The organism is Olivibacter sp. CPCC 100613, from assembly GCF_036959255.1.
GTDB lineage: Bacteria > Bacteroidota > Bacteroidia > Sphingobacteriales > Sphingobacteriaceae > Olivibacter.
In genome coordinates, this window is the sequence record NZ_JAWMTI010000004.1 from 346,030 (window position 1) to 461,372 (window position 115,343).

The 115,343-nt window shown below is 40.5% G+C and carries 94 protein-coding genes and 1 tRNA gene (2 of these 95 only partly in view); 45 read left to right on the forward strand and 50 right to left on the reverse strand.

The features are described from left to right. From RYH73_RS15670 to RYH73_RS15680, 3 genes are all read left to right on the forward strand, one after another. Positions 1 to 980: the 3' end of a SusC/RagA family TonB-linked outer membrane protein gene (locus tag RYH73_RS15670; RefSeq protein ID WP_335314379.1), read on the forward strand. The gene continues 2,470 nt to the left of window position 1, outside the view; only the last 980 of its 3,450 coding nucleotides appear in the window; its start codon lies off the left edge, out of view; its stop codon occupies positions 978 to 980. A 12-nt stretch (positions 981 to 992) separates the two neighbouring features. Continuing rightward, a complete protein-coding gene (locus RYH73_RS15675; protein ID WP_335314380.1) occupies positions 993 to 2,510 on the forward strand; it encodes a SusD/RagB family nutrient-binding outer membrane lipoprotein in 1,518 nt (505 codons plus the stop codon). 105 nt (positions 2,511 to 2,615) lie between these two features. Continuing rightward, positions 2,616 to 4,145 carry a DUF5689 domain-containing protein gene (locus RYH73_RS15680; protein ID WP_335314381.1) on the forward strand — a complete coding sequence of 510 codons (1,530 nt, stop codon included), beginning with the start codon at positions 2,616 to 2,618 and terminating at the stop codon, positions 4,143 to 4,145. A 305-nt stretch (positions 4,146 to 4,450) separates the two neighbouring features. Here the strand turns inward: RYH73_RS15680 and RYH73_RS15685 are convergent, their stop codons facing one another. The 5 genes from RYH73_RS15685 to RYH73_RS15705 form a co-directional block, all read right to left on the reverse strand. After that, positions 4,451 to 5,086, reverse strand: a complete 636-nt coding sequence (locus RYH73_RS15685; protein ID WP_335314382.1) for a hypothetical protein — start codon at positions 5,084 to 5,086, stop codon at positions 4,451 to 4,453. Positions 5,087 to 5,220: 134 nt separating this feature from the next. Continuing rightward, the gene (locus RYH73_RS15690; RefSeq protein WP_335314383.1) at positions 5,221 to 5,889 is read right to left on the reverse strand and encodes an ATP-binding cassette domain-containing protein; all 669 of its coding nucleotides are present in this window, start codon (positions 5,887 to 5,889) and stop codon (positions 5,221 to 5,223) included. Positions 5,890 to 6,223: 334 nt separating this feature from the next. After that, positions 6,224 to 6,586 (reverse strand): hypothetical protein, encoded by a 363-nt coding sequence (locus tag RYH73_RS15695; protein WP_335314384.1) that lies wholly within the window; start codon positions 6,584 to 6,586, stop codon positions 6,224 to 6,226. Between the two features lie 12 nt (positions 6,587 to 6,598). Further along, complete coding sequence (locus RYH73_RS15700; protein ID WP_335314385.1) at positions 6,599 to 6,907, reverse strand: lipocalin family protein; 309 nt, start codon at positions 6,905 to 6,907, stop codon at positions 6,599 to 6,601. After that, positions 6,904 to 7,812, reverse strand: coding sequence for a zinc metalloprotease (locus RYH73_RS15705; RefSeq protein WP_335314386.1), 909 nt, complete (start codon positions 7,810 to 7,812; stop codon positions 6,904 to 6,906). The genes RYH73_RS15700 and RYH73_RS15705 overlap by 4 nt, the downstream gene beginning before the upstream one ends. A gap of 97 nt (positions 7,813 to 7,909) precedes the next feature. Between RYH73_RS15705 and RYH73_RS15710 the strand changes: the two genes are divergently transcribed. After that, positions 7,910 to 10,051 (forward strand): endonuclease, encoded by a 2,142-nt coding sequence (locus tag RYH73_RS15710; protein WP_335314387.1) that lies wholly within the window; start codon positions 7,910 to 7,912, stop codon positions 10,049 to 10,051. A gap of 15 nt (positions 10,052 to 10,066) precedes the next feature. After that, entirely contained in the window at positions 10,067 to 10,927 is an 861-nt protein-coding gene (locus tag RYH73_RS15715; protein ID WP_335314388.1) for a hypothetical protein, read from the forward strand. A gap of 12 nt (positions 10,928 to 10,939) precedes the next feature. On the opposite strand, the gene RYH73_RS15720 is transcribed toward RYH73_RS15715, so the two are convergent. The 5 genes from RYH73_RS15720 to RYH73_RS15740 all read right to left on the reverse strand — a co-directional run bounded on the left by RYH73_RS15720 (position 10,940) and on the right by RYH73_RS15740 (position 16,895). Continuing rightward, positions 10,940 to 12,727, reverse strand: a complete 1,788-nt coding sequence (locus tag RYH73_RS15720) for a cytochrome-c peroxidase (RefSeq protein ID WP_335314389.1) — start codon at positions 12,725 to 12,727, stop codon at positions 10,940 to 10,942. A 69-nt stretch (positions 12,728 to 12,796) separates the two neighbouring features. Further along, the gene (locus RYH73_RS15725) at positions 12,797 to 14,284 is read right to left on the reverse strand and encodes an alkaline phosphatase PhoX (RefSeq protein ID WP_335314390.1); all 1,488 of its coding nucleotides are present in this window, start codon (positions 14,282 to 14,284) and stop codon (positions 12,797 to 12,799) included. A gap of 214 nt (positions 14,285 to 14,498) precedes the next feature. Beyond that, entirely contained in the window at positions 14,499 to 15,035 is a 537-nt protein-coding gene (locus tag RYH73_RS15730) for a hypothetical protein (RefSeq protein ID WP_335314391.1), read from the reverse strand. 161 nt (positions 15,036 to 15,196) lie between these two features. Then, positions 15,197 to 16,402: an NO-inducible flavohemoprotein gene (hmpA, locus tag RYH73_RS15735; RefSeq protein ID WP_335314392.1), complete on the reverse strand. Its 1,206-nt coding sequence runs from the start codon at positions 16,400 to 16,402 to the stop codon at positions 15,197 to 15,199. A 55-nt stretch (positions 16,403 to 16,457) separates the two neighbouring features. Then, complete coding sequence (locus tag RYH73_RS15740) at positions 16,458 to 16,895, reverse strand: RrF2 family transcriptional regulator (protein WP_335314393.1); 438 nt, start codon at positions 16,893 to 16,895, stop codon at positions 16,458 to 16,460. 258 nt (positions 16,896 to 17,153) lie between these two features. On the opposite strand from RYH73_RS15740, the gene RYH73_RS15745 reads away from it, so the two are divergent. Both RYH73_RS15745 and RYH73_RS15750 read left to right on the forward strand, forming a co-directional pair. Further along, positions 17,154 to 18,116, forward strand: a complete 963-nt coding sequence (locus tag RYH73_RS15745; protein ID WP_335314394.1) for an SGNH/GDSL hydrolase family protein — start codon at positions 17,154 to 17,156, stop codon at positions 18,114 to 18,116. A 100-nt stretch (positions 18,117 to 18,216) separates the two neighbouring features. Next, positions 18,217 to 18,903: an MCP four helix bundle domain-containing protein gene (locus tag RYH73_RS15750; protein WP_335314395.1), complete on the forward strand. Its 687-nt coding sequence runs from the start codon at positions 18,217 to 18,219 to the stop codon at positions 18,901 to 18,903. A gap of 2 nt (positions 18,904 to 18,905) precedes the next feature. Here the strand turns inward: RYH73_RS15750 and RYH73_RS15755 are convergent, their stop codons facing one another. Next, positions 18,906 to 19,211, reverse strand: coding sequence for a hypothetical protein (locus RYH73_RS15755; RefSeq protein ID WP_335314396.1), 306 nt, complete (start codon positions 19,209 to 19,211; stop codon positions 18,906 to 18,908). A gap of 110 nt (positions 19,212 to 19,321) precedes the next feature. Continuing rightward, positions 19,322 to 22,177 (reverse strand): hypothetical protein, encoded by a 2,856-nt coding sequence (locus RYH73_RS15760; protein ID WP_335314397.1) that lies wholly within the window; start codon positions 22,175 to 22,177, stop codon positions 19,322 to 19,324. A 1,376-nt stretch (positions 22,178 to 23,553) separates the two neighbouring features. On the opposite strand from RYH73_RS15760, the gene RYH73_RS15765 reads away from it, so the two are divergent. Next, the gene (locus RYH73_RS15765) at positions 23,554 to 24,690 is read left to right on the forward strand and encodes an acyloxyacyl hydrolase (protein ID WP_335314398.1); all 1,137 of its coding nucleotides are present in this window, start codon (positions 23,554 to 23,556) and stop codon (positions 24,688 to 24,690) included. A 35-nt stretch (positions 24,691 to 24,725) separates the two neighbouring features. Here RYH73_RS15765 and RYH73_RS15770 read toward each other — a convergent pair whose 3' ends face one another. Further along, a complete protein-coding gene (locus RYH73_RS15770; RefSeq protein WP_335314399.1) occupies positions 24,726 to 25,802 on the reverse strand; it encodes an LptF/LptG family permease in 1,077 nt (358 codons plus the stop codon). A gap of 77 nt (positions 25,803 to 25,879) precedes the next feature. Continuing rightward, positions 25,880 to 27,010 carry a tRNA guanosine(34) transglycosylase Tgt gene (tgt, locus tag RYH73_RS15775; protein ID WP_335314400.1) on the reverse strand — a complete coding sequence of 377 codons (1,131 nt, stop codon included), beginning with the start codon at positions 27,008 to 27,010 and terminating at the stop codon, positions 25,880 to 25,882. Between the two features lie 141 nt (positions 27,011 to 27,151). Here tgt and RYH73_RS15780 point away from each other — a divergent pair, with 141 nt between their 5' ends. The 3 genes from RYH73_RS15780 (at position 27,152) to dprA (ending at position 30,107) form a co-directional block, all read left to right on the forward strand. After that, positions 27,152 to 28,276, forward strand: coding sequence for a glycosyltransferase (locus tag RYH73_RS15780; RefSeq protein ID WP_335314401.1), 1,125 nt, complete (start codon positions 27,152 to 27,154; stop codon positions 28,274 to 28,276). A gap of 18 nt (positions 28,277 to 28,294) precedes the next feature. Further along, a complete protein-coding gene (gene rsmG, locus RYH73_RS15785) occupies positions 28,295 to 28,930 on the forward strand; it encodes a 16S rRNA (guanine(527)-N(7))-methyltransferase RsmG (protein WP_335314402.1) in 636 nt (211 codons plus the stop codon). Positions 28,931 to 29,012: 82 nt separating this feature from the next. Then, entirely contained in the window at positions 29,013 to 30,107 is a 1,095-nt protein-coding gene (gene dprA, locus RYH73_RS15790) for a DNA-processing protein DprA (RefSeq protein ID WP_335314403.1), read from the forward strand. A gap of 219 nt (positions 30,108 to 30,326) precedes the next feature. Here dprA and RYH73_RS15795 read toward each other — a convergent pair whose 3' ends face one another. The 4 genes from RYH73_RS15795 to RYH73_RS15810 form a co-directional block, all read right to left on the reverse strand. Further along, the gene (locus RYH73_RS15795; RefSeq protein ID WP_335314404.1) at positions 30,327 to 31,715 is read right to left on the reverse strand and encodes an MBL fold metallo-hydrolase; all 1,389 of its coding nucleotides are present in this window, start codon (positions 31,713 to 31,715) and stop codon (positions 30,327 to 30,329) included. Between the two features lie 27 nt (positions 31,716 to 31,742). Next, positions 31,743 to 33,575: an ABC transporter ATP-binding protein gene (locus RYH73_RS15800; protein WP_335314405.1), complete on the reverse strand. Its 1,833-nt coding sequence runs from the start codon at positions 33,573 to 33,575 to the stop codon at positions 31,743 to 31,745. Positions 33,576 to 33,651: 76 nt separating this feature from the next. Then, on the reverse strand, positions 33,652 to 34,164 hold the full coding sequence (locus RYH73_RS15805; protein WP_335314406.1) for a hypothetical protein: 513 nt from the start codon (positions 34,162 to 34,164) through the stop codon (positions 33,652 to 33,654). A gap of 78 nt (positions 34,165 to 34,242) precedes the next feature. Beyond that, the gene (locus tag RYH73_RS15810; protein ID WP_335314407.1) at positions 34,243 to 35,019 is read right to left on the reverse strand and encodes an SAM hydrolase/SAM-dependent halogenase family protein; all 777 of its coding nucleotides are present in this window, start codon (positions 35,017 to 35,019) and stop codon (positions 34,243 to 34,245) included. A gap of 349 nt (positions 35,020 to 35,368) precedes the next feature. Here RYH73_RS15810 and RYH73_RS15815 point away from each other — a divergent pair, with 349 nt between their 5' ends. The 4 genes from RYH73_RS15815 (at position 35,369) to RYH73_RS15830 (ending at position 38,868) form a co-directional block, all read left to right on the forward strand. Further along, positions 35,369 to 36,331 (forward strand): PhoH family protein, encoded by a 963-nt coding sequence (locus tag RYH73_RS15815; protein WP_335314408.1) that lies wholly within the window; start codon positions 35,369 to 35,371, stop codon positions 36,329 to 36,331. A gap of 271 nt (positions 36,332 to 36,602) precedes the next feature. Continuing rightward, positions 36,603 to 37,559, forward strand: a complete 957-nt coding sequence (locus RYH73_RS15820; protein WP_335314409.1) for a phosphoribosylaminoimidazolesuccinocarboxamide synthase — start codon at positions 36,603 to 36,605, stop codon at positions 37,557 to 37,559. Between the two features lie 11 nt (positions 37,560 to 37,570). After that, positions 37,571 to 37,960 carry an STAS domain-containing protein gene (locus RYH73_RS15825; protein WP_335314410.1) on the forward strand — a complete coding sequence of 130 codons (390 nt, stop codon included), beginning with the start codon at positions 37,571 to 37,573 and terminating at the stop codon, positions 37,958 to 37,960. After that, entirely contained in the window at positions 37,957 to 38,868 is a 912-nt protein-coding gene (locus tag RYH73_RS15830) for a ribonuclease Z (protein ID WP_335314411.1), read from the forward strand. The genes RYH73_RS15825 and RYH73_RS15830 overlap by 4 nt, the downstream gene beginning before the upstream one ends. Positions 38,869 to 38,880: 12 nt before the next feature. On the opposite strand, the gene RYH73_RS15835 is transcribed toward RYH73_RS15830, so the two are convergent. The 3 genes from RYH73_RS15835 to RYH73_RS15845 all read right to left on the reverse strand — a co-directional run bounded on the left by RYH73_RS15835 (position 38,881) and on the right by RYH73_RS15845 (position 41,822). After that, complete coding sequence (locus tag RYH73_RS15835) at positions 38,881 to 39,855, reverse strand: MlaD family protein (protein ID WP_335314412.1); 975 nt, start codon at positions 39,853 to 39,855, stop codon at positions 38,881 to 38,883. 210 nt (positions 39,856 to 40,065) lie between these two features. Next, on the reverse strand, positions 40,066 to 40,950 hold the full coding sequence (locus RYH73_RS15840) for an N-acetylmuramoyl-L-alanine amidase family protein (protein WP_335314413.1): 885 nt from the start codon (positions 40,948 to 40,950) through the stop codon (positions 40,066 to 40,068). Further along, on the reverse strand, positions 40,950 to 41,822 hold the full coding sequence (locus tag RYH73_RS15845) for an N-acetylmuramoyl-L-alanine amidase family protein (protein WP_335314414.1): 873 nt from the start codon (positions 41,820 to 41,822) through the stop codon (positions 40,950 to 40,952). Before RYH73_RS15845 ends, RYH73_RS15840 begins: the two co-directional genes overlap by 1 nt. Positions 41,823 to 42,025: 203 nt before the next feature. Here RYH73_RS15845 and RYH73_RS15850 point away from each other — a divergent pair, with 203 nt between their 5' ends. The 8 genes from RYH73_RS15850 to RYH73_RS15885 all read left to right on the forward strand — a co-directional run bounded on the left by RYH73_RS15850 (position 42,026) and on the right by RYH73_RS15885 (position 53,641). Further along, positions 42,026 to 44,725: a putative LPS assembly protein LptD gene (locus tag RYH73_RS15850; protein ID WP_335314415.1), complete on the forward strand. Its 2,700-nt coding sequence runs from the start codon at positions 42,026 to 42,028 to the stop codon at positions 44,723 to 44,725. A gap of 137 nt (positions 44,726 to 44,862) precedes the next feature. Continuing rightward, entirely contained in the window at positions 44,863 to 46,104 is a 1,242-nt protein-coding gene (locus RYH73_RS15855; RefSeq protein WP_335314416.1) for a competence/damage-inducible protein A, read from the forward strand. A 151-nt stretch (positions 46,105 to 46,255) separates the two neighbouring features. Continuing rightward, positions 46,256 to 47,572, forward strand: a complete 1,317-nt coding sequence (locus RYH73_RS15860; RefSeq protein WP_335314417.1) for a dihydrolipoamide acetyltransferase family protein — start codon at positions 46,256 to 46,258, stop codon at positions 47,570 to 47,572. A gap of 218 nt (positions 47,573 to 47,790) precedes the next feature. Continuing rightward, a complete protein-coding gene (locus RYH73_RS15865) occupies positions 47,791 to 48,243 on the forward strand; it encodes a Sec-independent protein translocase subunit TatA/TatB (protein ID WP_335314418.1) in 453 nt (150 codons plus the stop codon). Positions 48,244 to 48,372: 129 nt separating this feature from the next. After that, on the forward strand, positions 48,373 to 50,613 hold the full coding sequence (locus RYH73_RS15870; protein ID WP_335314419.1) for a Tex family protein: 2,241 nt from the start codon (positions 48,373 to 48,375) through the stop codon (positions 50,611 to 50,613). Between the two features lie 159 nt (positions 50,614 to 50,772). Further along, complete coding sequence (locus RYH73_RS15875) at positions 50,773 to 51,993, forward strand: dicarboxylate/amino acid:cation symporter (RefSeq protein WP_335314420.1); 1,221 nt, start codon at positions 50,773 to 50,775, stop codon at positions 51,991 to 51,993. Positions 51,994 to 52,127: 134 nt separating this feature from the next. Then, the gene (locus RYH73_RS15880; protein ID WP_335314421.1) at positions 52,128 to 53,423 is read left to right on the forward strand and encodes a DUF2851 family protein; all 1,296 of its coding nucleotides are present in this window, start codon (positions 52,128 to 52,130) and stop codon (positions 53,421 to 53,423) included. After that, positions 53,420 to 53,641 (forward strand): PspC domain-containing protein, encoded by a 222-nt coding sequence (locus RYH73_RS15885; RefSeq protein WP_335314422.1) that lies wholly within the window; start codon positions 53,420 to 53,422, stop codon positions 53,639 to 53,641. Before RYH73_RS15880 ends, RYH73_RS15885 begins: the two co-directional genes overlap by 4 nt. A gap of 66 nt (positions 53,642 to 53,707) precedes the next feature. Here the strand turns inward: RYH73_RS15885 and RYH73_RS15890 are convergent, their stop codons facing one another. Beyond that, positions 53,708 to 54,355 carry an ankyrin repeat domain-containing protein gene (locus tag RYH73_RS15890; protein WP_335314423.1) on the reverse strand — a complete coding sequence of 216 codons (648 nt, stop codon included), beginning with the start codon at positions 54,353 to 54,355 and terminating at the stop codon, positions 53,708 to 53,710. A gap of 238 nt (positions 54,356 to 54,593) precedes the next feature. Between RYH73_RS15890 and RYH73_RS15895 the strand changes: the two genes are divergently transcribed. Then, positions 54,594 to 54,941: a hypothetical protein gene (locus tag RYH73_RS15895; protein WP_335314424.1), complete on the forward strand. Its 348-nt coding sequence runs from the start codon at positions 54,594 to 54,596 to the stop codon at positions 54,939 to 54,941. A gap of 177 nt (positions 54,942 to 55,118) precedes the next feature. Continuing rightward, positions 55,119 to 57,425, forward strand: coding sequence for a TonB-dependent receptor (locus RYH73_RS15900; RefSeq protein WP_335314425.1), 2,307 nt, complete (start codon positions 55,119 to 55,121; stop codon positions 57,423 to 57,425). Positions 57,426 to 57,488: 63 nt separating this feature from the next. On the opposite strand, the gene RYH73_RS15905 is transcribed toward RYH73_RS15900, so the two are convergent. The 5 genes from RYH73_RS15905 to xerD all read right to left on the reverse strand — a co-directional run bounded on the left by RYH73_RS15905 (position 57,489) and on the right by xerD (position 62,700). Continuing rightward, on the reverse strand, positions 57,489 to 58,184 hold the full coding sequence (locus RYH73_RS15905) for a hypothetical protein (RefSeq protein WP_335314426.1): 696 nt from the start codon (positions 58,182 to 58,184) through the stop codon (positions 57,489 to 57,491). Between the two features lie 117 nt (positions 58,185 to 58,301). After that, complete coding sequence (locus tag RYH73_RS15910; protein ID WP_335314427.1) at positions 58,302 to 58,883, reverse strand: hypothetical protein; 582 nt, start codon at positions 58,881 to 58,883, stop codon at positions 58,302 to 58,304. Positions 58,884 to 58,909: 26 nt separating this feature from the next. Next, positions 58,910 to 61,228 carry a TonB-dependent receptor gene (locus RYH73_RS15915; protein WP_335314428.1) on the reverse strand — a complete coding sequence of 773 codons (2,319 nt, stop codon included), beginning with the start codon at positions 61,226 to 61,228 and terminating at the stop codon, positions 58,910 to 58,912. A 173-nt stretch (positions 61,229 to 61,401) separates the two neighbouring features. Then, positions 61,402 to 61,740, reverse strand: a complete 339-nt coding sequence (locus tag RYH73_RS15920) for a hypothetical protein (RefSeq protein ID WP_335314429.1) — start codon at positions 61,738 to 61,740, stop codon at positions 61,402 to 61,404. A gap of 63 nt (positions 61,741 to 61,803) precedes the next feature. After that, on the reverse strand, positions 61,804 to 62,700 hold the full coding sequence (gene xerD / locus RYH73_RS15925) for a site-specific tyrosine recombinase XerD (RefSeq protein ID WP_335314430.1): 897 nt from the start codon (positions 62,698 to 62,700) through the stop codon (positions 61,804 to 61,806). A gap of 120 nt (positions 62,701 to 62,820) precedes the next feature. Here xerD and RYH73_RS15930 point away from each other — a divergent pair. Next, positions 62,821 to 62,896: transfer RNA gene (locus tag RYH73_RS15930), tRNA-His, on the forward strand. A gap of 351 nt (positions 62,897 to 63,247) precedes the next feature. On the opposite strand, the gene RYH73_RS15935 is transcribed toward RYH73_RS15930, so the two are convergent. Continuing rightward, on the reverse strand, positions 63,248 to 64,069 hold the full coding sequence (locus tag RYH73_RS15935; RefSeq protein ID WP_335314431.1) for an AraC family transcriptional regulator: 822 nt from the start codon (positions 64,067 to 64,069) through the stop codon (positions 63,248 to 63,250). Positions 64,070 to 64,153: 84 nt separating this feature from the next. Between RYH73_RS15935 and RYH73_RS15940 the strand changes: the two genes are divergently transcribed. Beyond that, complete coding sequence (locus RYH73_RS15940) at positions 64,154 to 65,224, forward strand: SDR family oxidoreductase (protein WP_335314432.1); 1,071 nt, start codon at positions 64,154 to 64,156, stop codon at positions 65,222 to 65,224. 239 nt (positions 65,225 to 65,463) lie between these two features. Further along, entirely contained in the window at positions 65,464 to 66,417 is a 954-nt protein-coding gene (locus RYH73_RS15945) for a metallophosphoesterase family protein (RefSeq protein ID WP_335314433.1), read from the forward strand. A gap of 145 nt (positions 66,418 to 66,562) precedes the next feature. Here the strand turns inward: RYH73_RS15945 and RYH73_RS15950 are convergent, their stop codons facing one another. Next, positions 66,563 to 67,516, reverse strand: a complete 954-nt coding sequence (locus tag RYH73_RS15950) for an endo-beta-N-acetylglucosaminidase H (RefSeq protein ID WP_335314434.1) — start codon at positions 67,514 to 67,516, stop codon at positions 66,563 to 66,565. Positions 67,517 to 67,718: 202 nt separating this feature from the next. Here RYH73_RS15950 and RYH73_RS15955 point away from each other — a divergent pair, with 202 nt between their 5' ends. The 7 genes from RYH73_RS15955 (at position 67,719) to RYH73_RS15985 (ending at position 74,001) form a co-directional block, all read left to right on the forward strand. After that, positions 67,719 to 68,606: a dienelactone hydrolase family protein gene (locus RYH73_RS15955; RefSeq protein WP_335314435.1), complete on the forward strand. Its 888-nt coding sequence runs from the start codon at positions 67,719 to 67,721 to the stop codon at positions 68,604 to 68,606. Between the two features lie 204 nt (positions 68,607 to 68,810). Beyond that, positions 68,811 to 69,488, forward strand: coding sequence for a response regulator transcription factor (locus tag RYH73_RS15960; protein WP_335314436.1), 678 nt, complete (start codon positions 68,811 to 68,813; stop codon positions 69,486 to 69,488). Continuing rightward, on the forward strand, positions 69,485 to 70,780 hold the full coding sequence (porY, locus tag RYH73_RS15965; RefSeq protein ID WP_335314437.1) for a sensor histidine kinase: 1,296 nt from the start codon (positions 69,485 to 69,487) through the stop codon (positions 70,778 to 70,780). Before RYH73_RS15960 ends, porY begins: the two co-directional genes overlap by 4 nt. 266 nt (positions 70,781 to 71,046) lie before the next feature. Further along, positions 71,047 to 71,496 (forward strand): PepSY-like domain-containing protein, encoded by a 450-nt coding sequence (locus RYH73_RS15970; protein ID WP_335314438.1) that lies wholly within the window; start codon positions 71,047 to 71,049, stop codon positions 71,494 to 71,496. A gap of 1 nt (position 71,497) precedes the next feature. After that, positions 71,498 to 72,301, forward strand: a complete 804-nt coding sequence (locus RYH73_RS15975; RefSeq protein ID WP_335314439.1) for a DUF2490 domain-containing protein — start codon at positions 71,498 to 71,500, stop codon at positions 72,299 to 72,301. Between the two features lie 647 nt (positions 72,302 to 72,948). Beyond that, a complete protein-coding gene (locus RYH73_RS15980; RefSeq protein WP_335314441.1) occupies positions 72,949 to 73,230 on the forward strand; it encodes a TFIIB-type zinc ribbon-containing protein in 282 nt (93 codons plus the stop codon). 12 nt (positions 73,231 to 73,242) lie between these two features. Continuing rightward, entirely contained in the window at positions 73,243 to 74,001 is a 759-nt protein-coding gene (locus tag RYH73_RS15985) for a TerC family protein (RefSeq protein ID WP_335314442.1), read from the forward strand. 85 nt (positions 74,002 to 74,086) lie between these two features. Here the strand turns inward: RYH73_RS15985 and egtD are convergent, their stop codons facing one another. Genes egtD through RYH73_RS16010 form a run of 5 tightly spaced genes read right to left on the reverse strand, consistent with a single transcriptional unit; the run spans position 74,087 to position 80,177 of the window. After that, on the reverse strand, positions 74,087 to 75,082 hold the full coding sequence (egtD, locus tag RYH73_RS15990) for an L-histidine N(alpha)-methyltransferase (RefSeq protein ID WP_335314443.1): 996 nt from the start codon (positions 75,080 to 75,082) through the stop codon (positions 74,087 to 74,089). Between the two features lie 13 nt (positions 75,083 to 75,095). Then, positions 75,096 to 76,247: an ergothioneine biosynthesis protein EgtB gene (gene egtB / locus RYH73_RS15995; RefSeq protein ID WP_335314444.1), complete on the reverse strand. Its 1,152-nt coding sequence runs from the start codon at positions 76,245 to 76,247 to the stop codon at positions 75,096 to 75,098. A 1-nt stretch (position 76,248) separates the two neighbouring features. Continuing rightward, positions 76,249 to 77,823: an ABC transporter permease/substrate-binding protein gene (locus RYH73_RS16000; RefSeq protein ID WP_335314445.1), complete on the reverse strand. Its 1,575-nt coding sequence runs from the start codon at positions 77,821 to 77,823 to the stop codon at positions 76,249 to 76,251. Next, entirely contained in the window at positions 77,820 to 78,782 is a 963-nt protein-coding gene (locus RYH73_RS16005; RefSeq protein WP_335314446.1) for an ABC transporter ATP-binding protein, read from the reverse strand. The genes RYH73_RS16000 and RYH73_RS16005 overlap by 4 nt, the downstream gene beginning before the upstream one ends. Positions 78,783 to 78,788: 6 nt before the next feature. Next, complete coding sequence (locus RYH73_RS16010) at positions 78,789 to 80,177, reverse strand: mercuric reductase (RefSeq protein ID WP_335314447.1); 1,389 nt, start codon at positions 80,175 to 80,177, stop codon at positions 78,789 to 78,791. A 194-nt stretch (positions 80,178 to 80,371) separates the two neighbouring features. On the opposite strand from RYH73_RS16010, the gene RYH73_RS16015 reads away from it, so the two are divergent. Further along, positions 80,372 to 81,439, forward strand: coding sequence for an NADH:flavin oxidoreductase/NADH oxidase (locus RYH73_RS16015; RefSeq protein ID WP_335314448.1), 1,068 nt, complete (start codon positions 80,372 to 80,374; stop codon positions 81,437 to 81,439). A 34-nt stretch (positions 81,440 to 81,473) separates the two neighbouring features. Here RYH73_RS16015 and RYH73_RS16020 read toward each other — a convergent pair whose 3' ends face one another. From RYH73_RS16020 to RYH73_RS16030, 3 genes are all read right to left on the reverse strand, one after another. Further along, complete coding sequence (locus RYH73_RS16020; RefSeq protein WP_335314449.1) at positions 81,474 to 82,583, reverse strand: PepSY-associated TM helix domain-containing protein; 1,110 nt, start codon at positions 82,581 to 82,583, stop codon at positions 81,474 to 81,476. A gap of 2 nt (positions 82,584 to 82,585) precedes the next feature. Next, complete coding sequence (locus RYH73_RS16025) at positions 82,586 to 84,715, reverse strand: TonB-dependent siderophore receptor (RefSeq protein WP_335314450.1); 2,130 nt, start codon at positions 84,713 to 84,715, stop codon at positions 82,586 to 82,588. 116 nt (positions 84,716 to 84,831) lie between these two features. After that, the gene (locus tag RYH73_RS16030; protein ID WP_335314451.1) at positions 84,832 to 85,035 is read right to left on the reverse strand and encodes a hypothetical protein; all 204 of its coding nucleotides are present in this window, start codon (positions 85,033 to 85,035) and stop codon (positions 84,832 to 84,834) included. A 469-nt stretch (positions 85,036 to 85,504) separates the two neighbouring features. On the opposite strand from RYH73_RS16030, the gene RYH73_RS16035 reads away from it, so the two are divergent. Beyond that, positions 85,505 to 87,133, forward strand: a complete 1,629-nt coding sequence (locus RYH73_RS16035; protein ID WP_335314522.1) for a pectate lyase family protein — start codon at positions 85,505 to 85,507, stop codon at positions 87,131 to 87,133. A 68-nt stretch (positions 87,134 to 87,201) separates the two neighbouring features. On the opposite strand, the gene RYH73_RS16040 is transcribed toward RYH73_RS16035, so the two are convergent. Next, positions 87,202 to 88,782, reverse strand: a complete 1,581-nt coding sequence (locus tag RYH73_RS16040; protein ID WP_335314452.1) for a Na+/H+ antiporter — start codon at positions 88,780 to 88,782, stop codon at positions 87,202 to 87,204. 745 nt (positions 88,783 to 89,527) lie between these two features. Here RYH73_RS16040 and RYH73_RS16045 point away from each other — a divergent pair. Further along, a complete protein-coding gene (locus RYH73_RS16045) occupies positions 89,528 to 90,010 on the forward strand; it encodes a DUF1905 domain-containing protein (RefSeq protein ID WP_335314453.1) in 483 nt (160 codons plus the stop codon). A 9-nt stretch (positions 90,011 to 90,019) separates the two neighbouring features. Here RYH73_RS16045 and RYH73_RS16050 read toward each other — a convergent pair whose 3' ends face one another. The 4 genes from RYH73_RS16050 to RYH73_RS16065 all read right to left on the reverse strand — a co-directional run bounded on the left by RYH73_RS16050 (position 90,020) and on the right by RYH73_RS16065 (position 95,063). Beyond that, positions 90,020 to 90,775 (reverse strand): DsbA family oxidoreductase, encoded by a 756-nt coding sequence (locus RYH73_RS16050; RefSeq protein WP_335314454.1) that lies wholly within the window; start codon positions 90,773 to 90,775, stop codon positions 90,020 to 90,022. Positions 90,776 to 90,901: 126 nt separating this feature from the next. Continuing rightward, positions 90,902 to 93,613, reverse strand: coding sequence for a DNA ligase D (gene ligD / locus RYH73_RS16055; RefSeq protein WP_335314455.1), 2,712 nt, complete (start codon positions 93,611 to 93,613; stop codon positions 90,902 to 90,904). 141 nt (positions 93,614 to 93,754) lie between these two features. Then, positions 93,755 to 94,270 carry a hypothetical protein gene (locus RYH73_RS16060; protein ID WP_335314456.1) on the reverse strand — a complete coding sequence of 172 codons (516 nt, stop codon included), beginning with the start codon at positions 94,268 to 94,270 and terminating at the stop codon, positions 93,755 to 93,757. Positions 94,271 to 94,397: 127 nt separating this feature from the next. After that, positions 94,398 to 95,063: a family 16 glycoside hydrolase gene (locus tag RYH73_RS16065; RefSeq protein ID WP_335314457.1), complete on the reverse strand. Its 666-nt coding sequence runs from the start codon at positions 95,061 to 95,063 to the stop codon at positions 94,398 to 94,400. Between the two features lie 324 nt (positions 95,064 to 95,387). Between RYH73_RS16065 and RYH73_RS16070 the strand changes: the two genes are divergently transcribed. Next, positions 95,388 to 97,328 carry an oleate hydratase gene (locus RYH73_RS16070; RefSeq protein WP_335314458.1) on the forward strand — a complete coding sequence of 647 codons (1,941 nt, stop codon included), beginning with the start codon at positions 95,388 to 95,390 and terminating at the stop codon, positions 97,326 to 97,328. Positions 97,329 to 97,437: 109 nt separating this feature from the next. On the opposite strand, the gene RYH73_RS16075 is transcribed toward RYH73_RS16070, so the two are convergent. Then, a complete protein-coding gene (locus RYH73_RS16075; RefSeq protein WP_335314459.1) occupies positions 97,438 to 98,373 on the reverse strand; it encodes an SRPBCC family protein in 936 nt (311 codons plus the stop codon). A 169-nt stretch (positions 98,374 to 98,542) separates the two neighbouring features. On the opposite strand from RYH73_RS16075, the gene RYH73_RS16080 reads away from it, so the two are divergent. Next, positions 98,543 to 99,556, forward strand: a complete 1,014-nt coding sequence (locus RYH73_RS16080; protein WP_335314460.1) for a GlxA family transcriptional regulator — start codon at positions 98,543 to 98,545, stop codon at positions 99,554 to 99,556. Positions 99,557 to 99,677: 121 nt separating this feature from the next. Beyond that, positions 99,678 to 102,686, forward strand: a complete 3,009-nt coding sequence (locus RYH73_RS16085; RefSeq protein ID WP_335314461.1) for a glycosyl hydrolase — start codon at positions 99,678 to 99,680, stop codon at positions 102,684 to 102,686. Between the two features lie 46 nt (positions 102,687 to 102,732). Here RYH73_RS16085 and RYH73_RS16090 read toward each other — a convergent pair whose 3' ends face one another. The 7 genes from RYH73_RS16090 to RYH73_RS16120 all read right to left on the reverse strand — a co-directional run bounded on the left by RYH73_RS16090 (position 102,733) and on the right by RYH73_RS16120 (position 112,953). After that, the gene (locus tag RYH73_RS16090; protein WP_335314462.1) at positions 102,733 to 103,257 is read right to left on the reverse strand and encodes a phage tail protein; all 525 of its coding nucleotides are present in this window, start codon (positions 103,255 to 103,257) and stop codon (positions 102,733 to 102,735) included. A gap of 366 nt (positions 103,258 to 103,623) precedes the next feature. Further along, entirely contained in the window at positions 103,624 to 104,946 is a 1,323-nt protein-coding gene (locus RYH73_RS16095; protein WP_335314463.1) for a sugar porter family MFS transporter, read from the reverse strand. After that, positions 104,947 to 105,819, reverse strand: coding sequence for an ROK family protein (locus RYH73_RS16100; protein ID WP_335314464.1), 873 nt, complete (start codon positions 105,817 to 105,819; stop codon positions 104,947 to 104,949). 30 nt (positions 105,820 to 105,849) lie between these two features. Next, positions 105,850 to 107,007, reverse strand: coding sequence for a glycoside hydrolase family 130 protein (locus RYH73_RS16105; protein ID WP_335314465.1), 1,158 nt, complete (start codon positions 107,005 to 107,007; stop codon positions 105,850 to 105,852). 48 nt (positions 107,008 to 107,055) lie between these two features. Continuing rightward, entirely contained in the window at positions 107,056 to 108,633 is a 1,578-nt protein-coding gene (locus tag RYH73_RS16110) for a RagB/SusD family nutrient uptake outer membrane protein (RefSeq protein ID WP_335314466.1), read from the reverse strand. A gap of 17 nt (positions 108,634 to 108,650) precedes the next feature. Further along, positions 108,651 to 111,770 (reverse strand): SusC/RagA family TonB-linked outer membrane protein, encoded by a 3,120-nt coding sequence (locus RYH73_RS16115; protein ID WP_335314467.1) that lies wholly within the window; start codon positions 111,768 to 111,770, stop codon positions 108,651 to 108,653. Positions 111,771 to 111,927: 157 nt separating this feature from the next. Beyond that, positions 111,928 to 112,953, reverse strand: a complete 1,026-nt coding sequence (locus RYH73_RS16120) for a LacI family DNA-binding transcriptional regulator (RefSeq protein ID WP_335314468.1) — start codon at positions 112,951 to 112,953, stop codon at positions 111,928 to 111,930. Positions 112,954 to 113,258: 305 nt separating this feature from the next. On the opposite strand from RYH73_RS16120, the gene RYH73_RS16125 reads away from it, so the two are divergent. The 4 genes from RYH73_RS16125 to RYH73_RS16140 form a co-directional block, all read left to right on the forward strand. Then, entirely contained in the window at positions 113,259 to 113,489 is a 231-nt protein-coding gene (locus RYH73_RS16125) for a hypothetical protein (protein ID WP_335314469.1), read from the forward strand. Positions 113,490 to 113,598: 109 nt separating this feature from the next. Further along, on the forward strand, positions 113,599 to 113,973 hold the full coding sequence (locus tag RYH73_RS16130) for a hypothetical protein (protein ID WP_335314470.1): 375 nt from the start codon (positions 113,599 to 113,601) through the stop codon (positions 113,971 to 113,973). Positions 113,974 to 114,185: 212 nt separating this feature from the next. Beyond that, positions 114,186 to 115,064, forward strand: a complete 879-nt coding sequence (locus RYH73_RS16135; RefSeq protein WP_335314471.1) for an MbnP family protein — start codon at positions 114,186 to 114,188, stop codon at positions 115,062 to 115,064. Positions 115,065 to 115,072: 8 nt separating this feature from the next. Beyond that, positions 115,073 to 115,343: the 5' end (the start) of a cytochrome-c peroxidase gene (locus RYH73_RS16140; protein ID WP_335314472.1), read on the forward strand. Its footprint extends 803 nt past the window's final position; the window shows 271 of its 1,074 coding nt (coding positions 1–271); its start codon is at positions 115,073 to 115,075; the stop codon falls past the right edge of the window.

Below are 115,343 nucleotides of genomic sequence, written 5' to 3' on the forward strand. Positions count from 1 at the left end.
GCTCGGATGTAAGACTGTTTGATAGTCGACTCAATGTAGATGTGACCGTTTATAAAGGAAATACCTTTAATCAACATCTTTATCGTGTTATTGATGCTGCTTCGGGTTATCGAAATTACCTCATGAACATTGGAGAGGTTAGTAATCGGGGAATAGAAGTAGGTGTCAATACCGATCAGATCAAGAACAAGGGGGGATTCAGCTGGTCGTCTATGATTACTTTCAGTGCTAACAGGAACCGTATTGAAGAACTAGCCGATAGCTCGTTGGTATTGCAACAGCGCTCAGTTGGCTCAGGGCAGCTTGTAGCCCATGTGGGAGGTAGCATGGGGGATCTTTATGGTATCGGATATTTACGGTCACCAGATGGTCAGGTCGTGTACGATGAAACAACGGGTTACGCGCAATTAACAAATAATGTTATTTATCTAGGCAATACCATTCCGAAAGGAAAAATCAGTTTTGGTAATACGTTTTCCTATCGAAACCTCCGTTTGAATGTTCTTTTTGATGCCCAATGGGGTGCAGTAGCGCATTCGCTCACACACTATAAATTGGCAGAACAAGGGAAAACCACGAATACCTTACCAGGTCGCTACAGTGGCATCATCGGTAATGGTGTGATACAGAATCCGGACGGTACTTATCGCCCTAATGATGTGATTGCTACGAATATAGATGAATATTATCGGTCGCACTATGGAGCGGATAATGCAGAAGGAAGTACTTACCCAACGGATTTTATCAAATTCAGAGAGGCAAGGCTCGATTATACTTTACCTGCTAAATTGGTGTCCCGTTGGGGGGTGGAACGTGTAACCTTAGGGGTCTACGGACGGAACCTTTTTATTTGGACAAAATGGCCTGCATTTGATCCCGAATTCGGAACCTTGGATCAAGGCGATATCGTGAAAGGCTTTGAAATTGCCCAATTTCCATCGACCCGAACTTACGGACTTAATTTGATTGTTAGCTTCTAAAATATTAATAAAATGAAGAAGAATATTGTTTATGGCCTCTTTCTCTTGATCGTTGTGTTTTTAAGCAGCTGTGACAAGGGCTTTGAGGAATTGAATACTGACCCTACAAAAACGACTGAAGCTTATCCGTATCAGTTTATGGCCAATGCACTTATTAATTCAGTAAGTTATAATATGGCACGCAATCGCACCTTTAATAATGAGTTGATGCAGGTGACGGTAGCAATTGGTGATGGAGATGGAAAGGTCTTTCGTTATGATTTTCGACGGAGCTGGGCCGATTATCTATGGAACAGTCATTATACGCAACTGACCAATTATAAGGATCTCTACCTCAAAGCACTCGAAGAGATCAATTTTAATCGCTCGTATCAAGGAATTTCCTTGCTATTGCAAACATGGACTTATTCCATTCTAACCGATACCTATGGTGATATTCCTTATTCCCAGTCAAACCTGGGGCGTGATTCTTTAATATTGGAACCTCGTTTCGACGCCCAAAAGGATATTTACTTAGATATGTATAAGAAGTTGGACTCAGCAAACACGTTGTTAAGCAGTAATGATATTATTGAAGCTATCCATGATCCTGTATACGGTGGCGATGTCAGCAAATGGCGTAAATTATGTAATTCGCTCTACTTAAGATTACTATTACGTGCATCTCAAAAAGCAGATGCTCAAGATATTGTTATTCCGAAATTACAAGAAATCCTAACAAATAGTACTAAATATCCGGTGTTTGCAAGTAATGATGATTCTGCCATTTTGCGATGGACAGGCGAAGGAGCTTATCGTTCACCCTACATGGATACCCGGGCACAAGACTTTAGAGCGGTCGCAATCTGTAGTTTTTTTATCGATTTTTTACGCGATACCAACGACCCTCGCATTAATATTCCTGAATATGGAACTTCAGGTATTAATCGTTGGGGGATTGCCCCGGTATCGGGAAACTTCGTTGGCGTGCCATCGGGCTATGCCGCTGGATCGGAAGATTACAGTAAGATGTCCTATTTTTATTCATACGACCAAAATAGTGGGGTAAATAGCTTACAAACGGAACCAATGACGGGTATAATTATGAATTTTGCCGAACTGCAATTCATTAAGGCTGAAGCGGTGCTCCGAGGTTGGGTAACAGGTTCTGCCGAAGAGTATTTCTACAGCGGGGCAGAGAGTAGCATCAAACTTTGGCTCCCTTCTTGGGAAGTACCGATACGTACACATCTTTCGGCGTCAGATGTACAATGGGATGAATCTGCCGGTTTCGAGGAAAAGTTGGCGCGTATTCACCAGCAAAAATACTATGCTTTGTTTTTGGTAGATCTTCAACAATGGTTTGAATACAGACGAACTGGTTACCCTGTATTGCCGAAGGGAACGGGGTTAGCGAATAATGGTGAAATGCCGGCCCGGTTATTTTATCCGGTATATGTTCAATCATCAAATCCAACAAATTACAAACAGGCTGTTGCACAGCAAGGGCCCGATGAAATCAATACAAAAGTTTGGTGGCAAAAACCATAGATTATAAATGATCTGGCATAAATCATTCACATAAGAAATGAATAATGCAGGTCCATCTGTGAAAGGTGAGCAAGCTTCATGGCCATTAAAAGACAAATGACTCTAATGAAAAAAACAAATTTATATTTACTTATACTAGTTATGGTCGGTACGCTGTTGTCAGCATGTACCAAGACGAATTATCCAGGGGGAGAAGTGAGCCCGTACATCGGTATTTACGATTTACGTGCCCTTTATAAGGATAGTCCGGTGACTTTAGATATCGAATCCTTGGGTGGTTCAAGCAAAATTTCGGGATGGGTGATATCCGATCATCGGGAAGGCAATTTGCCTGAAGGTTTGCTGATTGTTCAAGATAAACGCCGTTTAAACTTTCAACGGGGTATCTCCATCGCGGTAGGCGCCACCGCTGCAGATTATCTTCCGGGAGACTCGGTGGTTATTGATGTGCTAGGAGCAGAGATGAAACGCGTGGACGGTATACTCCAGCTAAGTGGCATCGGTTCGGAAAAGATTACTCGAGCAGCTAGCGGTTTAACCGCCCCTGCTAATGTGGTGACGATTGATCAGATTTTGCTTAAACCTGACGATTATGAAAGTACGCTTGTAGCGATTGTTAAGGGAGGTTTTAACCCCATGCCAAAGCCAGGTGAACTTGTGGGCGGTCCCAAAGTGATCAACGATGGCTTCGGGAATTTAGCCATTGAGACAGACACCGATGCTGCTTTTGCCAGACAGGAGGTCTACAAAATGGCTAATTATTATGGAATTATTTTCAATCACGTGACGGACAGCGGCACCTTAGTACCTTATCATCGTCCCCGGCGTGGTGCTGATATTGTTGCCTTAAACTCGGAATACACAATACCGAAGGTTATTATTACAGGTTTCGCGAGTGACCCACGAGGGACAGATGCTAACAATGAGTACATACAGTTGATGGCTACCCAAGATATCGATTTCTCGAAAACGCCCTTCTCATTGGTGACAACCAATAATGCCAATGCTTCCACGCCCACAGGTTTCCCGGCAAATAGTTGGGCTACAGGTGGCGTACGAACGTACAAATTCAATTTAAGTGCAGGATTTGCTGCTAAAGGGACCTATTTTTATGTCGGTGGAACGAACAAACGAATTAACAGTACAAGTTCTACAGAAATAGCAAATGCCAACTGGATAACGGCTTACGCCTATAACACCAATCCAGGTTTTGATTTTGGTAATCCTACGACTAACTTATTGGCGAATTCGGGAAATGCATCTGGTATAGCTGTGTTTGAAGGAACAGAGGTGACGAAAGAATCAGTCCCGGTTGATGTTATATTCGTTGGCACAGGTGGCAGCCTGTTCAATGGCACAAACATCGGTTACCGTATTACAAATACGGATTGGTATGATATTATTAATCCGCTGGACATGACAGAACAGGCTTTTTACAGAGCAGGGACGAATACCAAAGCGCTTACTTATCATACCCCTTCGGATGCGGGATACTTTTATATGTTGGGTGGTGTATATAATCTTTCACTTGGTCGGTGGACGCAAGCGCGTATACAAGGAAGCTTTCTGATGACAAAGGAGACACAGCTGGATGAAATAGAAGGGGAAGAGGCTACTAAGTTATTGGATAATTAGTGACTGGATGTCAAGTTGGTTGGAATACTAAAAGCTTTCCGGCCAGCTTGATTTTTTGTGCCGGGGTATTAGCTACTATGAGAGAACTTAACCCATTTTTCTTTAATAAAATAAGTTAAAACTCTATTAAATTGTTCGTATTAACTAGATGTTTAGGCGGTGAAAAAGCGATCGGTTTGACAAAAAATAAAAGGAAGTAAAACAAAATCGAAAAAAGAGCGTTTTGAATATAAGGTTTAGGTTGATTATAATACACAAAGGCTGTCGTTTCCCAAAAACGCAGCCTTTGTGATTTTTAGACCCGGTTATTCACCAAGGGCATGTACGATAGCATTTCGTTGGTCTGTATCTTTTTCCTGGAATTGAATACTGCGTTTATAGGTGTCAAATGTAAAAAACAGCTCACCTGGGGCCGTCGAATGCGCATTAAAAAATAACTTAAAACTGTTTGTCGACGGCTTATTCGGATCGAAGGGATTTTTATTGGACGAAAAGGCCAACGGTTGAATGGGCACAGTTCTCATTTTTTTTATTCCATCAACTTTCCACAAAGTAGCTAAAGCAGTAACAAAAGCGTCGCTTGATGCACCTGCACTTTTAAAAGTGATGCTTCCTGTTTTAAATCCTTCTTTCTGATTCACAGAACCATCCTTGTTGATGCCTGCTGGAATATTTTTGCTCACTTCAACTAAAAAACTGACGGTATCCTGCTGGTACAAACCCTTCGCAAGATAGGCTATTGACGTATCGCCTTCTTTTTTGTCTGTCAAGCTCAGGTAAATCAATGAAGGATTATCGGTATTCTTGACAATAGGGAATAATTTAACGGTTTCCGTTTTTGCCTTATCTACATTTTTAGGGTTATTATTGCATGATGCTAATGTGGTAATAAGCAAAAGCAGTGCGACTGGCCAATTTAATTTACGATATCTATTCATCATATATCTATTTAAAATGCTTTATTTTACCAGGGTTGCGAACACTTCTCGCTAGCCGTAATTATTTCCTTAACGTTGAAGGTAAACTTTTGTTTTTAATATATACCTGTAGCAGCTCTTGTAAAATTTTAGGATATTTAAAATGTTCCATAAGGTACATAACCTAAAGCTTCTAATTGACGAGGATCGGAAATTGCCTTCAATGCGCCTTCACGAAGTAAGAATAATTTACTACTTACACGAATGACATGCTGATAATAATGATCGCTGATCAGAATACCTTTAGACTTGGTGTTTAACTTGATCAAATTCTCTATCTCATAGGCGTAAATCGGTTCGATTCCTGCAAAAGGCTCGTCCAATAATATAAAGGGATGCTCCATATGGAGCATGATATACACTTCAAAATATTTACGCTCACCACCCGATAAGGTTCCGATGTTTTGATTCCACAGTTTCTGTATTCGTTGATCATTAAGAAATGCTAGTTCGACTGTTTGTTTTTTTAACATAAGTCGTAGTAACCGATTGACAGATTGATGTTCTGGAAACATTCCTTTTTGTGGTAAATAACCAACTAACTGTTTTAAGAATGGTTTTTTATAAAGCTTGTCATCGACCCTTATGAATTTATTTTGTGGCTTTAACGTACCGAAAATAACCTCGAACAAGGAAGATTTACCTGTTCCATTTCTACCTAATATACCGATAATATCCCCCGTAAGGCATTCTAAATAGCAATCACTTAAAATATGATTATCGCGATAGCTGAGGAAAATGGAGTCGATTTCAAGTTTATTCATCATGCCGATAAATAGTAAGAGGCGCCGTATAAAATCGCGACAGCTAGGAATAGGTTAATACCCCATGCAAAGCCAAATAAATGTCGCTTCGAATAACCAAGGTTCCGATAAAGATAATATTGATGTCCAGATCGCTGACTGAAAAAGAATAAAGTTAATACAAAGGCAAAAGTTGGTAGTGAAATAGCGAAGATTTTTAACATGATAGGTGGAGCGGACCACGCAAAAGTAGAAAATACAAAAGCAAGAAAAACGTTGGTGACAACAAGCTGCTTATAAAAATGAAAAAGAACCCGCATAACGAAGGAGGTTTTTAGCAATATTACGAAATGTTATGTTAATTTTTTTTGCTAATCATTTTATATGCTTCTATACTTTCTCTAAGAACCGTGACTTTCTCCTTTAATTCTTGTTCAAAATCGTGATTATGTGCTAGCTTCGTTCTATGAGTAGCATCTGTCATTGTTTCCAGTTCTTCAACCTTCTTGGAAATCCGGTCAAGCATTTTTACGGAAAGTCCCTTTTCATTTAAAGTGAGTTCCGTCAAGCGAGGCAATAAAGCAATTAACAATGTCAATATGGAGGCTAAAATGAAATAAGCATATGTTTGACCTTCTGTATGCTTGTCATCACGAATAAGTGCGTAGATGTAAATAAATATAGGGAATATCAATAAAATCCAATGACCTATCTTCTTCATGATCGATCTGATTTAAACCTCCCGTTTCAGTACAAGTTTTTCCGTACTGATTTCACAGATGGTATATTGTTCTCTACTGTTGGCATCAAAATACAAGATGAGTTTATCTTTTTTAATTTGCCAAGATCCTGTGTGCGACCGTGATGCGTCATCTCTACCTGGGTGAGAATTAACTAGCTTTCCATCTTCTTCCAAGTTGATCTTGTCGCGACCTCTGGCTAAAGGTAATGAGAAGCCTTCCGGTCTATAAACAATTTCATCGCCATTATCTTCCTCGAAAGAATGGATCCATTTCCGTTTTAGATGCGCTGTATTCATCATTCTTCAATAGCTGGTTTTTCTGCGAATAAAGATGCGCGTGGTCCAAGTAAGGTCGCCTTCATACGGGCAGCCTGGCCCTTTGTAAACATAAACATACTGTCGTCATCCACATAGTCCATGTAATTCATAAACATGTCGCCGTTCGGAGCGTTATTGCAGGAAACCGTTGGGAAAGCTGGTTTTTCATAGTTAGGGCCTAATTGGTTCGGTGTATCTTCCACATAATCGGTGTCTTCACAGGAATTAGTCCTTCCATCACCAAAGATATGGGAGAGGTTAAGATAATGTCCCACTTCATGCGTCGTGGTCCGGCCCAAATTGAAAGGCGCCTCGGCGGTACCCATAGTGCCGAAGGCCCGGAAATTAATGACCACGCCATCGGTGTCGGTCGGCCCACCTGGAAATTGCGCATAACCCAATAAACCTTCCTGCAGATTACAAACCCAGATATTTAAATATTTATCGGTGGGCCAAGGATTGATCCCTCCTTGATCAGTACTTTTAATGGCATTGTCTGTGCCAAATGAAACAATTTCGGTTTGCGTTCTAGTGATACCATCAGGAGCCAATTCAAAGTCGATGAAGCAATCTGCTGCCAACTCTTCCCAAACGGATGGTACTTTTCCCTTATCGGTATTTTGTCTTCGAAAATCTGCATTCAGAACGTCTATCTGGCTCTTTACTTGTTCATCGGTGATATTTTCCGCTGACGTATGATACACAACGTGTACAACTACCTGAATCTTTGCCGGAGCAGCAAAACGTAAGGTTTTCCGTCCTTCCAAAACTTTATCAATATCACTTTCGATAAGTGCTTGTGCACGCATGTACTCAGGATAAGTATCAGCTTGGCGGTGAAAGACTTCCATCGTAGCACAATGCCGTCTTTTTTTTTCTGGCTTCATTTCGAGTCGTTTTTTAATAAAACTTTTTTTTCCTGTTTTGGTTTCATGAATAGGTTTAAATTTTTGTTAATTATCAACGATCCAGCTACCCCTCTTTATGAAAACGCTTTCACTGTTCCTAGACCAGATTAACCGAGCTACTAATCGGCAGCAGGATAAAACCACATTATCTGTTAAAAAATCGGTACGAACAAACCGTAATTTAACCGTGGTCAATCCGATGCAGATCAGCGATTATTTAGGACAACATAATTTTTCCGTTGGGCAATTTATCAATGATCAGCATTTTCAGGAGCGAGTAATTGGACAAAACGATTTACTAGATGTTTGTTTTTTGCGACGAGGAGAGGAAGTAGCTCGATCTGTTTGTCGGATTCACATCCATTCAGATACGGGACCCGCTGGTTTTGGGACGGGCTTTTTAATCGCTCCGCAAATTTTAATAACAAATCATCACATCCTTCCAACAAACGAATCGGCACAACATTCCAGTGCCGAGTTTAATTACGAGGAAGAAGAAGCTTCAATCGCACAAGTAAGCCTTTATCCTTTCAACGCGGAAAAGCTATTTTATACAAATGAAGCGCTCGATTTTACTATTGTCTGGGTTGATGACACAGCTATTGAGGGAACGGTTCCTTTGCAACAATTCGGGTTTCTCCCGCTAATTGCAGAGCAAGGGAAAATCAGGGAAGGTGAAGCTGTTTCTATCATCCAGCACGCTGATGGTGCTCCGAAACAAGTATCTCTACGGGAAAATAGACTAGCGGATTTATCGCTGCCGCAATTCCTTCGTTATATTACAGATAAAAAAAGCGGCTCCTCAGGGGCTCCGGTATTTAATGATCATTGGGAGGTGGTGGCCCTTCACCATACCGGAATACCACGGTACAATAAGAATGGGCAAATCTTGAATCGTTCCGGCAATGTTTGGGATTATGCGGAAGGAGAACTACAAATTGATTGGTTGGAGAACGAAGGGGTGCGTATCAGTAGCATTATATATGATATCACAACGAACGCAAATAAGCGATTTCCGCTTCTATCCAGGTTTTTTACCCCTATCACTGATTCTTCTCTTATAGCAAGAGAGATCGGGGAGGCGTCGACAGAAACGGCAGAAGAGCTATATTATCCGCAGCTTGCGGATGAAGAAGACAAAAAAAAATATTACCAAGATATTGGAGGAATAGATCAAGCGGATTATGCCAATTTACAGCAGTTGTTGGAAAGCAGTCATAGCAGGCCTGTATCCTATCAACCCGCTAAATATGTGTATCCTACCGTTGACCTACATCCGGATGGTTTGCTGAGAAGCATTTATTCCGGAAAAACTTTTACAGTAGAAGAGCTACGACTGGCGGATGAAGGCGTTGATATAGCGCGGAAGTTGCGCCTGATGGAGTGGAGTAAAAACGTACAGACCACAAGCCGTGAAGACTATAGAAGGGAGCTTAAAGCAATTGAAGAAGCGCTCCCCTATAACTGCGAACATGTGGTTTGTCAATCTTGGTTTGACGCTAGAGAACCTATGCGTGGAGATTTGCATCACCTTTTTGCTTGTGAGTCGCGCTGCAACAGTTTTCGAAACAATCATCCTTATGACGATTTTGAGGAATACAAGCCTCGACCAACATGGTCAGTCGAGAAGGAAATGCTTACTTGTGGCTATACAGAAAATGATCGATTTGAACCTGAAAATAATAAAGGGATCGTTGCACGTGCTACGCTTTATTTCCTGTTGCGCTATCCAAATGCAATTAGCGTTTATCGAAAGAAGGGGATCGTTCTATTAAAACGATGGGCTAAAGAACAGGCGGTTACACAGTATGAAAAACATCGTAACCGAGAAATTTTCCTGCTACAAGGCAATCGGAATCCCTTTGTCGATTTTCCGGAGCTGGTAGACCAGATCGACTTTCAAGTATCCAATGAAAGGCGAGCAGTACTATCCGGTTTTCCAAAGAAAACAAAAGCAGCGAGCGAAGTAGCAAATGATGTCAAAAGAGCTATTTTAATGCGTTATGGTTATCCCGATCCCGATCCATCAAGTATAGAAGATACGAAATTGATGGCAGACTTTGAATTCAGCAATAATCAATACCTTATGTTAACAGCAGTTTTTAATGATATAGCCAGAAAATATCATACGAAACCGCGTAAAATTATGGTAAGCGAAGTGCTGGCCTGCGGCGTTGTGAAGGATTGTATTGACTTGGTAAACACAGCGATTCCTTAACCAATATCTCGGCAGATGAAAAAAGTAATTCTATCCTATTTCTTATTGTTTGGAAGTATTGCTGCCTTTTCGCAGACTTCGAACACCTCATCGTGGTTTGACACCCACGTAAAAATCAGACAATCGATGGAAACTGCTGAATTTAAGGAGATGCCCGCTCAGTTCCAGATAACGTTACCAAAAGGTGATAGCAGTTCTTGGCTGGTTAATGTGGGGGTTTCTATGAAGTTAAACAGTAATAGCACCCGCTGGATTTCCTCCTTAATTGCCGAATATCACAGAAATACCCTGACGGTTGCCGAGCAGCATAACATGCAGGCTTCTTATGGTTTTTCCGGACTGATTAAGCGGGGAGCAAAAACGGCTTGGTTTCTAAATGGAAATGCCGGTTATACCTACGATGAGGTAAATCGAAGCCATTCCTTGGCCGGAAATTTTCTCTTTACCTTTATGGGAGAACGGGGCCCGATCAATACCTATAAATTTATGCCCGATACCGGGAGTCGATTTTATGTTTCTCCCTTTGTAGGATTTCAGATACAGGAAACCATGCAGGCTTTTGACAAGGCCAATCAGGGCTTCCTTTTACGTCCTTTATTTACATTTTCCGTTTATTTTGATATTATAAGAAAGAAGATACTTACACCGGATCCGCTGCTACGTTTGGCAGTTGATTATACCGGCCGTACTGATTTGGTTAATTCGACAAATACTACGGAAGGATACACACATCTATTGCAAAGTGGTTTTGAGTGGTTCTTGATCGGTAAACCTATTAGCGTAAGCTTGGGAGGCTCTTTTAATTACGGGTCCGATCCCTTGCGGGGTTTAGCTAAGCAGCAATATTGGTTGCTGTCCCTTAACCTATATAAATAGGCTGCTATCTGGCTACTCGTCACTTAAGGTTTGCATAAAGGCAATTATATCTCGGATTTCTTGCTTCGATAGATTTAGCTTTTGATCCGAAAGTGTTTGGTTTTCCAAATGGATACCAATGCCCGCACCGCCCCCTCGGTTATAAAAGTCCATTACCTCTTCCAGCGTTTGATACACACCATTATGCATATAAGGAGCTGTTTGCGCAATATTTCGTAGGGTAGGTGTTTTGAAGGCATAAGCGTATTGTTCGTAAGGATTTAGCAAATACCTACCTTTATCATTATCTAATGTTGCCTGTAGTGTGTCTGGGTGAGCGGGAACCCCCAGTACTTCCGCTTCCGTTTTGTCAAATAAGGGTGCGGGGCTTCCGTTGAATATTGGTACAAAGTGGCAAGTGGCACATTTAGCTTTTCCCATAAAAAGATTAAAGCCTTTTTTTTCAGCATCACCTAGTTGTTTATCGTCGCCTGCCATGTATTGATCAAATTTTGATGTAAACGGTGCTAACGAACGGATATAGGTGGCTAAAGCGTGTTGGATTTTCCAAGGGTTGATGTCACCAGATGCAGTTCCATAAGCGCGATCGAAAAGTGTTACAAAAGTACTGTCAAGCTGTAACGATGCAGCGGTTGTCGTCAGCGTACCTTTCATTTCTTCCTTATTGTGAACTACATCCAAGGCTTGATCCTCCAAAGTACCCGCTTTATGATCGTAAAAAAAGGCTCGTTGAAAACCAGCATAACGAAGGGTAGGGGTATTTCGAAGTAAATTGTTTCGATCAATACCTACTGCTTTTATCAAACCATCTGTAAAAGCTTTATCTGCATGATGACAACTTGCACAACTTTTCTTGTTGCCATTTGATAGTCGGATATCGTTGAAAAGAGCGCTTCCAAGAGCCGCTTTTTCTGCTGAAAAATACGCAGTTTTATTACCTACAAATTTATTGATGTCTAATTGATCCGCCCCAAAAAGACTGGTAGCATCATTCTGCAATGCGGATAAACTAGATGCCGTGGGTATCTTCAGTTTTTTACGCATATCTTTTAGCGACTCACTGAGCGGGTTTAGATAGGCGGTTATAAATGTTAAGCGATCAAAATGATTGAAGTTATTATACCTTCGTAAATAATTGATAGAATGGTCAATTAAGGTCAGTGTTTCCTCGTTTTTAGGATAAAAATGCAAGCTCTGTTTTAAACCGGTCAGCGAAGCCGCTGCCTCCGGAAGTGATTGAAGTGATAAAGGGGCATCGAAACCCGTGATGCCCAAAGCCGTAATACGAAAAATTTCGAGGCGTAGCGCATCAAAGATTTGTGCATCGGTAATTGTATAGGTTTTTTGATATTGCAAAATCCGCTTTAATGATACATTGAGTTTTTTGATTTCGTTAATCAGTGCTTCATGTGATGATTTATCGAGGTTATTGTAAAGATAATCTTCGATCACTTGAAATCCGCTTGGCGGTTCAATCATATTTTCACCAAGCTCAATCTCTGCTATGGGAGGGCCGTTGATTGCTTTTACCGTTGTTGGAAAAAAATAATCGATGTAGTATTCAATTTTTTTAAACTGTTGCCGACTCGCTAAAAAGGATGCTTTCATGGCTGCTATGTCCTGCTCTTGTTGAGCTAAAGGTAGCAGCGTATCATTTATCATGGCTGCTAACCGCTCAATCTCTATGGTAGCATAGTCTTTACAGGAAATGGCCGGGCTTTTTGTTGTCGGTATGCATAAAATGACCAAGGACGTTGTTGTTATGAATATAATTGCCAGAATTAGGTATCGACTTATCATAAGCGATATAAAAATGAAATTCCTTTGTAGCGTAGCTACAAAGGAAAATAGATAGATAAGAATATTTTTTTACCGGGCAACACCTTGTACAATAACCACTTGTCCTCCCTCTTTATTATCTGTCAAACGGGCATCTCCACCATCAGCATTCAGGTATTTATCATCTTTCCACGTATGGGGATGTATATTTACGACAAATGTATTGGGTTTGCCAACAAGTTCAGAGATATCGTACATTGCACCATACTCCCATGTGCTAAGCGTTTGCACATTGTCAGGGTTATATTTGGCATTAAAGTCTGTCTCGCTTCTTCTATGATTCATTTGAAGCATCGGTTTCAATTCTTTTGTTGCCATCGCATATTGCCAGATGGTACCATCATGCTTATTCTCTTTATAAAAGGAGTCTCCGTCTTCTTGCACATATACGAAATTTTCCGTAACACAAAGATTATCTGGGTTAACGATGCTTTCTCCGGGTTTATCGCTACCATCGACAGCAACTTCCAGTTTCCCTTTTAGTGGATTGTCCTGATCTAAGACTAATTTATAGACGCGGCCCCACATTGTCTTTCCTGCCACTGGTGTCAATTTGTCTGACTGACTCACACCCGTTGCGGTGAAGTAGACCTCACGACCATTGGCACCACCTCCTTTTTTATAATCAATATCTTCTACGCGGGCAAACATGATTGCATTTTTATCGATAGTCTGTTGCTGTAGTTGAGCTCCCGTACTAGATTTTACGTTATCTAACTCAACAAACTCCACATCGTAGCTGTTCCCTTTTTCAATATCCGTTTCGATCGGATTATCATCGCTACGTTTTAACACATATAATTTCCCGTCATCTAAATTTCCCTGATTATCCGATACGTACATCGCTACTTGACCGTCCCCTTCATCTTCGCCGATGAGAATCACTGTTTTACCTGAATAAGCGTCTTTCGGTAGTGGTACGGCGTTTTCGGCACTCCAACGGCCGAAAGCAGGGTTCGTCCGCTGATCATTCTTTTTGTCTACCGGCCCTAAGGGATCAATCACATGGATCATGGACTCAGCTCCACTTTCTCCGGCTGTGAGAAATAATGGTTTTGGAAAGCCGTGTTCTTCGGGTGTGGCTAAGGTTGCTGAACATAAACGTGTCATACCACCATCCGAGTCGACAATGTACTCACCTTTGATAGGTTTTAATTCATTATTCAAGTATACACGGGAAACGGATTGTAATATTTCGTGGTTATTAATAAGGATATAACCACTCCCGTCAGGATTCTTGAGCATACCTGCTCCATCAGGTTGGGCACCAAAGATAAAGTCGGGCGACTCAGGTAAAACATCATCACTGCTAATGAGGGTTGTAATCTTTAGATCGTCAAAACCAGTAAGTGATTTTATGAGAGAAGGATTAACCGATTGATCTACAATTTCAGATGGTGAATCCGTTTCATTGTCGTCTTTATCGTTATCTTTTTTACATCCTGCAATTAATAAAGATGCAAGTACAAAAGAGGTGATACTTAGTTGTAATACATATTTAGCGTTTATGTTTAGCATAGTCTTTGGTATTGATTGCTGTAAAAATAGAAGAGCAATATGAGTTAAGATTTAAGACTATGTTAAATTCTTGTATGTGTGATAATTAATAACCTGAACTCGAATATTATTTTTCTGCTCAGAACGCTTTGAAATGGACAGATTCAATTGAAAAGGATGAAGGAATAGCGGGTTATAGTAAAGTTACAATCAACGTGCAAGCTTTGATCAATTTTTATTCGATTATACGTACCGTAATCGGTTTACCGTTCTCCATACCACTTATATTGCCTGCATTATATTGGATCGTATAAGTGCCTGGTTCGATAAGTTTGTAGCCCTTTACAAGGGAAAAACTTATACTGTCGTATGCAGAGGGTGCCACTGAACAGTAGGTTTCGGCAGGAGGAGGCATGACTCTTTTCGCCATGGGACCCACATAGGGGATTTGATTACCTGCTGTATCCGTGACGGTAAGAAAGTTACTGATAAAACCTTCAAAAGGGGTATGGTATTGTGTGAACTTTAACGTATCTTTTGTAGGGTTATACACTTTAAATACAAGAGGAACGCCGTCTGTCAGATGTGCTATACTATCAATTTCCAAAATGGCAATTAAGCTGGTGTCTGCTTCAGTTAGGGAGGCAGTTTGCTTGGCGCGAAGACTTTCCGGTTCTTGAGCTTGGTGTTGAGGCGTTTGTTGGCATCGGCAGAAAGTGGATAGTGTGCCTATTAAGAATAGTGTGTAGTAAAGGCAATGTTTCTTCGTCATAGATCAAAGTTACCTTTTTTATTCTCAAAATACGACATGACCTCTTTTGGAAAAATAAAACAGGTAATTCGTGGTCAGACACTTTCTCCCTTCAGATACTACATGGATACATCGTGATTTTGCTGGTTGTGGCTCGCAAACCATAACCAGCAAAATTGAATTTATGCAACAGCAAGAGAAGCTGGTCCAAATTCTTCGAAATGTATTGAATCTTTCGGTATACCTGTGGCCAGGAGATAGTCATAATGCTGTTTAATGAATGGTTTCGGTCCGCAAATATAATATTGGGCCTCAGGATATAAGGCGTTCGCTGGGACTTTGTTCAAAGAAACCCACCCCGCAAAAATATGATCTGTTTTTGAACTGTCAACAGTGTCATAGAAAATATGTTGCTGCAATTTGTCATACGCTGCCGAGATATCATGGATGTGAAGTCTAAAAGCATGGACTGCTTCGTTACGACAGCCATGAATCCATGTGATCGGCACATTTGCCTTACTATCGATTAATTGCTCGAGCATCGACATAAGTGGGGTTTGTCCGATGCCTCCGCTGATAAATACCTGCGGAACGAGGTGTGCTTTTTTTAAGATAAAGTTGCCTGCAGGAGCGGAAAGGTCAATAATTGCCCCTTCCTCTATGTGTTGATGCAAGCGATTGCTGATCATACCATCCGGGTGTTGGGTTCCAATTTCTTTTTTTACTGAAATTCGATAATAGACCCCGTTGGGTTTGCACGATATGCTGTATTGTCTTGGTTGGAGTAAACCTAGTTCGGGTAAGAATAAACGTAAGCTGATATACTGACCTGGAAGAAAATCGGCTACAGGACCGTTATCCGTTGGATATAGGTAAAAAGAGGTAATTTCCTCTGACTCCTTTACTTTTTCTTCAACTCGAAAAGGACGCCAACCAACCCAACCCCCTTTTTTGGCTAACCTTTCTTTATAAAGGTTTTGCTCATGACCTGACATAATCTGTGCAAGATCGCGATAGGCTTGTTCCCATGCTTCTAATAGCTCTGTAGAAGCTGCTTCGCCAAGGACTTCTGAAATAGACGCAAGTAAGTGTTCACCTACGATAGCGTATTGCTCGGGTCTTATGTCGAGACTTGTATGTTTCTGACCGATGCTATCAATTACAGGCATTAACACACCGGGGTTATCGATATGTTCAGCATAAGCTAACACCGCCATAGCTAGTGCTGTCTGTTGTTTTTTATTTTGCTGATTTCCCATATTGAATATATGCTTCAATTCAGGATTATACTTAAACATCCTTTCGTAGAAGTGAGTAGTCAATAAAACTCCATTCTCTTTTAATACAGGTACTGTGCTTTTTACAATTGCTTTCTGTTGCTCGTTCATTTTATTTTGTTGTTTGTAATAAAAGACTTTAAAGTCTTTTATTTAGGTAAAAAAACTACTTATTTAATGTAAGGTGTCCTTTGATTAGTTCAGTATTGAACTGACCAATTGTTGTATTTCTTAGCATCAAGGTGATTTGATTTCTTGCTTTTTTAAATTCGTCATGTAAAGGACAAGGAAATTCCTCTGAACAATATGATAAACCCATGCCGCAGCCTTTAAAAATAGTATCACCTTCCACCGCTATAACAATATCTGCTAAAGGTCGATTAAAGCCAGATATGTCGATATAAAAGCCACCGTTAGGTCCTTTAATCGATTGGATAAGTCCCACTTTACTTAACCTTTGCAGAATTTTGGCTAAGAAGGCTTCCGGAGAATTAACAGCTTCGGCTATCTCTTTTATGCCAGTGCGTTGCCCTTCGTGCGATCGCTGCGCAATATAAAACACTGCACGCATTGCATATTCTGCCGTTTTCGAAAAAATTCCCATAGAATGCGTATGCTCATCGTTAAATTCAAAGCAAATATAGTGTGAAAAATAATAAAGGACAAAAATATCTTTTATTATTTTGTTAATGCTTGTAAGTTAAAATGAGTATGGATATAGATTCTCTCAAAAGAAACGTTGTCTTGTCAGCTTGTAAATGGATCGTATCGATGAATAATTATCAGCACATAATGTAAAGATGGTTGAATAATAAATACGCTTCGATGGTTATCTTTGGGGATTACTAAAATATGCCAAATTATGTTGAATTCACGACTCATAAAAAGCCTGTTTTTTGCCTTTCTATGTATTTGCAACGGTGCTTTCAGTATTGTATGTGCACAAGAAGTTCCTTATCCCTTAGAGAATGCGAAGCGCATATTGTTTCTTGGCAATAGTATAACCTACAGCGGGGATTATATAACAATGTTTGAAACAGCTATTCATGTTCAATATCCAACAAGTCGTCCTGAGCTTATCAATCTAGCTTTACCCAGTGAGACGGTTTCCGGTCTTAGTGAACCTAATCACGCCGAAGGAAAATTTCCAAGACCCTATCTTTTTAATCGACTATCAAGCGTACTTCAAAAGACAAAGCCCATCGATATCGCCTTTGCCTGCTACGGAATGAACGATGGAATTTATTTGCCTTTTGATGAGAAACGTTTTGAAGCCTATCAGAGCGGAATGATCAGGTTACGGGATTCCTTGGAAGCAGCAGGCGTTAAACGGATTGTCTTTATGACGCCTCCTGTACATGACGATAAACAACAAGGGGTAAATGGGTATAATTTGGTTTTGGACCGTTATTCGAAATGGTTGTTGATGCAGCGTAAATTAAGGGGTTGGGAAGTGATCGATCTACACTTTCCCATGCGTGCTTATCTGGAAAAGAAGCGAGCAAAAGAGGCCAATTTTAGACTAGCAGAAGATGGCGTGCACCCAGGGAAAGAGGGACATTGGTTGATGGCAAAGCGTATATTACATTATTTCAACATAGCAGGTGTTTCAACAAATACAACATTAGACGAATTTTTGGAAAGTCACTCCTATGTTGGGCAGCTATATCAGGTAATCAGTAGAAGGCAATCGTTGATGAAAGATGCCTGGCTCACGTATACAGGGCATGAACGACCCGGGATGACTATCGGTTTACCAATAGAAGAGGCTCTCATGCAGTATGAACAATTAGAGGAGGAGATTCTTGCTATAAAACGTGACTAAATTACATTGATCATCGTTTATAGGAAGGTGATTTTGGTGGCTGATATATTTTTCCTTATGTTTGTTTTTTACCAACAAGGCCTATCAATTGTAAAGCAGTATGAGGTGGACTTACTTTATTCGGCAAAAGTTAAAAGTGGCTTTTTTATTGTTCTGTATTATGGCATGTTCTGTGTTGATAAGAGTGCTGGAAGATAAGAACGTTAAAAGTATCAGTCATGCACTTTTGTCAATGTATGACGACCGATTAGTGCCGGCATCCGATATCTTTTATATGACCGAGCATTTGTATGCCAAGAAATTCTTAATGTTCCGCTTTCTGAACGATTCGACGATCTCTTTTGAAACGATTCAGCACTTAGGCTTACAGATGGAACATCATAACCAATTCATCGATTCTTTGTTGAATAAATACGAAAAAACCTATTTAGTAGATAAAGAAAAGCTGTATTTGGAGGGTTTCAAAGAGCAACTTAATCGTTATAGATTGCTGGAAGATCATTTGCTACAGGCCTCTGCATTGAATATTCAAGAACGCGTAAAGAAATACAGAGACTCTGGACAGGCTGCACTAGATCGTACGATTGAGGGATTATCGGCACTCGAGCATCTGCAAACGCAGGTTGGCCGTGATCTGATGGCTGATGCACAATTCGTGATGTCCGGTACCCGATTCTTTTCTACTTTGCAGCTTATTTTATCGATCGTGATCGGGATCATGGTGGTCGTACTTGTGCTCGAATCCAAAAGTGTTATCAAGAAAAAACAACCTTTTAATCTAAATTAACGCTAATCAATGTATTTACGATCTTCGTCACTGAGATCGGAACGATAAGGATCCGTTAAATCTTCAGATTTTGTATTGACGCTTGTTTGGAAATTTTGTGATGGCGGGTTCAGTTGTTCAATTTTTTTCTTTGGTCTCCCTAAAAGAAAACCCACAATAAGACCGAAAGCGAACATGCTGCCCAAGATAGCAAGCTTAGGGATGTAACGATCGCCGAAAATCCAGAAAATCACCTCATCTGTATTTTTCATTAGAACAATGGTGACAAGTACCGTTAATATGATGATAAAGATAGTTTTTGCACTCATAAGCCTATTTTTAAGCTAAAATAATCCTTTTCGTGAAACGTGCCAACAATTATTTATGCTAATTTATAACAAGAAAGCTTCCCACTTGTTTTTATCTTAACCGATTCAGGTTAATAGGTATAGCTTACACCATAGGTAAAGATAATATTCTTAGATCCCGGCTCATTTACATATATTGCTCGTATTCCCGCATCGAAATTTGGCAAGTAGAATCTTAGTATATTGAGATCGGCCCGTAATTCTAGACCTAAAGTTCGTGGTTGGAATCGAGTATGTTGTGCAACATTTTCAAAATCAGCAAATACACCTGCTTTAAATCGCTTAATGTAGGCTAAAGGCCCCAGTTCCCAATCAGGATAAATCAAAGGAAAGCGATAATCTATAAATAGTGTATTATTTACATTCGTAGAAGGGAGCTGATCGTATCCACTCACCATTGGGATATCGTTCGTAAATCGATAATCGCCGTTTCTTTCCTGGAAATTAAAACGGAGCTGCAATGAATGGTTGTTTACAATACCGGGAAAGTACAGCGTCGATTTCATCGAAAAAATATTGCCGGATAACCTTCGGTCGAAAGCAAGCCCCCTGTAGATGAAATTTAGATTTTGCCCCCATTTAGGTGCTAAGTCTAATAAACTTCTTCGGCTATTTCTGTTGAAGTAATATTGTATAAGAAGTGGAAATTTCACCTCGTTGAAATTAGGTAGCGAAACGTCTTTCAAGCTAATATTGTATCGCCACGTATAGCTCGTTCCGACGGATACTCCCGTATTGTAGATGGTGTTTAGTCGGTTAAATGTTAGCGGGACGCTGGCTTTCAGTTCCGTATAATGTTCGCGCCATCTTAATGGAATGCGTTCATCGGGTTTGTTTTGCAATTTGAGACTGCTCAATTGTGCGCGGTTACGATATTCAATGGTGAATTTTGGAAACCAACGTTTGAATGAGGTGCTGATAAAGTAGTCGGTTCTGCTCGTGTTTTGATCATAATTGAAACCAATGCGTGCCGAAAGGGTATTCGTTAGATTGTCGGACATTAGCTGCAATCCTAGGTCAAAGTTATCAATACTCGATATATCATCACCCAGTGGTGAAATGCTGTGGAAATTGAATAAATGTTTAAGGTCTTTATAGGGTCTGGAAGCGAAAGTTTTTGTCGGAATGAAGGTTGATGTGTCCGTGGCGGTTTCCTGCTCCCTGAGCGGTTTAAAATAGGCAATAAAATGATCTTGGGATGAACGGATAGGTTGGTGAAGCAGCGCTTGCCAATCCAGCTTGCTAATCAAATATCCATTTACTTGATAATTGTTAAAATAGATAGTCTCGGACATTTCATCGAAAGCAGGGTTTGTCGCTCCAAATTTTATGTTGGTGAGTTGCTGAATTTGTCCACTTGTGTAAGGAAGTAAGTAAAGATTATCGATGCCGTTGTAATGTGCTTTGAAGAGAATGCCATGAGGGGTATAAATTGGTCTCTCCAGTTGCTGCTTTTGCCAGCCGAGTAACAACTGACTTTGCCCGGTTATCAAATTAATTTCGAGTAAATTAGCTCCTTCTTGTCGAAGGGCAGTTGTAATGATCTTGGTTCCTGTACTATCAAAAGAAGGTGTTTGCACGTTTAAGTTGGGCGGTAAAATGATTTTACGCTCTTCTTTGCCCGTCGCACTGTTCAGTAACAGAAGAGATGCGCTGTTTTTGAGATCGATTTCAATTGCAGCAATGTGTTTCCCGTCCCGGCTCAAAGCAGGAGAAAATAAGCGAGTCTTAAAAGTCAACTGCTTATATTTTTTAGTTTCCAGATCATATATATTGATGACATGAAAACTTCGTTTTAGATAACGTTTATCATAGCGTAGTTCGTCCCAAGTTATCTTATTACCTCCATAAGAGAAGTGAGGCGTTGTTTGAATGCCTGTTTTGATAACTTCTTTTATATTCCCATCTGCCATTATCCGGACGATCTTAGGTACACTATGGTTGCTCTTTTCGAGCGCTAAAACATGACCATTGGGGAGTGGTTTTGGCAATAGGAAATCAATCACTTCCGATTGTTTTTTTGGAAAGGTAGGATAGCTTAGCGCTTGGGTTTTCGTTAGCTGAGCATGCCATAAACTGTCTAGTTCATCCACCGTTTTTTTATGCCATTGTTTGGTGTTGTAGCCGGTGAAGGTTTTTAAGCTGTTGCTGAAATTATAGGGGCGTATTGGGTTTTTTGCTATTCTTGTCATTAACTGTTCCAAGAAGTTTTCTCCATAGTCGCGCCGCATCTTTGTAGTCATAAAATACCCCAATTGATAGTATCCGGGAGTGACCTGTTTTAAGGAACCTAAAAAGTCTTTTTGATAGCTATATCGCTTACCACTTAGTGTATTTGTTCTGAATGGTAACTCCCATGAGGGGAGACGGCCTCTTCCGGCAGTGCCGAGTACAGTTTCGATGCCAACCGCATCACCTTCGTAAAACCAGGGGGGGAGAGTAATACCAAAAATGGCCAACGCTAACTGCTCAAAAAGCGGTGCTTTGAGGTACCCTGCGATTTTGTCAAATTGTACGACATGGCGTAGCTCATGCATGGCCAAGCTATTCAGCCAATCTTGATAATCCATCTGTTGGGGTGGGGTAGTGGCAAACTCTGAACGACGAGGTGCAAGCTGTACAAAGCCATTGGAAACTACATCTCTATTTTGCAAAATGATGGAGATTTTTCTTGGTTTTTTACCAATTGAATGACTGACCTTGGATAGGATTGATTCTAACACAAAAGTGAGATGTTGTGCTTGTTCTTCAAACTCTGAAGGGAAAATAATTTGAAAATCGGGGGTCTGTATCTCTCGCCACTTTACACTTGGCGGGTTTTGGTAATCGTCAAAAACTTGTGCAAATGCATATTGTGAATAAAAAAATAATATAATTATATATAAAAGCTTGATAAAAAGATTGTTATGTGTATTATTTTTGTTCATTGGGTGTTTGTGCTAAAAATATTAGTTTTTTATCGGTGACTCAATTTTACTTTATATTTATTTTTTGTTTATATATATAATATTATTATCTGATTTATAGATTTTTATGATTCTATATGTTTTTGTGTTTCTGTTGTTTTTTTATGTTATTAAGTTGGCTCTTTTATAGATCTTGAGATTTTTTATCCTTTTTGTAAATGTATCTATTTTTTTTGATAACACTACACTATCTATGTGGTTTTTAGATGTATTTTTTTACGGATTATCTGGTCCATATTATTTCGACGCTTTGTTTCATTGGACTGAATATTTGTTTTAATATGAAGCGTCGCTTTTTTAAATCTTTGAAAAGTGCAATTGTAAAAATACCTGTCATTTGCTGATTTTTGATGGCCAGTTTACCGAGAGGCCGATCATGTTTTTTGAATGATCGACTTCATTGTTTTCTTGAAATGTTTTGCCAATTTGGATACATTGTTTTATTCCGGTTGCTGCGGTTCTTGTTCCGTCGTTTTTACTGCAAGTTTCCTTGACGCAAAAAACGAGCGTTGTAAAAACTGCGACTTTATATCTCAAAACGATTTGCTCAGTTGTAGCAGAATTTATCTATATTTTTTTTTTGAAAAATTTTTGCTTAGTGTATTTTTTTATAATTTTTACTTTGTTTTTTTATGAGGATTTGATCAAGTGATTTTGAGAGCAGATTCGTACGGGTGAAGATTTGGTTTCGATGTGGCGGTGATCAATTTAATCACTTTTTTTTTCGGAATTTATAAGCCTTGTTGTCCCCCACTTTTTTGATTTTTTTTTTCGAACGGGGATGTCGGAAAGGCGATTTTTTTAATCCGATAGCCCATTGGTATTTTTCTAACAAACTGTTATCGCACGGTCCGGACCTTCTAATCTTTTTGATTGAATTTTTGAGAATAGTGAATTTTGTTTATTTCGAACTTTTAATTTCCTGTGAAGATGGTATTGCAATTAAACGCGCTCTTTTTGCAGCAGCAATGTAGCAGTGATAAAATACACTAAGTCTCTTTTAGAAGGTCGTCCAAATTGATGGGTGGAGTACTGTTTTTATTGCCTGTAACTTATGTATATTATCGCTTATCATCAACTTTCTGGCCAGCGATGGTGTGTTTTTAAGGCTTTTAAGGGTTGAATAAAGGTAAGTGTGGGGTTTTGGTCGTTTTCTGTATTGAGTCTTTTAAAGCGCATAAAAAGGGCTTTAAAATGAAATTCATTTTTTTAAGACTTGGCCGTTTTTCTTTTTAATGTAGCAGAAAGTGATTAAAATGTTACCTTTGCTCTCCCCATTTTTGCAAATAGCTATGTTGAAATTGTCAAAATTCATTCTTTTTTATTTACTGCTTTTTATGATTACCACGGGCAGCTTGCGTGCTCAATTTCATCCACGTTATTTGCCTTTGGTTGATTCTTCCTTGGTTGATATAAGTGAGAAAAAGCATTTTGTGATTCAGTTGGAGCATGAAAACGGGGGCGTATTGACCGGAAATGAACGGGCGAAGGAATCGTTAAAGGATGCTTATTATAATGCTTTTAACTTGAAAATTGGATGGCAAACGAAGCGTGGTGGTGATGTCTATCACCAGCTTTATAATTATCCGGTTTACGGCGTAGGGTTATATACGAGTACATTTGGTCTTGATCATGTCGGAAATCCCTATGCTGTGTATGGATTTGTTTCTATACCAATTAACCCTCGGGTTAATAGAAGATGGAACTTCAATTATCGTATCTCCTTAGGGCTCTCCGGAAGATTTAACCCATATAACGAAGATGAAAATCCTTTCAACTTAATCATCGGGACTAAAAACAATGTTTTTATTGATTTCGGTGGTCAAGTTAATTATACCTTGAGTCGACACTTTCAGGTAGGTGCTGGTTTAGCCTTCCACCATTTTTCAAATGGAGCGCTTAGGTTGCCGAATACAGGGATTAATTTGCTTCCCTTCACTGCAGCTGTGACCTATGTGCCGAATGCGAAAACTTTTGATTTCCGTAAGGAGTATGTTGCTCCAAACCCCAAGGAAGATGAGCTTCAGTTTAGTTATGCATTTGGTTTTAAACAATTGGATGAGGACAATGAAAGGAAATACTTCAAATCAACTGTTGGCGTATTTTGGACCCGTTATTTAGGCTATAAATGGCGTTTGGGTTTAGGGGTGAACATCTTTTATTCCGCTTCGGCCAATGATCCCGATGTGGCGGGTGATAAAGAAAGCTCCTTCAATGCTTTGTTTTCGGGCGGCCCGGCTTTTTACATCGATCATTTGTTGACTTCCAAATTGTATCTAAATGGAAATGTAGGTTATTACTTACATCGAAATGAATTTAACAGAGAAACGAAACCTATGTATCTCCGAATCGGTGCTCGATACTATGTCTACAAGGATTTCTTTGCGGGTGTGTCTATTAAGGCACATGCGGGTAAAGCTGACTTTATTGAGTGGACGACTGGTTATACCTTGGATCTGCGCAAGAAGAAATAAGGTCGCCCATGCTTGCTGACGAGTTCTACTGTATGTTATTTAGGGGCCTTATACAGCAGGTATAGTCCTACGCCTAAAAAGATCAAACTTGGAATAAAAGCTGCCAGAAGAGGTGGAAGCCCCCCTTTCAGTGAAAACATGTTGGCAAATTGTATGAATAAGATGTAGGTAAAACTCAATGCGATTCCGAGACCAAGACTTAAACCAATTCCGCCGCGTACTTTTTTGGACGATAAAGAAACTCCCATCAAAGTCAGAATGTAAGCAGAGAATGGGTATATAAAGCGCTTGTATTTTTCCAGTTTCAAATCGGTCATCCTTCCGGTACCCCGTATTTCCTCTTTTTTAATGTTTTCATTTAGCTCCTTGGTCGTCATTGCCATAAATATATTGTCACGTATTTCAAAATCCCTCGGGGACATATCTAAGGTAGTATCCTTGGATGTACCCTTAGTCATTTTTTCATTTAAGCCATTTACGGTCCGGATGGTGTAGTTTTCAATCTTCCAGTTGTTTTTTATAGAGTCCCATGTGATTCTGTCAGCTATCAGTTTCTCTTGTAATTCCTGTCCTTTGAACGTCTCTAGAATAAAATTGTAGCCTACTTTTCGATCATTGTCAAAATTGTCAATATAAACAAAACTGTTTCTGTCTATTTGCATATGAGTGGAACTCTTACTGTTATTGTCGATCGGTTTAACATAGATGTTTTCGAAGCCAATTTTCAATTTATTGGTTCGCGGAATAATATAAATATTGAAAACCAGGGTAACAAGACAGATGATCGTTGCAGCTATAAAATAGGGTCTTAAAAAGCGTTTGAAACTCATGCCGCCATTTAAAATAGGTACAATTTCAGTCTGATCGGCCATCTTGGCGGTGAAGAAAATAACGGCGATGAAGTTGATCAATGGACTGAGAAAATTGAGATAAAATGGAATAAAGCCAGCATAATATTCAAAGACAATCTTCGAGAGCGGAGCATGGTTTTTGAGAAAGTCATCCATGCGTTCTGAGATATCAAAGATAACAGCTACAACAGTGAAAATAGCCATTGTAAACACAAATGTGCCGAGGTATTTTTTTATGATGTATTTATCAATGATATTCATTTAAAAAATTCAAAATTCAGAATTCAAAAATTAGCTAGTTGGGATTTTTTCTGTTCGCTACCAATAACCAACAACTATTACAATCGTTCTCCCAGCTGCTTAACCATTTTATTTTTCCATTCGTAAAACGTTCCCGCTAAAATTTTAGTACGTGCCTCTTTAACAAGCCAAAGATAAAAGTGGAGGTTATGCAAAGTGGCTATTTGTGCACCTAGGAGCTCTTTGGAGTGAATCAAATGACGTAAGTAAGCTTTGCTATAGAATAAATCTGTATGTAGATCACTGTCAGGGTCTATTGGTGAAAAATCAGCCTCCCACTTTTTGTTTTTGATATTGATAATACCCTTTCTCGTAAACAACATGCCATTTCTGGCATTACGGGTGGGCATCACGCAATCGAACATATCGATACCCAAAGCAATATTTTCTAAAATGTTAATAGGTGTTCCTACGCCCATTAGATAACGTGGCTTATCTACAGGTAGAATGGCATTGACGATCTCCGTCATGGCATACATTTCTTCCGCCGGCTCACCTACAGATAATCCACCGATTGCATTTCCATCGCGACCGAACGAAGCGATTGTTTCGGCAGATTTTTCCCGAAGATCTTTATACACGGACCCTTGTACGATCGGAAAAAGCGTTTGCTCGTAACCATATAGGGCTTCGGTATTATCGAACCGATCGCAGCACCTTTTTAACCAACGATGTGTCATATCGAGCGATCTTGCTGCATAACGATAATCACAAGGGTAGGGGGTACACTCGTCAAAAGCCATGATGATGTCAGCACCGATAACTCGTTGCGTATCCATTACATTTTCCGGTGTGAAAAGATGCTTAGATCCGTCAATATGCGAACGAAATGTAACGCCCTCTTCTTTGATCTTCCGCACTTCGGTCAGCGAATACACCTGATAACCACCGCTGTCAGTTAATATAGGTTTGTCCCATCCATTGAATTTATGTAACCCACCTGCAGCCTGAATAATGTCGAGCCCGGGCCGTAGATATAAGTGATACGTATTACCCAGAATTATTTGCGCTTGAACATCTTGTTTAAGTTCATGTTGATGAACACCTTTTACCGAGCCGGCCGTACCTACGGGCATGAAGATAGGCGTCTGAATCGTGCCATGTGCAGTAACTAGTTCACCTGCTCGCGCTTTTGAATTAGTATCTGTGGATTGTAATGTGAATTTCATGAAGGAGCTGTTCTCAGCAAAATGTTTTTAGTTTGCAAACTTAGACAAAATGCAATGATTATGCAATCGCTCGTTATCAGTGATTGTGTATGCTGCCAAATTTATCTAAGTTTGCAGCCATATACTACAATATCGGATATTTTGGAATCATATTTACATCTTATATTACCGGCGTTGTTGGGCGCTTTCTTAACTATTCAGCTATACTACACGTTATTTTTACACGGACGTTTAAGAACTTATCGTGCGGAGAATGTGAAAAATGATATTGTTTATCCTCCTTTATCGGTTATTATTTGCGCACGAAACGAGGAAAGCAACTTACGTCTGTATCTTTCCGAAGTATTGGAGCAAGATTATCCTCAATATGAAGTAATTGTGGTAAATGATAGATCAAGTGATGATTCGAATTGGGTTTTAAAAGAATTTCAAGTCCGGTATCCCTATCTTCGCACGGTCGAAATTCGAGATCAAGGACACAATAGACAAGGGAAAAAGTTTGCGGTGACTTTGGGCGTCAAGGGAGCACAATACGAACATCTTGTATTGACCGATGCGGACTGCTTTCCACAAACGGATCAATGGTTGAAATGTATGGCGCAGCAATTTAGACCGGGTATAGAGATTGTATTGGGTTATTCTCCTTATACACGCAGCGCTGGTTTTTTGAATAAGTACATTCGATTTGAAACTTATCAAACCGCATTGAGTTATTTGTCGAATGCCTTAAGAAAAAACGCCTATATGGGGGTAGGAAGAAATCTGGCTTATACGAAATCTTTATTCTTTAAAAAGAAAGGTTTCGCCTCCCATATGCACATCCCTTCGGGCGATGATGATCTTTTTATCAATCAGAACGCTACGAGAAGTAACGTCGCTATTAGTATAGTACAGGAAGCACACGTTTGGAGTACACCAAAGACTACCTATAAAGATTACCGACGTCAGAAAAACAGACATTTTGGTGCCGGAAAAGCGTATAAGGGTAAACATAAATTCATGTTGACTTTACAGGCTTTCAGTGTTATAGGGTTTTACTTGCTCCTAGTTCTCCTATTGATTTTACAACCCCATTTTTGGCCTTTGGCGGCCATTGCCTATTGTTTGCGTTTATTATGCCAATTGTTGGTTAACATCCCTATCATGAGGCGTTTGCAGGTGAAGGATCTTATATGGTGGTACCCTTTGATGGATATACTGCATTTCGTATACATATCTGTCATGGGAATTTTTGCTTTATTCAGAAAAAATGTTCATTGGAAATAAGGTCAAAAGAAGACAAATATGAAAAAAATAGCACCTACAATTATATACAAATACTTTAATGAACTGACCGATGTTCAAAAAGAACAAATTGAACGCTTGCAGGATTTATATGCTTTTTGGAATGCACAGATTAACGTAATTTCCAGAAAAGATATTGATAGTCTGTATGAAAGACATGTACTGCATTCGTTAGCCATTGCAAAATTGATTTCTTTTAAGCCGGGGGCGACGATTCTGGATGTGGGTACAGGGGGCGGTTTTCCAGGTATACCCTTAGCAATATTATTTCCGCAAACCCAATTCCTTTTGGTAGATTCGATTGGTAAAAAAATTAAAGTCGTGAAGGAAGTCGCAAGCGCTTTGGGGCTCGAGAATATTCAGACGAGCCATTCACGGGCTGAACAGATTCCCGGTAAATTTGATTTTGTCATTTCTAGGGCAGTTACACGACTGGGTGAATTTTATCCATGGGTGCGAAATAAATTTAAAAAGAATTCATTGCACGCCTTTCCAAACGGTGTGCTCTACCTAAAAGGAGGCGATTTAACGGAGGAAATTGCCGAATCGAAATTACATGCTGACCTGTTTTCGATTGCTGATTTTTTTGAGGAGGAGTTTTTTGCTACTAAATATATTGTCTATATAGAGGGCTGATTTTTAGCTGTTTCACGTGGAATGTTTGATGTTAAGGTCTTTTTTAACTATTTTTAGGCCTTCATTAAAACCTATTGACCTCATGGCGCTCGTTTATCAGTTGGCATTAACCCAAATCAAAGGGATTGGAAACGCTTTAGCCAAACAATTAATTGATCATTGCGGTAATGCGGAAGAGGTGTTCCGATCGTCTAAGAAACAACTAATGTGTATTCCGGGTATAGGGAATCGTGTTGCCGAGAATATCCTTCATAAAGAGGTAATGGATTCCGTGGAGAAAGAAATGACCTTTATTGATCGGCATAAGATTAATGTGCTGTTTTGGACAGAATCCAGTTATCCCAACCGACTTAAACAATGTGTCGATGCACCAATTTTACTGTATTTTAAAGGTGATACAAACCTTCAAACCAAAAAGATAATAAGTATTGTCGGTACTCGAAATGCGAGTGATTATGGTAAAAGAATATGTAACGAATTGGTCGGCTCATTTGCAAAAGACGAGGTACTTGTTGTCAGCGGTTTGGCACATGGTATTGATAGTTTTGCTCATCAGGCTTGTCTCGAAAACAACATTAGCACCATCGGAGTGCTTGGGCATGGATTGGATCGTATATACCCTGCGGCTAATAGAAGATTAGCGATGGATATGTTAAAAAACGGGGGGCTTTTAACAGAATATCCCTCGGGTACTAATCCAGACAGACAGAACTTTCCTTCCCGAAACCGAATTATCGCCGGTTTAGCCGATGTCACTATTGTGGTGGAAGCAAATATTAAAGGGGGAGCGCTCATTACGGCCGAAATTGCAAATGCTTATAATCGAGATGTATGTGCTTTTCCCGGTGATATCAATCGAATTACCTCGTCCGGCTGCAATCATCTCATTAAAACCCATCGCGCACATCTTATTAGTTCAGCGAATGACCTAGCTTATTTAATGAATTGGGAGCTTATGGATAATAACAATCAAGGGAAGCAGCTAAGTTTGGAAATAACCCTTAATGTCGAGGAAAAGGAGGTCTATGATATTGTGAAGGAAAATGGCCCTATAAGCATCGACGCATTGTCCTATAAAGTGAATCGTAGCCAAAGTAAGTTGGCTGTACTTTTATTAGCACTTGAAATGAAAGGCGTACTCATTGCTTTACCAGGTAAAATGTACCGGATTCCCTAATTAAAAAGGTTGTTTACAAAGAATTGATCAGTGTCCAATAACGCCATCCTAAAATAGCTTTCTGCATTTTATTTAGCCGGCTCGGATCTTTATGTACTAAACTCGGTAAGATCAATTTGTTGATACTGACCAATAAGCTGAATAATCTTTTTTTTAGCTCCATATTAAATAAAACAGCCTTATGATCCAATTGTTTATTCGCTTAGCAATTCAAGTTGTTCAAAGAACAAATTTATCTCCCTTTGTTGGTATTTCAACCTGATAGCCTTTTTCTATTAACTCCGTTTGTAATGCCTGCATACTGATTAAGTCACCATGTACTAAGAAAACTTTCTTTAATGTATCTTTATCCTGTTTTGAAACGGTATGAATTAAATCATGATGATCGGCATGCCCACTTAGACAATCCGTTTGTTTAATGGATGCAAAAACCGAAAGCTCACGGCTCCTGATTTTTACGATAGCATCACCTCGAAGCAAACGATGTCCAAGTGTTCCTTTAGCACAATATCCTATAAAAAGAATGGTGCAATAGAAGTTTTGGATATTTTCATAAAGATGATCCTGTATTCTCCCCCCTTCTAACATACCTGCAGAAGAAACGATGATGCAAGGGTCATAATAATTAGAAATTTCCTTGCTTTCATCCAAATTTTCGACGTATTTTAAGTTTTCGAACGTGAATTGGTCGCCCTCTCTTGCATAAAAGTTTTGCGCGTCTTCATTCAATAGATGATAATATTTTCGGTATACTTCGGTCGCATAATTGGCCAGTGGACTGTCTACAAAGATCTGTATCGGGGGTAAAAGACCTTCCGAAAAAATACGGTTAAGGCTATATACCAATGCTTGCGTCCTGCCTACACTAAATGCCGGTATAATTAATTTACCAGGTGTTTTAATGCAGGTTTCTTTTATGGTGTTGATGAGAACGTCCGTAAAATTCTCGTCCGTATGATAACGGCCGCCATAGGTGGATTCGCATATTAGATAATCTACCGATGGAATTTGTTCCGGATCTTGCAATATCGGATAGTTCTTTCGACCCAGATCACCGGTAAATGCAATCCGTTTCCGTTGGCCCTTTTCTTCTATTTCTAAGATAGCGGCAGCGGCCCCTAATAAGTGTCCTACAGGTATCAAGGTTAAGGTGATATTGCCGGTAATGCGAAAAGATTTATGGAATGGTATGGTCACAAAGCGTTCGACAGCGTCCATAACATGTTTTTGCAGATATAAAGGTTTATTATATCGAGTGAAGGTCTTATTTCCCCGTCTTACTTTTCTTTTCTCTTTTTTTAGAAAAATATTAACGGAATCCAACATAAGCAACTCACTAAGAGCCGCAGTAGGAGAGGTACACAGAATTTGGCCTTGAAAACCCATCCGGATAAGGGTCGGAATGTTTCCGGAATGGTCAATATGAGCATGTGTTAAGATGATAACATCAATTTCAGTAGGTTCGAAGGGGAAGTGCTCATTGTTTTCCAAATTGATGGAGGGTTCATAATCCAAACCGCAATCGACTAATATTTTATAACCGTCTGTTTCTAAGAGATGCATGCTTCCTGTCACTTGTTGAGCTGCACCCCAAAATGTTAAATTCATAATTTCTTTCAGCAGTTTGGATGATCCTTATCCACTCACCTTTTCTTGTTGAAGACGACTAAGATAACGATATAATCCCGTTTCACGTTGAATAAGCTCACTATGTGTACCGCATTCAATCACGCGTCCCTTTTCTATCACAATAATTTTGTTCGCCTCGCGTATGGTAGAAAGACGGTGGGCGATAATAATAGAGGTGCGGTTTTTCATCAATTCTTCCAAGGCATGTTGCACTAAACGCTCTGATTCGGAATCGAGCGATGAAGTAGCTTCATCAAGTATAAGGATGGCAGGATCTTTCAAAAGTGCGCGGGCTATAGCGATACGTTGGCGTTGACCGCCCGATAACTTGACACCACGTTCTCCGACCAAAGTGTCATAACCCTCGGGAAATCCCATGATAAAGTCGTGCGCATTAGCACGTTTAGCCGCCGCAATTACCTCTTCTGCATCAGCCTCTAGCTTACCATAAGCAATATTCTCTCGTATAGAACCCCCGAAAAGTAAAACGTCTTGCGGTACAATGGCCACCTGATTTCTTATGTCTGTTAATCGATAGCTTTCTGCTTTTTTTCCATCAAATAGAATCTCACCCGCTTGCGGTTGATAAAATCCAAGAATCAAGGCCGCCAGTGTGGATTTGCCTGTACCACTGGGACCTACAATGGCTATTTTTTCACCGGCATGCGCTGTGAAAGATATATCTTTTAGTACCGTAATTTCACTCCGAGATGGATAGGCAAATTGCACATGATGAAAAGCGAGGTCACCTTTAATGGGTTGTTTTATCTCGTTTTCCTCCGGGATGATCGAAACATTTTCTCTCTTTTCTTCTAATAATTCGATAACGCGTTCTGTGCTACCTACAGCCTTCTGTACATTAGCATACAGCTCTGGAAAACTTCCCATAGAGCCCGCTACAAATAATGACGATATAATATAGGTGGTTAAGTTTCCGACAGAAAGCTCGCCGGTCGCTATAAGTGAAGAGCCATACCAGATAACGCTTACAACGGCACCAAAGATGCAAAAAAGAATAAATGACGCGAATAGTCCACGATAACTTGCTCCTCGTAGGGCTAAATGCACAACGTCTTTCAGTGAACTTTGATAACGATTAGCTTCGTAAGCTTCGTTTACAAATGCTTTTACATTGCTGATCCCTTGGAGTGTTTCTTGGACAATCGTATTCGATTCAGCAAGTTTGTCCTGTGCCTTTCGAGACAGATTACGAATAAACTTACCAAAAAAAACGGCAATAATTACAATTACCGGCAGAATAGATAAATTTAATAGGGTAAGCTTAACAGATACAATAAATAGAAAACTGACACCTCCAACCAGTAAGATGCTCTGTCGGATCATCTCCGCAAAGGTGGTGGTCATTGTGTCTTGTATTTGAGATAAGTCTGCGGATAAACGACTGTTTAATTCACCTACTCTTCTGTTGGCGAAAAAGTCCATCGGAAGCGTGATTAAGTTAAAATACGTATCACGTCTGATATCCGCTAATGTTTTTTCAGCAACTTCTACAAAGAGTCGGATACGAAAAAAAGATACAAAAGATTGGAAGAACAAGATCACGAAGGCAATAAGGCCGATAATTTTAATACTTGCCGGAATGAATGTTAAACCTTGTTTTCCCTGAGCTGCATCAACCATTCCTCCCATGAGTGCGGGGAAGGCTAAAAGTGATACGCTCGATAAAAATAGAAAAAACAAGCCAAGGATAAACTTTAAGCGATACGGGCCCAAGTATCTTAAAAGTTTTTTAACGTTGCGGAGTGAGGTTTTGTTAATCTTAGTCTTGGGGAGCTCATCGGTAATTCCGTTTCCACTATTTAATCGAGCACGTGCCATTAATTGAATTATCGGTTTTAAAATAACTTAACATGCAAAGGTAGCTACATAAAAGGGCTTGCCTATCACTTTAAAGTCAATTTTTCTTTCGCTTAAATAATAAAAATGATAACGTCATAAGCGCTAAGAAGGCCACAATGAGGATGTTGAGGTAGAGGCTGTTCTGTCTCTTGAGTACACCTATTTCTTCATGTAGTTGATCCTGGCTCTTCCGTAGCTTGCTGATCGTATTGATATAACCGGTAATGCGTGAGACTGATTCGACAGCTTTGTTTTCGACGGTTTGTTTTTCAATATCTTTAAAATCCAGTAGCGCTTTTGTTTCTTTAAAGATATGGTTGTCCGTTGTTACAATTTGTTTGAGTATGTCTATGGATGCCTGCATGTCCTTTTTGGTTTTTAAACCGAAAATACCTGATCTGGCCCGTAAACTTGAATCAAACTCGCCGAAACGTTGACTTCGTTGGTCCAATAATTGGTTCACCTTTGTGCGTTGCTTTTCATAAGCGGTGCTGTCTTGTTGCAATGATGCAAAGCAACAATTTATACTGAGAACAAATACAGAAATTGCGATGCGTTTATGTTTCATTTTTTTTAGCTACAGGGGGCACTATATACTTACCGCCTTTACTCTTTAAATTACAGCTTAAAGCCTTTTGTTGTTCCACTACTTAAACTCAATGCGGATAATATCTCCCATCTGCAGACCCAACAAACCGCTTGCATTTCCTTTGTTTATGGCTATTTCCAAATGATTACTGATTCCGAAAAGACATAACTTTTCCCCTTCGGGTACTTCGTTATAGTGCCAGCTTAGGTGTTTGATAGATTCATTACGACGGAAGAAGAGTTCGAAATTACGATTTTGTTGTATTTGATTAAAAAGCTCTTTGCTGATATTGGTAATAACATTCTGAAAAGAATCAACATAAATAACACTTCCTCTTATGGTGTCACCATCTATGATGGGTTGAATGATGACTCTCTTTACCAGCGAATCCACGGGATCTCCGATGTCCTCCATAGTTCCACCTTTAGCCAAATGCGTTGCTGCTTTTGCAAAAATATCTGTAAGAGGGAAATGTAGAAATTTTAAATCTTGCATGATATTGAGTTCCACGGCCTTTTCCGGGTCATCATCCAATAACAAAGAAAATATACCGTTATCGGCACCTACAAAGTAATGGCCTTTATACTTCACCGCTAAGTATCGCATATCTTTATTAAAGACCGAATCGATACCAATAAGGTGAACTGTATCTTTTGGGAAATACCTGTATGCATTTTTTAGCACGAAGGCAGCCTGTTGTATATTGAAAGGAGCGATATCATGGGAAACATCAACTAAGCGCACCGTAGGGTATAAACTGATAATGCTCCCTTTTAATGCAGCTTGATAAAAGTCTTTATGTCCTAAATCTGTGGTTAACGTAATGATGCCCATATCTAAATCTCAATCCGCTGATAAAATCCTGATACGCCCCGGAAGACAGTATTTTTGTACGATTACTATTGATGCAAATACTTTTTTTTATGCACTATAATTAGTAATCTTGCGTAGGGATTTTAAGGTGCAAACCTAGCATGAATTTTTCATATTTAGTTGTGAATATTGCCAAAAATATAAAAAATCCGGTAAGGCACTTCCGAAAATCTTGTTTTGTGATGAAAGCGGGTGAAAAGACCGAGATGAAAGAACGAATAAGCTTTTTTGAATTCACATATTTATCCTCCAGTATAACAGTATAAAAGGAAAAACCCGGGAAAAGCATAAAAAACAAATAAGATAGAATTTGAACGAATTACGGATTACATTGGAACAGGTGGACCCTGCATTGCTATGGGGGCCACAGAACGAGCATTTTGAATTGATACGCAAGTACTTTCCGAAATTGAAGCTAATAGCTCGTGGTACTGATCTTAAGGTTCTTGGAGATGCAGAAGAGATTAATATCTTTAAAAATAAATTTGAAGCCATTATTGGCCATCTCGAAAAGTATAACCATATCAACTATAATGATATCGAAACCGTGTTAGGCGCTACACCCGCGGTGGTTAAGAAAGAGAGTATAGTAGATAAAGCGGCCGCTCCATTTGGAGGAGAGCCCATTGTTTTTGGACCAAATGGTATTGTCGTCAAAGCGCGTACGGCAAATCAACGTAAAATGGTGGATAGTATTCTCAAAAATGATATACTTTTTGCCATTGGACCCGCAGGGACAGGAAAGACATACACCGCCGTTGCTTTGGCCGTGAGAGCTTTGCGTAATAAAGAGGTGAAGCGTATTATATTAACACGTCCGGCAGTGGAGGCGGGTGAAAATCTTGGGTTCTTACCAGGCGATTTGAAAGAAAAGGTGGATCCTTATCTAAGACCGCTCTACGATGCTTTAGATGATATGATCCCCGCTGAAAAGCTTAAGATGTATTTGGAAAATCGGACCATAGAAGTAGCTCCTTTAGCATTTATGCGCGGACGAACTTTGGATAATTGTTTCGTAATTTTGGACGAAGCACAAAATACGACCGAAATGCAATTGAAAATGTTCTTAACTCGAATGGGGCCAACTGCCAAATTTATTGTTACGGGTGACGTAACACAAATCGATTTACCGAAGAAACAACAATCCGGTTTGCATAGTGCATTAAAGCTTTTGGATGATATTGAGGGAATTGATATCATTTACCTAAGTGGAGGAGATGTTGTTAGACACAAGTTAGTGAAGCGTATTTTAGAGGCCTACGGCGACATCTAGTCAATTAGTCAACTTGTTGTTAGTAGGTTGAGTTGTGGAGTAGTTGAACGGTGAATTAGCTAATACAGCAATTAGCCGTTTAGCCAGTGGAAATGAGCATAAAGCCTTGAGTGCTCCTCATTCCCAACTTGAAGAAAGAAGTTTTATGCCAGGCAGGCATCCCTCCGGGGAGGCAAGCTTTTGAATTATTGATGCTTTGTTCGTTTTTTAAGGTATCAATGAGCCCTTCGGGGTTTTTACTTTTGAATTTTTACTTTTTATTTGAATAACTGTGAACGCGATAAAAGAAACTCATTTTAGTTTTCCAAAACAAACTGCTTTCTATAAAGGGAAAGTTAGGGATGTTTATACAATAGATAATCAGTATTTAGCCATGGTGGTATCCGACCGGATCTCTGCTTTTGACGTTGTATTGCCGAGAGCAATTCCGTATAAAGGGCAAGTGTTAAATCAGATCGCCGCGAAATTTCTGAAGGCAACCGAGGATATTTTACCCAATTGGGTAATTGATGTGCCCGATCCGAGTGTTACCATAGGAAAAATTGCCAGTACCTTTAAGGTGGAGATGGTTATTCGAGGTTATTTATCGGGGCACGCCTGGCGAGAGTATGCAGCAGGAAAACGGGCAGTTTGCGGTGAACCACTGCCTGAAGGATTAAAAGAAAATGATAAGCTTCCTAAGCCGATTATTACCCCAACCACCAAGGCGTCGGTAGGTCATGACGAAGATATTTCGCGGGCAGAGATATTAAAGCAGGGTATCGTTAGCGAAGAAGACTACCTAAAATTAGAGCAATATACGTATGCACTCTTCGAAAGAGGCACAGAAATTGCAGCTGCTCAAGGACTGATTTTAGTAGACACTAAATATGAATTTGGGAAAGTTGGCGATCAAATCATCCTGATTGATGAAATCCATACGCCTGATTCCTCACGCTATTTTTATAAAGAGGGTTATAATGAACTGCAAAAAGAGGGGAAACCGCAGCGTCAACTATCGAAAGAATTTGTACGTAAGTGGTTAATTGAAAATGGCTTTCAGGGGAAGGAAGGGCAATCAGTCCCCTTAATGGATGATGAGCTTGTCAAATCGATATCAGAACGGTACATTGAATTGTACGAACATATTACAGGAGAGAAGTTTATTCGATATGAAATACAACATATTGAAGAGCGAGTAGAAAATAATATTAATAAGGCCCTTGATCGGTTATTAAAGAAGGGGTAAAACCAATAGATATGAAGTTTACAATTGACAAACATGAGCGTTACGTAGTGATTACTCCTCATGAAAAAGTATTGGATGGTGTCACGGCACCTAAAATCAAGTCAGAATTCGTATTGCTGAATACTGACGGACAACGGAATATTGTGTTGGATTTAACCTATGCAAAAAGTGCGGATACCTCAGGGTTACGTTGTGCCCTTACAGCGCACAGATTGTGTCATGCTGCGGGCGGGATTTTCGTAATTTGTTGCGCCAATCAGGAAATTATGCAACTCATCGAATTATCCAATTTAAACGGGGTGTTAAATGTGGTACCTACTTCTAATGAAGCTGAAGATCTCATTTTTATGGAAGAATTGGAACGAGAGTTTAGGGGACAAGTGGCTACGGATGAAGAATGAGGTTTGAAGTAACGATTCTTGGAAGCAATTCAGCCACACCCTTGTTCGGGCGTCATCACACGGCGCAAATTCTAAACTGCAATGAAATTATTAGTTTAATAGATTGCGGTGAAGGTACGCAATTGCAACTGCAGCGATATGGAATTAAGGTAAACCGAATTAAATATATTTTTATCTCGCATTTGCACGGAGATCATTATTTGGGGCTTGTAGGTCTTATATCTTCTATGCATTTAAATGGTAGAAAAGAGGACTTACACATTTTTGGACCTGAGGGCCTAAAGGAAATTATTGATCTTCAGCTTCGTTATTCAGAAACTTCCTTGCGGTACCAGCTTCATGTTCAAATGACTAGTCCGCATACCACGGAGACAATTTTGTCGGATTCGAATTTTGATGTAATGACTTTCCCTTTAAGTCATCGAATTAGCTGTACAGGGTTTCTGTTTCGTGAAAAACAACGACTCCCACGGATAAATAAGGAGCTAATTGCCTCTTTGGATATTCCTACTCCTTATTATCCACTCTTAAAACGTGGCATTGATTACACTGATAATGAGGGAAATATTTATAAGGCTGCCGATCTTACTACACCTGCACCTGTGCCTCGTAGTTACGCTTTCTGTTCAGATACCGTGAATATAAAGAGCTATTGGCCTTACATTGAAAAAGTTGATCTTTTATACCACGAAGCTACGTTTTTACACGAAATGTTAGATAGAGCGGTGGAGACATTTCATACGACATCTTTAGAGGCAGCAGAAATTGCAAAAGCAGTTGGTGCGAAGAAGCTCCTTATAGGACATTTTTCAGCGAGATACAAAGATTTGCAACCGCTTTTGGCCGAAAGCCGAAGCGTGTTCCCCAATACCGAATTGGCATTGGAGGGTGAAACTTTTGAAATTTAGATCCTTTTTCCCTTAATCCTTTTTCTGTTGTTTTTCTTTCTCGGTCTTGTCTTTCTTTCCAAAGACCGAAAAGTGGACATATTTACTTGGATGCTCCCTTAAATCGATCATTAAACAATCTAAGTTTTTAGATGCATTGTTTAAATTATTATATAGCTCCTCATCGTTCAATAACAAGCCAACGGATCCCTTGCCATTATTAATGTTGTCGACAATGTGCTGTAAATCAGCAACGGCTGTGTTTGCACTTTGAATTGTTTCTTGAAAATTTGCCTTTGCCACTTGGTCTGTCACACTTTCCAAATTCGTTAAAATCGAAGTGATGCGCTCCCCGTTATCCTTAAAATTGGCAGAAATCGATTCCACATTACTTAAGATATTGGAAAGTTTGGTACGCTGTGTACCTACAATTGCATCAACCTGCGTTGTTGTATGCTCCAATGTATTTAATGTATTGGCGATACTGGCAATACTTCTATTGAAGTTTCGTTGGAAATCTGCATTTATGGTGTTATTTATTGAGCTTAAAACCGAATCCAATACCGCTACAACAGCTTCTGCCTTTTTCTGTACCGGTTCTACCTGTTCTAAAATGTTGCGCTGAATATTTGCTTTCAACGTGTCTCCATCTTGTGCGTAATCTTTACTGTCTCCCAATTCAAATACGATCGCCTTACCTCCCAAAAGATCTGTACTGGCAATTCTGGCTATCGTATTGGAAGGAATCGCGTAATCTTGTTTGATCTTAAATTCGGTCAATATCTCGCCGTTGGGCTGTAGGTTCATCTTGGAAACACGACCAATTTGATATCCATTGACCATAACAGGCTTAGAAACGCTCAATCCATCCACACGGTCATAAGAAGCATAAAATTTATTTTCACTGGTAAAAACATCATTGCCCTTTAGAAAACTGTATCCGATAATTAATACAGCAATAGCTACCGTAGCTAGAATGCCTACTTTGGTTTCGTTAGATATCTTCATTCAAATAGTCTTTTTAAGGCAATGAAACTGACCTGTCTACAAGCAGGCAGGCATGAGCTTTTTTACTTTTATGATCGCTCCTGTAGTTTTCATCCAGTAATAATCCTTCCCATTTACATTTCAGTGCCGCTCAAATAATTTCAATCGGCCAGGCTTCGAGCAATGAAAAGCTTACACACTCTACCATGAACAACAATCCTATCAATTTGTTTAGTTTTCTGCTTGTCTTTTATAGCTTTTTATAGCGTCTAACAAATTTTCAACAATCTTTGACTGACCTTGTGCCGAGTTTAAATAACGCTCTTCGTCAGGGTTGCTGATAAATCCTACTTCTGTTAAAACGGCGGGCATACCCGCTCTTGCTAGAACGGCTAAGCTTAATTCTTTTACACCTCTACTCCCTCGTCCTGTTTTTACATACTCGCCTTCAATAAGCGAAGCTAATTTAATACTTTGATCTCGGTAAGCATTCTTCATCAGCGAAAAAATAATATAGCTTTCGGGATCTTTCGGATCAAAGCCATCGTAATTTTCTTTGTAATTTTCTTCCAGCAACATCGAGGCATTTTCTCGAATGGCAGCATCCTGTTCAGCCAATCGACCTGATCCCGATACAAATGTTTCCGTACCACGTGTGGTAGTATTTGGCGTACTTACCGTTTTATAAATAGGTATCCTCTTGCCGTTTCTTCTACGATAGCCGGTAACGGTTCGCTTTTTTATCGATGGCATCGAGTTGCAATGAATGGAGATAAATAGGTCAGCCTTTTTTTCATTAGCTAATCCAATACGTTCATAAAGAGGAATGAAGACATCCGTTGTGCGGGTATAAATTACCTTCACATCTTTCAGCTCGCTTTGAATAGAACGGCCTAATTTTAGTGCAATTTGCAAGGCAATATCCTTTTCTACAGAAGTTCTGCCCCTAGCTCCTATATCGTGTGCACCATGGCCCGGATCAATAACAATTGTTTTGATTCGAAACCCTTGATTTTCTTTGTTTTGTTGCGGATCAACGACAGAGGATGCAGCGGACGGCGTGCTGCCCGCGATAAACAAGGTGAAAAGAATAATGGATAATAGCTTTCTATACATTAGTTTTCAATCTGTTTTTTATAGTTCTTTATGGCGTTGACTAAGTTTTCTACAATTTCTGCTTGTCCACTGGCCGAATTCATATAGCGTTCTTCATCAGGATTGCTTATGAATCCCATTTCTGTTAGAACGGCAGGCATTCCCGCTCGGGCCAGTACCGCTAAGCTCTGTTCTTTTACACCGCGATCCAATCTGTCGGCTTTAATATACTCATTTTGAATGAAGGTTGCTAGTTTTATACTTAAATCTCTATACTGATTTTTCATTAAGGAAAAAATAATATAGCTTTCGGGGTCATTTGGATCAAAGCCATCATAATTTTCCTGATAATTTTCTTCCAACAGCATAGATGCGTTCTCCCGCATAGCAACATCCTGTTCATCCAATCTTCCATAACCTGAAACGAACGTCTCGACACCATTTACTGAAGTGTTTTGCGAATGTACGGTCCGATATACGGGTACGCGTTTACCTCGCTTATTTCGAACATATCTGGAAACCACGCGTCGGCTGGTATTAGGCATTGAATTACAATGAAGCGAAATGAACAGATCCGCCTTATTACGATTAGCGATGCCAATGCGCTCATATAATTCTATAAAGCTATCGTCCGTCCGTGTATAAATAACCTTTACACCCTCAATCTCTTTTTCTATTGCTTTTCCTAATTTTAAGGCAACAGCCAATGTAATATCCTTCTCTTTTGAAAAAGAACCATGTGTATTTCCATCTCTTCCACCGTGACCCGCATCAATAACAATTGTTTTTATTTTATAGGTGTTATCATACTTATTTGCCGAACTTTGCGTTGGTATGTGTAATGAGAGTATTAAACAAATGGTTGTCGCAAATCTTGTTACAAACGTAATCATCCAAATCCGTAATTCTTGTTTAAAATATATAATGCTATAAAGTTAATCTTATTGTACTAAATTGCTAATAAATGATTTTATTGAAAACAATATGTAGCAATCGTAAATAAAAAACTGTTAAGTGAAGAAATAGCTATTGCAAGCTGCTATTGCTTTCACTAATTTTGGGCGCCTTAATTTTTATACTGCAAAAATAATATTCGTTGTCAAATTTGAAGTCTGTTAGCATCTTTTTTAAAGTTATTTTATTCCTCGCAGGCACAGCGATGCCATTATGGGCATTCGGACAGCAATTTATTGTGCAAGATAGTTTAGGTAGACCGATAAATTTAACGCAAGACTCCCTTCGCCAAGATAGTATAATAAGAGATTCCACTCGACAAGACACCGCAAAAAAGGGAAATGATGCCGGGGGTCTCACATCCATTGTTTTAAGCAACGCTGAAGATTCTACTCGAACAGACCGTAAAAACAACCAGCTTCATTTGTACGGAAATGCAAAAATAAAGTATGAGGATATGGAGCTTACGGCAGACTATATCCGCATTGATAACACGACCCGTACGATGTTTGCCAGTGGAATGGTTGATCATAATGGGAAATATAAAGGAAGACCCATTTTCAAAACCGCCACAGATCCCCCTGTAACGGTCGATTCCCTGATCTTTAATTTTGATAGTAAAAAAGGTAAAACTTATGGGGTTTTTACCGAAATGGATGGGGCCTCCATTCAAGCGAAGGAAATAAAGAAAAATGAGTATAATGAACAGTTCATTCGACATGGATTCTATAGTACCTGTAATCTGCCTTTTCCGCATACGCATTTCGGTATTCAGATGAGCCGTGTAATTCTTACCGAAAACCAGGTGGTATCAAAAAGTGCCTATATGGTGGTAGAGCAAGTACCCTTACGTTTTATTATGATCCCTTTCGGATTTTTTCCAAAAACGAATAAAAGGCAATCGGGTATTCTTTTTCCGACCTTTGGGGAAGATTTTAGTAGGGGCTTTTTTATGCGAGATGGGGGTTACTATATCGGGATAAATGATTATTGGGATGCAGAGTTACGTGGAAATTTGTATTCAAAAGGATCATGGGAAGCGAATGCACGTGTACGTTATAAGAAAAACTATAAATACGATGGGGGTTTTTCCCTGCGCTATGCCTATACCAAAAACGGAGAAGAGAATACGCCCGGTTTCTCGCGGGCAAAAGATTTTAATATCACTTGGAATCATTCACAACGACAGGAAGCAAATCCAGGTACAACCTTCAGTGCTAGTGTAAATGCCGGAACAGGTAGTTATTTCTCGAATACGGCAGCGGGTGGATCCTACGATTATAATCAACTTACGCGAAACAATATGTCTTCCAGTATTGCGTATGGAAAAACATTTGCGGACGGAAAAGTGAATTTTACCTCTTCCTTAAGTCACCGTCAAGATATTAGTACGGGGGCGGTAAACTTGGAACTGCCTACTTTCAATCTAAACGTAGCTACTTTTAACCCTTTTGATTCAAAAAACAGGGTGGGGGAACAGAAATGGTATCAACGTATCACCATGGGATATAGCGTGCAGGGAAAGAACTCGATCAACGCCGGTGATAGCGTCCTGTTTACAAAAGAGACCTTGAAAAAAATGCAAAATGGGATACAACATAATATCCCTATCAGTATGTCACTGAATGTTGCCAAGTATTTTCAATTTAATACCAGCGTTAACTATACAGAACGTTGGTATTTTCAGTCCATTAGGAAGTTTTATGATAATACACCGGCCGGTTATGAAGAGGTCATCGATACGGTACAGGGCTTTAATAGAGCTTATGATTATAGTTTTTCAAGTGGATTTTCGACAAAGATATATGGCCAGAAAAATTTCAAGGGAAAGCTAGCGGCCATTCGCCACGTAATTACCCCTTCAGTCAATTTCAACTATCGACCGGACTTTTCGGAGTCGAAGTACGGTTTTTACCGCGAACAACTGTATGCGGACGGTACACCGGCGCTGGATAATCAGGGAAGGATTCAGAAATATTCTATTTTTCAGAATGCGATCTATGGAACACCGGGTTCCGGACGATCGATGGGTATTGGATTTTCTATTGATAATAACCTGGAAGCTAAAGTACGAAGCGAAGACGACACAACGGGAACTGGATTTAAGAAGGTTCCAATTTTGCAAGGTCTGACGTTTAGTGGGAACTATAATTTTGTGGCCGATTCATTTAATTTGTCGAATATTAGCTTTTCAGGGCGAACAGCTCTCTTTGACCAGAAACTCGGACTAAATTTTAATGGTAGTTTCGATCCCTATCGGTATGAGACGTACACGACACCGGGAAGCTCTGCTGTGAGTTATAGAAGGATAAATGAATATGCCATCAAGGGTGGTCAGTTAGCAAGGCTTACGCAATTTGGTTTGTCGATGGATTTCAGTTTTAATCCCGCAGCTGCTAAAAGTAGAAATAATAACTTGAATGAAATGGATAAGAACAAAGCCAATATGACACCCGAGCAGCAACAGGAGTTGGCTCGAATCAGTTCTGATCCAAATGCTTTTGTTGATTTTAATATCCCCTGGAATATTGCCGCTTCTTTTAGCTTTCAATATAGTAAACCTTTTGCCGAGTCACGCATAACCAGCACCATCAATTTACACGGTGATTTTTCTGTCACCCCTAAATGGAAGATTCAATACAATACCGGTTATGATTTTCAAATGAAGAAGATCGCATTAACCCAGTTTAATATCTATCGAGATCTTCATTGCTGGGATATGTCTTTTGGTTGGGTGCCCTTCGGTACTTATCGAAGTTATACCTTTAACATTCGCGTGAAGGCGTCGATCTTACAGGATTTAAAATTGACGAAGCGTAATGATTACTATAATAGCTTTTAGATGTTAGCTTTTTATTAATAGTGAATAGTTAAATAGGGAGTAGTTAGTAGGGTGTCGATATTGGTTAATAGGGAGCAGAAAGTTGTCGGGGCCCTTTTTAATTTTGACTTTTTAATTTTTAATTTTCGACTTAGGTCATGAAAGCAGAAATTATAACCATTGGGGATGAAATACTAATTGGCCAAATTGTTGATACCAATTCGGCGTGGATTGCCCAACAATTAAATCGCATTGGAATTGAACTGGTGCAAATCACTTCGATCGCCGATCAAGCAGATGCCATTAAACAGGCCCTCAGTTCGGCTGCTTCGCGGGCCGATATTATTCTGTGTACGGGAGGCTTGGGACCAACAAAAGACGATATTACTAAGCAGACGTTGGCAGCGTACTTTCAAACATCCTTAGTTCGTAACGAGGATGTTTTGAAACATGTCGAATCTATTTTCCGAAAGTTTAATAGACCGATGCTCGAGGTCAATAACAAACAAGCGGATGTGCTGGCGAATGCGCAGATTTTACATAATGAGACGGGCACGGCACCGGGCATGTGGATTGAAGAGAAGGGTAAAATTTACGTGGTGATGCCGGGGGTTCCGACTGAAATGAAGTATCTCTTGCAAAACGAGGTGCTGCCGAAATTGCAAGGATTACCTAACCAATATGCTATTTCCCACCGTTCTATATTAACTGCGGGAATCGGTGAGTCTTTCCTCGCGGAGAAACTACATTCATTTGAAGAGGATTTACCGCTCCATATCCGTTTGGCTTATTTACCTAAATTCGGACAAGTACGACTACGGCTGACAGGTAGTAATTTAGCAGCACAAACGCTTGAGCAGGAAATGGATGTTTATCGAGATCGTCTGATGCAGCTTGTAAATCCTTATTTCGTTGGCGAAGGGGATCGTTCGTTGGAGCAAGAAATATTGAATGTTTTAGCAAAACGTCAGTTAACCTTATCAACGGCAGAAAGTTGTACGGGGGGCTATTTAAGCCATCAGATTACGAGTTTATCCGGGAGTAGTGCCGTATTCAAAGGGGGCGTTGTGTCTTATAGCAACGAATTGAAAGAAAATGTATTAGGTGTCCGGGAAGAAAGTCTGATTGCGCATGGTGCAGTCAGCGAGCAAGTGGCCTTGGAAATGGCCTTAGGTGCTCAAAAGAATTTCAAAACCGATTATAGTATGGCTGTTACGGGTATTGCCGGACCGGAGGGTGGTACAGCCGATAAACCGGTTGGCACCGTTTGGATTGCCGTTGCCGGTAAAAAAGGAGCGAAGGCAAAATTGTTTAACTTCGGCAAAGTACGACTGCCTAATATAGAACGTTCGGCGGCGAATGCATTAGTCATGCTTTTTTACCTGCTAAAGGAAGAGTAGTTTGCTCCTTATAACCTGAAACCTTAAAGCCTGCCAATGCAAATAACAAGGAATGAATAATTGAATTAAGCAAATTTTATTCTGTATGGTTTTATTTTTTTAGATATTGTTGTAACTTACGGCGCTTAATGCAAATTAATTAGATATCATTATGGCTAGATATAATTTACTTCTTCCGGCAATGGGTGAAAGTGTGTCTGAAGCAACGATCATAAATTGGATGAAGCAACCTGGAGACATGGTAAATATCGATGATACCATTGTTGAGATTGCGACAGATAAAGTAGATTCCGAAGTACCCTCGCCGGTAGCAGGGAAATTAATTGAGCAGCGTTTTCGGCCGGATCAAGTGGTTCAGGTTGGGGATGTCCTGGCGATTTTGGAAATAGAAGGAGATGAAGATGTGTTGGCGGTGGACGAGCAGCTCGTAAGTGGGACCTCTGAAGAAGAAATTTCATCTATTGATCCTGAGATTCCGGGAATACAGCAATTGGCCGTAGATACACCGATAGAGGGAGATGCTTCAATAGGAGATGCCGCTCGCTTTTATTCACCCCTGGTCCGTAATATTGCACAAGAGGAAGGTATATCACCTGCAGAGCTTGAAGGCATTCAGGGAACTGGTTTGGATGGTCGCGTTACTAAGCAAGATTTGTTAGATTATCTCGCTAAAAGAGGTGGTCAAAACGAACAGGTAAAGCAGGACAATCCTAATCAATCAGTTGAAGATACAGTATCGACAACCGTGAGTGTTTCCGGCAAGGATGAGATCATTGAAATGGATCGGATGAGGCGCCTGATCGCCGAACACATGGTTCATAGTGTGCAAACAGCTCCCCATGTATGTTCATTTGTGGAGGCTGATGTCACAAATTTGGTGAATTGGAGAAATAAAGTCAAAGATAGTTTTCAAAAGCGGGAAAATGAAAAACTGACTTTTACCCCCCTTTTTATTGAGGCGGTGGTAAAAGCAATCAAAGATTTTCCAATGATTAATATTTCGGTAAAGGGTACTCAAATTATTAAGAAGCATGATATTAACATTGGTATGGCCGCGGCTTTACCAAATGGTAATCTCATTGTACCGGTTATTAAGCATGCAAAAGATTTAAGTTTGGTAGGAATCACCAAGTCGGTCAATGACTTGGCATCTCGTGCCAGGAGTAATAAATTAAAACCGGACGATACACAAGGAGGGACCTTTACTCTCACGAATATAGGTTCTTTTGGAAACGTGATGGGAACCCCCATTATCAATCAACCGCAGGTGGCAATTTTAGCAGTGGGAACGATTACAAAAAAACCAGCGGTTATTGAAACGGAATTTGGCGATGTAATTGGCATTCGACACATGATGTTTCTATCCTTGTCTTATGACCACCGTGTAGTAGACGGTGCGTTGGGTGGCATGTTTGTTCGGCGAATAGCGGACTATTTGGAAAAATGGGATATGAATAGAACGGTTTGATTCTTCGTTTGTTAATCGTTGTTGCTTGTTCGTTCTGGCCGGAACAACTGGTAACCATAAGGGGTAATCAATAACGAATAACCAGTGACGATCAACTAAATAAGGCATTAGATTTTTCTAATATTTTATTCATTCCAGCAAAATTTTAATAGCTTTGATAATTGATTGGTGCAAACAGACGTAAATTTTATTATGTTTGTTTTGTTGAAATAGAAACTATGATGTTAAGTTCAATTTTATTATTTCTCAATATAGGTGGGTCTGAAATGATGCTGATTCTATTGGTCGCGTTATTTCTATTTGGCGGTAGGAAACTTCCCGAATTGGCTCGAGGTTTAGGTCGGGGGATTCGAGAGTTTAAAGATGCATCCGAATCCATCAAAAAAGACATTAATGACCAGATTAATAATTTCGGAAAAGACCTGGATGTTTCCGATACGGATAATCAGCAAGAGACTTCCCGGACAAAAGCACCAACTGAGCAGGTAGATGATTACAGCGATGGCGGACATCGACAACCGGAGTATTATGGTAGTCAAGCCAATTATTATGGTGGTGCCACCACCGATCAGAATCCATCCGGAAATTATAGTCCCATCGCTTCTCCTTCTGAAGACACTTCAGCAAAACCAGAAGAGGACGAAAATAAAAATAAAGATCAACAAGCATAGGAGCCCTCATTCAGGGCTCTTCCTTTATCCTCCTTTCTTTCCACGTTACTTGCTTCTTAACGTAAAATACCTCAATTTCGCAGCAATAAAAAAACGCCTAATAATGGCAAGGTAAAAAATATTGATATTATGCGCACACACGAACAGCGTATTGCCGCAGATCTGTCCTTAAATGATCGACAGGTGCGGACTACCATTCAACTTTTAGATGAAGGAGCTACTGTTCCGTTTATTTCACGTTACCGAAAAGAATTAACAGGTAGTTTGGACGAAGTACAGGTAGCAGCCATAAGAGATCGTATCGGGCAGCTACGTGATCTTGATAAACGACGAGAAGCAATTATCAAATCACTGACGGAGTTAGGTAAATTAAACCCGGAGCTGCAAAGCAAGCTAGAAGAAGCCGAGACGATGGCGGTGCTGGAAGATATTTATTTACCCTATAAACCAAAAAGAAAAACAAGGGCATCAGCTGCTAGAGAAAAAGGCCTCGAACCGCTAGCTGGTTGGTTGTTCCAGCAAGAACAAGGCGATTTGGAAGATTTTGCACATACTTTTGTCAACGAAGAGAAGGGTGTAAATAACTTAGAAGAAGCTTTAGCTGGTGCGCGTGATATATTGGCCGAGACGATTGCTGAACATGCGGAAACGAGAGCCCAGATGCGTGATTTTTTCATGGAGAATGGTTCTTTTGCATCCAGTGTAGTACCTGGTAAGGAAGAAGAGGCTATTAAATATAAAGATTATTATGATTGGGCAGAATCGCTGAAAACGGCACCTTCGCATCGTATACTAGCGATGCGCCGAGGAGAAAAGGAGCAAATGCTCTATTTGGATGTAAAGGTACCGGATGATGAGGCAATGACGCTTATCGATAATCGTTTCGTTAAGAATGCGACACCCGCTGCTTTGCAAGTCCGCTTGGCAATTCAGGATAGCTTTAAACGTTTATTAAAACCGTCTATGGAAACGGAGGTCCGTTTAATTACACGAAAACGAGCCGATGAGGAAGCGATCCGCGTATTCGCAGAAAACGCTCGTCAATTATTACTCGCGGCTCCAATGGGAAGTAAACGTACCTTGGCCGTTGATCCCGGTTTTCGGACAGGTTGTAAGGTCGTCTGCTTAGATGAACAGGGGAAATTACTGACCAATACCACGGTTTATCCGCATAATGGCCTTGCAAAGGAAGCGGAGGCGGCTCAGCAGATCCAATCACTTGTAAAGCAGTATCAAATTGAAGCCATTGCGATCGGTAATGGTACCGCTGGCCGAGAGACAGAAGATTTTATTCGAAAATTGCAAATACCGGGAGTGGTCATTGTTATGGTCAATGAAAGTGGAGCATCTATTTACTCTGCTTCAGAGGTAGCGCGAGAGGAATTCCCTGATTACGATATTACGGTTAGAGGGGCCGTCTCCATTGGTCGTAGACTCATGGATCCCTTGGCAGAGTTGGTAAAGATCGATCCCAAATCAATCGGTGTTGGACAATACCAACATGACGTGGATCAAAGTAAATTGCAGGAGTCGCTCGCCGATACCGTTATAAGTTGTGTAAATGCAGTTGGCGTGGAACTGAACACCGCATCCAAACAAATCTTAGCTTATGTCTCCGGGTTAGGCCCGGCTTTGGCCCAAAGTATTGTTGAATACCGAAATCAGCATGGTGCCTTTAAAAGAAGGGCGGACCTAAAGAAGGTACCCCGATTAGGTGAAAAAGCCTTTGAACAGGCAGCTGGATTTTTACGTATCAGAGGTGCAGAAAATCCTTTGGACGCAAGTGCTGTTCACCCGGAGCGTTATGCATTAGTGGAAGAGATGGCCAAGGATTTGGGACATGAGGTAAATAGTTTATTAAAGGACGACAAGCTACGGAAAAGTATTTCGCTCGCGAAATATGTATCGGACGAAGTCGGATTGCCAACCTTAAATGATATTCTAGCGGAGCTCTCCAAACCTGGTTTAGACCCGCGGGAGAAGTTCGAAGCCTTTTCTTTCACTGAGGGAGTTCATACCGTAAACGATCTAAAGGTAGGGATGAAGTTACCCGGAATCGTTACCAACATCACTAACTTTGGCGCTTTTGTTGACATTGGTGTGCACCAGGATGGCTTGGTACACTTAAGTCAAATGGCTAATCGCTTTATCAAAGATCCGAATGAGGTGGTAAAAGTACATCAGCAGGTGGAAGTGACTGTTGTAGAGGTGGATACGAACAGGGGGCGGATTTCGTTAAGCATGAAAACGGAAGAAAGAGCTCCACAAGCTAAGAGACACGATCGAAAGGATACTCGAGCTGGAAAACGCCAATCGCCGGAAACGGACATGGCGGCTAAATTGGCTGCCTTGAAAAGTAGATTTTCTTAATGGATATGATGCAATAAGCCCTCTTGGTGGAGGTATATGCCATGCAAGTATATTGTATATATCTCCACCTATACACGGTGAATCCCGAACATAAAAATAAACAATCGCGCGGAAAAGTAAATTTACGGAAGTTTAAAAAAACCATTACTTTCGTGTTAAATGAATATACAAAGTGGTGGTTTTTTTAAAAACTATAGCAGTATCCTGCTGTTACTGCTGGGGATCATATTGGGAAGCCTTGTCGGTCTCTTTGCCCCGAGCTTTGTCGTTCACCTAAAGCCAATCGGTGATATTTTTCTTAACCTACTTTTTACCGCCGTTATTCCACTCATTTTTTTTGCGATTGCTTCGGCAGTCGCGAGTATTGATCAAAGTCAGAAACTCGGGCGTATTTTATCAACCATGATGCTTGTCTTTTTAATGACGATTGTCATCGCCGCTATTTTTACTATTTTTTGTGTCTGGCTATTTCCACTAAGTGATCAAGTAATTGATGCAAGCCAAACCGATATGGCTGTCAACAAGGGAGATCAACAAAGCTGGAGAGAACGTGCCGTTTCTTTTGTAACGGTTAGTGAGTTCAACCAATTGCTGTCACGCGAGCATATGCTTGCTTTTATTATCTTTTCTTTTCTGGTGGGCATCTCTGCCTTGCGATCCGGAGAGGCCGGTGAATCCTTCCGCCGATTCTTGTCCTCCGGGAATGAAGTAATGAAGAACCTACTGGTATATGTGATGAAATTGGCACCGGTAGGTTTAGGAGCCTATTTTGCATTCCAGGTAGGCACAGTTGGGCCGCAATTGTTCGGTATTTATGCAAAGCCCATGGCAGTTTACTATGGTGGTGGACTGGTTTATTTTTTCGTGTTTTTTAGCCTTTATGCGTTTATGGGCGATGGGCGTAGAGGCGTTCGCCTTTTCTGGCGAAATAATATCCTGCCATCACTCACGGCAATCAGTACCTGCAGTAGTATTGCGGTTATTCCACCCAATCTTGAAGCGGCTAAACGGATTGGCATACAGGAATCCGTCGCAAATGTGGTGATACCTTTGGGCGCATCATTGCATAAAAATGGTTCTTCCATGTCTTCTATTATCAAAATTGCAGTTGCTTTTGCACTCATCGGTAAGCCTTTTATGGAACCTGGAACTTTATTGTTAGCAGTTGGCCTGACAATATTGGTTAGTATTGTTGCCGGTGGTATTCCAAATGGTGGCTATATTGGAGAGATGCTGATGATTTCTGCTTATGGTCTTCCAATAGAAGCCGTGCCTGCTGTCATGATTATTGGTACTTTAGTTGATCCGATGGCAACCCTGCTCAACGCTACGGGTGATACGGTAGCGGCGATGATCGTTAATCGATGGGTAAAACGCTAACGCTAACTACCTGTTTTTGTCCGATGGAATTTAGTTTTTTTGTGCATACAACGTTCATTTTGTTCATTTTCAGCTTTTCCGTTGTTTAGGGGGGCTAAATTTCTAATTTTGTCTCAAACCTAAATAATCGGAAGATGGAATTCCCGGAAAAGGTACTTCATTATATATGGAGGTATCGATTGTATAAGCACGTTAACCTGATCACAAAAAAAGGTAAATCATTGGTCGTCCTTTCACCTGGTATATTGAATAACAATGCGGGACCGGATTTCGAATATTGTCGATTGAGGATTGGTGAAACGGAGTGGGCGGGGGCCGTAGAATTACACCTAAAATCGTCTGATTGGTATACGCATCAACACCAGAGAGACGAAGCTTATAATAATGTTATTTTGCATGTTGTATACGAGCACGATGGTGAAATACAACTTTCGGACGGTACGGTTCCCGAAACCTTGGAGTTGAAGCCGCTCATAAGTGGCAATCTATTAACCAAATATAATGTACTCATGCAGAGCAAAGCTTGGGTTCCCTGTCAACCCTATTTGCCGGACATAGACTATTTTGTAATAGAACAGTGGTTGGCCCGCTTATTGACCGAACGTTTGCAGGAGAAATCCAATGATTTAAGCAGGCTTTTAACCGATAAGAAAGCGGACTGGGAGGAGGTGACTTATATTTTATTAGCACGTAATTTTGGTTTTAAGGTGAACGCAATACCTTTTGAGCTTTTAGCGAAGAATACGCCTTATAAGCTTATTAGCAAAAATCGATCGCAACCAAAGCTGATTGAAGCTCTTCTGTTTGGTCAGGCAGGCTTACTGGAAAGAGAATCTTTTAATGATGCATACCCTAATCGTTTAAAACAGGATTATCTCCATTTGCAAGATCGCTATCAATTGGTACCTATTCCGGCTTCTACATGGAAATTTCTTCGTATGCGGCCCGCAAATTTTCCAACGATCCGGTTGGCGCAGTTTGTCGCATGGTGTGCAGGCGGAGAACATTTATTTTCAAAGATCCTTCAATGCAAAAGCGTAGAACAGCTTCGACAGCTTTTCGTGGAATTGCCCGTTCATAACTATTGGACCGAACATTACGTCTTTGACAAAACAACAAAAAAGCATAATTCAACACTTGGTATAAGCTCTATCGATAACATTATTGTGAACACGGTGGTAACAATTTTGGTCGGCTATGGCAAATATGTTGGAAAAGAGATGTATCTTTACCGGGCAATTGATTTATTGGAACAGCTTAGAGGTGAACAGAATCGCATTATAAGTCAATTTAAGCATTTGGGACTTGAAGTCAAATCTGCCGCCGCTTCGCAAGCTTTGTTGCAGTTAAAGCATGCTTATTGCGATCAACATAAGTGTTTGGACTGTGGCATCGGATTACAGGTATTTAAGCAAAATAAGACGTTATGATACAACGCATAATGATTTTTTTTGAACAACGCTCTTTTGGGGTATGTGCATACCTAGGAGAGAAATTAGGGGTTTCTATCTCGAAAATCCGCCTTTTTTTTATTTACTCTTCATTCTTAGCTGTAGGTTTTCCTATTGTCTTTTACCTTTTGGCAGGAGTTGTATTGGATGTACGAAATTTCGTGAAACGAATGCGTCACCGGTTGTGGGATTTTTAAAAGATGCTCTTTCTTTTTGATTCATTCTGTCTCTTCCGCCCTTTTCTTTATTAAAAGAGAACTTTTTCAACTTAATATCTTGGCAATCTCTATATGACCTTTATCGGCAGCCAAATCTGCAGCTGTTTTTCCAAAGTCATTCTTGATATCAACAAGTGCGCCATTCTCCAATAACAAAATAAGCATTTCAATATTTCCGTTTTGAGCCGCAATGTGTAAAGGTGTTGTTCTTGCCGCTTGTAAAACATTGACTTCCGCACCAGCTTCCACCAGCATTTTTGCAATTTCATCAAAACCGGCACTGATAGCGGCATGAAGTGGGTAAACCTGATAACCATTTTGCGACGATAAATTGGGGCCAGCACCCTTTAAAAGTAGGTAACGCACTATTTCTATATTTCCAAAATGTGTTGCCATGCCCAATGCGGTAAATCCATGTTCCGAAAAAGTGTCTAACAAATCAGGAGATTCATCCAACAGTTCACTCACCACTTCCGTTAAACCGGCCGCTGCAGCTTCCCAGATTGTAATTTCTTGAATATGTTGCAGGATGATTTTCACGATCTGATTCTTGTGATAATAGCAAGCCAGTAAGAGGGGTGATATCTCATGGCTGGTCTTTTGTTGGCATAGGGCCGGGTTGGTATGCAGTAAATTATCAATAGCTGCAGCATTTCCTGATTCTATATATTCCTCTAATAGCGTTAAGCTCATCTTGTTCCCCTTAAAATTATTCTTTTTTGCAAACCTAATATAAAAAACATTATTACAAAACTTCAAAAAGCTAAAATTATTTTCGCCAGAACGTAAGTTTTTGTTTGTGATGTAAATATAATGCGTTATTTTTGTACTGCCTTGCTTAAGGCATGTTTTTCATAGGTAGATGTAGGGTCGGATACATGTATCCGGCCCTTTTTAAAACTTACACAGATTTTTACCTTTCATTTCTGTTATGTTTAATCGAAAAGGAATTATGGTTTCGTTCATCGCAAAGTTCATGCTTGTGTACTTTGTGCTGGCTGTTATTCCTTTAGATTTCTATCATCATCATAATCTGTCCCAGCCGCTAAAGCAAAAAAATGCAACATTTAGTGTCAATCATACGGAGCGTTCGGCTAGCCTTTCCTCTTATTGCTTAATCTGTAATCTACATTTCAACAAAAAATATGATACATCGGTATTTAGCTTTAAGATTGCACTTTTAGCGAAATTAATTTACCGATCGTTCGGTCTTATACATTTTTCTCATCAATTATCCATTCGGGATATTACCTCCAGAGGGCCCCCATCATTGGTCTAACAATACAATTTTAAGGAGATACTCTCTATTTTTTTCATAGCGGATGGCTAATATCCATAATCACCATCTCGACCTTAGTGGACGTTCAATAGGCTTAATCGCATATTCAACATTCATTTCATCTTCGCGTTCGATAGGGTATTAAAAGGGTTTTTAGACGTTCTCATTCAATTTTTTATGTATAAGTTCTTTATCACGCTGATCGTGTGTTTAACACTCAGCAATCATAAAAGTTACGCAATAGAAACCATCATCATCAACGGGAAAGTAATAGACGCGCAAAACAAGCAACCTTTGGCGGGAGCTACTATTACCATTCCCGATTTACGGATTTCGGTACTCACAGATCAGGCGGGTACATTCAAATTGCGGAATGTTCCGGCAAGAGGCAGTTTCTTGATAGAAGCCAGGTTTATCGGTTATGAAACGGCAACGCGCGTCATCGATCTTTCCAAAGATAGTAACTGGGAATTTGAATTAAAACCTACATTGATCGAAACACAAGAAGTAATCGTTACAGGAACACTTTCTTCAGGAAGCAATAAAAGAAATAGCACGACGGTTAACATTATCAATAAGGATAAGCTATTGCTGCCTTCAAGCAATATTATCGATGCGATCGCGAAAAGTCCGGGCGTTTCTCAGGTAACCACCGGTCCTTCGATTTCAAAACCGGTTATTAGAGGATTAAGTTATAATCGAGTAGTTACCATTGATAATGGTGTAAAACAGGAGGGACAACAGTGGGGTGACGAACACGGAATAGAGATCGATCAATTCAAAGCAAATCGGGTGGAGGTATTAAAGGGGGCGGCCTCACTGATATATGGCTCGGATGCTTTAGGGGGTGTTATTAATCTTTTAGAACCGATTCCTGTACCGGAAGGAGAAATAAGTGGTGAATTTCTAACCAATTATTCCACCAATAATGGTCTTATCGGCTCGTCTGTTATGTTAACGGGGAACCAGAACGGTATCGTGTGGCGAGGGAGAGGGACTTATAAAAATGCCCATTCGTTTAAAACACCGACTGGTTATTTTCCAAACTCGGGTTTTAATGAGACGGATTTTAGTGGTATGTTTGGTTTGAATAAGTCTTGGGGATATACGCACCTTAATTTTTCTAGTTTCCGGAATAATATAGGCTTTTATGAACCTAGCTTCGATGTGGACGGCAATTATATAGATGAGGAGGGTAGCCTTTTCAGTCGCGATGACTTTAAAAGTAGAACCTTACAATATCCTAAGCAGGATATCCGTCATTACAAAGTGTCGTTGAACAATAACCTATTAATCGGATCGGGTAATTTAAAACTAGATCTAGGTTTTCAGAGAAACCAGCGTCGGGAGCTGGAGGATGGACCTGACCCCTCTCTATATTTTAATTTAGATACTTATACCGGCGATGCACGCTATTATATCGGGCAACAAAATGGCTGGGAACCCGTTTTTGGCCTGAGTACGGAAATAGGACACAGCGAAAATAGGGGAGAAGAATTTTTAATTCCTGCTTATGATACCTACGGTCTGGGGGCTTTTGCCTATGTCAAAAAGAATTGGAACAACAGCACTTTTAATATTGGAGTCCGCTATGATTTCCGAAAAAATGTAGGAAAAGCGTTAGAGCAGGAAGGAGAACAGCTATTTGAAGGCTTTAATAACCGTTTTTCTAACGTGAGTGGAGCTATGGGCTTTACCCACCAATTCACGGAGAGACTTAACTTCAAAGCTAACGCCGGTTCTGCATTTAGAGCACCTAATCCAGCAGAATTGGGATCGAATGGCGAACATGAGGGAACCTTCCGTTACGAAGTTGGAAACGCGGATTTACAACCGGAAAGAAGCTATCAAGTTGATGCAGAATTATCCTATGATGGCGATTTTATAAATGCGAGCGCCACTGTGTACAATAATTATATCCATGATTTTATCTATGCCGCTCATCATGGTGAATTCATTGATGATCTGCCTGTTTATAACTATGGGCAGGTAAATGCAAATCTATATGGTGCGGAAGCAAGTTTGATCTTACATCCCGTTCATTTCATTCATTTTGAGAATACATTCGGGTACACCCATGCGAAGAATACAAGTATGGATAAACCGCTGCCCTTTATCCCTGCCGGGGTGCTGCGTAATGAATTGCGCTACGAACCGGAAATCAAACATTTACAAGAGCCTTTTCTTTCGGTCGGACTCGCCAACTACTTCGCACAAAATCGAGTAGATGAAGAGTTTGAAACACCTACAAGCAGTTATACTTTAGTGAACGCCAGTTTTGGTGCAACCTTTTTTGTTGGAAAGCAAGCGATTAAATGCTATGTGTCAGCTAATAATTTGCTAGACAAGAAATATTATGATGCCTTAAGTCGATATAAACCAGGTCGTCTCGATCAAAATGATTTGAGCCTAGGGGTCTACAATCCAGGTAGAAACATCACATTTGGCGTTTATCTCCCATTTGTAATTAAGCACAGCAATTAACTGTTTGAGCCATTTAAAAGGAGCTCGAGTTTTATTACGAGCTCCTTTTTTGTAAATAGTTAATTAATGATCGTGCCCAACTGCATGTAGCTCAAAAGTCAATTTTAACACATCTTCTCCGACAAATTTGCTTGCATAATCGTCGTGATTCCAATCTGTACGTTCGATTTTAGCTTTCGTCGTATGGTCTGCAAACCTTCTTAAGATGTAAGACACATCGGTATCAGCTCCTTCATTTGCTTCCCCTAAACTGAAATAGGCGAGAATACCGGTTGTCTCGTATTTGCCATCTACCTTGGCTCCATCCCCGTATGTCTGTTCTCGTGGTTGAAAAAGTGCACCATTTTCGGCTTCACCGGTTTCCGGATTTAATTTGAAATCGCCGCCTACAATAAAAGCCTTGTATTGGTCTGCTACCGCTTTATTTGCGAGAAATTCATCTTGTACTTCGTGCCCGTCGCCGTTAAACGCATAAAGTTGTAGACGGTAGATTTTATGCGGGTCTAAATGGATATGTCCATTTTTAGCAATTCCCATTTGATCAAATTCAATGGTGATACTATCCTTTTCACCTTCAATTTCAGCCAAATCATGAAAATGATCCCCATGTGGATGGCCGGTAACTTCGATAAAATCCAGGCGTGTGGATACAATGGCGTTCGGGTCATCCGGCTGAATTGGATCGTCATCTTTACTACAGGCACTGAAAAGAAGTGTAAAAGTCATCAAAGCATACGAAAAGTTTTTTAATTGTTTCATAAAATTATTTTTTGATTTAAAAATTATAAATTAAAGAAATATTAAGTGCATAGAATAGCCCTCCCTTTTAGCAGGGCTATTTTATTTTAATCTGTCTAATGGTAAAGTTGTGCTTAGCTATTCATGGTCATGATCTTCATCCACCGGATGTAATTCAAAACTTTTATTGAAGTCATCCGATCCACCTGCTTCGCGATAGCTTGCACTATTCCAGCTTTGCGCGGAAGCTTGTGATTTATCTAAACCATGGCGTAAAACGAGTTGTAGATCAAAGCCCTCTGACGCCTTGTTAACGGTAAAAACACCTTTAAACCCTACGCGGTTATCAGCATAGGTATAATCCAGTACGTCAGCAGGAGCACCCAGGAAAAACCATTGATGTTCATTATCACCAAATTCGGCAGTTGTATTCTGCCCGTTTTTGAACATGGCAATATCCAATTGATATTGTTCTCCAGCATGTAAGTGTACATGTGAAGGGTAGGGCCTATCACTACCTCTTATAAAACGCACCTGTAAGGTGTCTCCTTCGGCATGAAATTCATCACCGTGGTAATGGCCTTCGGTAAATGTTAGAATTGTGCCATCATACTCCTCCTGATCAATTTCGGGAACCGGGTCGTCTTTTGAACAAGAACTGAAAGAAATGACCGCCAAGCTCAGAGCGGCCATGATAAAATAGTTACGTAATTTGTACATGTTTATAGAAATTAAAAATTAAAAAGTTAAAATGTATAGTTCAGTTTAAGGGTGATATTTCGACCCATATCATGCGCATAGTATCTAAATCGATTCATGTATTCTTTATATTCTTTATTGAGTAAGTTGTTTATACCTATTTGCACATTCACGTCCTGTTGGTTAAAGCGGAAACCAAGGCCTCCCAGTACATTTAATAAGCCGTAAGCAGGAGGTGGCGATGCGAAATCGGTATCAGGTTCATATCGATTTTGTCGAGCAACCCATTGATGCTGCACTTGCAAGAATGTAGTATTGAGATGCTGTTTTTGATAGGATTTTGTCCATCGTAATGCGTTTTCAATCCGATCAGAAGGAATCCAAGGTAAATAACTTTTTTGTCGAACATCTTTTGCTCTCACCAACGAAGCCTTTACCGTGTAGCGAAAGTTTTCAGCCAATTGGTAATTTCCGGCCAGATCAAGTCCCCAGAAAAAGGCATTCGTTTGCTCATATTGGAAGACAGGGAACGCGCCTCTAAGGCTCTCCCAAAACTCGCCGGTAGCCCGTAGATAGGTGTAATTTTTTATATAATGCGCATAAGCATCCAATTCAAGATCAAAGCGTGGTAGTTGAAGCTTTACAGCATTCACCCATTTTAAGCCTTGTTCGCTCTTAAACTGGTCATTCCCAATTTCAATGGCAGCGGTGCCGTGGTGTAACCCATTACTGAAAAGTTCACTCACGGAAGGTGGACGCCAGGCCAGACCAATATTGGATTGCAGATCGATCGTTTTATTGATATGCCAGCTAGCCCCTAATGAGCCTGAAAAGTTATGAAAAGTTCTGGTACCGGCATAGTAAATGGAGTCCAATCGATACCCTGCAGCATCAAAATATTTATAATCATAGCGTATACCGGCTTCTAGTTCATAAGTAGGTTTGATCCATCTTTCGATCATAAACAGTCCGGCATTATAACTATCGTAGTTTGGAATTAAGGGAGTGGCAAATGTGCCCGGGATGTTGTTATTCACTTGCATGGCAAGGTTAAGGCCAAGCAGCGTTCTTAAGCCATTGTCTTTTAGTCGATCATAGGTAATGTCCAGATTTTGCGATGTAAGCGCTAGATCGAGTGAAGGGATGCTGCTACGTCCCCCCCTCCGGATGTCATACTCTTGACGTAGGTTTCGTTGTAGGCCATATTGAATATCCATTTGTGCACCATTTGTGAAATCCTTATGGGCTTTTAACTTTAATAAGTCATGTTTAATCACTTGTCGTGGAGCTTCGATGGTATAAGAAAAAGGGTAAGTAATAAAAGGTTTGCCGTTCTCAATCCGTGATTGCAAGTCTTCAACACTTCCAATATGGGAACCGGTAAAAATACCCAGTTCAGTTTCGAAGTGACTGTAATAAGCCTCGTACTGCGCGAAACTGGTTTTATAACCCAGAGAAGCTGAATAGTTAATTTCCTTGACACCGGTATTGTTGAGATAGTAATTGGCAGATTTGATATCACCTAACCTTTTAAAGCTTCCCTGTGCGCGCCAGCTAAAGCCGGGTAATTTTTTTAGACCACCATTTAACATGGCCGATGTCGTACCACCTCGACCGTTACTTTGTCCGATCACGTCAAATTCGCCATGAATTTCCGAATTTATCGGTAAGGTCGGAGGTTCAATAATAATAACACCTCCGATCGCTTCTGCACCATAACGGACGGACTCGGCCCCCTTGATAACCCGAATATTTTTGGCAATAAAAGGATCAATTTCAGGTGCGTGCTCATTTCCCCATTGCTGACCTTCTTGCCGTATACCGTTATTAAGCATTAGAATACGATTGCTGTGCATCCCATGAATGACAGGTTTAGCAATGGTGGCCCCTGTTTGCAACATGTTTATGCCAGGTATTTCCTTAAGCACTTCGGCCAATACACTACCCTTACTCTCCTTTAATTGCTGTTGGGTGAGTGAATTCACCAGCGCCGTGGTTTTCAGGTTATGCTGATGTCCAACAACTTCGACGTCGTGAAGTACAATGTGGCCGTGCTTCAGATCAACGTTGAGTATTTCATTCTTGGTTAATCGCAGCGTCTTATGGCTTTCTTCAAAACCTAAGCTTTCAAAGCTGAGTACGTAGGTATCCGCACAAAGAGAGGAAAACCTATAGAATCCGTGTCCATCGGTTTTAATCATTTTGTTTCCGGGCATAATACGAATTGTAGCACCGGCTAAGGGTAGCCGTGTGTCGGAATCGATGAGACGTCCGTTAATCATAAAGTTGCAATCATTGTTTTGCGCGTGACCTATATGGATAGATAAAAGCAAAAGCAACAGGGTAAACTGTTTTTTAATAAACATGAATATGAATGGTTTTAGCTTGTTTGGATATTACCAAAAACAAGAGACTCGGAATTGCGCCATGCATTTAGTCTAGGTAGAAGCTTTTACTTTACTTTACTTTACTTTACTTTTTGTAAGAAAATCTGCGATTACATAGTCTTGCTTCGGTGCAAAAAAAGAACAGAGTGAAATTAGGCTAATGGAGGTCCTTTGTTAAAATAACTGGATAAGGGGATTTCAATAGGTTTGGCGACGTCAAAACGCTGAATAAGTATAGGTTTACTTCGGTATACCTCACTTAATGTAAATTGCTGACCGGGTAGCTGTTGACTTTGCTTGACGTGTAGATAATCACAGATCTTACAGTTGATTTCCTTTTTCACTTGAAAGGAATGATGGCTTATCTGTTTAACATTTTCATTGTGATGGTAAGCATGTATCAATTGTACACCTTGTATATAACTTATCGTTACAAGCAAACAAAGTGCGATCAATCGATAGATGCTGTTTAAGGATAATACGTTAACCATCTTTTTCTACTTGCTGCAAAAGTAAAACAAATGCAGCTATATTGCAAATGTGAATCAGGTTATCTAAGCCCTTGGATGAAATTCAATCATTACAGAGCGAAGGTAATCGCGATCCAAATGCGTATAGATTTCGGTTGTACTGATGCTTTCATGGCCAAGCATATCTTGTACAGCCCGTAAATCAGCGCCTCCTTCGATGAGGTGTGTAGCAAAAGAATGACGAAATGTATGCGGACTAATGGTTTTCTTTAATCCGATTTTAGCGGCTAAGTCCTTGATGATAATGAAAACCATGACACGCGATAGGGGGGAACCCCTTCTGTTTAAGAATACATAGTCTTCCTCCCCTGGTTTTTGAGGTACTTCTTTGCGACTATGTTGAAGATATAACGTTAAGTGTTTAATGGCTGAATGACCAATAGGAATAAGCCGTTCTTTATTACCTTTACCTGTTACGCGAATAAATTCAATCGTTAAAAATAAATTTGAGATCTTCAAATTGATAAGTTCACTTACGCGCAATCCACAGCTATACAGTACTTCTAGCATGGCCTTATTGCGTAGACCCTCAGGTGAGGAGAGGTCGATCGCCCCAATGAGTGAATCGATTTCCAAAATACTCAGCGTGTCCGGTAATTTACGACCTAAACGGGGCGCTTCAATTAAGGTAGCGGGATTATGCTCCACAACGCCTTCCAAGGCTAAGTAATGATAAAAGGTTTTTATGCCTGATAGGACACGCGCTTGTGAATGTGCAGACATTCCAAGTGTATAGATCCATTCCAGGAAATCACGGATATCTTGTGTGAGGATGGCATCCGGATCCTTTTTATGACTATAAACAGCGTGCTGTCTCAGCTTTTCGACATCATGTAAATAAGCTTCAATAGAATTTTTCGCAAGCGAACGCTCGAGCCTGAGATATTGCTTAAAATCCTTAATAGCTGATTCCCAATCCATTTTATTTTTCGATCTATTGGTATCTTTTCGCAAGCTAAGTTATGAAAAACAAAAGCACAAAAAATGATAAAAATATTTGCGCTGTGTTGGTTTATTATATATCTTTGCCTCACTAAAAACGGTGGTTTTAGCTCAGTTGGTTAGAGCGCCTGATTGTGGTTCAGGAGGTCGTGGGTTCGAGCCCCATATTCCACCCAAGTTTTAAAAGCAGTTTGAAAAGACTGCTTTTTTTGTAAACGCTGTTTTCATGATCTGTGCTTATTAACCATCTAACTTCATCCCATATTTTTTGACTCGGAAAAAAAATAGCTTTTTTTCTTCGTTTTCCTAATTGCAATTTCTACAGCCCAATTGCTGAATGACTGTAACGGTGATTGATCTTCTTGCCCAGACCTTTCATCTCGCAGGTTTCCGATAGAAATTTTCAATTTGAATGAAAAATAAGTGCGCCAGGCTGTATCGACCCAAACTCAAAAAGACGTTATTATTTAAATCGGCGAAGCGCTCCATTGAAAATTACCCAAACAAAGTCACCGTTAACGTTAATTTATTCAAGCATGATATCAGTTAGATTGATTTCTACTCCGCTTCTTAAAAGTTTTAGAACATGACTTTCATCCACTAATCCAAATTCGGCAGCAATTTCCTTCAACCGATAGTTGTTGCTGCTAAGTCGTTTTTTTATCAATTGATTCCGATAATGACGTATATAATTCCTTAATGTCATCCCGGTCTGACGCTTGAAATATGGACCGATGTAATCGGCTGTTTTGTTAAAATGCTTAGCTATTTCAGCTGCTTGAAGCGCTGGCGGGGAATAGATATGTTTATGAATATAGCAAAATAAAGCCTGCATATCCCGATTTTTATCTTTTGTTATAAGAAGCTCCGGCATGTTGTGTTGTAAGATAAGCGCAATGGAAAATAGTTGCAATCTAATAAATTCTTCATATGCCATAACCTGATGCTGGATCAAAGAGAGGGAGTTGAAAATTTTTTCGATAAGCAGTAGGTCCTCCCTCCGAAGCAAAAAAGAAGATAAATGAGTTTCCTTGCTTTTGATCAAATACTCCAGTTTTTGCAAGTACACGTTATTGGTTTGCCCCCCTTTGTATAGTTGTAAATCGGTGAATTTTACGTAAATGAATCGGGTAGTACGGTGAATATCGAAGTAATGATCATCTTCCGGACCTAGTAAAAACAAGCTTCCTTCATGGTAATCATTGCCATTGTTTTGTATATAGTGTAAGCCCTCGCCCTCTTTAATATAAATGAGTTCATAATGATTGTGCTTATGTACGGCATGCTTCCAAATGCTTGTTTCAAACTCCTCGATGACAAACGGTTGGTATTGTACATAACGCTTCATGTAGGAAAGGTACAATAAAATCATAGAAATATACAAAAAACGATATGCCTATCTACAGATCTTTGTGCAATCAAAAGAATTTATATGGAAATAAAAATAAAAGATACGGCATTAGTAGTGGGGGCCAATGGAGTGATAGGTAAAAAATTAATCGATTTTTTATTGGAAGAAGGTACTTGGGATGTCGTTGGTCTCTCTCGAAAAGGAGGGAAAGACAGGGATCGATTGAAAAATCTTGCAGTGGATTTGCTGGATCGCCATGACGTTCAAGAAAAATTGCAAGATTGCGGTTCGGTTAATCATATTTTTTATGCAGCTTATCAAGACAGGCCGAGTTGGGAGGCGCTCGTAAAACCAAATATGGAAATGCTTGTCAATCTGATGAACACAATAGAGCCCGTTGCTCTCAATTTGCAACATGTAAGTTTAATGCAAGGTTATAAAGTTTATGGTGCCCATTTGGGACCTTTTAAAACGCCTGCTAAGGAGGATGATGCGGGTATTATGCCTCCAGAGTTTAACTGGAGTCAACAACAGTTCCTTCAAGAAAGGCAACAAGGAAAAAATTGGTCTTGGTCAGCAATTCGTCCATCTGTTGTGGGGGGTACGAGTTTAGGTAACCCGATGAATTTGGTCTTGCTCATTGCAGTCTACGCATCCATTTCAAAAGAACTGAAGCTACCACTTCGATTTCCAGGGAAACCGGGAGCCTATCATACCTTAATGGAAATGACTGATGCTGGATTACTGGCAAAAGCGACTGTTTGGGCTGCAAGTAATCCAGCGGGGGCAAATCAAGCTTTTAATATTGCCAATGGCGACCTCTTCCGATGGCGGGATCTATGGCCCAAAATCGCTGACTACTTTGATATGCCTTCGGGAACACCATTGTATCTTCCTTTACAGGATGTTATGAAGGACAAAGTAAGTCTTTGGGAATCGATCCAACGTAAATACGATTTATGTCAATACAAATACGAGAATTTATCCAATTGGGCCTTCGGTGATTTTGTTTTTTCATGGAATTACGATTTTTTTGCTGACAGCACGAAAGCAAGGCGATTTGGTTTCCATGACTATGTGGATACGGAGCAGATGTTTTTTAAGCTGTTTGACGAGTTTAAGAAGCAAGGTGTAATACCAACTTATGGATAGAATGGAAGTTATTGGTGTATTTGCCTGTCGCGTTTTGGATAGTTGTTCCGTTACTACAATAGTTGGATTAAAAATAGTAAGGGCACCGTATACTCAACTGCGGGGCCCTTACATCTTTTTAGTGTACCGCCTATCCCAAATTTATACAGTACAGATGATTATACAGTGCGTTAAAGACAACTATTTCTTAACACTAGGCTAATATTGTCAGGCTTACTTTTGTTGATAAAAAAACAACAATGAACCGTAGATCACTATTAAAGAGTTTGGGAATTGGTACGCTGTCCAGCTTAGTTTTAGGTAAATCTGTTTTTGCCGAAACACCGAACATCAATTCCGGTAATGGGAAAATGGCCAAGCGTTCTTTACGTTTTGCACATTTAACGGATGTCCATATGCAACCTGAGTTAGAAGCACCGAAAGGCCTGGCAAGTTGTTTGCACCACGTACAATCGCAAACAGATAAACCTACCTTAATTGTTAATACAGGCGACTGTATTATGGATGCATTAAAGCAACCTAAGGATCGGGTTATTACACAATGGAATCTTTGGCATCAGTTAATGAAAGATGAAAACAGTTTACCCATTGCCTATTGTATTGGAAATCACGATTGCTGGGGTGCGGCCGAAAAAAATGACCCGCTTTATGGAAAGAATTATGCATTAGAGATGATGCGATTAGAAAAGCCATATCGGAGCTTTGATCAAGCGGGATGGCATTTTATTGTACTTGATAGCATACAGGTGAGGGCAACTGATGGGCAATGGTATGCCTGCCAGCTAGATGATGAACAATTTGATTGGTTGGGTCAGGACCTGGAAGCGAATAAAGATAAACATACCGTGATTTTATCGCATGCACCCATTTTGTCCGCTGCGCCTTTGGTCGTTGGGCATTTAGGTAAAATCGATACAGGTTATCAACTTGGAGCAGGTGCTATTTTAAATGATGCAGAACGTGTCGTAACCTTATTCACACAACACCCACAAGTCAAGTTGGCGTTAAGCGGGCATATTCATCTTAATGATGAAGTGAAGTATCAAGGAGTGACCTATATCAGTAATGGAGCAGTAAGTGGCAATTGGTGGAAAGGAGATCGTTACGCCACCAAGAATGGCTACGCGATCGTTGACTTATATGAGGATGGCACTTTTGATAATGTGTATATTCCTTATGGATGGAAGGTGTAAATAATAAAAACTAGCCTTGAGCAAAACAAAATGCTAAAAGTTGCGTTTATATAATAAGGTTTAGGTTGATTATAATATGCAAAGGCCCTTGCTTCCTAAGCAAGGCCTTTGTTATTTAAAGTCCGTTCCTAAAAATGAATGCCTATTATGGCGTTGGCCATGGATGAGAAGCTCCGCTCATTTCCGTTTGTTCGCCATACAAAACATTCGAAATAGCCGATAAATAAGAAGAAGAATTACTTTGTGGCAAGTCGTAATATAAGAAAATGCCATAGCCGTCGTCTACCGTTCGTTGCGCTAAGTTTGCTGCAGTGGAGGCATTTGCAGGTTGTTGATTAATCCAAACAGCAGCGGGTCCTAAATGCGCTTTATTCGTCAGTCCAGCTATGTTGGGTGCGCCATAATTGCCGTAATAAGCTTGCCAACTATAATCAACGTAATCCCCCACTTTTTTGCCCTGCCATTCGGTATTTGACACCGCAGGACCGATATTGTAAAGCGAAATGATCTTGTCAGGCATGCGTGTCCTTAATTCTTCAACAAGCAAAACGAAAGAGCTATCATTTGCCGGTGGTTGCCCGTTTTCACCGTATTTGGCATATTCATCATCAAAATCGATTCCATCTAGCTGATAGGTTTCCACAGTCTGAGCAAGTTGTTGTGCAAAATCACGAGCGGCTGCTCTACTCGTGAAATTAGCGAAACCTACCCCCTGGTGATTACCCAATATGGATAACAATACCTTCATTCCTTTGTCTTGAAGTGGTTTTATTATTTGCTCCCGTTTGTTCAGCACGGCGGTTACATTTTCGTTGTGATGGAGTACTGCTTTGCCTTGACTGGCATCGTAGTTGATATTCGAGGCAAATATAATAGCGATATCAAATAGCTGCGCTCCACTTTCGGCCAGTGTATAGGTCCCTGCATTTAGTAGATTATGGTTATTAACCTCTACATAAACCACACTTTTTGGACCAGTCTTGGTTGCCATTGCTTTATTTTCAACGGGATGTAATTTGCTGTCTTTTCCACAAGCGATCGTTAGAACCATCAAGGAACCTAGCAGAAAATTTCTGCAAAAAGTAAGATGTTTAGTCATAATTAGTTATTTCTTTAATAAACAATGGGTTTGCTAAAATGTTTTAAATCAATATAATACAATCTGTTGAAATAATTAAGTATTAAAATTTCGAGAAATAACTAAATATGTCAGGGGCGAAAATCCATCGGTCATTTAAATTTTACAAGCGTGCCTCGTGTATTTGTCTTATTCATTGCTAATTTTATAAAAATTCATTGATATGAAAAGCCTAAAAAAAGAAGATGTAAAGCAGGAAGTCTTTGATCTATATGATGATTATGCACACAATCGTATAACGAGGCGTGACTTTATGCAGAAACTTTCGATTTACGCAGTTGGTGGTGTTACTGTTACCTCCTTGATGAGCTTTTTAATGCCCGATTACCAAGATGCAATTCAGATAAGGGCAGATGATCCTCGGATTACGTCGAGTTATATCGATTATCCATCACCCAAAGGAGGAGGGGCAATTAAGGCTCTTTTATGTATGCCCAAAAATAATGAGAAAAAATTGGGTGGCATCTTGGTGGTACACGAGAATAGGGGCCTGAATCCACATATTGCCGATGTGGCTAGAAGAGCCGCCTTAGCCGGTTTTATTAGCTTAGCGCCAGATGCGTTAAGTCCTTTGGGAGGCTATCCGGGGAACGATGATGCGGGGCGTGAGCTGCAAAGTAAGCGGGATAGAAATGAAATGCTTGAAGATTTTGTTGTTGGTTTTGATTACTTGGAAAAAAATAAATTTTGCAATGGAAGGGTAGGTGTCGTCGGTTTCTGTTTTGGTGGCTGGATTGCCAATATGATGGCCGTCCGAATACCGAATTTAGCAGCTGCGGTACCGTTCTATGGAGGTCAACCTCCTTTGGAAGAAGTGCTACGGATCAAGGCACCGCTTTTATTACACTATGCCGCGCTTGATACCCATGTAAATGAAGGATGGCCCGCTTATGAAAAGGCGTTGAAGGATCACCACAAGGTTTATAAAGCTTTTACATATGAGAATGTAAATCATGGTTTTCATAATGACACAACACCGCGATACGATCAAGAAGCTGCAAAGCTGGCATGGGAACGTACCATCGACTTCTTTTCTCAAAAATTAAGGTGATCATGAAAAGATGTATTCCAATTTCTTTCCAGAATTTAACCATATACTTGCTGCAATGATGGTTCATACCTACCACAGCTAGGCTAAATTATCATTGCTATTAAAAGACAAATTATTTTAATGAAACCTGCATGAATTGCTGCTCATGTACGAACATGAATAATTCATGCAAGCTTCATTACCATTGAAAGACAAATTATTTTAATGAAACTTTTAATCGTTGAAGATGAGGAAGAATTGTTGGAGACTATTGCTACTTCATTGGCGAAAGAACATTTTATAATTGAATCTGCCAGTGACTACCTTACTGCAATGGATAAAATCCGGATGTATGATTATGACTGCATTTTGTTAGATATCATGCTGCCTGGGGGAAGTGGACTTCAAGTGTTAGAGGAATTAAAGCAATCTCAAAAATCAGAAAATATCATTATTATTTCGGCGAAAGATTCATTGGATGACAAGCTTATCGGGTTAGAATTAGGTGCAGATGATTATTTAACGAAACCATTCCATATCGCTGAGTTAAATGCCCGGGTCAAGGCCGTTTTAAGAAGGAAGAAGTTGGACGGTAAACATACTATTGAATTAGGAAATGTGGTATTGAACTTGAGCGAACGCCAGCTTTCCGTGAATGGAGAAATAGTTGCGCTTAATCGGAAGGAGTTCGATGTACTCAATTATTTTCTGTTAAATATCAATCGCTTGATCACCAAATCTGCTTTAGCCGAACATGTCTGGGGAGATAATATTGATCAGGCGGATAACCTCGATTTTATTTATTATCAAATTAAAAATCTTAGAAAGAAATTACAGACGGCAAATGCAGTGATTGAGATTGAGTCTGTCTATGGAGTTGGTTATAAATTGGTCGAAAAATGAAGCTGCTCAATAAGTCACTGAAATATCTCTCTATTTCCATTTTATTGATCGTGACCATCTGGTCAATTATTTTTTATATCAATATGCTGGATGAGATTCAAGATAGCATCGACGACGGGTTGGAGAATTATAAAGTGCTCATTCTTCAAAAAGTGGATACAGATCCAAGCATATTGAAAAAAAGTTTTTTTGATGAAAGTAACTACGCCATTCGGGAGATAGGTGAAAAGCGGGCGCTTTCGATGAAGGACCAATATAGGGATACCTTAATGTACATGCAGGATGAAGACGATCTAGAGCCCGTACGTATGCTCACAACAGCCTTTGAACACAAAGGAGATTTTTACGAATTGAAAATCATTAATTCGATGGTAGAAGAAGATGATTTAATCGAAGATCTTTTTTGGTCGGTATTTTGGCTATATGTGATTCTGGTAGTTAGTATTATTCTCATCAACAATATTGTTTTACGCAAATTATGGAAACCCTTTTATAACTTCTTAAATCAGGTTACCAAATTCAGATTAGGGAGTACTAGGGACTTGCCTAATATAAGCACAGACGTGAAGGAATTCAATATGCTGAAGAACGCGGTAAATAGCTTATTGCAACACAGCTTAGAAACCTACCAACATCAGAAGCAGTTTATTGAAAATGCTTCACACGAACTGCAAACACCCCTGGCGATAGCAACCAATAAATTGGAATTACTATTGGAAAAGGGAAATATAGAAAGTGAGCAAGCCGAAGGCATTGCACAGGTTTTGCAAATAATTGAGCGCTTAATCCGTCTGAATAAATCCCTGTTACTCTTAACCAAAATCGAAAACAAACAGTTTTTCGATCAACAAAATATATCCTTAAACCGGATAGTACAACAAACTTTGGAGGATTTGGAAGAGTTTGCCACTTTTAAAAATGTAAAGGTAACGATACATGAACATACCGACTTAAACGTAGAAATGGATCCGGCACTCGCTAATATCATCGTTTCCAATCTGATCAGGAATGCCATCTTTCATAATCTCCCTCAAGGTAATGTATCGGTAGACATCAAAACGGATATGCTGACAATCAGCAATACCGGGAAAAGGGAACCGTTGGAAACCGATAAAGTATTCAATCGCTTTTATAAGTCGAGTGACAAAAAAATGGATGGAACGGGTTTAGGTCTGGCTATTATGAAGGCTGTCTGTAATTTATATGGTTTTAGGGTTTCCTATCGTTATTTAGCGGATAGGCATTGCTTCGAAATTCAATTTAAAAATTCACAAGAAAAAGTCGAGCGCTGATTCGTGACGATATTCGTCTTCTGTAATTATCGTGATACTTGCTGTACCCTTTCGTTACCTTTTGTTTACCTTTTCTTTACCCTAAACTATACCCTTTCTCTACCCTTTTCTTACCCTTTCCTTACCTAAAAAGTAAAGTTTTGCTACGGTTAAGGATTATTAAGGTAATTTCTAGCGAGCGAATATTGTACGTATACCGCTGCTAATATTCCCAAATTTTTCCAGAATCGTTCTATTTCTTTGTTTTAAATCAAAAATTAATAGACATGGAAAAAAGGATTTTAATGGGTTTTTTCGCCCTACTTATCAATGCTCATCTTTTGTTTGGACAGGATATTCAAGCAAGTCAGGTTCCCTCTGTGGTGATAAATAATTTCCATAAATCATTTTCAAATGCTTCGGATGTAGAATGGAAGCTGCAAGGCGATCTATTTAAGGTCGAATTTGAAACAGGCTTTTTGTCGACAGATCACGATGCGTGGTATGATAAAGGAGGAAAGCTGATTGAACATAAAGAAGAAATTTCTAAAAATGATTTGCCATCGGCTGTACGCACAACCATCAAAAAAGATTACAATAATTACCGCGTAGACGATGTGAAAAAGGTTACCAAAGGAAAACAAGTTGTCTATACCCTTGAATTGAAAAGTGTACGTGAAGAACTAAAAGTTGCCTTTGATGCGAATGGTAAACTATTGAGCAAAGTGTTGGACTAACATGAAGCAACTCTTCTTCTTTCTTTGCTTTGTAGCTTGCTGTTTACCTGTTATATCCTATGCTCAGGTTAGTCCGCCCGGTTTAGGCAAGGCAAATACAGCAAGCTGGTTTGCCTTCGGCCTCAGACAAGACCTGGGAACATCAAAAAAATGGCAGTCGATGTCTTACATTGGTGTAGGGAGAAAGAGCAATCCGGACAATTATGGTCCCTTCTTTAAACCATCCATTCTGGTGATAAATCAAGAGTTTTATCACCAGTTTCATCCACATTGGCAATACGCTTTTGCGCTGAGTTACCGAAAGCAGGAGGAGTATAACGATTTCGCTCCTTTTGGGTCGACATATGGGGGATTTGAACGGGAATGGAGGATTTACGGACGGATAGCTTACATGCTTAAAACTGAAAAGCTGAAGTTTACGACTACTTTTAGGCAAGATCTGCGCACGTTTACCCGACCGATTAAGGAAATGTCGTCGGAAGACTTTCAACTCCGATCGCGTTTAAAATTGCAGCTTACAGTGAATCTAGACAAAAAAAAGATACATAAACTCATTGGTGGATATGAGGCGCTATTTTCTACCAGCAAACTGGCGATGTCCGGAATATGGACAAATTTCAACTATCAGGAAAGTAGGTTTACGTTCTATTACGCTGTGTCTCCGCAACGATTGCCATTCACGATTGATCTTGGTTATATGAACAATTTAGTAGGTAATCGATCGCCCTTTTCTGCACATTATATTGCGTTAGATGTAATTTGGAACAACCCTTTCCGTTTTTTAAAGCATAAAAAGGGCACTTAATCGTATACCATGGTTTCCACTCGATGTAAACGTTTTCAACTGGTTAAGTTCTCATTTTCGACCCGGAAGGATGATCCCCCATTTGTAACTTTCTGCTGATATTGTTTCTTTTAACTTAATGAAAGCCAATAATGTTTATTTTTGAATAAAAAAGTACGAGCGTGTTTTCTATCATACTTAACAATGTCCTTATCTGGAAACGTTTTTCTTTATTGCTACTGTTGTTAAGCACTCTTTTTCCCTTTTTTTTGCTATATCAAAGCCTACTTATAAACACAGCAAGTGGGGTACAGAGTGTGCTGGTTCAAGAGAGCTTGTTGGATGATTTGGAATTTGGGCATGGAAAGTATCTTGCTATTAGAAAGGCAAAAAAAGGCGCTGAGAGACATCAGCTTATAAGAACCAAATTAGCCTCTATTATCGACTCAAAAAGCACAGTCTTTTATGCTTTTAATGTATATTGGTGCAGGCCAAGCTATTATTCTTTTTTATACCTTTTCACGTTATTCTGACGGGTTATTTCCTTTATAATTTCTAGTTAATTGATGACTACTTCTCATTGAATGGCCGAAGAATGTGCTGTGTCGTAGCGCCTATTCAATCTTTATGAAGTAGTTGACGGTATTGAATCATAAACAAATAATAAAATGAAATGTCCTAATTGTAATGAAACATTGTTAATGTCTGAAAGATATCAAGTAGAGGTGGATTATTGCCCAAAATGCAGAGGAATTTGGCTCGATAAGGGAGAGCTCGACAAAATTATCAATTACGTCGATAACGAACATAATGATGAATCGTCCAAATCGTATAGCACTCCCAATCAATGGAATGATTATAATGGTAAGTCTGACTACCATGATAAGCATGATCAGCAGCGTCCCTATAAAAAGAAATCGTTTTTGAGTAATTTATTTGACTTTGATTAATAAGGGTGCTATATGGAATTTGAAATCCCTAATTTTGCTGATCCAGGTATTTGGATCAGCCTTATTACTTTGTGCTTTCTCGAGGTTGTATTGGGTATAGATAATATTATTTTTATCTCCATTGTGGCAGGTAAGCTGCCTGAAAAATTACAGCGTAAAGCACGTAACCTCGGTTTAACCCTGGCGATGGTGTTCAGAATAGCCTTGCTGCTTTGCATTAATTGGATTATTGGACTCAAGGATCCCGTTATTATGCTGAACATGTTTGATGAGGAACTTCCGCTTAGCTATAAAGACCTCATTCTCATTGCCGGTGGGCTCTTTCTGATTGTGAAAAGCACCTTAGAGATACACCATAAGTTGCAAGAGCAAGGGGAAGAAACAAACCGAACTAAAAGCCCTATTAGTTTTGGAGCAGTTTTATTGCAGATTGTATTAGTAGATGCGGTTTTTTCGTTTGATTCAATTCTAACGGCTGTCGGATTGGTCGACTACGTTTTGATTATGATTATAGCAGTTATTATATCCATTGGCGTGATGATGGCCTTTGCAGGTCCCGTATTACGGATTATTAACAAGCAACCTACACTCCAAATGTTGGCTTTAACCTTTTTGGTGGTCATCGGAGTCGTATTAATTGCGGGGGGGCTTCATCAGGAAGTAAGTAAAAGTATTATCTATTCCTGTCTAGGCTTTTCGTTGATTGTTGAATTGCTGAACATTCAACTTCGGAAGAAAAGGAGTATCAAATTGAATGATAAACAACTCTAGCAGGCCAATCTCACCAAGTCCCATGGCATTTTTTACCATGGGATTTTGGTTTTCGATAGCGCACGTGGCATTCGGATTGCTTTCATTATCCTGCTGACCAAATGACGTCTGTAAACCATTTTTTGCTATCAAATAATTGGTTCATTAACTTAAATCCGGAATTCCGGGCCAATTCTTCAATCTGCCCAAAGCTAAATTTTTGCGAAATTTCCATAAAGATATGTTCGTTCTTCGCGAAGTGAACCTGTTTTTCGCCAATTTGCACCGTTTGGTCTTCGAGACTGATAAGATAGCTTTTACAAGCACCACTTTCAGGATCGTATGTGGCGTAATGATCAAACTGACTAATAAGAAAGTCGGCGTTGAGTTCGTTGTTTATTCTTTCGAGTAAGTTGAGATTAAATCGTTTTGTAATACCACCTCGATCATTATAAGCTGATAAGATTGTTTTTGGATTTTTCTTGAGGTCCATCCCTACAAGCACGTAATCACCCTCGGACAAATGATTCCGAAGATTTTTACAAAATTCGGTAGCTTCATGGATGGGCATATTACCGATGTTTGAACCTAAAAATAATACGACTTTACGTTTGTTTGATAAAGAGGTAGCTTGGGCTAACATCTCAAAATACTCACCGTTCAAGCCGGTTATTTTGAGTTTAGGGAGCACTTGAGGCAGATTATGGTTAAGGTTTTTGATAACGTTGGCTGATATATCGATCGGTACATAGCGGAAATCAATTTGCTGTTTCAATAATTCGTTAAGCAAGTAGGTTGATTTCATCGCATCACCGGCACCTAATTCAATTAGATCAAATCCAGCTCCGTGACTATTGATAGCCGCTACTAGCTCGGCCGTTTTCTCCGAAAAGATTTCGAGTTCCGCATTTGTCAGATAATATTCAGGGCAATTCATAATCTCCCGGAATAATTTATCTCCCGCTGCATCGTAGAAATATTTAGAATCCAAACGTTTAGGATTGGCTTGAAGCCCGTGTATAACGTCTTCATAAAAGAAGTCTGTTTTGCCGTTCGTTGTCTCAATTGAATTGCTTGATAAGTCGGAAAACTTTGTGTTCATGCTCATAAGTCTATTATTTCGCCAATCGAATACCGGTAAATTGCCAGCGTAAATTCGTTTGGAAGAAGTTTCGATAAGTGATACGGCTATGTCCCGGCGAAGTAACCGTTGAGGCGCCGCGCAGTACCTGCTGATTAACCATAAATTTACCATTATATTCACCAATAGCACCGGGTGCCTTGGCAAAACCAGGATAGGGTAAGTAGGCGCTTTCGGTCCATTCCCAGTTCTCGCCCCATACAAAATTAGGTGCCGCTGCTTCCCATTCAAATTCAGTGGGTAATCGTAAGCCCTTCCAAGCGGCATAGGCATGGGCTTCGAAATAGCTCACATGTCGCACAGCAGCTGCTAAATGGAGAGGTTGAAGGCCTCGAAAGGTATAAGCGTGCCAGCTGTTGTCAATCTGATGCCAATAAAGGGGTGCCGTTATCTTGTTATTTCTAACCCAATCCCAACCTTCTGCATGCCAATGACGGAAGTCTTCGTAACCGCCATCATTTATAAACTCGAGGTAATCGCTGTTGGTGACTAATTCTGTATATATTTCAAAATCATTCAAGTAGACTTTATGTCGACACTGTTCGTTGTCAAAGCAAAAACCATCTCCATTGAAACCAATTTCATAAAGCCCCCCCTGCATCTGTATAAACTCCGAAGGAGATTCTTTATTCGGCGTAGGCTCGTCATAGTTGAGATCGTAAGCCGGAAATAGGGGGTTATGACCGAGTATATACTTGATATCGGTATATAGAAGTTCTTGATGCTGCTCCTCATGGTTAAGGCCTAGTATAAGTAAATCTTCTATAGCTGGCTCAGGAGCAGTTTCCAGCATTTTTAGCATAGCCTGATCTACATATTGCCGATAGCGATAGATATCTTCTACTGTTGGTCGGCTAAGGTTCCCTCGGTCTGTACGGATAACCCGGTTACCAACGGCTTCATAATAACTATTAAAGACATAATTGTAATCAGGATTAAAAGGTTGGTATCCTACAAGATTTGGTATTAATATAAAGGTCTCAAAAAACCAGGTTGTATGACCGAGATGCCATTTAGGTGGACTTACATCTACGATAGGTTGTACCACATAGTCTTCAATTGCTAAGGGACGGCAAATCCTTTCGGTACGTTCACGGACATTTTTGTAACGAATGCTTATATCCATATTACTGTTGATTTTCTAAATATTCTTTAAGATTCGATATTGTTTCAATATGTAGTGCCTTTGCCAGCTGCTTTGGCATCATAAGTGCATAAGCATTATTAAAGCCGATGGGCCTTAACCAACTAATTCCATATTTTTTTTCGAATTCCTGCTTTACATAGGCGAAGGTTTTATCCTTATCGCTACTTAAGGAGTCGATCGTTCGTTGGTTTGGTTTTAAGATCGCCAATAAACCGGTTCCCGTATATTCAGGATAGAGATCAATCTGGTTATTAACCAAGGCATCAAAACAAATTTTCGTTCCCCCAAGCCCTGTTTTAGTAACCACTTCATAATCCGTGAAACCTTTTATTAATTGACTATATAGGTTTGCCAAAATATATTGTTCTCCAAAAATTTTAGAGCCCAAGCGTATTGTGCCGTTTTTTTTACCAAGTCTTTGTTTCCAAAGTCCCTGAGCCTTTAAAAAATCGCTGGCTACCCTTTCCGGTGATTGATGAAGGTGATCAACACGATAATTCAGGTCCGTCATCACACTATCATTTATTTTTCCTGCTAGTAAATTCAGGGTTTCTTCCAGTGAAGGAAACTTTTGCAAAGCCTGGTTCCGAACAATAGGTGCGGCATAATAAGGAGGAAAAATACCTTGGTCATCCCTTAGAACAGTTAAATCATAGGCTTTTAAACGCCCATCTGTTGAATAGCCACTAATGACGTCCAGTTGTTTTTCATAAGCAGCTTTATACATCACGGCGTCATTAATGACAACCGTATGTATTTTTAAACCATAGATCTTTTCAAGACCTACGTTCCCATCCTGACGTCCCATAAATTCGGGTGTAAATCCAGCGGTAAGTTTTGTCCCGTAGCTATTAGGAATAAAATAGAGCGTACTTAATAAAATAAAGAGTGCAGGCATAGCGATGATCACTCTTTTAATTTTCTTAAAGCCTAATTTTTGTATGCGTGAAAGGCAAAAATCAAAGAGCAGCGCTAGCAAAGCAGCAGGTATGGCTCCGCTGAGAATCATGTTTGTGTTGTTCAACGAAATTCCACCAAAGATAAATTCGCCTAGACCACCGGCGGCAATATAAGAAGCTAATGTAGCTACCCCCACATTAATGACCGTTGCTGTACGTATTCCCGCTAAAATAACAGGCATTGCAAGTGGCAATTCAACCTGTAAAAGAATTTGCTGTTTATCAAGACCTAATGCGGTAGCTGCCTCGTTAACGTTTGGATCGATACCGGTGATACCGGTATAGGTATTGCGGATAATCGGGAGGAGAGCATACAGAAATAATGCGACAATAGCTGGTTTAACGCCTATCCCCAATAGCGGAATTAAAAATCCTAATAAGGCAATGCTTGGTATGGTTTGCAAAATACCTGCAATGCCTAAAATAGTACCCGATAAATTCCGGTTTCGAACAATTAAAATACCTAAGGGCAACCCCACCAGAACAGCTAGTACTAAAGAGATAAATGTTAACCCGATATGCTGTAGGGTTTGAATCAACAGTTTGTCTGACTGTTGCCACATAAAATTCCAGAGCGTCTGTTGTTCTTCGTTCATGCAGCGATATTTTTCTTATATTGATAAATAGCCGACATTAACTGTTCAAATCCGACAAGCCTCGATTCTTTTTTCCGGTGATCCGTGATTTGAAGTGCTTCGATGTTGTGGCCCTGCAGGTGTTCCAGTGTTTGCCATATATTGGTTTCTGATGAAAGCGTATTATCACCATTTGTTTGATCAACTACGGGAAGCCAGTTCCATAAGTCTTTCAACTGTATTGTTTGCAGTTCCAGTTGGAGACGATGCTCTTGGAGAAAGTTAACTACCAATGAATTGGAAGGTTTAAATAGTAGGTCCCTGGGTTGACCAATTTGCACAATGGTTCCTTTGTCCATCAGGCAGATCTGATCACCCAAAATAAAAGCCTCTTGTATATCATGTGTAACCATTATAATGGTTTTTCTTTTTAACTCATCCAAGGCCATAAATTCTTCTTGTATTTTTGCTCGGGTGACATTGTCCAGCGCGCCGAAAGGTTCATCCATAAGTAAAATAGGGGGATGCGCGGCCAGGGCTCTAGCTAGTCCTACGCGCTGCTGTTGACCACCGCTTAATTCATGGGGATAGCGATTGCGATACGCCAATGGAAGGTGTAACTTTTCCAATAATTCATCTATTCTTGACGCGATCCGCTTTTTATCCCATTTCAGTAAATGCGGTACAATGGCTATATTTTGAGCAACTGAATAGTGGGGAAAAAGACCATTGTTCTGTAAGACATAACCGATATTTCGCCGGAGATTAACGGCTGATTGATGCAAAACATCCTTTCCATGAATAAGTATTTTTCCCCCGTCTGGTTGAATGAGTCGATTAATCATTTTAAGTGTTGTTGTTTTGCCGCAACCGCTTGGACCGAGCAGGATTAAGTTCTCTTCTTCCTCTATTTCTAGAGACAGCCCATTCACAGCCTTTAAGTCGCCAAACGATTTGCTTAAACCCGCTATTTTGATCATAAATCTCTAGTCTAATGTCATAAAGAGGTTGTTCAGCGATTCCGCATAAAGAGGATGTGCAAAAACGCCGTAACGTATACGGTCATAGGTGATTTTACCTTCCATTGCCATCTGTAAAATAGACATGATTTCTCCTCCTTGTGCTGCCAAAATGCAGGCCCCCAGTATTCGCTTAGTTTTAGCATCTACAATGGCTTTCATGAAGCCACGTGTATCGCCTGTTTCTACCGCACGGGCCACCTGTGTCATCGGTAATTTTGCAATTTTAACATTTAGCCCTTGCTTTTTGGCCTCGGCTTCGCTCAGGCCGATGCGTCCCAATTGTGGGTCGGTAAACATGCAATAAGGGATTGGCCGGTTCCGTATTGTATAGTTTTTATTTTCAATGAGATTGCGATATACAATGGTATAGTCGTTATAGGATATGTGTGTGAATGCCGGTCCGCCTTTAACGTCTCCTAAGGCATAAATACCTTTTACATTGGTTTCGAGTTTGCTATTTACCTTGATATAGCCATGGGGGTCGAGCTTTATACCGGTGTTATCAAGGTGAAGGGAAGCAGTTTGAGGAATACGCCCTACTGCAATCAATACATGACTCGAAATAATTTTCCGCTTTTTACCATTCATTTGAATGGTCGTAGCGATTTCTTTTTGTGCTTGTTTTTTGAATAAGATAGTTTCTGCATTGGTTACAATTTCAATCCCTTCCGCTTTCAAAATGTTTTGCATTTCTTCAGATACATCTCGATCCTCGCGTGGTACAATCCTTGGCGACTTTTCCAATATGGTTACTTTACTGCCAAAACGACGAAACATTTGGCCATACTCAAGACCAATATAGTTGCCACCGATAATCAACAAATGTTCTGGTATGTGATCCAATTCAAGCATGCTGGTTGAGGTAAGAAAACTAATCGAATCTAAACCCTCGATTTCCGGAATTAAAGCAGAGGTACCTGTATTTAAAAAGAATAAGTCTGCCTTCAGCGTTTGTTGAGATCCGGTATCAGCAGTCACAAGAATAGTTTTGTAGTCCGTAAAAGTCGCTTCACCGAAAATAACCGTTAGATTTTTAGTTTTCTCCAGTGATTTCTGATTCCCATTCCGCGCGTTTTCAACAATTCGATCCTTACGTCTCTTGATAAAGGGCATATCTATTTTATAATCCTTGATCAAGATACCCAGATCGATACTTTTCTGGGCATCATAGGCTGCTTTTGCAGAGGCTATCCATGTTTTGGTGGGAGTGCAACCATCATTTATGCAAGTACCGCCAATCCATCTTTTCTCAACGATTGCCACTTTTTTTCCGTTGTTCGCCAGTTTTTTGGCTAAGGGAACACCCGCTTGTCCGGAGCCAATAATGATGGCATCATATTGTCTAGTCTTCATATATATTGGTTTCTTGGTGCTTGAAGGACTGCAATCACCTTCATTCCTAACAAGAAAGCGCTTAAATGGTTTGAGAAAACAAGCCAAAGGCTTAATTTTCTAGGTCTCCGATTATGTATTTACTGTAATTTCCCTACTTTTGGATAGAGGCCGGTATAAATGCCTTTTTCGTACTCATCAATTATCGTATCGCTATGTCAAAATTGCTCAGCCCGCTTATAATAAGAGGTGTTACCTTAAAAAATCGAATTATAGTTTCTCCCATGTGCCAATATTCAGCAATCAATGGATTGGCAAATGATTGGCATTTAGTCCATCTGGGAAGCCGAGCAGTGGGTGGTGCAGCTTTAGTTATGGTTGAAGCCACAGCGGTATCCGCCGAGGGTAGAATATCTCCGGACGACTTAGGGTTATGGAACGACGAACAAGTAGAAAAGCTTCTCCAGATCACTTCATTCATTAAAAATCAGCAGTCGGTGCCGGGTATTCAACTCTCGCATGCGGGTCGTAAGGCGAGCACAACAGCACCGTGGAAGGGCAGAGGTAAGGTTGCGGTAGAAGACGGAGGCTGGCAGCCCGTGGCTCCCTCAGCGATTGCCTTCGCAGATCATTATGCGGTACCCCTTGAATTGGAGAAAGACGGGGTCGATGTGGTCATAGCCGATTTCAAAAGTGCTACTGAACGTGCATTGCGTGCCGGTTTCGAACTTATCGAAATACATGCTGCCCATGGGTATTTGCTGCATCAATTTTTATCGCCTTTGAGTAATCTTCGGCAGGATGAATATGGAGGTAGTTTTGATAATCGCATTCGTTTGCTGTTGGAAGTTGTGGATGCGATAAGATCTCTGGTACCGAAAGATTTTCCTTTATTTGTAAGAATTTCAGCCAGCGATTGGGCTGATGGGGGATGGGATTTAAAACAGTCGATACAATTGGCATCTATTCTCAAAGCCCGGGGCGTCGATCTGCTGGATGTATCCAGTGGCGGCCTCGTATCTTATCAAAAAATTTCGGTTGGTCCGGCCTACCAATTGCCCTTTGCATCCAAAATCAAGAAGGACACGGGTATATTAACCTCAACTGTCGGACTCATCACCAATGCAATGCAAGCTGAAACCATTCTTGTCAATGAAGATGCCGATCTAATAGCGATGGCGCGCGAACTTTTGCGAAACCCTTATTTCCCATTACAGGCTGCTCATGAGCTTGGGGATACGATCGAATGGCCCATTCAATATGAACGAGCCAAACTAAATTAATAAGGATTGAATAGCTTCAATTTTAACATAATAGCTAGTGGCGATGCTTTGAAGCCAGTTTTTTAAGGTATAGTAAAAAGCCGGTGATGCTGAGCAAACCTGGCGTCAAACCAATGAACACATAAAGTACCCGAATAGGCAGACCACCAAAATTACCCGCATGAAGCGGTAAAACCAGTGCGCGACACTTTTCCGGAAAAGATAGTTTATCAGACATCTGTATACGTTCTATCGTTCCACTTTTTACATTCAAGCTAATACCACTGGCGGCCTTTCCAAAAAAGGGATTATCTTCAGGTAAGTTCCCACGTATTGCGAAACCACGCCCTGGTTGAGTGGGTATATATACTGAATGCGCTTTGAGCCGTGGCAGCGTACGACTGGCTTTCGCATACAGACTGTCTATAGACAAGACATCGGTTAGGTTGGGAGGATTCACCTGCCGCTTCGCATGCCATGTATGCGCGTCAAAAGCAAACAAGTTGAGCCAGAAACCCGTAAAAAAAATAACCGCATTGAATATTAAAGACCAAACACCAACAATCCGGTGAAGATCCGAGCTTAGCATTCGTTTATTATGCCATCGGATCGATTTTTTAAAACACAATACCTTCCATACCTGTTTTCGATAAATTAGTATACCGGTAAGAATGGATATGAGCATTGTTATTCCGAGCACTGCAGTTAGTAAAGTACCTGGCATGCCAAAATGGAAGGAGAAATGAAATTGAAACAACCATTGCATAAAACCTGCCTGCCACTGGTCGTAGCGCCCTTCGCGTATAATGTGGCCTGTATAAGGGTCGATCGTTAATACAGCGAGATCGTAGGTGTGTATTTTACCGTCATTGAGATACAAACGATAATTATAAGCTTCATCCGATGCGGCCTGCGGATTCAGCCAAGCGATGCCGCTAAGCCGGGGATATTTAGCGGTGATTTGATGATAGATACGATCGAGCGACATTTTTGATCTTGTCTCCTGTACGTGAAAAAGCTGTCGATTCGTATATTGATCAAGCTCTTCCATAAAAACCAACGCTGATCCGCTCAAGCCCAATAAAATCAGAAAAACACCGGTTACCAATCCGGTTATGCCGTGCAAACGAAAAAGCCAGCGGAGTAATTTATTTTTTGTTGACATCACTAATAAAGCAAGTAATTAATGCCGATTCGAAAATTAAAGGGGTTTCCCAAAGAGGCGGTAACGGTGCGAGAATTACCACCCATAAAATAATGCGCATTGGTAATATTGTATACATTAAATTGAATGTTACAACGATTACGTTCATAATTGAGCATGGCATCGAGTACAGTGGAAGCGGGTATCAGAAAATTTTGTGCACTTACAAACCCGACCTGGTTGCTGGTATATCTACCACCCAGGCCTATCCCCAACCCTTTTAGGATGCCTTTCGATAGATTGTACTTGATCCAAGCATTGGCCATGTGTTTGGGCGCATTTGCGAAACGGCTGCCCTTGACTCCCAGTGTGTTATCAGATAACAATACATGGTCATTATAAGCATAGCCAAAAATCAGATTGAAATGACGGATATTCCCTTGTGCAGTAGCCTCTAATCCCTTGCTCCGGGTGCCATCTAAGGCAACCTGTCTATTCGGATTTTCGTCTGTCGGTGCGGCAGCGAGGATATTTGTATAGTCGATTTGATAGGCCGCAAGCGTAAGCGATAAACGAGAATCAAACCAGGACGATTTGCTGCCTATTTCATATTGTTTGGCGGTTCTGGGTGGAAATGGCCCCCCATTTCGTACGGAGTTGGAGGTTTGCGGATTGAAGGAGGTCGTATAACTGCCATAGAAAGAAAGGGCTTTGAAGGGCGAATAAACTAACCCTACTCGCGGAATCCAGGCTGAAGCATCGGATTCGTTGCCTTGTTCGCTATCGCGTTCGGATAAAGGTACACGCCTTAAGCTATAGTCATCATAACGTAGGGATAGCAATAAGATTAAATCTTTATACTGTATCTGATCCTGTATATAGGAGCCGATTAGATGGATACGTTCTTTATTATCATCATAATAGTCGACTTCAGGATTAGACGAAGGTGGATCTAGACTGTAATCGGGATTAAAAATACTGATGCGTTGTGCTGGTGAGTTCCGGTAATCATTTTGATGCCATCCGTAATTATTGTAATCTACACCTGTTAAGATATGATGGGTAAATGCGCCTGTTTTTAAGCTGTAATCCAGAAAGGCCGTCGTTTGCCAATTAAATTGATCGTACAACCAATCTTGAAAGGATCGACTGATTGAATCGTGTTGGATTAAACCGGTTACAATGTGATCGGTATAATCGAACCGACTTCGCACATAGCGTTGCACGAGCGTAAGTCGTAATTTTTTGCCCAGTTGCTGATCATAACGAAGACTCACAGATGTGTTGTGTGTTTTTCCATAATCGCTCGGACTTTGGGCTGTTAAATGGTTGGGATAATAATCGAAATCAAAGGTACCATCGGGTCGTGTAAATACATAAGAGCCTCGGTCGTATTGCTGAACGGCTTTTTCATAAGCATAGTTGACTTCCAGGAGTAATTTACTTGTTGTACTAAACGCGTAAGAGAGGGAGGGAGCGACTAATAAATTGCGCACATCCTGATAATCGCGAAAACTATTTCCCTGATCATATCCGACAATGCCGCGATAAAGCAATTTTTTATTTTTGCTCAACGGACCTGTTGCATCCAGCGAAAACCGTTTGGCATGCCAACTACCATAAAATGCACCCAGTTCCAGTTGAGGTAATGACTGCGGTTTTTTGGTCGTAAAGTTGATGGTGCCTCCCGGGGCATTATTACTGAAAAGTACGGAAGCGGGTCCTCTTAATACTTCAACTTGTTCAATGTTATAAAGGAGAGGTTGCTGGCTCCATAGATATAGATTTCCGCGTATTCCGTCGAATGTAATGACGCCTGCATCGAAAGGGTTATAAAAAGTAAAACCTCTTAAGCTGTAATATCCCATCCCGTTATTAGCCTTTACACCTGTCAAGGTATTGGTCAAATCGTTTAAGGTAAAGGCTTGTTTGTCTCGAATAACTTGTTGACCAATGACTTGGATGGATTGGGGCGTTTGCTGCAGCGCGCTGGATGTTCTTGTTACATTGCTTACGCTATCGATCTGATAACGTTTCTGACGAGCATTGATCAACACTTCGTCTAGTTTTCGGATTGTGTTTGTGTCTATAGGAACTGTTTGTCCTTGAGCCATTGCTATAGAAGTGAGCAATAACATCAGGATGCTACTCATTGATCTCATTATTATATGCTTAATTTAAATCATAAAGAATGGAATACACTCTCGATAAGACAAAAGATCGCTTTTGTTATCGGAATAGGTATTCGTATGTCTAAAAAGAAATTAAATTAAGACCGAGGCGGTTTCAATAAAGCAGTATGGTAATTTGTTGGTGTTCCTTGGCTATAGGCTATCGGAAAGAACTGTTTAATAGGATAAGTTGGTATCGAATTGAGTTTTGGAAGTTGTGGGGTTTGCAGGTAAATGATTTCAGCAAGCTGTTTTATCATGTCCTGTTGATGCTCATGTTCCCTTTTTTCAAGCTCTTTCATTTTTTTCATCAATACACACTGTCCATTACATGCCAACTCCGGTCGGTTTCGATTGACACAAAGCTCCGTTGCGATATATTGTTGATTTAGTTTGAAAGATACGAACAACCAAAGCCGACCAAAGGGTTGTGTTAAAACGACCAATATTAAGAAGCAAATCGTAAGCTTTGATTTTATCGTACGCATGAATGCTGCAAACATAAAAAAAAGCGATGTGCAAAAAAAATTCTTCTGGTTTTTCTTGGAGACCAAGTATTTGAAAAAGCTATACAGAGTTAGGTGCTGATCTTTCTATGTACATAGAAATGTTTACGAATTATTACACGGATGGCTAATATGTTATAGTAAGAAGATAATAAAGGTCAAAAAAAGTGCTGTATTTGCGTAGATATTTGTTTTAACTAACCAATATTAGTGAAGACGGGAAATAAAGATCTCCTTGCTAATAGGCATCAATTTTAATTTTATGATGAAAGTATCAATGATTACGGCCTTCACGCTTGCTACGGTGGTGGGGGTGATAAGTATTACAAAGGCGCAATATCCGGTTATTCCTCAAACAATGGAAGATTCCGCAAATGCAGCGATGGCTAAATTTCAAGCGCGCTCGAATGCAGCTTGGGCTAAGGCCCTCCCGATTATTGAAGAGGAAGCCAAGCAGGGTAAACCGTATATTCCTTGGGCAAGTAGGCCCGAAGACCTGCCTCAGGCAAAAATACCTGCCTTCCCCGGAGCCGAAGGTGGTGGTGCTTTTTCGTTTGGAGGTCGCGGTGGCAAAGTGTATGTTGTAAGCAGCTTAGCAGATAGCGGTCCGGGCACCTTGCGGGAAGCATGCGAACAAGGCGGCGCTCGTACTATCGTATTTAATGTTGCAGGTATTATTCACCTAAAAAGCCCGATCAGTATCCGTGCTCCCTATATTACGATCGCAGGTCAAACAGCCCCTGGAGATGGAGTCTGTATTGCGGGCGAGTCGGTATTGATTGACACGCATGACGTTGTTATTCGTTATATGCGTTTCAGACGTGGAAGTACCGATGTTACGCGAAGAGACGATGCTTTGGGAGGAAATGGGATTGGCAATATAATTATTGACCACGTGTCGGCCAGTTGGGGCTTGGATGAAAATATGTCGATGTATCGGCATGTATATAACAGAGGAGATAGTACGAAGCAGGAAAAGTTACCCACCGTAAATGTAACCATACAGAATTCAATTTTCTCAGAGGCACTCGATCGTTATAACCATGCTTTTGGAAGTACAATCGGAGGTTTAAATAGTACTTTTATGCGGAATCTATGGGCATCCAATATCAGTAGAAATCCTTCCATAGGAATGTACGGAGATTTCGGTTTTGTAAACAATGTGATATTCAACTGGTGGAATCGAAGTGCTGATGGGGGAGACCATCGCTCGTTCTTCAATTTTATCAATAACTATTATAAACCAGGGCCCATTACACCTATAGATCAACCGATAGGTCATCGTATACTGAAACCCGAAGGGAATAGGGATCGCGGTCATGAAAATGAATATGGAAAAGCTTATGTTGCAGGTAATATTGTTGAAGGAAATGCGCAGGTCACAGCCGATAATTGGGCGGGTGGTATACAGATTGAAAACAAACCTGATGCAGAACCGTATACAGCACAAATTCGGGTGAACAAGCCCTTTCCGATGGCTAAAGTTACGATGATGTCCGCAAAAGAGGCCTATGCTCATGTGTTAAAAAATGTTGGCGCGAATTTGCCAAAGCGGGATGCTGTGGATGAGCGAATTATTAAGCAGGTAGCAACAGGAAAAATTATTTACAACACAGATAGTAAAGCAGATGTAAGCAGCCCCTATATTAAACGCCGTTTGCCCGCTGATTCATATAAGATGGGGATCATTGCTGATCCCGAACAAGTTGGTGGATATCCCAGTTATCAAGGAACGCCTTATCAAGATACGGATAAAGATGGTATGCCGGATGATTGGGAAATTGCACATGATCTGGATCCGAAAAATGCAAATGACGCAAGTCTAGACCGAGATGGTGATGGATATAGCAATATTGAAGAGTTTATCAATAGTGTTGTTTCTAAAGTTTTATAATGCGTTATATAGCCTACTACAGCCTGTCTCCTTAATGAGGAGATGGGCGATAAGCGGATAACAAATATTTATCCCTTAAGAAGGGCTAAACGCTCTTCTTCAAGATCGAGATAATGGAGATGTCTTCGGATAATGTCATCATCGAGATTCTGCTGCGTGTTACTATGAAGGAGCAGCCAATTTCGTTGCTCCTGTATTATTGCTAAATAAATCTCTTGATGTTGGGCACTCAAATTTTCTTCGGTATCACTATGTGTCTTATGCTCCCATTTGTAAACAAGCTGTTTCAACATACTATCACTTTCTAGATGATCTTGATAGGAAGTTTGCAGATGTTGCAAAGCCTGAATGGCCAACTGTTGCTTGATCCATTTGTCGGCCTCCTCTTCCGGTAAGGTGTCACCAAAGTCAGGGAAACCAATTTTTCTAATTAAATAAGGCAGTGTTAGCCCTTGTACCAACAAGGTTACCAGGATGACAACAAAAGTGATGAACAAGATGAGGTTGCGTTGAGGAAAAATAGTGCCGTTATCAAGCTGTACAGGAATCGATAAGGCAGCGGCGAGCGATACAACACCGCGCATGCCCGACCAACCTAATAAGAGGGGGGTTCTTGCTCCCGGACTTCGCCTGTCCGCTACCGTGATAAAATTCCGGGCAATTAAAGTGACCAGTACAGCACCATAGGTTGCTAAGATCCGACCGATAATAAGAACAGCGCTGATGAGTAAGCCATAGCCAATGGCGGATGATAAGCTGATTTCGCCTAATTCGGCTGTAATTTCGGGTAGATCTAAGCCAATTAACATAAAGACAAAACCATTTAATACGAAAACGAGGCTTTGCCACACATTAAATCCTCTTAATCGGGATTGACTACTTAAAAAACTGTGTCGTTTGTTGGCTAACAGCAAGCCACCACAAACAACGGCCAGCACACCCGAACAATGTGTCTCCTCCGCAGCAATATACATCACATAGGGAGTTACGATCGTAAGTACAATATCAATTTGCGGATCGGTTGGTAATAATTTATGAGCCTTCATGAAGATCCATCCAATCGCTAAACCCACACCTATACCTCCGGTAACCATCCACCCGAAATTGAGCGCCGCTTCATGCCACACAAATTGTCCGGTGGCAACGGCAATGAGTGCAAATCGGAAGATAATCAAAGAAGAGGCGTCGTTCATTAAACTTTCACCTTCCAAAATAGAGACCATCCTGCGCGGTACTTTTACAAATTTTAAAATGGCAGTGGCACTCACGGCATCAGGTGGTGATACGATACCTCCTAAAACAAAACCGAGGGCCAACGAAAATCCCGGAATAAAATGGTTGGCTACAAAGGCTACTGAAAGTGCTGTTAAGAATACGACCACAAAGGCAAAACTGACAATAATGCGACGCCAACGCCACAGTTCTTTCCAAGAGGTCGCCCATGCTGCCTCGTATAGCAAGGGAGGAAGAAAAATTACAAAAATGAGTTCCGGCTCAATATGTACACGCGGTAAACCAGGAATAAAACTGATAAGTAAACCAGCGATCACCAATATGATCGGATAGGCAATGCGTAATTTCTTTGCAAGCATGATCAGTAATAAAATCACGATTAGCAAGCCTATATAAAAAGGAAAGTGATCGAACATTTTACAATTTTCTGAAAAAAATAATGGAATTGAATATGCAATATAAACCTCTTCCGGGACTTAGCCCGCAATTATTTTGTTTGAGTGCGTATTGTTATGTTAAAAAGCTAAAACAATAAAAAATATTTATAGTCAATCAATACTTAATGAATCCCTACAGCTTTAACAAACTTTCCTTTTCTTTAACGCGGTCGACGTGAGCTATTCCCTAATCGTCAATCGTTGATAAAAGTGGAAGCAAGCTTTTACCCAATCCGGTTAATTGATATTCGGATGCCGCAATCTAGGTCCTCTTCAATTTTTTTTTCGTACATGTTTGCTGGTCTCTTTTCCTTTTTATCGTTGATACCGAATCTTTTCTCGGTTATTGTTTTGCCATGTATTTCGGCGAAAATTTGCTCCAAGATAATTAAAAATATTTAGCTAATACAAAGGGTTTTGCCAATGAAGAGTTGGCTGCTATTAGTAAAGCAATCGAGCGATAGATCGCTCAAAAAAAGAAATATTTCTCGAAATACCTGATGAATAAAACAAAAAAGCCAAAGAGGCGTTTATAAGATAAGGTTTAGGTTGATTATAACATACAGAGGCTCTTGCTACCCAAAGCAGGGCCTCTGTTGTTTTCTTGCTGTTTAAAAGAAAAACATATATTTTTAGTGGGGATTGTAAAAAGTAGCATGCGAAATAGGCTAAACTAACTGCTTTAATGCTACATGCCTTTATTGGAAACTCAAAATAAAAAAATATGCACCAATTTGACGCTGAAATAAACATTATTGGTATCAATCCCTTTGTGTATGTGCCTGAAAAGATCCTGCAAAGTATATTTAGGGAAGCTGGGAAAGATAAGGGGAAGATCCCTATTCGGGGAACCATTAATGGGGATCCTTATCAGCAAACGTTAGTGAAATACCAAGGAGATTGGCGTCTCTATGTTAATACATCGATGCTTAAAAACTCGCCGAAGCGCATCGGTGAGGTTGTTAGATTGACGCTAGCGATTGATTCCGGTGATCGAACGATTAAACCACACCAGAAGCTTATAAAAGCGCTCCATGAAAACCAGGAAGCAAAGAATATCTTTGATAAGTTAAGCCCTTCGCTACGGCATGAAATTGTTCGATACATTGCCAACCTAAAAACAGAAGCAAGCATTGATAACAATGTGATCAGGGCTATTGATTTCTTATTGGGAAAGGGGCGATTTATCGGACGAGACAAACCGTAGCGGGTGATGCTAATCACAATCGCCATCTGGTGTGCAGACATCGCCGTGTATCCTATTATTTATACCTAAGGACGGATTTGCCTCAAGCCATTCGCTAAAGGAGTTTTGTAAGGTTTGACGAAATATTTCGATTGGTTGAGCGCCGGATATCCCCTGCTTTTGATTGAATAAAAAGAACGGAACTCCTCTTATTCCCAAATTCCGCGCCTCTGCTATATCCTGGTTAACGAGACGAGCATAATCTTCATTTGTTAATGCTTCTTGTATCTCTTCATCCGTTAATCCAATTTCTTTACCTATTTCGACCAATGTTTCTGTGTTTCCCAGATTACGGCCAAGTATAAAATAAGCCCTAAAAAAATGTTCTTCAGCGATTTCACCCAAAGCCTTTTTTTTGGCAAATTGTATGATTCGATGGGCTTTAAAAGAGTTTGCAACAACCGCAATGTCTAAATTATACGCTAAACCGACTTCTTTTGCCATGCTGTTCACACGGAGATGCATTGCCTCCGATTCGGCATAACTGATACCTTTGCGTTCGGCCAGGTACTGATACACGCCTAAAGGGGTGTCCATCTGTATGGGGATACTTGGATCCAATTGAAAACTTTTCCATACAACTTCCAATTTATCGTTGTTGTCAAATTGCGCGATGGCCGCTTCGTAATGTCTTTTACCTATATAACAAAAAGGGCACATAATATCACTCCAGATCTCTACCTTCATCTTCTGTGTTTCCTGCACTTCATTTTGATTTGTACGCATGACCATCCAATTTAATTTATTGCTTTAGACGTTTGATTCCTGTGGCTTTTCTATCAAAGATAAGCAATTTCGTTGGAAGCTAACCAACACAGTCACTATACTCAAGTAAAGTACCGCAAAGAATATTTATAGATTGCGCTGTGCCTTTTTAATAACAGCGTTCAGGTCGATTCCTTTATTTAATACGCCTTTAAAGAGATCACCTGTTTCCTTTAGCCTGTCATAGGCATTGTAAATAGTAAAGTCAGTCATTTTCAAACCTCGTTTTACTTCATCCCACGCAAGAGGCATGGAAACGGTCGCATTTGGCTTTGGTCGTAAGGAATAAGGGCAGGCTATGGTGGCCCCTGGTCGGTTTTGTAAAAAGTCGAGATACATTTTTCCCTTTCGACTGCTTACTCTTCTTTGCAGGCTGGTGAAATCAGGGAGTTGTTCGTGTACCAGACTGACGATGATTTTTGCAAAAAGCTGCGACTGATCGTAGTCGTATTTTGCACCCAGCGGTATGTAAATATGAATCCCGGTAGATCCGGAGGTCTTCGGGTAGCTCGGCACATTAAGGGCATCCAATACTTTTCTAACTTCTTGAGCGGCTTCAATGACCTGTTCAAAGGTATTCTTGTCTGGGTCGAGATCAATCACACAATAATCCGGGTTATCGGGCGACTGTATCCGACTGAACCAGGGATTCATTTCGATGCACCCTAAAGAAGCCATCCACAACAGGCTCGCTTCATCATCACCTACAAGATACTCCTTATGCTCACCTTCGTTAGTTGTATACGGATAGGTTTTGTCGAGCCATTCGGGTGCTTTTCCTTTTATATCTTTTTGATAAAAACTTGGCCCTTTTATGCCGTTAGGAAAACGATTCAAGGACATCGGGCGATCTTTTAGGTAGGGCAGGATAAACTCGGCTATTCGGTAATAGTAGTTGAACATATCCCGTTTGGTAATACCATCATCGGGCCAATAAATTTTACTTAAATGGTTAAATTTAAGTTCTTTACCATTGATTTCTCTCGTTTGCGTTTCCTCACGTGGATTTAATAAAGTGCGCCGTTCATTTTTCACAGGTTTTGTGATGGTTTTGCTATGTTTGTTTTCTGTGTTCACCACCGCCGCTTCTTGATCCATTGGTATCTCCATAACCACTTCATCCGCATCCTTATCCTCGCGCATACCTTTGAACGAGGCTTGCCTAAAAATTCCTTCACTGGTTACTTCGGCATAATTCACTTCGCATACCAATTCAGGTTTCAACCAGGTGGGTTTTGCACCTAGGCGTTGCGGGCGAAAGCGTGATGGTTTGTCTACATCAGGTTCTACTTCGAACGGACTTTTATCGGTGATCAAGGGTTTGAATCGTTTCATCATGTCCTTTTGCTTACTGTCTGAAAAGCCTGTACCAACCTTTCCGGCATAGCGAAGTCTTTTGCCGTCAAACACGCCCATAATCAAAGCACTGAATACCTTAGAAGTTCCTTCGTTGCGGGTAAATCCTGCGATTACTACTTCTTGCCGTCGCTGCACTTTGATTTTTAGCCAATCTTTTGATCGAAGGCCTGCCAGGTATTTACTATTCGCCTTCTTCGCTATAATTCCTTCCAATCCTACCTGTTCGGCTGCGTCAAAGAAGTCAATGCCCCTCGCTGCGAAAACCTTGCTTTGACGGATTCGATCATCATCGGTAGGCAATACATTCTGAAGAATAGCTTGCCGCTCCACCAAAGGCAACCCCATAAGATCTTTTCCTTCATACCATAAGATGTCAAAAACATAATAAACGAGATTACCATCGGCCTCACTTCTCCAATTTTGGAGTGCTCCAAAATCGGCTAATCCTTTTTCGTTGAGCACGGCAATCTCGCCATCAATCACTGCATTGATTCGCCATTTTTCTAAGAGATCAACAAGGGGGTAATATTTATCAAAGGGAATATTATTTCGGGAAATTAGCTTAACCGCGGTTTTACTAATTTTTGCAATGGCACGATAGCCATCCCATTTTACCTCATAGAGCCAGTTAGGGTCATCAAAAGGTTCATTGATAAGGGTGGCTTTCATGGGTTTGATTGCAGTAGGAATACTAGTCTTGGGAGCTTTGTTTAGTAAGGCAACCAGGTCAATTTTTTGCGGTTCCCCACTTTCATCTACATTCGCCGCCAAGTGTTCGTCGGCTCTTTTTCTATTCTTTTCGTTGGTTATTTTACGATTTTTTTTTAGGCTTTCTACCTGCCCGTTCTTCCATACCTTGTCACCTTTTTTTTCTATTTCCTCCAGCGTTTTATTCGAAAGTACTGATTTATCCTTTTTTGTGATGTCAGACGTGCGTGCAAAGGCATCTTTATGTTTGATCAACAACCAGCCGTTTTCACCCATAGCTTCCGCTTTCACCAGGGCATATTCCCCTTTCAGTTTTTGCCCGTGTATCCGAATTTTCAGTGATCCTTTGTGAAGCTGCTCCAGCAAATGTTCTTCTTGCTTTTTCTTGCTCGTCAATGTTTCGATAGGTTCGTAGGTACCCTCGTCCCAAACAATTACGGTACCACCACCATACTGCCCTTTAGGAATAATACCTTCAAATTGTCGATAGTCCATCGGGTGATCTTCCACCATCATGGCCAAACGCTTGTTCTGAGGATCGGTAGAAGGACCCTTTGGAACGGCCCAACTTTTTAGCACACCGTCCATCCCCAAACGGAAATCGTAATGTAACCGTGAAGCTTTGTGCTTTTGCACAACAAAAGTTAGCTGTTTCTTATTGGTGCTTTTGCCAGCTTTCGGTTCGTGTGTTTTTTTGAAATCTCGCTTCTTACGGTATTGATCAAGTGCCATTGTTAATATTTTTAATAGCTATCTTGAATATTAACAAAAGAAATATTAATCAGTTTTATCCAATCGGTTTGAGCAGATGTATGTCTCCTTTCACGCACCGATTCGGCCCTCGTATTAATAGGGCTCCGGAAACGAGTATACTTACTGATCAAATTTAATTCCGTCGACGGCTAATGTTTTGCAACTAACGGACACCATCGCATTCCCATAATTATCATTATAGGTGAAAGCGGAAAGCTGATCAGAATAACTATAGAGCGTTGCTGATTTGAACTCTAGTGTTTTAGGCGGATTTTTTCCATACGAATCGGTGACGGTTATTGTTCCGTCAAATTGGTTGCTTCGTTTTGACAGTACTTGAAGTAAATCCTTGTTGATTTTCTTAATCTCAAAAGTTAAATAGACATAATCTGATGGTGAGGGAGGAAGTTTCGATTGGGTTAATGTGCTGTCTTGCCCATTATTTGCTAAGGGAGCCTCATCTCTCTGGTATCTCGTAACGGAGGTGCTAACGGAGTTTAAGTCGGCCGTAACATCCTTACCATTAAAATTTATTACCATCTGAATTTTATTTCGTGGATCTTCGGATTGTGCATTAACTACGTTTCCTTTGAAAATAAGTAATGCCAACAATGGAAAATATAATAGTCTGTTCATAACCTTTATTTTATGTTTTCTATAGCTTGAACCCAAGCGATATATGCAAAAATAACGCAATGATGGAGGGTTCACAATAGATGAAAATAGGGGTTTTGATTTTAAACTCGATCAACGCTTTGCCGGATTATTTTGTTATAGAGGTTAACTTAATATTTCTGAACCATCCGTCGGAAAGATACCCGGTCCAAAAGCCCAGCCACCCTGTTTCGTCCTTACTAAGTCGGTTTATCGATAGCGTAGGAACCTGAACATCATTGATGTAAACGTCAACCCTTGTTTCTTTAACCTGTATCCGAACGTGGAACCAGTCGTCTGGATTCAGATCAAGATTGAGTGCCGCTTCATATGTTCCGGGATGCTCATTACGGAGTTTATCCCACGTGAAAGTTGGGTGTGCAATGTATTGTACACTGTGCGATTTTCTTTCCGGATTCTTAAAATTAAATGGACGAAAATAAACAGCCTCGTAGGTTTCGTCATCACCACCATGGAAGGCAATGCCGACGAAACTCCGCTGGGGCGTATTGCTGCCTTTAATATCCGCTTCTATAATTCCTTCTTTAAAATTTATACCCTTTATCCGTAAAAATCCGTTGCTTCCCTGAGCCGTGAGGTAAATTTCTTGATTATTAAAAGTGACCGTCCGATTGACAGCTTCTGATTGTGCTTGTATCTCTTTTACATCCATGGTAATCGAATCTTGCGCATACACGAAGCAGGAAGTGGAAAAGTTTATTAATATGAACGCAAACGTGATTACATGCTTGTTTTTTTTGTCAAATACTTTCATGTGCTCTTTTTTTGAACTTATGGGGTGTAACGATTCGTTAATTGTTGGACAAAGAAGGGGAACCCAACCGAACTCACCAAATTCAATTTTGTTCAAAGCTGTTCAATTGTGATCAAGCTCGCGAGGAATTTATGCTGGCTATATGTTTATTTATAAATAAGGAAAAATAAGCGTTTCTCACTGAAACTTTTTAAGCGCATCAATTGTTCCATCCATAATACAATTCTACAACGATCCGTCAAGCGGTTTTTCTCTCAAAAATAATCGCATGAAAGCAGCCCGTGAAGTAATGATTATTAACCCAGTTTATATAAATATTGGATTATGAACAAGAATACCACGAAATTCGATAACATATTGAGTACATCTCCCTTTTATGGTCATGTCAACCATGAACCCGATTCCAGTAAAGAGCAGCAGCGTAACACCCCTGAAAAATCAATGCCTTTTTCCGATCAAATCGGCAATTATCAACGAAATAAAGGGATACCGAATGGGGCTTTTCTACATAGTAAAGTTTATATTATAGGTAGTGGGATAGGCGGTATGGCTACCGCCTATTATTTTATACGGGATGGACATATTCCGGCAGAAAATATCATATTTTTAGAGCAATTACAGATTGAAGGGGGATCCTTGGATGGAGCCGGTAATCCTCAAGAGGGCTATATTATCCGTGGCGGCAGGGAGATGGATATGACCTATGAAAACCTATGGGATATGTTTCAAGATATTCCGGCCCTTGAACTACCACCTCCTTATAGTGTGTTAGATGAGTATCGGCTGATTAATGATAATGATTCAAACTATTCAAAAGCTCGGCTCATTCATAACCAGGGGAAGGTACAAGATTTCAGTAAGTTTGGATTAACAAAGAAAGACCAATTGGCCATCATCAAACTTTTATTGAAGAAAAAAGAGGATTTAGATGACCTGACAATTGACGATTATTTCAGTGAATCTTTCTTGAAAAGTAATTTTTGGACATTTTGGCGCACAATGTTTGCCTTTGAAAACTGGCATAGCCTACTGGAATTAAAACTATATATGCATCGTTTTCTACATGCAATTGATGGTTTGAATGATCTATCATCCTTAGTGTTTCCGAAATATAATCAATATGACACATTTGTAACTCCTTTGCGAAATTTCTTAAAGGAAAAAGGGGTGAAAATTCGATTTGACACACTGGTAAAAGATCTGGATATTCATAGTAATACAGGAGGAAAAATAGTACAGGCTTTAATCGTGGATAAAGACGGAGAGGAAAATAAAATTCCTGTTACAAAAGACGATTATGTGATCGTAACTACGGGATCCATGACAGAAGATACTTTCTATGGGAACAATGATACATCACCTGTCATCGCGCTTGATAACAGTCAGAGCGGGCAAAGCGCCGGATGGAAATTATGGCGTAACTTAGCGGCTAAATCATCCATTTTCGGTAAGCCTGAGAAATTTTGCAGCAATATCGAGCAATCGTGTTGGGAATCCGTTACCTTAACCTGTCGACCTTCCGCCTTTGTAGAGAAACTGAAAGAATATGCCGTCAATGACCCTTACTCTGGAAAAACGGTTACCGGGGGAATCATCACTATTACTGATTCCAATTGGTTGATGAGCTTTACCTGTAACAGACAACCCCATTTTCCGGAGCAACCTGATGATGTGCTGGTCATTTGGGTGTATTCTCTTTTTATGGATAAAGAAGGGAATTACATCAAAAAAACGATGCCGAAATGCACAGGAAATGAGATTCTTACCGAATTGTGTTATCACGTAGGTATTATCGATCAAGCGGAAAATGTCATAAAAAATACCATTGTTCGTACGGCTTTTATGCCTTATATTACTTCGATGTTTATGCCGCGGGCGAAAGATGATCGCCCAAGGGTAGTTCCCGAAGGATGTAAAAATTTAGGCCTCATTGGTCAATTCGTCGAAACGAATAATGATGTGGTCTTTACGATGGAAAGTTCAGTCAGGACCGCTCGGATAGCAGTATATGAATTACTGAACCTCAATAAACAAGTGCCTGACATTAATCCGCTCCAATATGATATTCGCCATCTATTAAAAGCGGCAAGAACGCTCAATGATGATAAACCCTTTTTAGGAGAAGGCTTGCTCCGAAAATTTCTCAAAGGAACCTACTTTGAACATATTTTACCTACTGGTGGCGAAGAAGAGGGCGAACATGAATCTTTCGTAACCGAGCAGATCAATAAAGTAAAAGAATGGCTAAAAGGAATCAGAATTTAAGGCTTTAAATGATTCAAGCCGAATCCTCATTAGGAGGACCAATCATTCAGATAATAAGCATGGCCATCAGGCAAAGGCCATGCTTTTCTATATCGCAATTCCGTGAAATTTATTGATTATAATTGGGATAGGGGGTACCTTTACCTGTTTCGCAAAGACGCTTCAAACTTCTAAAGAAAAGTGCCCAATCATAACTACAGGACGCGAACTCAGCAGTGTAATCCTTCCAGCCATCGTGACGAAACCATAATATACATCCTTTCTTATGGGGTTCAAGCTCAAAAGTAAGTCTGGTACCGATCCATTCTTCATAGGCTTTGAGACAAACCCATTTTACCTTACTGTAGGCTTTAAGTTCCTCTACTTTCATTTCTTTAACATAATCGGGACCGAAGGCAAAGCGTAAAATACTGCCGATCTTCGGTGTTGCAAGCGTGTCGGGTGTCCACCAGCCTGCCAGACCTTCTTGTGTCGTTAGTGCTTCAAAAACCTTTTCAACAGGTGTTTCAATAAGCAATCGATGATAAATGCATTTATCATTTTGCTGATCTGCTACAGGGGTCTTTTTCTGAGATTCGGAGTTTGTGTCAGCTTGTTCGAGATCCTTCGGGGTCGCCTTTCCTTTCCCTGTCAAAATCAAATCTTTAAGACTTTCTTGAATATAATGCGTCCATGCATCGCGACAAATCTGGAAACATGCATAGGTCGGAATTAAGCCTTGATGTGTAAACTTTAAGGTAGTTTTACCCTTCTTTTCAGTCAGGTCAAAGATTATATAGGTGTTTTTCCACTCCGTTTCGTCAGGTAAAAACTTAAAATAATTGTCGAGCACATGCCAAACTATTTTTTCGTTGGGCACCATTTCGATAATTTTCAATTTAACCCGATGAACATCCTGATAATGATAAAAAAATTCACTATTGAGTTTGTCGGTATCACCTTTGATGTTTTCTGACCACCAGCCTCGCACATTGTTCACGGCGTTGAAAACTTGTTGTGCTTGTGTGTTGACGACCAAAGTCGTGCTGAAATCTTTATTTTTCATCTATTTAAATTTATTTTTTGTGATTTTTCAATGTTCTTTCCTTGTATTTTCAAATCAAAGTTAAAGACATATATACAGCCTGTTGGGGTGTCAAATAGACTTTGTTGCGGGTTGATTTGGACATATTGATTTACTAACTTTGTTGTCTAACCATTATAAATCGAAACGGATGAAACATCTTACGATATTAGTGCCCGATATCCAAACCGCCAATAGCACTATTGCCTGCATTGTGGGAGCCTATCAAATTTTTACGGGTGCTAACAACTATTGGGAGAAAAAGGGGCACCCTCCCTTGTTTAAAATCGAAACGGCAGGTGTCGCCGAAGAATCTTCGTTTATCAATGGCTTATTGACAATGAAGCCGCAGGTCAATATATCGACATTAAAAAAAACAGATCTTGTGCTGATACCCTCCCTAACACCTGAATTTAAACGGGCTATGGATGGTAATATATTGCTGATCAATTGGTTTAAAGAGCAATATAAAAATGGTGCAGAAATTGCCAGTATGTGCACGGGAGCTTTTATGCTGGCTTCATCCGGATTGTTGAATGAAAAAAATTGCTCCATTCATTGGGATTCAGCAGACGATTTTAGAACCCTGTTTCCGGATGTACACTTAAAAACAGAGAAGTTGATTACGGACGAAAATGGTATTTATACGAATGGAGGAGGCTATTCATTCTTAAACCTACTTTTATATCTAGTCGAGAAGTATTATGATCGCGAAACGGCGATCTATTGTTCCAAAATCTTTCAAGTCGATATTGACCGACAGACACAATCTGCCTTCACGATATTCACCGGACAGAAGTCTCATGGAGATGAAGTCGTAATAAAAGCACAACAATACATGGAAGACAATTTCTATAAAAAAATATCGGTAGAAGATCTTTCAAGGAAATTTGCCGTGGGAAGACGGAACTTTGATCGACGATTTATAAAGGCAACAGGTAATACCCCTGTTGAATATTTGCAGCGAATAAAGATCGAGTCCGCCAAAAAAGCATTTGAAACTACACGTAAAACCATCAATGAAGTAATGTACGAGGTCGGTTATTCAGATATAAAAGCTTTTCGGGAAGTCTTTAGAAAGATAACAGGCCTATCACCACTGGATTATAAAAACAGGTATAATAAAGATACAGACCTTTATGCCTATAAATCAAAAGTTGTATGATTATTATCATTTCGTCTATTTTTTTCCCCTTTCGACCTATCTATTTTTGAAAAGCCAAGGATAGAAACCAGTCAGTAAAGGCTTGTTCTTCGCCTAAAGCCAATTAAATGGATTGATCAACATGAAAGAACTCATCAAGCTGACCATACGCTTTGTATGCTCGATGGTAATAACCGTCGTTTCTGCTCAAGATATTAATCTATTACGCCAAGACTTCATCCATCCCCCAAGTAGTGCAAAACCAGGCGTATATTGGTATTTTATGGATGGGAATATGACTGCTGAAAGTATGACAAAAGACCTGGAAGCGATGAAGGTCGCTGGCATTGGCAATCTGATTTTTCTGGAAGTAAATGTCGGAGTGCCCCGCGGTCAGGTCGATTTTCTGAGTGAAGAATGGACAAGCCTTTTTGCACATGCAGAAAGGGAAGCCAGGCGCTTAGGAATCGAAATTACCTTGGGTATCGGTCCTGGATGGACGGGAAGCGGTGGCCCTTGGGTCCGGGGAGATCAATCGATGCAACATTTAGTTGCCAGTGAGGTTATCGTATCAGCTAATGAAGCCAAAAAAATTACCTTGCCCATTCCGTTGCCGCACAAGCCATTTTTTGGCGAGGAGGGATATACAGAGGAATTTAAAAGCAACTGGATGGAGTATTATAAGGATGTTGCCGTCTTGGCTTTTCCGTTCGAAGAAAGTTCGATGGACACCATTGCTAATATAGAGGAAAAGGCGCTTTATGAAAGAGCCCCTTATAGTTCGGGGATTGTAAAGTCCCTTTTATCGGCACCGACAGCTGGAAAAAGTAAGCAGCAGCGCGTTATCTCAAAGACGGGAATCTTAGAGCTGACGGATCATTTGGAATCCAACGGTACACTGAATTGGAAACCGTCCGATGGAAAATGGAAAATAATGCGCTTTGGCAGCAGAAATAATGGGGCCATCACGCGTCCGGCACCGCGTCCGGGTATTGGTTTCGAATCTGATAAATTTGATACCGTAGCTATCAATTTTCACCTGAATCACTATTTGGGCAAAATCATGAAAAAAATCGAACCTATACGGCAGCATCAAATCGGTGGACTGAAACGTTTACATATGGATAGTTGGGAGATGGGAGCCCAAAACTGGACGGCGAATTTTCGAGACGAATTCCATAAAAGACGCGGATATGATCCGTTACGCTATTATCCAGTATATATAGGCAAGGTAGTGGGGAGTGCTGAAGAAAGCGAACGTTTTTTGTGGGACTTGCGGCAAACTTCACAAGAATTGATCTTGGAGAACCACGCTGGTTTTGTGAAGAATTTTGCTAAAAAATATGGATTGGAACTTTCAATCGAACCATATGATATGAATCCTACAGCTGATCTGGATCTGGGTAGCGTAGCCGATGTGCCGATGGCTGAATTTTGGAGTAAGGGATATGGCTTCAATGCCAGTTATAGCGTAATAGAAGCTACATCAATAGCACATATTATGGGGCGTAGTTTAGTTCCGGCGGAAGCCTTTACCGCCCAAAATAATGAAGCATGGAAACAGTACCCCGGATCGATGAAAAATCAAGGAGATTGGGCTTTCGCTTCGGGTATTAATCGGTTTGTATACCATACTTTTCAAAATCAGTTTCTACCGGATTCATTGCGGCCAGGCGCTACTATGGGGCCATATGGCGTCCACTGGGATCGAAACCAGACGTGGTGGCCGCTTGTGCATAGTTATCATGCTTATGTTAGTCGATGTCAGTATCTTTTGCAGCAGGGAAGAACTGTAGCGGATATGCTTTACCTCACACCCGAGAATTCCCCTCAGGTCTTTGTTCCACCCCGCTCTGCAGTTATCGGAGATACGATCGGGGATCGGCGAGGGTTCAATTTTGACGGATGTTCAGCCAGTCAACTCATGAATGCCTCGGTAAAAGATGGTAAGGTGACTTTTCCGGGTGGTGGCAGTTATCAAATCTTGATTTTGCCTGATTATGAGACAATGACGCCCGAACTATTGACAAAAATAGGTGAACTTATTTTTGACGGTGCCTTGGTTGTCGGCAATCCGCCGATGCATTCACCAAGTTTAACCAATTATCCAGAATGTGATCATTACATTCGTTTACAAGTGGAAAAAATATGGGGTGCTACGGATACGCCAACAAATCTTAGCAGAAGGAATTACGGAAAAGGGTTGATCGTTTGGGGAGAAAAATTGAAAGAACGGTCTGATATGCTTTATCCCGATTATGAGCTTACCGCGTTAATTTTGAAGAATGCGAAGGTAAAGACAGACTTTTATACCGAAGGAGACCTGAGATATACACACCGTACCCATCCAGCTTGGGATCTATATTTTGTTGCCAATAAAACAGATGAAATAATTCAGACAGAAGGGATATTTAGAGACGCTTCCGATCATCCACAATTGTGGAATCCGTTGACTGGTGAAATTCGTGCGCTAGCTGATTTTCAATATGACAGCGGATCCATAAAAATACCCTTACGTTTTGAAGCCTATCAAAGTTTTTTTATTGTTTTCCCCAAACAGGGAAGATTGCCCGATGTAAGGCATCAAAATTTTGATACGTATGAAACCTTGGTTTCATTGAATGGCCCTTGGAATTTGGCATTCGATCCGGTTTGGGGAGGCCCTGCCGATACGACCTTTTCTTCGTTGAAAGATTGGTCACAAGAAGAAAACGAAAGTGTGAAATACTATTCCGGGCGTGCATATTACCACAAAAAATTCAACTTGCCCGCTACCGTACACAAGAATGATCGACTTTTTCTGGACCTTGGGGAAGTGTATAATTTGGCCTGTGTTCGTGTTAATGGACAAGAGCTCGGTATTCTATGGACTGCACCTTGGCGGATCGAACTTCCAGGCAAATACCTGAAAAAGAAAGATAATTTCCTCGAAATTGAAGTGATAAATTTATGGCCGAATAGGCTTATTGGTGATGAAAAATTACCTTCTGAGGGGGTTCAAAATGGGGAATGGCCTCAATGGTTGCAAAAGAAACAGCCCCGTACGAGCAAACGTTTTACATTTACAACTTATCAACCTTATAAATTAGACAGTCCCTTACTAAAATCAGGTTTATTGGGGCCTGTCATGATCAAGCGAGTTAAAAATTAAATCGGAATAGCATCCGCCTAAGATCGAGTGCTATTCTTTTTGCTCGCTAATTGTGCGGAGGATATATTCCGTATAGAGCGATGATATAGTTTAAGCCAAGATAAGGTTGCATATTGTTCACCGGTTGCCCCCCGCCAACATTAGCTGTCATTTGTGCATTCATGACGGTGTTTGCATTACTTGCATATTCTGCATCGGTTGCCCCGGTATTTGCAGGAAAATTACCGCTGGGATCTCCCGACGTTCCTGGTTGGCTGTTCGCCATTACCGGATGATTGTGGGGAGGGATATTGGTAACAAGCAGTGTATTATTATTGCTTCCACTTGATTCTCCAAGCGTTATTTGTTTTAAACCGACTCCCTGACTTGCGCCTGCGTGTACAGGTACGCGTCCCCTTAAATCCGGTAAAGCAAAGGTAGTTACTCCATCTCCACCATAGGTGGTTCCGAGAATAGAAAATAAAGCTTGATTCTGTGAAATAGCAAGCAATTGGCCGTTGCAGAATGCCCAGCCCTTTGGTTCATAATTACCTGCAAAAAGGACAATAGTCCCGATAAATGCTTCATCCATAATAATTGAGTTAGCTTATTTAAAGTATAGTTAATTAGCCTGGCCATTGGTAATTCCCCCTAAATAGTGATTTTTCGGTATTAGGCGATGAATGTTATTAGCGTAATTTTTTGTGTTGATGTTTATAATGTCTTGATATTCTGTGTTGTTGGTGTAATTTTAGTACAAAACCTGATATATTTTTGTATTCTTTTTGTTCATTTTTATTACAACCTCGTCTCAAAAAAAAAGGAAAGGAGTCTCCGATAATTTTCTGATATATTCCTGTTTAGTTGAGGGGCTATCAAGAGGGGGAGTGGGATGCGTTACACTAGAGGATAAGATAATTATAGGAAGCCGTTTCATATTTGAAACGGCTTCCTATAATTATAAAGCATCTTGGATTTCTTCTAAGGACTTACCCTTGGTTTCCGGCATAAACTTCCATATAAAGAAGAAAGAAATAGCCATCATCACACTATAGAAGATAAAGGAATAATAACCTCCTTTTGGGCTGCCTTCCGCAATAATGGGGAAGAGCCAGGAAATAATAGCCGCCATAATCCAGTGAGTGAAGCTACCCAGCGAACTTCCTTGGGAGCGTACATTATTGGGGAAAATTTCGGAAATAAACACCCATATGACTGCACCCTGAGAAAAAGCAAAGAAGGCAATGAAACCGATTAAGTACAACAGTACAGATGATGCGCCTGCCACGCCTTGACTAAAGGCATGTGCAACCAATGCCAAAAAAATAAACATACCCAGGCTTCCAATTAATAAGAGTCGCTTCCGCCCAAATTTATCAATAATGGTCATTGCCAAACACGTGAATAAGAGATTAGCTCCACCGATAAATACGGGTTGTAAATAAGCTAGTTTTTGATCGAAGCCTGCCAATTCAAAAATGCGTGGTGCGTAATATAGAATAGCGTTGATTCCGCTCAACTGGTTAAACATAGCCAATAAAACGGCATACAAAATAGGCTTTATATATTTTCGCTGAAATAAACGGTCTTGTAAGGCACCCGCTTGTGGGTTTGTTTTGAAAAAAGCATCTATTGCATCTGCTTCCCCTAATTTCAAGAAAATCGCCCGCGCCTTTTCCGGATAACCATGAATGGCTAGCCATCGCGGGCTTTCAGGTACAATTTGTAAAAGGCTAAAAAATAGCAACGACGGTAATACCATAATACCCAGCATCCAACGCCAGGCTTCATCGCCCATTCCTACGAAAAGAAAGTTTGTTAAGTACGCGACAAATATTCCCAAAACGATCATAAACTGAAAAGAGCTAGTTAAACGCCCCCTGCTTTCCGCTGGAGCGATTTCGGAAATATAAATTGGCCCTACAACGGAAGAAATGCCAACAGCAAGTCCGCCAATAAAACGAAATAGAATAAATAAAAGCCAAGTGTAGGACAATGCGCAGCCTATCGCAGAGCACAAATAAGCGAGCGCTATTATTATTAATACTTTTTTACGGCCAAACTTCTGTGCAGGGATACTTGCTGACATAGCGCCGATAACAGTGCCGATTAGACTAGCCGATACCGTAAATCCCTGCCAGAATGAATCAAGCTCCCAAAGCGCTTGTATATTTTTCTCGGCGCCGGAAATGACAGCTGTTTCAAAGCCAAAGAGAAAACCACCTAAAGATGCTATAAGTGAGCATTTGATGGCAAAACCATGTTTAGAAAGGGTCCCCATTTACTTGTTATTTTTTAAAGGATTGATAAATGAAGCTGCTCCCAATATTGCAGCTTGTTCTCCCATCTCTGCTACTTTTATGGTAACAGGCACTCCGCGTTCACCTAAAACACGTGAAACTTCCGGTAAAAAGAAGCGATGCGCTTTGCTGATGTTTCCGCCAATGATTACCACATTTGGTTTTAGCTCCGCGATATGTGCTGAAAGAAAGTCGACCAACCACAAGGCTAATTGCTTGATGGCTTGTTCGGCTTTCGTATTGTGATGTAGATGCGCGACCAAAGTCTTGACGTCGTCGATGTCATTTCCTCCCAGTGAGCGATAAAAACTTAATATTCCTCGTGTGGAAATATAGTCTTCGGCAATACCATCCAAAAATGCGGAGGAACCGAGATTTAAATCTTTTACTTCTCCCTGATCAAATAGAGCGGATCCAAGTCCAGTGCCAAGTGTCACTCCGAAGATCCGATCTTTTTCGTTGCAACGAGATGCTTCGCCGCGAAGAAAGGCCTCTGCATCATTCCGAAAATGAACATGCTTTGCGGGAAGTTGCATGCAAGCGGCAAAAATCTGCCTGATATCCATACCGTAAAGGGCGTCGTATTTATTCATGCCCTTTATTAAAGAGATACCTCTTTCATAATCAAAAGGGCCTGGCATAGATACCGCTAGGTAGTTGCATTTATTTCCCCAAGCCTCTTCCGCTGCGACTAGGGCCGCTGTCCAAGCATCCGTTATTACGGATGCTGAAGCATGCGGATCAATTTTTCGGCGAACTAAACTGTGCGGTATTACAGCGTGGTGTTCCATATCGACAACAGCAGCAGTTATATGAGAACCTCCCACATCTGCGCCAAGAACAGTTTCTTGCATAGAGCTATATTTATTATTTGATGATCATTGTTAAGGTAGTGGATCCGCTTCTCCTGGACGAGCTGGATCATAAACGGCTACACCTACCTTCGAATCTGCACAACCATAATACAGGTACCATTTTTCTTGAAAATATACCAAGCCCTCGATGAATACCGTCCCATCTTTATATTGACCGCTTTTTTCAAAGGATTCCATGGGTCTTAAAAAGGGCACATCCAATCGGTCAATAACCTTTGTCGGATCATTACGATCAAACAAGACTTGACCAGCGCTGTAGGTTCCTTTATTGAAGCGGCCATCTCCATTCTTTGGATTGTTTTTGCCATTGTATAAAAGCAAAATACCGTGCTCGGTTAGAACAGCGGGAGGGCCGCATTCGGTTAAGTCACTATCAAAATAACCTGCTCTCGGTGATATAAATGCCTTTAAGACACCCTGCTTGTCGGTTATCGGCTCCCAATCGATTAGGTTGTCTGAGGTAGCGCCATAGACGCCGTTTTCGCCCCAATACATCCAATATTTGCCATTCACTTTGGCAATTACCTGCTTGCCGTTTTTTACCTGTGTAACAATGGAGGCAGATTTATGAAATTTATCAAGTACTAAGGCGGCATTTTTTGCTTTGGAGAAAATTTGCCCATGTTTCTGCCAATGGACTAAATCTTTTGAGGTAGCCACTCCCAAACGGGCGATTTTCCTATTCCATTGCGTATAAAACATGACATACAGGCCATCCTCTGTTACTGCAACACGTGGGTCTTCTGTTCCTCCCGGCCATTCAAAATCCTTCTGTTCGTCAGCTCCTGGATAAAAAACAGGTGTTTCCTGACGCGTAAAGGACGTACCGTCAGTACTTACTGCATATCCGAGTCGAGAGGTGCGATGGCCAATCTGCACCCCGGATTTATCCTCGGCTCTGTATAAAACCACGATCTTGCCATCCTTTACGGTAGCTGCCGGATTAAACGTGTCGTTCGATTCCCAGGCCACGTCTTTCCCACTCATGGGGTCCCTAAATCGCGTGTTTTCCCGTGGGGAGATAACAGGGTTGACACCTGTTGGTCGTACGAAACCACCAAGGGCCCAATCCGGAAGCTTATTTTTTTTGGATTGGGCCTGTACCTGAATCACGCTGGAAAGAGCGATTGCTATAACGAGTACTTTCTGCAAAAATCTTCTATTCATATGTGATAACATTTTTAAATGGATACTTAATTTTCTTAATTATTCATGTTAATACCCTACATTTTGACTAATCGTTCCTCCGGATAAATCGATCTCCCGCTGCGGTACAGGATAGAGATAATTACGGCTGTTGAAATTTTTGCCCATAGCACGCAGTACTTCTTCTGCAGTCTGCCATCTTCTTAAATCACTGAATCGATGGCTTTCAAAACCCAATTCAGTTCTTCTTTCCTGCATCAGCCATGTCCTTATTAATGCTGGATCTGAAACCTGCGTATTACGGTCAGATAATGTTCCTGTAGGCGCTTTTCCACCGCTTACGGTCGGGGTATTGCGCGCGCGCGCACGTACTTCATTGATTAGACGAATGGCCTGCGGGTAATCTCCGGTTTCTAGGTAAGCTTCTGATTTCCAGAGGAGGATGTCTGCCCAGCGAATTAAAATCTTATTGGCAGGAGAATCGCCATTACCTCTGTTGGCCGCGTTTAATTCGCCCATGAGCTTATAAACCAATCTGTTCTCGCGGTCTACCGTATAGTCCAAACGCGGATCATTTGCTTCGAAAGATGCAACAAAATCATCTGTAGGCGCAATAAACCCCCAGCCTAAGAGTGAACCAATTCCATTACCATTTTTTGGTAAGGTGCCTTGTGTATGATTATAAGCGAAAACAACCTCTTGATCTTTGAATTTCTTGCTATTGTCAAAACTATCAAAATAATTACTGTTCAAACTAAAGTACCCTTTTTGCTGCAGCGCGTCGATTTTAAGCAGCACATCCTGCCATTGTTCATTAAACAGGGCCACTTTAGCTTCTAAAGCGAGCACCGTGCCCAATGCAACCCGCCAAGGTTCCTCTTCAGACGCATATTTTGTGTCTGGGAGCAATTGTTCTGCTTGTTGCAGATCGGTATTTATCTGTTGCCAGATCTGTTCCTTTGGCACACGTACAGCAACTTCATAGGCCTCATCAAAATCTGTCAATGGTTTCGTTAATAAGGGTACATCCCCAAAATTTGTCACCAACTCAAAATAAAAATAAGCCCTTAAAAATAAGACCTCCCCGAGCATACGGTTCGCCAAGTCTGCATCCATATTGGCTTGTTGAACAATAGTTGGATTACTGAGTTTATCAATCGCCAGGTTTGATCGGGATATGCCTTCAAAGGCATAAGTCCATAGGCCATTAAAGGCAGGGTTTTCCGCGGTGAACGAAAAGCGGCCAACTTCATCCATCCAGGCCTGATCTCCATCGGAGGCCCATTTTTTATTCATGTCACCAGCTGCAATATCTTCGATGACAAAATCGGGACGAATAAATAAGCCTTTATCCCAGCTACCGTCACCCAAAAAACCTGTTGTATTTCTTAAAGGTTCATAAGCACTGTTCACGGCCGATTTAAGAGTAGCTTCGGAAGGACTATCACTTATTTGATCGGGGGTGAGTAAACCGATGGGATCTTTTTCCATATTGCAGGAAGCCAGCAATAAACAGAGGCCCAATAAACTGCTATAGATAAATATTTTCACCTTAATAAATCGTTTTAAAGATGATGGCGCTTGTCGGCCTATGGTAGGCGGAAATGATGCGCTTCTTTTTGCATATGCAATATATGTAGATTTCATATTCCTTCTTGCTTAAGTTAAAACGTTACATTGATACCAAATAAGAACGTCCTAGATGCTGGATACGTTCCCATATCAATTAAATCGGTCGATTCGGGATCTAAACCTTTATAATCTGTTAAGGTTATTAAATTCTGTCCGGAAACATACACCCGCATATTTTTAAATGCTTTGGTATTTTTGATTAAAGAACCGAATGAGTAACCTAATTCCACATTTTTTAAACGAGCGTAAGAAGCATCCTCTAATACAATGGTTGAAACCCGGCTACTGCCGTTGTCGTTAAAGGTCAAACGAGGAATCGTGTTGCTGGTGCCTTCACCATCCCAGGCCCCCAGTACATCGGTGGTATAGTTAAATGGGCGTGTATCGAAATCTAAAATCTTTCTTCCGTCGTTATAACGATCAACCCCTTGCACTCCCTGGATCAAAACTGCTAGGTCAAAACCTTTATAGGCAGCTGAAAGATTTAGACCATAGGTTAATTTAGGGATCGGGTTGCCCATAAAGTCCCGATCCTGATCATTAATCATTCCATCTCCATTTAAATCTTTAAAACGGATATCTCCAGGTTTTTGCGTCGGATTCTCTACACCGGATAAATGCGTGTTTACTTCTTGCTGATTTTGGTAAATTCCCTCCACGAGATAACCAAAATAAGCGTTCAATGGATTGCCTACTTGGGTTCGTGTGGCCGTGCCGCTGATATAGGGTACATTTGGATGTAACTTCACAACTTCATTGGATAAGGTGGCTAAATTCGCATTTAACCCGTAACGGAATCCATTTTCAGTCGTATTTCGATAACCCAAAGAGAACTCAAAACCTTTATTTTTCACTTGCCCTGCATTTACAATGGTCGGTTGTACATTTCCAACTAAGCTTGGAAGGGAAATCGGCAGTAAAATGTCCCGGGTATCCTTGATAAAATAATCAGCGGTCAATGAAACATGATCGTCAAAGAACGAAGCATCCAAACCGATATTGTGTTGCACCGTTGTTTCCCATTTTAGGTCGGGATTACCATAGCGGTCAATCAGGTAGTTTTCGCCCACTCGCTTCATTAACGTTAAATATGCATAATTATCGATTTCTTGATTTCCTAATGTACCCGTACTGGCCCGTAAACGGAGATCACTAATCCAACTTATAGCTTGCATAAATTGTTCCTTGCCCATGGCCCAACCTACCGAGACGGATGGAAAATAGCCCCATCGATGATTTTCACCGAAGCGAGAAGATTCATCTGCCCGCAGATTAGCCGTTATCATATACTTTCCTTCATACTCATAGGTCGCTGAACCAAAAATACTGAATAGCGAATATTCCGATCCTGAGCCACCGTTCCATAAATCCAGTAGCGTGCTGCCATAATCGAGGTACCGGAATGTAGGCAGTGTATAATCATAACGTCTGCGAGAGCCGTTAATTGATGAAGCGTTGTTTTTAATATATTCCGTCCCGGCTAAGGCGCTGATATGATGGGAACCGAACATCTTATCATAAGACAAAACATTGTTCCAAGTCAAGGTAAAATCTGTTCCGCGATCTTCATTCAGCCCATCTGGGCGATTAATACGCCCTTTTCCTAAATCGTTGGGGCTGGCACTTCCATCATCATCACCGTAATTTTCAAAGAAGGCCTTGGTGTGATTTACATTCAGATCGATACCAACATTCGTTCGGAATTTGAGCGATTTATCTGCTAGAAGTGCATATTCACCAAATACATTTCCAAAAGTTTTAATCTGTGAAAATACATTATCTGTAAAATAGGCCGCCGCTACCGGGTTGCGCGTATATTCATATTTATTACTTTCATAGCCTGTATTTGCTTGATTGTTCCTATAAAATGGCAAATCTGTAAATGGATCCGCAGCAGACCAAGTTGGATCGGATGGATCTTTGTAAACACTTAATAAAGGTGGCCTCAATAATGCGTGCCGAATGATGCCGGGTGCATCACCTTTCGCCGAAATCTGATCACGTTTAGAATAAGCCATCTGCATATTCGTACCTATTTTAAAACGATCCGACAGGGCGCTGTTTACATTTACCCGGAAATTAATTCTTTCATATTGATCATTGTCGAAAATGACGATACCATTTTGCCGGTAGTAACCACCCGAAATCAGGTATTGTGTTTTTTCGTTGCCGCCGCTAGCCGATAATTCAACGCTATTGGTTTTCCCGGTTTCAAACAACTCATCAAGCCAATCCGTATTCGCAAGATCGGTGCGTGACTTATCTAGCGTATACGGGTTCTCGCCGGTAATCCCCGAGTTGTTCCATGCTTTTTCCAATACATTTAGATATTGCGGCGTATTCAGCAGTTTAGGTAAATTAGCTACCTGTTGGAGGCCACCAAAGTAATTAATATTGAATGCTTTTTGTCCAACCTTACCTTGCTTTGTTGTGATAACCACTACACCGGCGGATGCCCGAGATCCATAGATGGCTGCGGCCGACGCATCTTTTAATACGGACATGGATTCAATGTCGGAAGGATTCAAAAAAGTAATGTCTCGGGAAGGTACACCGTCTATGACATATAAAGGGTTATTATTGCCAATGGTGCCTTCTCCGCGTATTCTTACATTAATGCCGTCGCCTGGTGCACCACTGCTTTGCGTAATTTGTACCCCAGCTACCTGCCCCTGTAAAGACTGGGCAACATTAGGTACACGTCGTGTCTCCAAATCGGTCATATTAACAGAAGCAACAGCCCCGGTAACGGACGATCGTCGCTGGGTAGAATAACCCACAACGACAACTTCATCCAATGCAGCAGCATCCTCTAATAAGGTGATGCTAAGATCTGCATTTCCGATAACAGCCACTTCTTTGGATAGGTAGCCTGTAAAGGAAATTAATAAGATTTGCCCATCCTTTGCGGCTAAATTGAATCGGCCGTTCGCGTCGGTTGAGGTAATGCCCTCCCCGTCTTTAATACGAACGGTTGCCCCAGGTAGGGGTTGTCCGGTAGCGTCTAATACACTTCCTTTAATGCCCGTTTGTTGCCCCATTTCCCCAATTAGCGCCCATTTTCCTTCAGCGCCGCTCGTGAACGCGGGAAGTAGTACGCTAGGAAAAACAACCAAGCACAGTTTTAAACATAAGTTTCTACTTTTCATCATTTTTTAGTTAGGTGTTAATCATAATTTAATGAGCACAATACGCGATTGTAACATAAATATGGAAAACCGGTTTTTCTGATTAGCTAAAAAAAAGGTCAGTTCCGAATGATGTGACAAAACTAAATTAAAAAAACCAGTTTAGCAAGGGCGTTTTCGACTATTTTTTGTTGATGCTGGATTCTCTGATTACTAATTTAGAAGGAAAAACTTGGTGGAGACCGGATGGATCGGCGGGAATGCCATTGATCCGGTTTAATAACGTATCAATAATGGCTTTGCTTAAATGCGCTAATGGTTGGATAATAGAGGTAATGGAGGGTGTAAATAACCGGAATAAGTCATGTTCATCGAATACGATAATACCGATCTCGTCGGGTATTTTTTTTCCTATTTCTCGAATGGCTTCCAAACCACTGATGCATAGGTAATTCGTTGCAAAGAAAAGCGCGTCTACCTGAGGATTGTCCTGTAAGAAATCGATCATTCGTTGCTTCCGTTGATCACGCTGCTCGCTATAAGGGACCTCTAGTACAATCGGCAATCGATTATGTGTTCTCATGCAATTGATATAGCCGTCGAGGCGTTCCTGCATTTGACTTTGAGAAGAGGCTAAGGAAATGAAAGCAATCTCCTTAAAGCCCTGCTCTAGAAAATGTTCACAGGCCTCAACCACCATCGCTCGATTGTTGGTGCCAATGTAATCCGTCGCTACATTATCCAGCATTCGATCAAAAATAACGATGGGCACCCCGTCATCCATGACCTTTTTGATTTCTTCTTCCATATGAAGGGGAGGGGCAATGATAAAACCATCAACCTTGGTGTCGCGGAATAATTGTAAAACGGAAAGTGCCGCTTCCGTATCGCCCAATGTACTGCTGTAAATGATCCGGTACCCACTTTTTTTCGCTTGCTCTTCAATCATCAACGCAATAGGTCCGAAAAAAGAATCACCGATATTTTCTACGATTAGGCCGATACTATTTGATTTTCCCGTTGCAAGGCTTTGTGCCATATAATTCGGCTTAAAACCGATTTCTTTCACATAGTTCAGCACGCGCTGTTCTTGCTCTTTACTGATTCTGTGGGCCTCTGCTTTTCCGTTAATGATAAAGGATACCGTAGATTTGGCAACTTTTAGATGTTTTGCTATATCGTTAATCGAGGGTTTTTTCTCCGCCATATCGCATTTTGGGCCTTATTGGATAAAGGATTGAGCGAATGTCTCAAATTTCGAAGATAAATGCAAGGCGTAATAAAATATAAATAAGAAGAAAGGGATACCACTTACCCATTTAAATCAGTATATTCGCAATGTTTAGATACTTTCAGTAGCATTAACTCTTGAAACGCCTCGCACTCTTATTCATGATTCCTGTCGTACTACTTCAAAGTTGTGCAGGACTCTTTATTATGACGGCTTTTTATGCTAATAGGGGTTATATAGCCAAAAATTTATGCGAAAATAGGAACACAAAAATGGCTCCGATGTGTAGTGGCAGGTGTGTGTTGATGAGTAAGTTGAAGAAAGAAAAGGAGCGAGAGGATAAGAATCCCGAACTAAAATTAAAGGATTTTCAGCTGATCTCGGAGCGGATCGATTTCAAGTTGACTAAGCGGCCTATTGTGCAGGCTATAAAGAAAGCATTTTTTCCGGAAACCAAGACTTTCTATCTTTCCCCATCTCTTGGAGCGGTTTTTCACCCTCCGATTATTTAACATTTTCGAATAATCTTTTTAATCGCATTGTTTTATTGCCCAGACAATGCCTATACTTTTTTAAAGAGCGCTGAACGTTTGTCAGTAGTCTTATGTTTTATTTCGAAACATGTTGAAAAGAATCGTTGTTTATTTGCTATTGCTATCATTGACCTTCCAATGCTTGGGAAACTTGGGGGTATTGACCTGGTTCGGGCTGAATAGGGACCTTATTGCCCGTGTTCTTTGCGAAAATAGAAATAAACCGGAAATGCATTGCAATGGGCAGTGTGTTCTCATGAAAAAGCTTAAAAAGCTGCAGGACGATCGGCACGATAAAAAAGAAGCTCGTATCAATAAAATAGAGGTTCTGGTGATTTTACCAGCGTTCTCCGGTTTGTTGAGTTTGATACCGAATATTTTATCCCCGGTGTTTACTCCCTATTCAGGACTATACAATTATCTCTATATACCTCAATTTCTTCTTCCCCCTAAATTAAGCTAATACCCAAAGATTTCCTTTTGATCCCTTACGCACCCTGTTCATGGTTTATGGCCTTATGATCAACAGGTGAGCTAGGCATGCACTTGCGTGTTCACGCGGAGTAAAGTCAGGATACAATCGGATTTTAATAACAGAAAAAGAGAGGGAGGTCATCACAGCTTTTCTTAATGGGATGACGGATAATAAATTTTTAGCTAAAAAAATTAAAAAAAATGGACAATCAAATAAAATGGACAAAAATCGGGTTAATAGCGTTAATAGTATTTGCCATAGTAAGCTGCAAAAAAGTTGAGTCACCCGAAATTGATGGCAATAAGATGGGCGATTTCTCCATCGAATTCGATAACCTGGTAGGTGATTATGGTTTGCAGTTTGATAATATGGCCAGACCTTACGTCAATGCAAAGGGCGAACCTTTTACCATTTCGCGAATCCAATATTTCATAAGTAATATTAAAGTTAAAAAAACAGATGGAAGTGAATATGTCGTACCTCAAGATCCAGTTGAAGAAAGTTATTTTTTAATTTTTGGAGACGACAGAAATTCGCGCTTTGCAAAAGTTAAGGTACCTGAAGGAGATTATACACAAGTCTCTTTTATCCTAGGCGTAGATAGTCTTAGAAGCACCATGGGGCTCGATAAAAGGACCGGTGTATTAGATCCTACTGCAGGCGACCACGAAACCCAAGGGATGTATTGGGGCTGGAACAGCGGTTATATCTTTTTTAAATTAGAGGGAAATTCCGCTGTTATTTCCGATGATCAGCAAGGCGATCCGACAGGGCGTAAGCAATTCAAATATCATATCGGTGGATTCGGTGGCTACAATGCACCAACCTTAAATAATCTTAAAACAATTACCATCGACTTGACAAAGGCAGGGATCGCACAGGTACGAAATGGATATCGCAGTAATGTACACCTGTTCGTTGATCTCATGAAGGTATTTAATGGGCCAAATGCTTTCCGTATCGCCGAACATCCCAATGTAATGTTCAGTGAGTATAGCCAAAACATAGCTAATAACTTTCCTACCATGTTCAGCCATGACCATACCGAAAATGGTGTAACCAGTGAAGATCAATTATAGGACACCTAATGAAAAAATGTTTTATATCAATGGTGCTGCTGATCATGGTATATGCCTGTAAAAAGTCGGCCGATGCAATTCCCGATGTAGGGAGGCTCTTCCCGGGCTTCATTACCCCGACCCATTTTCCCGAGGTAAGCTACAAATTCAGTGAAAATAAGCTTACCGAAGCTGGTTTTGAGTTGGGAAAACGATTGTTTTATGAACCGCGTTTGTCTCGGAACAATACCATAGCCTGTGCAAGCTGTCATATCCAGTCGGCCAACTTCACGCATCATG

Bases quoted from the DNA above. Each gene is read 5' to 3' on its own strand.
- RYH73_RS15800 (WP_335314405.1), bottom strand. From the start codon at position 33,575: ATGGCACGTGCTCGATTAAATAGTGGAAACGGAATTACCGATGAGCTC.
- RYH73_RS15745 (WP_335314394.1), top strand. From the start codon at position 17,154: ATGTTGAATTCACGACTCATAAAAAGCCTGTTTTTTGCCTTTCTATGT.
- RYH73_RS15810 (WP_335314407.1), bottom strand. From the start codon at position 35,019: ATGGGCATCATTACGTTAACCACAGATTTAGGACATAAAGACTTTTAT.
- RYH73_RS15755 (WP_335314396.1), bottom strand. From the start codon at position 19,211: ATGAGTGCAAAAACTATCTTTATCATCATATTAACGGTACTTGTCACC.
- RYH73_RS15960 (WP_335314436.1), top strand. From the start codon at position 68,811: ATGAAACTTTTAATCGTTGAAGATGAGGAAGAATTGTTGGAGACTATT.
- RYH73_RS16105 (WP_335314465.1), bottom strand. From the start codon at position 107,007: ATGAATAGAAGATTTTTGCAGAAAGTACTCGTTATAGCAATCGCTCTT.
- RYH73_RS15985 (WP_335314442.1), top strand. From the start codon at position 73,243: ATGGAATTTGAAATCCCTAATTTTGCTGATCCAGGTATTTGGATCAGC.
- RYH73_RS16005 (WP_335314446.1), bottom strand. From the start codon at position 78,782: ATGATCAAAATAGCGGGTTTAAGCAAATCGTTTGGCGACTTAAAGGCT.
- RYH73_RS15830 (WP_335314411.1), top strand. From the start codon at position 37,957: ATGAGGTTTGAAGTAACGATTCTTGGAAGCAATTCAGCCACACCCTTG.
- RYH73_RS16065 (WP_335314457.1), bottom strand. From the start codon at position 95,063: ATGAAAGTATTTGACAAAAAAAACAAGCATGTAATCACGTTTGCGTTC.
- RYH73_RS16040 (WP_335314452.1), bottom strand. From the start codon at position 88,782: ATGTTCGATCACTTTCCTTTTTATATAGGCTTGCTAATCGTGATTTTA.
- ligD (WP_335314455.1), bottom strand. From the start codon at position 93,613: ATGGCACTTGATCAATACCGTAAGAAGCGAGATTTCAAAAAAACACAC.
- RYH73_RS15900 (WP_335314425.1), top strand. From the start codon at position 55,119: ATGTATAAGTTCTTTATCACGCTGATCGTGTGTTTAACACTCAGCAAT.
- RYH73_RS16095 (WP_335314463.1), bottom strand. From the start codon at position 104,946: ATGGGGACCCTTTCTAAACATGGTTTTGCCATCAAATGCTCACTTATA.
- egtB (WP_335314444.1), bottom strand. From the start codon at position 76,247: ATGGATATAAGCATTCGTTACAAAAATGTCCGTGAACGTACCGAAAGG.
- RYH73_RS16000 (WP_335314445.1), bottom strand. From the start codon at position 77,823: ATGAACGAAGAACAACAGACGCTCTGGAATTTTATGTGGCAACAGTCA.
- RYH73_RS15795 (WP_335314404.1), bottom strand. From the start codon at position 31,715: ATGAATTTAACATTTTGGGGTGCAGCTCAACAAGTGACAGGAAGCATG.
- RYH73_RS15750 (WP_335314395.1), top strand. From the start codon at position 18,217: ATGAGGTGGACTTACTTTATTCGGCAAAAGTTAAAAGTGGCTTTTTTA.
- rsmG (WP_335314402.1), top strand. From the start codon at position 28,295: ATGAAAAAAATAGCACCTACAATTATATACAAATACTTTAATGAACTG.
- RYH73_RS15825 (WP_335314410.1), top strand. From the start codon at position 37,571: ATGAAGTTTACAATTGACAAACATGAGCGTTACGTAGTGATTACTCCT.
- RYH73_RS16035 (WP_335314522.1), top strand. From the start codon at position 85,505: ATGAAAGTATCAATGATTACGGCCTTCACGCTTGCTACGGTGGTGGGG.
- RYH73_RS15695 (WP_335314384.1), bottom strand. From the start codon at position 6,586: ATGAAGAAGATAGGTCATTGGATTTTATTGATATTCCCTATATTTATT.
- RYH73_RS15895 (WP_335314424.1), top strand. From the start codon at position 54,594: ATGTTTAATCGAAAAGGAATTATGGTTTCGTTCATCGCAAAGTTCATG.
- RYH73_RS15805 (WP_335314406.1), bottom strand. From the start codon at position 34,164: ATGAAACATAAACGCATCGCAATTTCTGTATTTGTTCTCAGTATAAAT.
- RYH73_RS15865 (WP_335314418.1), top strand. From the start codon at position 47,791: ATGATGTTAAGTTCAATTTTATTATTTCTCAATATAGGTGGGTCTGAA.
- RYH73_RS16135 (WP_335314471.1), top strand. From the start codon at position 114,186: ATGGACAATCAAATAAAATGGACAAAAATCGGGTTAATAGCGTTAATA.
- tgt (WP_335314400.1), bottom strand. From the start codon at position 27,010: ATGAAATTCACATTACAATCCACAGATACTAATTCAAAAGCGCGAGCA.
- RYH73_RS15870 (WP_335314419.1), top strand. From the start codon at position 48,373: ATGCGCACACACGAACAGCGTATTGCCGCAGATCTGTCCTTAAATGAT.
- RYH73_RS16075 (WP_335314459.1), bottom strand. From the start codon at position 98,373: ATGAAAAATAAAGATTTCAGCACGACTTTGGTCGTCAACACACAAGCA.
- xerD (WP_335314430.1), bottom strand. From the start codon at position 62,700: ATGGATTGGGAATCAGCTATTAAGGATTTTAAGCAATATCTCAGGCTC.
- dprA (WP_335314403.1), top strand. From the start codon at position 29,013: ATGGCGCTCGTTTATCAGTTGGCATTAACCCAAATCAAAGGGATTGGA.
- RYH73_RS15840 (WP_335314413.1), bottom strand. From the start codon at position 40,950: ATGTATAGAAAGCTATTATCCATTATTCTTTTCACCTTGTTTATCGCG.
- RYH73_RS15905 (WP_335314426.1), bottom strand. From the start codon at position 58,184: ATGAAACAATTAAAAAACTTTTCGTATGCTTTGATGACTTTTACACTT.
- RYH73_RS16130 (WP_335314470.1), top strand. From the start codon at position 113,599: ATGTTGAAAAGAATCGTTGTTTATTTGCTATTGCTATCATTGACCTTC.
- RYH73_RS16045 (WP_335314453.1), top strand. From the start codon at position 89,528: ATGCACCAATTTGACGCTGAAATAAACATTATTGGTATCAATCCCTTT.
- RYH73_RS15910 (WP_335314427.1), bottom strand. From the start codon at position 58,883: ATGTACAAATTACGTAACTATTTTATCATGGCCGCTCTGAGCTTGGCG.
- RYH73_RS15675 (WP_335314380.1), top strand. From the start codon at position 993: ATGAAGAAGAATATTGTTTATGGCCTCTTTCTCTTGATCGTTGTGTTT.
- RYH73_RS16015 (WP_335314448.1), top strand. From the start codon at position 80,372: ATGTCAAAATTGCTCAGCCCGCTTATAATAAGAGGTGTTACCTTAAAA.
- RYH73_RS15975 (WP_335314439.1), top strand. From the start codon at position 71,498: ATGAAGCAACTCTTCTTCTTTCTTTGCTTTGTAGCTTGCTGTTTACCT.
- RYH73_RS15730 (WP_335314391.1), bottom strand. From the start codon at position 15,035: ATGACGAAGAAACATTGCCTTTACTACACACTATTCTTAATAGGCACA.
- RYH73_RS16085 (WP_335314461.1), top strand. From the start codon at position 99,678: ATGAAAGAACTCATCAAGCTGACCATACGCTTTGTATGCTCGATGGTA.
- RYH73_RS15690 (WP_335314383.1), bottom strand. From the start codon at position 5,889: ATGATGAATAAACTTGAAATCGACTCCATTTTCCTCAGCTATCGCGAT.
- RYH73_RS15680 (WP_335314381.1), top strand. From the start codon at position 2,616: ATGAAAAAAACAAATTTATATTTACTTATACTAGTTATGGTCGGTACG.
- RYH73_RS15720 (WP_335314389.1), bottom strand. From the start codon at position 12,727: ATGATAAGTCGATACCTAATTCTGGCAATTATATTCATAACAACAACG.
- RYH73_RS15765 (WP_335314398.1), top strand. From the start codon at position 23,554: ATGATTACCACGGGCAGCTTGCGTGCTCAATTTCATCCACGTTATTTG.
- RYH73_RS15945 (WP_335314433.1), top strand. From the start codon at position 65,464: ATGAACCGTAGATCACTATTAAAGAGTTTGGGAATTGGTACGCTGTCC.
- RYH73_RS15980 (WP_335314441.1), top strand. From the start codon at position 72,949: ATGAAATGTCCTAATTGTAATGAAACATTGTTAATGTCTGAAAGATAT.
- RYH73_RS15855 (WP_335314416.1), top strand. From the start codon at position 44,863: ATGAAAGCAGAAATTATAACCATTGGGGATGAAATACTAATTGGCCAA.
- RYH73_RS16070 (WP_335314458.1), top strand. From the start codon at position 95,388: ATGAACAAGAATACCACGAAATTCGATAACATATTGAGTACATCTCCC.
- RYH73_RS15940 (WP_335314432.1), top strand. From the start codon at position 64,154: ATGGAAATAAAAATAAAAGATACGGCATTAGTAGTGGGGGCCAATGGA.
- RYH73_RS15885 (WP_335314422.1), top strand. From the start codon at position 53,420: ATGATACAACGCATAATGATTTTTTTTGAACAACGCTCTTTTGGGGTA.
- RYH73_RS16120 (WP_335314468.1), bottom strand. From the start codon at position 112,953: ATGGCGGAGAAAAAACCCTCGATTAACGATATAGCAAAACATCTAAAA.
- RYH73_RS15845 (WP_335314414.1), bottom strand. From the start codon at position 41,822: ATGATTACGTTTGTAACAAGATTTGCGACAACCATTTGTTTAATACTC.
- hmpA (WP_335314392.1), bottom strand. From the start codon at position 16,402: ATGAACGAGCAACAGAAAGCAATTGTAAAAAGCACAGTACCTGTATTA.
- RYH73_RS15705 (WP_335314386.1), bottom strand. From the start codon at position 7,812: ATGAAGCCAGAAAAAAAAAGACGGCATTGTGCTACGATGGAAGTCTTT.
- RYH73_RS16050 (WP_335314454.1), bottom strand. From the start codon at position 90,775: ATGCGTACAAATCAAAATGAAGTGCAGGAAACACAGAAGATGAAGGTA.
- RYH73_RS15950 (WP_335314434.1), bottom strand. From the start codon at position 67,516: ATGACTAAACATCTTACTTTTTGCAGAAATTTTCTGCTAGGTTCCTTG.
- RYH73_RS16125 (WP_335314469.1), top strand. From the start codon at position 113,259: ATGTGTAGTGGCAGGTGTGTGTTGATGAGTAAGTTGAAGAAAGAAAAG.
- RYH73_RS15715 (WP_335314388.1), top strand. From the start codon at position 10,067: ATGAAAAAAGTAATTCTATCCTATTTCTTATTGTTTGGAAGTATTGCT.
- RYH73_RS15880 (WP_335314421.1), top strand. From the start codon at position 52,128: ATGGAATTCCCGGAAAAGGTACTTCATTATATATGGAGGTATCGATTG.
- RYH73_RS15920 (WP_335314429.1), bottom strand. From the start codon at position 61,740: ATGGTTAACGTATTATCCTTAAACAGCATCTATCGATTGATCGCACTT.
- RYH73_RS15935 (WP_335314431.1), bottom strand. From the start codon at position 64,069: ATGAAGCGTTATGTACAATACCAACCGTTTGTCATCGAGGAGTTTGAA.
- RYH73_RS15970 (WP_335314438.1), top strand. From the start codon at position 71,047: ATGGAAAAAAGGATTTTAATGGGTTTTTTCGCCCTACTTATCAATGCT.
- RYH73_RS15955 (WP_335314435.1), top strand. From the start codon at position 67,719: ATGAAAAGCCTAAAAAAAGAAGATGTAAAGCAGGAAGTCTTTGATCTA.
- RYH73_RS16110 (WP_335314466.1), bottom strand. From the start codon at position 108,633: ATGAAATCTACATATATTGCATATGCAAAAAGAAGCGCATCATTTCCG.
- RYH73_RS15860 (WP_335314417.1), top strand. From the start codon at position 46,256: ATGGCTAGATATAATTTACTTCTTCCGGCAATGGGTGAAAGTGTGTCT.
- egtD (WP_335314443.1), bottom strand. From the start codon at position 75,082: ATGAACACAAAGTTTTCCGACTTATCAAGCAATTCAATTGAGACAACG.
- RYH73_RS15685 (WP_335314382.1), bottom strand. From the start codon at position 5,086: ATGATGAATAGATATCGTAAATTAAATTGGCCAGTCGCACTGCTTTTG.
- RYH73_RS16090 (WP_335314462.1), bottom strand. From the start codon at position 103,257: ATGGATGAAGCATTTATCGGGACTATTGTCCTTTTTGCAGGTAATTAT.
- RYH73_RS15770 (WP_335314399.1), bottom strand. From the start codon at position 25,802: ATGAATATCATTGATAAATACATCATAAAAAAATACCTCGGCACATTT.
- RYH73_RS16025 (WP_335314450.1), bottom strand. From the start codon at position 84,715: ATGAGTAGCATCCTGATGTTATTGCTCACTTCTATAGCAATGGCTCAA.
- RYH73_RS16020 (WP_335314449.1), bottom strand. From the start codon at position 82,583: ATGTCAACAAAAAATAAATTACTCCGCTGGCTTTTTCGTTTGCACGGC.
- RYH73_RS15725 (WP_335314390.1), bottom strand. From the start codon at position 14,284: ATGCTAAACATAAACGCTAAATATGTATTACAACTAAGTATCACCTCT.
- RYH73_RS15915 (WP_335314428.1), bottom strand. From the start codon at position 61,228: ATGTTTATTAAAAAACAGTTTACCCTGTTGCTTTTGCTTTTATCTATC.
- porY (WP_335314437.1), top strand. From the start codon at position 69,485: ATGAAGCTGCTCAATAAGTCACTGAAATATCTCTCTATTTCCATTTTA.
- RYH73_RS15710 (WP_335314387.1), top strand. From the start codon at position 7,910: ATGAAAACGCTTTCACTGTTCCTAGACCAGATTAACCGAGCTACTAAT.
- RYH73_RS16100 (WP_335314464.1), bottom strand. From the start codon at position 105,819: ATGCAAGAAACTGTTCTTGGCGCAGATGTGGGAGGTTCTCATATAACT.
- RYH73_RS15835 (WP_335314412.1), bottom strand. From the start codon at position 39,855: ATGAAGATATCTAACGAAACCAAAGTAGGCATTCTAGCTACGGTAGCT.
- RYH73_RS15700 (WP_335314385.1), bottom strand. From the start codon at position 6,907: ATGATGAATACAGCGCATCTAAAACGGAAATGGATCCATTCTTTCGAG.
- RYH73_RS16080 (WP_335314460.1), top strand. From the start codon at position 98,543: ATGAAACATCTTACGATATTAGTGCCCGATATCCAAACCGCCAATAGC.
- RYH73_RS16060 (WP_335314456.1), bottom strand. From the start codon at position 94,270: ATGAACAGACTATTATATTTTCCATTGTTGGCATTACTTATTTTCAAA.
- RYH73_RS16010 (WP_335314447.1), bottom strand. From the start codon at position 80,177: ATGAAGACTAGACAATATGATGCCATCATTATTGGCTCCGGACAAGCG.
- RYH73_RS15890 (WP_335314423.1), bottom strand. From the start codon at position 54,355: ATGAGCTTAACGCTATTAGAGGAATATATAGAATCAGGAAATGCTGCA.
- RYH73_RS16115 (WP_335314467.1), bottom strand. From the start codon at position 111,770: ATGATGAAAAGTAGAAACTTATGTTTAAAACTGTGCTTGGTTGTTTTT.
- RYH73_RS16030 (WP_335314451.1), bottom strand. From the start codon at position 85,035: ATGAAAGAGCTTGAAAAAAGGGAACATGAGCATCAACAGGACATGATA.
- RYH73_RS15740 (WP_335314393.1), bottom strand. From the start codon at position 16,895: ATGGGAATTTTTTCGAAAACGGCAGAATATGCAATGCGTGCAGTGTTT.
- RYH73_RS15875 (WP_335314420.1), top strand. From the start codon at position 50,773: ATGAATATACAAAGTGGTGGTTTTTTTAAAAACTATAGCAGTATCCTG.
- RYH73_RS15760 (WP_335314397.1), bottom strand. From the start codon at position 22,177: ATGAACAAAAATAATACACATAACAATCTTTTTATCAAGCTTTTATAT.